This is a genomic window from Flaviramulus aquimarinus (assembly GCF_039543205.1).
GTDB lineage: Bacteria > Bacteroidota > Bacteroidia > Flavobacteriales > Flavobacteriaceae > Flaviramulus_B > Flaviramulus_B aquimarinus.
In genome coordinates this window covers 1-115343 of sequence record NZ_BAABJH010000001.1, presented here as the reverse complement: position 1 = coordinate 115343, position 115343 = coordinate 1, and the positions used below count along the sequence as shown (strand labels likewise).

At 32.6% G+C, this 115343-nt stretch carries 88 protein-coding genes, 1 other RNA gene and 1 riboswitch (1 of these 90 running past the window's edge); of the genes, 50 read left to right on the top strand and 39 right to left on the bottom strand.

The window, feature by feature from the left end:
• The 5 genes from ABD941_RS00445 to ABD941_RS00425 all read left to right on the top strand — a co-directional run.
• Positions 1–1534, top strand: the 3' portion of a protein-coding gene (locus ABD941_RS00445) for an AAA family ATPase (RefSeq protein WP_345271922.1). Its footprint begins 431 nt before the window's first position; the window shows 1534 of its 1965 coding nt (coding positions 432–1965); its start codon lies beyond the left edge, outside the window; it ends in the stop codon at positions 1532–1534.
• Positions 1534–2118, top strand: a complete 585-nt coding sequence (locus tag ABD941_RS00440; protein WP_345271921.1) for an NUDIX domain-containing protein — start codon at positions 1534–1536, stop codon at positions 2116–2118. The genes ABD941_RS00445 and ABD941_RS00440 overlap by 1 nt, the downstream gene beginning before the upstream one ends.
• Before the next feature lie 5 nt (positions 2119–2123).
• The gene (locus ABD941_RS00435) at positions 2124–3359 is read left to right on the top strand and encodes a DUF6638 family protein (protein WP_345271920.1); all 1236 of its coding nucleotides are present in this window, start codon (positions 2124–2126) and stop codon (positions 3357–3359) included.
• 42 nt (positions 3360–3401) lie between these two features.
• Entirely contained in the window at positions 3402–3929 is a 528-nt protein-coding gene (locus ABD941_RS00430; RefSeq protein WP_345271918.1) for a hypothetical protein, read from the top strand.
• A gap of 85 nt (positions 3930–4014) precedes the next feature.
• A complete protein-coding gene (locus tag ABD941_RS00425) occupies positions 4015–5700 on the top strand; it encodes an energy-coupling factor transporter transmembrane component T family protein (RefSeq protein WP_345271917.1) in 1686 nt (561 codons plus the stop codon).
• Between the two features lie 66 nt (positions 5701–5766).
• On the opposite strand, the gene ABD941_RS00420 is transcribed toward ABD941_RS00425, so the two are convergent.
• The 3 genes from ABD941_RS00420 to ABD941_RS00410 form a co-directional block, all read right to left on the bottom strand.
• Positions 5767–6192 (bottom strand): lipocalin-like domain-containing protein, encoded by a 426-nt coding sequence (locus ABD941_RS00420; protein ID WP_345271916.1) that lies wholly within the window; start codon positions 6190–6192, stop codon positions 5767–5769.
• Positions 6193–6510: 318 nt separating this feature from the next.
• Positions 6511–7470, bottom strand: a complete 960-nt coding sequence (locus tag ABD941_RS00415) for a bifunctional helix-turn-helix transcriptional regulator/GNAT family N-acetyltransferase (RefSeq protein WP_345271915.1) — start codon at positions 7468–7470, stop codon at positions 6511–6513.
• Positions 7471–7534: 64 nt separating this feature from the next.
• On the bottom strand, positions 7535–8545 hold the full coding sequence (locus tag ABD941_RS00410) for a formimidoylglutamase (protein ID WP_345271914.1): 1011 nt from the start codon (positions 8543–8545) through the stop codon (positions 7535–7537).
• Positions 8546–8665: 120 nt separating this feature from the next.
• Here ABD941_RS00410 and ABD941_RS00405 point away from each other — a divergent pair, with 120 nt between their 5' ends.
• Positions 8666–9547, top strand: coding sequence for a chromosome partitioning protein ParA (locus ABD941_RS00405; RefSeq protein ID WP_345271912.1), 882 nt, complete (start codon positions 8666–8668; stop codon positions 9545–9547).
• Positions 9548–9601: 54 nt separating this feature from the next.
• Here ABD941_RS00405 and hutI read toward each other — a convergent pair whose 3' ends face one another.
• Positions 9602–10840 carry an imidazolonepropionase gene (hutI, locus tag ABD941_RS00400; protein ID WP_345271911.1) on the bottom strand — a complete coding sequence of 413 codons (1239 nt, stop codon included), beginning with the start codon at positions 10838–10840 and terminating at the stop codon, positions 9602–9604.
• A 57-nt stretch (positions 10841–10897) separates the two neighbouring features.
• On the opposite strand from hutI, the gene ABD941_RS00395 reads away from it, so the two are divergent.
• Both ABD941_RS00395 and ABD941_RS00390 read left to right on the top strand, forming a co-directional pair.
• On the top strand, positions 10898–11599 hold the full coding sequence (locus ABD941_RS00395; RefSeq protein WP_345271909.1) for an aspartate/glutamate racemase family protein: 702 nt from the start codon (positions 10898–10900) through the stop codon (positions 11597–11599).
• Positions 11596–12171: a Crp/Fnr family transcriptional regulator gene (locus ABD941_RS00390; protein WP_345271908.1), complete on the top strand. Its 576-nt coding sequence runs from the start codon at positions 11596–11598 to the stop codon at positions 12169–12171. Before ABD941_RS00395 ends, ABD941_RS00390 begins: the two co-directional genes overlap by 4 nt.
• A 144-nt stretch (positions 12172–12315) precedes the next feature.
• Here the strand turns inward: ABD941_RS00390 and fumC are convergent, their stop codons facing one another.
• Positions 12316–13713, bottom strand: coding sequence for a class II fumarate hydratase (gene fumC / locus ABD941_RS00385; RefSeq protein ID WP_345271907.1), 1398 nt, complete (start codon positions 13711–13713; stop codon positions 12316–12318).
• Between the two features lie 196 nt (positions 13714–13909).
• On the opposite strand from fumC, the gene ABD941_RS00380 reads away from it, so the two are divergent.
• Both ABD941_RS00380 and ABD941_RS00375 read left to right on the top strand, forming a co-directional pair.
• Positions 13910–14551: a peroxiredoxin gene (locus ABD941_RS00380; RefSeq protein ID WP_345271905.1), complete on the top strand. Its 642-nt coding sequence runs from the start codon at positions 13910–13912 to the stop codon at positions 14549–14551.
• 94 nt (positions 14552–14645) lie between these two features.
• Positions 14646–14819, top strand: coding sequence for a hypothetical protein (locus ABD941_RS00375; RefSeq protein WP_345271904.1), 174 nt, complete (start codon positions 14646–14648; stop codon positions 14817–14819).
• 70 nt (positions 14820–14889) lie between these two features.
• On the opposite strand, the gene ABD941_RS00370 is transcribed toward ABD941_RS00375, so the two are convergent.
• Positions 14890–17310 carry a TonB-dependent receptor gene (locus ABD941_RS00370; RefSeq protein ID WP_345271903.1) on the bottom strand — a complete coding sequence of 807 codons (2421 nt, stop codon included), beginning with the start codon at positions 17308–17310 and terminating at the stop codon, positions 14890–14892.
• Positions 17311–17553: 243 nt separating this feature from the next.
• Here ABD941_RS00370 and ABD941_RS00365 point away from each other — a divergent pair, with 243 nt between their 5' ends.
• Complete coding sequence (locus tag ABD941_RS00365; RefSeq protein ID WP_345271902.1) at positions 17554–18597, top strand: glycosyltransferase; 1044 nt, start codon at positions 17554–17556, stop codon at positions 18595–18597.
• Between the two features lie 17 nt (positions 18598–18614).
• On the opposite strand, the gene arsC is transcribed toward ABD941_RS00365, so the two are convergent.
• From arsC to prfB, 3 genes are all read right to left on the bottom strand, one after another.
• Complete coding sequence (arsC, locus tag ABD941_RS00360; RefSeq protein ID WP_345271900.1) at positions 18615–18956, bottom strand: arsenate reductase (glutaredoxin); 342 nt, start codon at positions 18954–18956, stop codon at positions 18615–18617.
• Complete coding sequence (locus ABD941_RS00355) at positions 18956–19573, bottom strand: HAD family hydrolase (RefSeq protein WP_345271899.1); 618 nt, start codon at positions 19571–19573, stop codon at positions 18956–18958. Before ABD941_RS00355 ends, arsC begins: the two co-directional genes overlap by 1 nt.
• Positions 19574–19592: 19 nt before the next feature.
• A protein-coding gene (gene prfB, locus ABD941_RS00350) for a peptide chain release factor 2 (protein ID WP_345271898.1) occupies positions 19593–20703 on the bottom strand; the annotation gives its coding sequence in 2 pieces (ribosomal slippage) (positions 19593–20639 and positions 20641–20703; 1110 coding nt in all).
• A 186-nt stretch (positions 20704–20889) separates the two neighbouring features.
• Between prfB and ABD941_RS00345 the strand changes: the two genes are divergently transcribed.
• Positions 20890–22119: a class I SAM-dependent rRNA methyltransferase gene (locus ABD941_RS00345; RefSeq protein WP_345271897.1), complete on the top strand. Its 1230-nt coding sequence runs from the start codon at positions 20890–20892 to the stop codon at positions 22117–22119.
• 66 nt (positions 22120–22185) lie between these two features.
• Positions 22186–23133 (top strand): NAD(P)H-dependent flavin oxidoreductase, encoded by a 948-nt coding sequence (locus ABD941_RS00340; RefSeq protein ID WP_345271896.1) that lies wholly within the window; start codon positions 22186–22188, stop codon positions 23131–23133.
• Here the strand turns inward: ABD941_RS00340 and ABD941_RS00335 are convergent.
• On the bottom strand, positions 23122–23478 hold the full coding sequence (locus ABD941_RS00335; protein ID WP_345271895.1) for a hypothetical protein: 357 nt from the start codon (positions 23476–23478) through the stop codon (positions 23122–23124). The two genes, ABD941_RS00340 and ABD941_RS00335, sit on opposite strands and share 12 nt — an antisense overlap.
• 158 nt (positions 23479–23636) lie before the next feature.
• On the opposite strand from ABD941_RS00335, the gene ABD941_RS00330 reads away from it, so the two are divergent.
• From ABD941_RS00330 to ABD941_RS00320, 3 genes are all read left to right on the top strand, one after another.
• Positions 23637–24242, top strand: coding sequence for a pyridoxamine 5'-phosphate oxidase family protein (locus ABD941_RS00330; RefSeq protein WP_345271893.1), 606 nt, complete (start codon positions 23637–23639; stop codon positions 24240–24242).
• A 28-nt stretch (positions 24243–24270) separates the two neighbouring features.
• Positions 24271–24399: riboswitch (cobalamin riboswitch) on the top strand.
• Positions 24400–24506: 107 nt separating this feature from the next.
• Positions 24507–24659 (top strand): hypothetical protein, encoded by a 153-nt coding sequence (locus tag ABD941_RS00325; protein ID WP_345271892.1) that lies wholly within the window; start codon positions 24507–24509, stop codon positions 24657–24659.
• 341 nt (positions 24660–25000) lie between these two features.
• Entirely contained in the window at positions 25001–26116 is a 1116-nt protein-coding gene (locus ABD941_RS00320; RefSeq protein WP_345271891.1) for a T9SS type A sorting domain-containing protein, read from the top strand.
• A 44-nt stretch (positions 26117–26160) separates the two neighbouring features.
• Here ABD941_RS00320 and ABD941_RS00315 read toward each other — a convergent pair whose 3' ends face one another.
• Together ABD941_RS00315 and ABD941_RS00310 are read right to left on the bottom strand one after the other, a co-directional pair.
• Complete coding sequence (locus ABD941_RS00315; RefSeq protein ID WP_345271890.1) at positions 26161–26733, bottom strand: GNAT family N-acetyltransferase; 573 nt, start codon at positions 26731–26733, stop codon at positions 26161–26163.
• Between the two features lie 104 nt (positions 26734–26837).
• A complete protein-coding gene (locus ABD941_RS00310) occupies positions 26838–27473 on the bottom strand; it encodes an alpha/beta hydrolase (protein ID WP_345271889.1) in 636 nt (211 codons plus the stop codon).
• A 52-nt stretch (positions 27474–27525) separates the two neighbouring features.
• Here ABD941_RS00310 and ABD941_RS00305 point away from each other — a divergent pair, with 52 nt between their 5' ends.
• The 5 genes from ABD941_RS00305 (at position 27526) to ABD941_RS00285 (ending at position 32467) form a co-directional block, all read left to right on the top strand.
• A complete protein-coding gene (locus tag ABD941_RS00305) occupies positions 27526–27951 on the top strand; it encodes a PaaI family thioesterase (protein ID WP_345271888.1) in 426 nt (141 codons plus the stop codon).
• Positions 27951–29087 (top strand): chorismate-binding protein, encoded by a 1137-nt coding sequence (locus tag ABD941_RS00300; protein ID WP_345271887.1) that lies wholly within the window; start codon positions 27951–27953, stop codon positions 29085–29087. The genes ABD941_RS00305 and ABD941_RS00300 overlap by 1 nt, the downstream gene beginning before the upstream one ends.
• Before the next feature lie 52 nt (positions 29088–29139).
• Positions 29140–30900 (top strand): 2-succinyl-5-enolpyruvyl-6-hydroxy-3-cyclohexene-1-carboxylic-acid synthase, encoded by a 1761-nt coding sequence (menD, locus tag ABD941_RS00295; protein ID WP_345271885.1) that lies wholly within the window; start codon positions 29140–29142, stop codon positions 30898–30900.
• A gap of 97 nt (positions 30901–30997) precedes the next feature.
• On the top strand, positions 30998–31336 hold the full coding sequence (locus ABD941_RS00290; protein WP_345271884.1) for a DUF2853 family protein: 339 nt from the start codon (positions 30998–31000) through the stop codon (positions 31334–31336).
• A 300-nt stretch (positions 31337–31636) separates the two neighbouring features.
• Positions 31637–32467, top strand: coding sequence for a CvfB family protein (locus tag ABD941_RS00285; RefSeq protein ID WP_345271883.1), 831 nt, complete (start codon positions 31637–31639; stop codon positions 32465–32467).
• On the opposite strand, the gene ABD941_RS00280 is transcribed toward ABD941_RS00285, so the two are convergent.
• Positions 32459–32887, bottom strand: coding sequence for a hypothetical protein (locus ABD941_RS00280; RefSeq protein WP_345271882.1), 429 nt, complete (start codon positions 32885–32887; stop codon positions 32459–32461). The two genes, ABD941_RS00285 and ABD941_RS00280, sit on opposite strands and share 9 nt — an antisense overlap.
• Positions 32888–33297: 410 nt before the next feature.
• Between ABD941_RS00280 and mnmE the strand changes: the two genes are divergently transcribed.
• From mnmE to ABD941_RS00245, 7 genes are all read left to right on the top strand, one after another.
• Positions 33298–34713, top strand: a complete 1416-nt coding sequence (mnmE, locus tag ABD941_RS00275; RefSeq protein ID WP_345271880.1) for a tRNA uridine-5-carboxymethylaminomethyl(34) synthesis GTPase MnmE — start codon at positions 33298–33300, stop codon at positions 34711–34713.
• A gap of 388 nt (positions 34714–35101) precedes the next feature.
• The gene (locus tag ABD941_RS00270; RefSeq protein ID WP_345271879.1) at positions 35102–35548 is read left to right on the top strand and encodes a hypothetical protein; all 447 of its coding nucleotides are present in this window, start codon (positions 35102–35104) and stop codon (positions 35546–35548) included.
• A 339-nt stretch (positions 35549–35887) separates the two neighbouring features.
• Positions 35888–37213, top strand: coding sequence for a hypothetical protein (locus tag ABD941_RS00265; protein ID WP_345271877.1), 1326 nt, complete (start codon positions 35888–35890; stop codon positions 37211–37213).
• A gap of 175 nt (positions 37214–37388) precedes the next feature.
• Positions 37389–38789 (top strand): T9SS type B sorting domain-containing protein, encoded by a 1401-nt coding sequence (locus ABD941_RS00260; RefSeq protein WP_345271876.1) that lies wholly within the window; start codon positions 37389–37391, stop codon positions 38787–38789.
• A gap of 1 nt (position 38790) precedes the next feature.
• Positions 38791–41223: a PorP/SprF family type IX secretion system membrane protein gene (locus ABD941_RS00255; RefSeq protein ID WP_345271875.1), complete on the top strand. Its 2433-nt coding sequence runs from the start codon at positions 38791–38793 to the stop codon at positions 41221–41223.
• 383 nt (positions 41224–41606) lie between these two features.
• Positions 41607–49817 (top strand): T9SS type B sorting domain-containing protein, encoded by an 8211-nt coding sequence (locus ABD941_RS00250; protein ID WP_345271874.1) that lies wholly within the window; start codon positions 41607–41609, stop codon positions 49815–49817.
• Positions 49818–49858: 41 nt separating this feature from the next.
• Complete coding sequence (locus tag ABD941_RS00245) at positions 49859–50836, top strand: PorP/SprF family type IX secretion system membrane protein (protein WP_345271873.1); 978 nt, start codon at positions 49859–49861, stop codon at positions 50834–50836.
• Here the strand turns inward: ABD941_RS00245 and ABD941_RS00240 are convergent, their stop codons facing one another.
• Genes ABD941_RS00240 through ABD941_RS00225 form a run of 4 tightly spaced genes read right to left on the bottom strand, consistent with a single transcriptional unit; the run spans position 50837 to position 58219 of the window.
• A complete protein-coding gene (locus ABD941_RS00240) occupies positions 50837–51574 on the bottom strand; it encodes a 4'-phosphopantetheinyl transferase family protein (RefSeq protein WP_345271871.1) in 738 nt (245 codons plus the stop codon). It abuts the gene before it with no gap.
• A gap of 33 nt (positions 51575–51607) precedes the next feature.
• Positions 51608–52951 (bottom strand): glycosyltransferase, encoded by a 1344-nt coding sequence (locus ABD941_RS00235; protein ID WP_345271870.1) that lies wholly within the window; start codon positions 52949–52951, stop codon positions 51608–51610.
• Positions 52952–52955: 4 nt separating this feature from the next.
• Positions 52956–56951: a non-ribosomal peptide synthetase gene (locus ABD941_RS00230; RefSeq protein WP_345271869.1), complete on the bottom strand. Its 3996-nt coding sequence runs from the start codon at positions 56949–56951 to the stop codon at positions 52956–52958.
• A gap of 14 nt (positions 56952–56965) precedes the next feature.
• Positions 56966–58219, bottom strand: a complete 1254-nt coding sequence (locus ABD941_RS00225) for a HupE/UreJ family protein (RefSeq protein WP_345271868.1) — start codon at positions 58217–58219, stop codon at positions 56966–56968.
• Between the two features lie 333 nt (positions 58220–58552).
• Between ABD941_RS00225 and ABD941_RS00220 the strand changes: the two genes are divergently transcribed.
• The 4 genes from ABD941_RS00220 (at position 58553) to ABD941_RS00205 (ending at position 65772) form a co-directional block, all read left to right on the top strand.
• Positions 58553–58795 carry an acyl carrier protein gene (locus tag ABD941_RS00220; RefSeq protein ID WP_345271867.1) on the top strand — a complete coding sequence of 81 codons (243 nt, stop codon included), beginning with the start codon at positions 58553–58555 and terminating at the stop codon, positions 58793–58795.
• 11 nt (positions 58796–58806) lie between these two features.
• Positions 58807–62952: an amino acid adenylation domain-containing protein gene (locus tag ABD941_RS00215; RefSeq protein WP_345271865.1), complete on the top strand. Its 4146-nt coding sequence runs from the start codon at positions 58807–58809 to the stop codon at positions 62950–62952.
• 28 nt (positions 62953–62980) lie between these two features.
• Positions 62981–63412, top strand: coding sequence for a hypothetical protein (locus tag ABD941_RS00210; protein WP_345271864.1), 432 nt, complete (start codon positions 62981–62983; stop codon positions 63410–63412).
• 125 nt (positions 63413–63537) lie between these two features.
• Positions 63538–65772, top strand: coding sequence for a TonB-dependent receptor (locus tag ABD941_RS00205; protein WP_345271863.1), 2235 nt, complete (start codon positions 63538–63540; stop codon positions 65770–65772).
• Positions 65773–65856: 84 nt separating this feature from the next.
• Here the strand turns inward: ABD941_RS00205 and ABD941_RS00200 are convergent, their stop codons facing one another.
• Positions 65857–66891: a glutaminyl-peptide cyclotransferase gene (locus ABD941_RS00200; protein WP_345271862.1), complete on the bottom strand. Its 1035-nt coding sequence runs from the start codon at positions 66889–66891 to the stop codon at positions 65857–65859.
• An 88-nt stretch (positions 66892–66979) separates the two neighbouring features.
• Here ABD941_RS00200 and ffs point away from each other — a divergent pair.
• Positions 66980–67078, top strand: an RNA gene (ffs, locus tag ABD941_RS00195) — signal recognition particle sRNA small type.
• Positions 67079–67283: 205 nt separating this feature from the next.
• Positions 67284–68087 (top strand): SDR family oxidoreductase, encoded by an 804-nt coding sequence (locus ABD941_RS00190; RefSeq protein WP_345271860.1) that lies wholly within the window; start codon positions 67284–67286, stop codon positions 68085–68087.
• A 24-nt stretch (positions 68088–68111) separates the two neighbouring features.
• Here the strand turns inward: ABD941_RS00190 and ABD941_RS00185 are convergent, their stop codons facing one another.
• On the bottom strand, positions 68112–69536 hold the full coding sequence (locus tag ABD941_RS00185; RefSeq protein ID WP_345271859.1) for a TlpA family protein disulfide reductase: 1425 nt from the start codon (positions 69534–69536) through the stop codon (positions 68112–68114).
• Positions 69537–69817: 281 nt separating this feature from the next.
• Here ABD941_RS00185 and ABD941_RS00180 point away from each other — a divergent pair, with 281 nt between their 5' ends.
• On the top strand, positions 69818–71443 hold the full coding sequence (locus tag ABD941_RS00180; RefSeq protein WP_345271858.1) for an ABC-F family ATP-binding cassette domain-containing protein: 1626 nt from the start codon (positions 69818–69820) through the stop codon (positions 71441–71443).
• On the opposite strand, the gene ABD941_RS00175 is transcribed toward ABD941_RS00180, so the two are convergent.
• The 11 genes from ABD941_RS00175 to ABD941_RS00125 all read right to left on the bottom strand — a co-directional run bounded on the left by ABD941_RS00175 (position 71444) and on the right by ABD941_RS00125 (position 87998).
• Positions 71444–71674, bottom strand: a complete 231-nt coding sequence (locus tag ABD941_RS00175; RefSeq protein WP_345271857.1) for a putative signal transducing protein — start codon at positions 71672–71674, stop codon at positions 71444–71446.
• 80 nt (positions 71675–71754) lie between these two features.
• On the bottom strand, positions 71755–72537 hold the full coding sequence (locus ABD941_RS00170) for a phosphatase PAP2 family protein (protein WP_345271856.1): 783 nt from the start codon (positions 72535–72537) through the stop codon (positions 71755–71757).
• Between the two features lie 73 nt (positions 72538–72610).
• Positions 72611–75037: a phenylalanine--tRNA ligase subunit beta gene (gene pheT, locus ABD941_RS00165; RefSeq protein ID WP_345271855.1), complete on the bottom strand. Its 2427-nt coding sequence runs from the start codon at positions 75035–75037 to the stop codon at positions 72611–72613.
• 81 nt (positions 75038–75118) lie between these two features.
• Entirely contained in the window at positions 75119–75589 is a 471-nt protein-coding gene (locus tag ABD941_RS00160) for a hypothetical protein (RefSeq protein ID WP_345271853.1), read from the bottom strand.
• 12 nt (positions 75590–75601) lie between these two features.
• Entirely contained in the window at positions 75602–78013 is a 2412-nt protein-coding gene (locus tag ABD941_RS00155) for an alpha-ketoacid dehydrogenase subunit alpha/beta (protein ID WP_345271852.1), read from the bottom strand.
• 169 nt (positions 78014–78182) lie between these two features.
• A complete protein-coding gene (locus tag ABD941_RS00150) occupies positions 78183–81014 on the bottom strand; it encodes a gluzincin family metallopeptidase (RefSeq protein ID WP_345271851.1) in 2832 nt (943 codons plus the stop codon).
• Positions 81015–81138: 124 nt separating this feature from the next.
• On the bottom strand, positions 81139–81828 hold the full coding sequence (locus tag ABD941_RS00145; protein WP_345271849.1) for an LOG family protein: 690 nt from the start codon (positions 81826–81828) through the stop codon (positions 81139–81141).
• An 81-nt stretch (positions 81829–81909) separates the two neighbouring features.
• Positions 81910–84741, bottom strand: coding sequence for an excinuclease ABC subunit UvrA (gene uvrA / locus ABD941_RS00140; protein ID WP_345271848.1), 2832 nt, complete (start codon positions 84739–84741; stop codon positions 81910–81912).
• A 144-nt stretch (positions 84742–84885) separates the two neighbouring features.
• Positions 84886–85602, bottom strand: coding sequence for a hypothetical protein (locus ABD941_RS00135; RefSeq protein WP_345271847.1), 717 nt, complete (start codon positions 85600–85602; stop codon positions 84886–84888).
• A gap of 101 nt (positions 85603–85703) precedes the next feature.
• Positions 85704–87404, bottom strand: coding sequence for a gamma-glutamyltransferase (ggt, locus tag ABD941_RS00130; RefSeq protein WP_345271846.1), 1701 nt, complete (start codon positions 87402–87404; stop codon positions 85704–85706).
• The gene (locus tag ABD941_RS00125) at positions 87405–87998 is read right to left on the bottom strand and encodes an acyl carrier protein phosphodiesterase (protein WP_345271845.1); all 594 of its coding nucleotides are present in this window, start codon (positions 87996–87998) and stop codon (positions 87405–87407) included.
• Positions 87999–88076: 78 nt separating this feature from the next.
• Between ABD941_RS00125 and glmM the strand changes: the two genes are divergently transcribed.
• Positions 88077–89465, top strand: coding sequence for a phosphoglucosamine mutase (gene glmM / locus ABD941_RS00120; RefSeq protein WP_345271843.1), 1389 nt, complete (start codon positions 88077–88079; stop codon positions 89463–89465).
• Between the two features lie 30 nt (positions 89466–89495).
• Here the strand turns inward: glmM and ABD941_RS00115 are convergent, their stop codons facing one another.
• On the bottom strand, positions 89496–90374 hold the full coding sequence (locus ABD941_RS00115) for a lysophospholipid acyltransferase family protein (protein WP_345271842.1): 879 nt from the start codon (positions 90372–90374) through the stop codon (positions 89496–89498).
• A gap of 56 nt (positions 90375–90430) precedes the next feature.
• On the opposite strand from ABD941_RS00115, the gene ABD941_RS00110 reads away from it, so the two are divergent.
• Positions 90431–91081: a rhomboid family intramembrane serine protease gene (locus tag ABD941_RS00110; RefSeq protein WP_345271841.1), complete on the top strand. Its 651-nt coding sequence runs from the start codon at positions 90431–90433 to the stop codon at positions 91079–91081.
• 70 nt (positions 91082–91151) lie between these two features.
• Here ABD941_RS00110 and ABD941_RS00105 read toward each other — a convergent pair whose 3' ends face one another.
• Positions 91152–92021, bottom strand: coding sequence for a hypothetical protein (locus ABD941_RS00105; RefSeq protein WP_345271840.1), 870 nt, complete (start codon positions 92019–92021; stop codon positions 91152–91154).
• Between the two features lie 251 nt (positions 92022–92272).
• Here ABD941_RS00105 and lon point away from each other — a divergent pair, with 251 nt between their 5' ends.
• The 3 genes from lon (at position 92273) to cmk (ending at position 96602) form a co-directional block, all read left to right on the top strand.
• The gene (gene lon, locus ABD941_RS00100; RefSeq protein WP_345271839.1) at positions 92273–94723 is read left to right on the top strand and encodes an endopeptidase La; all 2451 of its coding nucleotides are present in this window, start codon (positions 92273–92275) and stop codon (positions 94721–94723) included.
• 106 nt (positions 94724–94829) lie between these two features.
• Positions 94830–95849 (top strand): type IX secretion system protein PorQ, encoded by a 1020-nt coding sequence (porQ, locus tag ABD941_RS00095; RefSeq protein ID WP_345271838.1) that lies wholly within the window; start codon positions 94830–94832, stop codon positions 95847–95849.
• A gap of 57 nt (positions 95850–95906) precedes the next feature.
• Entirely contained in the window at positions 95907–96602 is a 696-nt protein-coding gene (gene cmk, locus ABD941_RS00090; protein WP_345271837.1) for a (d)CMP kinase, read from the top strand.
• Between the two features lie 133 nt (positions 96603–96735).
• Here the strand turns inward: cmk and ABD941_RS00085 are convergent, their stop codons facing one another.
• Entirely contained in the window at positions 96736–97113 is a 378-nt protein-coding gene (locus ABD941_RS00085; RefSeq protein WP_345271835.1) for a LysM peptidoglycan-binding domain-containing protein, read from the bottom strand.
• Positions 97114–97387: 274 nt separating this feature from the next.
• On the opposite strand from ABD941_RS00085, the gene ABD941_RS00080 reads away from it, so the two are divergent.
• The 8 genes from ABD941_RS00080 (at position 97388) to ABD941_RS00045 (ending at position 104955) form a co-directional block, all read left to right on the top strand.
• On the top strand, positions 97388–98722 hold the full coding sequence (locus ABD941_RS00080) for a CoF synthetase (protein ID WP_345271834.1): 1335 nt from the start codon (positions 97388–97390) through the stop codon (positions 98720–98722).
• 13 nt (positions 98723–98735) lie between these two features.
• On the top strand, positions 98736–99446 hold the full coding sequence (locus ABD941_RS00075; RefSeq protein ID WP_345271832.1) for a YqcI/YcgG family protein: 711 nt from the start codon (positions 98736–98738) through the stop codon (positions 99444–99446).
• 212 nt (positions 99447–99658) lie between these two features.
• Entirely contained in the window at positions 99659–101500 is a 1842-nt protein-coding gene (gene rpsA / locus ABD941_RS00070; RefSeq protein WP_345271831.1) for a 30S ribosomal protein S1, read from the top strand.
• A 189-nt stretch (positions 101501–101689) separates the two neighbouring features.
• Complete coding sequence (gene pyrR / locus ABD941_RS00065) at positions 101690–102229, top strand: bifunctional pyr operon transcriptional regulator/uracil phosphoribosyltransferase PyrR (protein WP_345271830.1); 540 nt, start codon at positions 101690–101692, stop codon at positions 102227–102229.
• A 78-nt stretch (positions 102230–102307) separates the two neighbouring features.
• Positions 102308–103237: an aspartate carbamoyltransferase catalytic subunit gene (locus ABD941_RS00060; protein ID WP_345271828.1), complete on the top strand. Its 930-nt coding sequence runs from the start codon at positions 102308–102310 to the stop codon at positions 103235–103237.
• 3 nt (positions 103238–103240) lie between these two features.
• A complete protein-coding gene (locus ABD941_RS00055) occupies positions 103241–103573 on the top strand; it encodes a ribonuclease Z (RefSeq protein ID WP_345271827.1) in 333 nt (110 codons plus the stop codon).
• 1 nt (position 103574) lies between these two features.
• A complete protein-coding gene (locus ABD941_RS00050; protein ID WP_345271826.1) occupies positions 103575–104045 on the top strand; it encodes a DUF3291 domain-containing protein in 471 nt (156 codons plus the stop codon).
• Positions 104046–104049: 4 nt separating this feature from the next.
• Positions 104050–104955 carry a ribonuclease Z gene (locus ABD941_RS00045; protein WP_345271825.1) on the top strand — a complete coding sequence of 302 codons (906 nt, stop codon included), beginning with the start codon at positions 104050–104052 and terminating at the stop codon, positions 104953–104955.
• Positions 104956–104990: 35 nt separating this feature from the next.
• Here ABD941_RS00045 and ABD941_RS00040 read toward each other — a convergent pair whose 3' ends face one another.
• Positions 104991–105416: an SRPBCC family protein gene (locus ABD941_RS00040; RefSeq protein ID WP_345271824.1), complete on the bottom strand. Its 426-nt coding sequence runs from the start codon at positions 105414–105416 to the stop codon at positions 104991–104993.
• Positions 105417–105490: 74 nt separating this feature from the next.
• Between ABD941_RS00040 and pdxH the strand changes: the two genes are divergently transcribed.
• Together pdxH and ABD941_RS00030 are read left to right on the top strand one after the other, a co-directional pair.
• A complete protein-coding gene (pdxH, locus tag ABD941_RS00035; protein WP_345271822.1) occupies positions 105491–106138 on the top strand; it encodes a pyridoxamine 5'-phosphate oxidase in 648 nt (215 codons plus the stop codon).
• Between the two features lie 166 nt (positions 106139–106304).
• Positions 106305–106802, top strand: a complete 498-nt coding sequence (locus tag ABD941_RS00030) for a CAP domain-containing protein (protein WP_345271821.1) — start codon at positions 106305–106307, stop codon at positions 106800–106802.
• Between the two features lie 202 nt (positions 106803–107004).
• On the opposite strand, the gene ABD941_RS00025 is transcribed toward ABD941_RS00030, so the two are convergent.
• The 5 genes from ABD941_RS00025 to ABD941_RS00005 all read right to left on the bottom strand — a co-directional run.
• Positions 107005–107427, bottom strand: a complete 423-nt coding sequence (locus ABD941_RS00025) for a VOC family protein (protein ID WP_345271820.1) — start codon at positions 107425–107427, stop codon at positions 107005–107007.
• Positions 107428–107680: 253 nt separating this feature from the next.
• On the bottom strand, positions 107681–109666 hold the full coding sequence (locus ABD941_RS00020; protein ID WP_345271819.1) for an OmpA family protein: 1986 nt from the start codon (positions 109664–109666) through the stop codon (positions 107681–107683).
• Positions 109667–109710: 44 nt separating this feature from the next.
• On the bottom strand, positions 109711–111636 hold the full coding sequence (locus ABD941_RS00015; RefSeq protein WP_345271818.1) for an OmpA family protein: 1926 nt from the start codon (positions 111634–111636) through the stop codon (positions 109711–109713).
• 13 nt (positions 111637–111649) lie between these two features.
• Positions 111650–112576 carry a PorP/SprF family type IX secretion system membrane protein gene (locus ABD941_RS00010; protein ID WP_345271817.1) on the bottom strand — a complete coding sequence of 309 codons (927 nt, stop codon included), beginning with the start codon at positions 112574–112576 and terminating at the stop codon, positions 111650–111652.
• A gap of 11 nt (positions 112577–112587) precedes the next feature.
• Positions 112588–115343 (bottom strand): T9SS type B sorting domain-containing protein (locus ABD941_RS00005; RefSeq protein WP_345271815.1); only part of this gene is annotated, 2756 nt, incomplete at its 5' end.

The following is a 115343-nucleotide window of genomic DNA, read 5'->3' as shown; positions in this document are numbered from 1 at the left end:
TATGTTATTTGCTACAGCTTATAAAATCTTAAACGATTTAAAACCCCATGCATCAGATGATTTAAGCGTCATGAAGCAAAAGTTTGCTGGCATACCAGAAGTCTCTTTAATGTCGCCATTAAAAGGGATTTCGTGTAGTCTGTTTTATTTTGATAAGTATCTTGGACATCCAGATATTATAAAATCAGATAAAGATGTTATCGATTTTACAGCCGTATATTTTGAAGCTTTAATTGATGAAATTCAACTCAGAAAAAGTTCATTAGAATACACAGAAACTATTGAAGATAGAACTTATAAACTTGAAAATTCCGAATTTGCAGTTTCTGGTTGGAACAATGTATTTCAAGGCATAGCAAAGAGTGTAGAATTCAATAAAATTAAGTTTGAACAAATTGTTGGTAATCGTGATGCAAAACACTTTGCGAGACGTTTAACCGAACGTATGTTAAGTTATGATTTTACAGCAAAAAAGAATCCGTTTCAAGAATTAGGCGGTTTTATGCCCGTTTTTATGGGCTATGGAATCCCCGGAACAGGAAAAAGTATGTTAATCGCAGCTATAGCAACACGATTAAAGGAACATTGCAATACATTAGATATTCCATTTCTGTTTCATCCCATGCCAGATACGCTAATATCCACATTTCAAGGAGGATCCGCAGAAAAAATGGTGGAATGGATGAAACCTATGCAAGATCCAACAAAATTAATTTTTGCACCCATTGATGATGCCGAAAACAATTTACAAGAACGAACAGCTCAGGGCGTTTCAGCAGGCGTAAAAGAAGTAATAGGCGTATTTTTAAGATATACAGAAGGTGCTTATGCTGTAAATTATGGTAACAGTTCCATTGGTTTATTTACCAACCTTCCAGAAATGTTGGATAAAGCTGTGATATCGCGAGTGCAAGGACGTTTTAAAATTGATGGGGCACGAACGGAACACGATTTTTTAGATCAGGACCATTTATGGTGGCGTAAATTGGATGATACTATGCCAGGTTTTGTAAATATGCAAGGCCCTGAAAATTATAGCTATTTACAAGACCAAGGATTGGTTAAAAATATGGGAGCAATTTTTAAGGTTTCTGTTAAGCCAACAGAGGAGCGTGTAAACGAGATTTATAATAAGGTTGAAAACCAGTTTAAAACCAATCAACATTTGTTTTATGCTAATTTGTATAAAGACATGCAAAAGGCGTTTCCTTTTTTCTCATCGCGTGATGTTCGAAATATTCAATCAGCAGTATCCTTACGATTGACCGACTTTGATTTAGAAGAAGATTGGTTTGAAAATCCAGATATCTATTTTAAGCAAGACTACGATACAAAGTTTAATATGCTCCAAGAACTGATGCGAGCCAATATGAAAGGCTTAGATTTTTCAGAAATAAGAAGGCAAGAAGTGATACGCTATTTAGATAACTTGGCAACTATTGCAGATACCGATTTTAAGCGAAAAGTTGATGCTAGAGTGAATCAATTAAATATAGAAACAGAAGCGAGAAACTATTTTAATAAAGTAGATTAATGGATCATAAATTAAGAAATATAACCTATACGGCGTTGTCCCAAGAATGGGCAACACTTAATAGAATAGATTACGATTATAAATTTGAAAATGGTATTTGGAAACGCTTATCTCGCGAAAGTTATGATAGAGGCGATGGCACTTCCATTTTACTTTATAGCAAAGCAAAAAACACGGTTATTTTAACCAAGCAGTTTAGAATGCCAGCTTACGATAATAACAAAAGCGATGGTATGTCTATTGAAGTTTGTGCTGGAGGTGTTGATAAAAACGAACCTCCAGAAGTATGCATTATACGCGAAGTAGAAGAAGAGGTTGGTTACAAAATAGCTAGCGCAAAAAAGGTTATGGAATGTTATACCTCTCCAGGAGCAGTAACTGAAAAAATGTTTTTGTTCATAGCGGAATATACAGATGCCATGAAAATAAGTGAAGGTGGTGGTTTAGATAGTGAAGATGAGGAAATAGAAGTATTGGAAATCTCGTTTTCTAAAGCATTGGATATGATAGCTTGTTTTGAAATTATTGATGCTAAAACAATCTTGTTATTGCAGTATGCGCAGATTCATAAGTTGTTGGAATAAAAAAAATGGACAAACTAAAACAAGCCAATTTATATAGAAGTGAACTCATTCCCATAAGTGGAAAGCTAGTCGAGCGTTACAATAAATGCTTGGTAAAACTAGGCTTTACAAAAACGAAGTTAAAAACCTTCCACATAGATGGTATAGGTTGGAGCCCCGAAATTGCAAAAGAAAAAGAAGATAAGTATTACTTAAATAATGGAGAGGCAAATCCTCACGGTATTATCATTTCGCCTTTGCAAAAAGGGAAACCTGTGTATTTGGCATTTCATACGTTTGATAGAGACCTCATGAAGTTTGTTTTTAAAACACATGGAGAAAAGATTAAAGATATTACGCGCGATTCAGCAATATGTTTAGATTTCGACCAAGGTATTGATGCATTTTATGAACCCTTAGATGTTTTAAAATACAATACCGTTTCCATACATTTTCATCTTATAGATAATCTGGAAAAAACTCAAGAAGAACAGTTAGAACTTGTTAAAACGTTTAATAGAGATAATAATTTTATTGATGAAACACTACATCAAAAGCTATTAGATTCAGCAAAAAAGCATGGCGATTTACGTTTTCGTGATTTAGATTTACACGAACTACAATATACAACAGATTCATTCTACACACGATCTTTTGGAGGTGTATACATATTACGCGATTTTATAACGCCTATAGTCATTTTTGAAGATGAAACTTGGCATAAAGAGGCGATTAAGGACACCAATTATGAGGTTTTAATTTATCATATTCAACAAACAGAACTCATGGTTAAATTACGTGATCATGTGATTATTGAGTATGATTTAGAAAAAGTGATAAAAACAAAACGCTATGAACGTATCAAAAAGTTTGAAATGTCGCTTCATTTAAAAAAGACACAGCATCCAATAAAAGATATCTTAAACGACCCCATTTTATATAAAAGCTATTTAAATAAATTAGATATAAAGTCACGAAAAAAAGTGATGAGCGTTGAGCGGTATTTAGAAAAGTTAGAAACCAGCAATCAATACAAAATTGCAGATATAGTAGATTTAAAATTGTTTGAAGCCTTGCATCAACCACATTCATCATTAGATGCCAAGCACCAAGATTTAATATGGATGCTATTAGTTAACATATCTCAAAAAGATGTGTTGTATTGGTATTGGTATGATAAAGAAGCGTTTTACGATAGTTTTGAAAAATGGAATGATTCGCTCAAAGAATGGGCTATTGAAACCATTAGTAACAATATTTAAAAATTATAGACTAATTTTATATAGGATATTAAACTTGAAATTATGGGACTAGAATTAGTGATTTTTATTGCAGCTATATTATTCGGAATCTTTTTATACTGGAGAGAGTCTAATGGAAATGGCCTATATCGATTTTTAAATAAGGTGGTTAATAGTAAAGAATTACAAATGAATGCTGATAACCCAAAAGGTTTTGTTTTTAAACAAGCTTTTTTACCTAGGTTAATCTTTGTTGTTAGTTTAGTTTTAATTGCTGCTTTAATTGTAGAATTTTTAACACCGGTTTCCGTATTTGGAAGTTATAATGGGATTTCAGCCTTTTCTTCATTTGCTGTTGGAACCCTTATAGGGACTTATGTTGCTAATTTTGTGATTAAGTCTTCTAAAGTTATTGAAGAAAAAAGTGATTCTATAGAAGATGTAGTGTATGATACTATCGAAAAAGGAAAAGACTTTATTGAAGATTTAAAATCGAAAGATGAGCAAGAAGTTATTGAGGAAACCAAAGAAATACCAAAGGTAGAGCAGAAGAGCGCAAGAGAACGTTTAAAGGATAAAGGCTTAATGTAAATGTTATTCCTGCGAAGGCAGGAATCTATTTTGAAAAAGAAGTTAAATTAATAAGATTCCTGCCTTTGCAGGAATGACAAAAATCATGATTAAAAACTACTGGAATAAAGGAAAGAAACAAAAAACAATAACAGTAATTACTGTTTTGGTTCTGCTTATTGCGCTATTCGTTTTACGCGACGATTATCAACCAGCCTTGCTGTTTCTTAGAAAATTTGTTTTCATCATTCTACTAAGTGCTATTGTGTTATTTTTTGGATTGCGAAAATTTCGAAAATCAACAAGTACAGGTAGTCGATTAGGTATTTTAGCATTCCTCATTATTTTCTTTGGGGTGCTATATGCTTTAGGTTGGCATTTTAAAATGTATGATTATATGAAGACATACAATGTTTTTAATCATCTTAATCGGGTTGAAATTAATGAGTTGCCCCTTACCCAAAATGAACGAATCCAACCCCTTCGTAATGTGTTTTCAATGGCTAATGAAAGTGTAGGCGAAACTAAAGATGTCTCCCTACCGCATTTGGTTAGAATAGGCGATGAGAATAAATGGACAATGGCCATTCAACCCACTGAAAAGTATGTGTGGCAGGGTATGACTGATAATACCGAAGAAGTTTTTGCTGTATCGAGTACGACACCATTTCCTAGGTTTTCAAGTGAAAACAGAATTCCAGTAACCTTTTCAATAGGCGAATCGTTAAAGTTTAGTAGAAACACCTATAATGCTGTAGTGCAGCGTTTCAACTTTTTTCATTTGTTTATGATGGAACCAAGTGATACCTATTACATGAAAAATGATACAGGACAATGGGTAGAAGTGGTGAGTTTAATAAAATGGAAAGGCTTTTTATTTCCATATCCAACCTTTGGAGGCGTTATGGTTATTGAAAATGGAGCGCATGATTTTAACGATTATATAGAGCGTATTTTAATTGGAAAAGGGACATATATAAACCCTGAAAAAATGAAGGATTACCCTTTTTTAATTGGACAAAATACATTGGCCGAAAAAGTATCACGATTACAGGCAGAATCTTTAAAGTTTTTAGGCGGTTTTAGCGATCCATTACCTTGGAATATGGAAACGGCGGTAAAAATACCAAACTTGCCAGATGATCAAAACCAACAGCCTTTTGTAACAGATTTTGATTTCTCAGATACTAATACTGGCGCTTATAGTGGACTTTATCATTGGTTTGGTTTAGAACCCGTAGGCAATGAGCGCACTAGTTTAACCTATAGTGTGTTTATTCCAGCCGATGGTAGCAATACCTTTTATTATTATGATCATGCCTCAAAAAAGCAAGGTTACGCAGGGGTTTCAGCTATGCCGTTAAAAGTGATTGAATCACGTAAAGAATTTGATTGGTCGGTTAACAAACCGGTAGAATTTAGACCCTATATCAAAGATATAGCAGGACGAAAACGTTTGTTTTTCTTAGGCACTATTTCTGCTATTCGAGAAGGTTCTGATAATTTTGATGGCTCAGCAACTCCAGATTTGGCATTGATTGATAGTGAATATCGGGATGTGGTTTGGATAGATGTAAAACACCCCAGTCAATGGGACAAAACAGTTTATGACCAACTAAACGAAGCGTGGCGCTCTAGTGAAAAAATTGGGTATTATTTTGCTGAAGAAACAAAAAAAATTGATGCTGTTAAGCAATCTGTAGATTCTATTTTGGCAATCCCACAAGTTGATAAAAAAACTCAAGAAATTGAAAAATTACAAAGGCAGATTGATTCTTTGAAAGCAATTTAGTAATTAATGAGCAAACAAAAAGCCATTCAGAGTTTTTCCGAATGGCTTTATTAAATTGGGTATATTTTATTGCCTTGTGTAGGTATCTCTATATATTGTAGTTTCATTATTGAAAGTCTCTTCATATTCGAACACTAATGTGGTAGAGTTAAGAGTTTCAATTTCTTCAGTATCTTCTTCAAGATCATCACCTAATGTTAATGTGTTTCCAACAATAGTATACGTACCATCAAAATTATAAGAAGTACAAGGAGCATTGCCATTGTCATGTTCAACACCAGTATATGTTGTAGAAGCAAAAGTGATTGTATTTTGCAATTCGCATTCTGTTAATGTATCGGCAACTCCATTTTCTGAAGTAGCAGTCCATTTCCATGTTCCAATAATTAATTCTGCGAAATTTTCTGAAGAAGATGAGTCATCATCACTGCTACAAGAAAAGGTTAAACAAGTTGTAATAATTGTTAATAAGGTAAGCTTTAAATTTTTCATTTTGTTGATTTAAGTTCAAAACAAATTAAAGTTAATTACCATTTTTTAACAAATAAAAACTTACGTTTTAATTGAATGAGGTTAAGTTTTATCATTTAATTAAATTTTATTCTTTTTTGTAGCGTTTTTCTTAAATATTTGATTTATAATGTTAAAAATTATCAAGGATGGGTTAGGGATATAAAAATAGATTTATTCTAGAAACCTTAAGAAAAACTGCTTGAAAGAAAAAAAGCTTTTTTATAGAGGTATGGAGTCTATTATGCAATTAGCATTCGATAGATCATTCAAATTAGATGTTTTGATGTAATCAAATGACTAAAACACCAACTCCATTTTAATATCACTACGTTTATATGGTGTATCAGGTTCTAAAGGAAGCTCAATAAACCCATACTTTCTATAAATATAAATGGCGTTTTCTAGTTTTCTATTGGAGTATAGTATAAGTTTAGGTAATCCTATGGTATTTTTAGCAAAATCAATGCAATGCTGCATCAATTGTTGGCCTATTTTAAATCCTCTATGATTAGGAGACACCGCCATTTTTGTAAGCTCAAAAAGCCCTTCATCTCCAATAGGCATTAATGCTACAGTACCAACTATTTTATTATTTAAGAGGGCAAAGAATATATGTCCCCCTTTATTGATAATATATTTTTCTGGTTGGCTTAAAACCTCTTCGTCATACGCTTCAACATAAAAATAGGTTTGTAACCATTCAATATTTAAATCATAAAAGGTTTGGGCATATTTATTTTGGTAGGTAATAATTTCTATGTCTTGTGTAGTTGTATTATTCATTTTTATATGATGTATTATAGTATCACTAAAACTTGTAGTATTAAGTTTGTTTTCAAGCGTATTTAAATGTTCAATTAATGAACTTGAAGCTTCTAACGTATAATCTTTAATTACTAGATCAATACTTTTCCAAATTGGTTTTAAGGTATTCAACATTTGTTGTCCTTTTTTAGAAAGAAAAATTATTTTCTTCCGTTTATCTAAGTCATCGTTTTTGTAAACAATCAATCCTTTTAGATTTAACTTGTTTAAGGCCTGTGTAATTGCTGGTTGACTAAATTGTAAGGAACTTTGAATTTCAGAATTTGTAACCCCTTTTTTATTGGTTATAATTTTAAAAATAGGGAATAAGTAAGGGTCAAAATCTATATTAAAATAGTTGTATACCAATTGGGTTTCTCTCATCATATACTCGCTTACCCGTTTTAGTCTTGAGCCTAAACCTAACTCGCCATAACCGCGTAATGCATCCATAGTATTAGTATTTATATAAGTGCTTATGTAAATATATAATTTTATAAAGAATAGGCAAAAAATATTAAGCTTTAATATAATCTGTAATTAAATAGGTAATGAGTTTACCAACTTGATTAGCTGTTTTTTTAGTTGGCGAAGCTTCGCAAATATGTAAATAACAAGCATGATTATGTCTTGAAAAGTAATTGAGTAATTGTCGGGTTTTATTAACACTAAACCCGCTAGGTGTCATAGCACTGCTAGGAATATTTTCAATAGCATCACAGTCAATTTCTATACCAAAATTGCTTTCTGAAACATGTGCCAAAGCTCGTTTTAATTCGCTTTTAAATTTTAGTTCATTTCTAATTTCTAAAGCTTCAAATGTGTTGTATTCAATAGGTTTTAATTTATCGAGTGTTTTAAATATTTTATCAGATGTATAGTTTTCATGTAAACCAAAAATAAAATAATTGCCTAAAAACCCTTCTGTATAAGCGTATTTAAATCCATTACCACTATGACGCCCTTCTTCATTTCTAAAATCGGAATGTGCATCCAGATTAATAACATTAATAGATTTCCCTAAAGCTAAGCTAGAGCCTTTAATGTTTCCATAAGCATTGTTATGTCCGCCACCTATAATAATTGGTTTTTTTCCTGCCAATACAATTTGGTAAATAATATTTGCAACAGATGCATCTATATGATCAACAAGTTTTCTTGCTTTTAAAACATCTTTTTTTTTGGTTGAATTTAATTTTGAAACTTCTAATAGTTCGGATGAAAAATCTAAATGCCCTAAAATTAAGACTTTGTTAGCCTTTGTATAATCATTACTTTGGATGTTTAACAAAACTTTAAGGGTGGCGTTCCAGGCTTTTGAAGTTCCTGTTTTTCCATGGTTAGCAAAAACACCAACATCTTCGGGTAAACCTAAAACGACATGTGTAACATCCAAATTTTCAAGTTGTTCGTATATGTTAGAAATGCGGGTTAATATTTTAACATGTTGACCAAATTTGGATTCGCCAGAACGTTTGTTTAATAATTTATTGCGTGTCGTATTTTTAAATAAAACGAGGTTATCCATAACAGAGTAAATGAATTTTGAATATTAAAAGTACATCATTATTTGTTTGCAGCATTAAAAACAAGCAATTAAAATTAAAACAAGATTTAGATTAACCTTAACACATTAAAACAAGTAATTATGGAAAACAACAAAAGTAACACAGGGCTTAAAGTAGGATTGGGTATTGCACTGGTTTTATTCCTTGCAACTGGATTTTATACTATGAATTTATATAATAGTAGTAAAAAAGTTCAGAATGAATTAACTGAAGAGAAGCGATTAGTCATGAATGATTTGAACGCTATGGCAAAGCAATATGACGATGCTATTGGAGAGAATGATATTGCAAACGCTAATTTAGTTGAAGCTAGAGGGCGTATTCAAGGATTAATCGATTCTTTGAAAATTTCAGAAACGAATGTAAAAAGTTTGTGGCGATACAAAAGAAAATACCAGTCCTTACAAAAAGAAATGGACGTATTGTTAGCTCAAAATGATTCATTACGAGTTGAGAACTCATATTTAGCAACATCTTTAGATAGTACCCGTGTACGTTTAGAAGAGCGTACCATATTTACTGATTCTTTGTTAGTACAAAATAGTGCATTAGCTGAAGTTGTAGAAAATGCTGCTATTTTAAACACTGTTGGTTTAAAAGGTTTTGGCGTTATAGAAAGAACTTCTGGTAAATTAATACCAACTGAAAGAGCTAGTAGAACAGACAAAATTAGAGTTTGTTTTACGGTTGCTAAAAATGCTTTAGTTCAAGCTGGTGACGAAGAATTATATGTTCAAGTTATAGATCCTAAAAACAATACTTTAGGTTTAAATGAACAAGTTACTTTTGATGAAAAAACATTAAACTACAGTATAATTAGTAAGTTTAATTATGAAAACGCAAGTCTTAATGTTTGTGAGTTTGTAACATCTAAAGAAGCTAATTTTGAAAAAGGTCGTTACGTAGTAAACGTTTTTAACCAAAAAGACTTGGTATCTAGTTCTGAGTTTACTTTAAGATAATCCATAAAAAATCCCTAAAATTAAAACCTCAAACTTAAAAAGTTTGAGGTTTTTTTATGTCATAATTTTGCCCTTAATAATAACAGTTTCTATATGGTTTTCGCCAAATGCATAAGGTAAATAATTATAACTAGGAACAGTGTTGGTTATGATTATATTCGCTTTTTTTCCTTTACTGATACTGCCATAATCTTTTGAAATACCCATAGCATAAGCACCATTAATTGTGGATGCATTTATAGCTTCTTCAGGAGTCATTTTCATTTTAATGCAAGCCGTGCTTATCACAAAATTCATATTTCCGCTAGGTGTAGAACCTGGATTATAATCGGTTGCTAAAGCAAGTGCTAATCCAGCATCAATAAGTTCTCTAGCGGGTGTATATGGAATACTTAAAAAATAAGAACAGGAGGGAAGTGCTACAGGAATAGTATCACTTTCTTTTAGTGCCTCAATGTCCTGCGGGGCTAATTCTTCTAAATGATCTACAGATAAAGCTTTGTATTTTACACCTAGAGCAATGCCACCAAAAGCATTAAATTGGTTGACATGAAGTTTTGGAATCAATCCAAAAGTAAGGCCAGCAGAAAGAATAGCATCGGTATCTTCAATGGAAAAATAGCCTTTCTCACAAAACACATCGATAAAATCGGCTAAATTTTCATTAGCAATTTTTGGAAGCATTTCATTGATTATTAAGTCGGTATAATTCTTTTTGTTGTTTTTAAATTGTTCAGGAATGGCATGAGCTCCAAGAAATGTAGCCTTAACTTCTATAGGGAGCTCGTCTTTAATACGTTTTATAACGCGAAGCATTTTAAGTTCAGATTCTACTGTCAATCCATACCCAGACTTTATTTCAAGTGCACCTGTTCCAAGTTTTATAACGTTTATAACGCGCTTTATAGACTGGTTATACAAGTCTTCTTCAGAAGTGTTTTGGAGTGTTTTAGCAGAATTTAAAATACCACCACCACGGTTAGCAATTTCGGCATAACTTAATCCCTTAATTCGATCTACAAATTCTTGTTCTCTGTTGCCTGCATAAACGATATGTGTATGTGAATCGCACCATGTAGGTAACACGAGTTTCCCTTTGGCATCTATGGTTTTATCGGCAATAATTGCTATACAATCATCCATGCTGCCATAATCTTTAATATTATCATCTTCTATTAAAAGATAAGCGTTTTTAATTGTGGGTAAATGTTTCATGTCCTCGCCAGACACCTTTAAAACATTTGAAGCTCTGACTTGAAGAAGTTCCTTTATATTAATGATTAATATGGACATTAAAAGTTTGGATAAATGGATTAAAGCTATAAATTTAGGCACAAAAAATTAGAAACGATGCAAACTATAGGATTAATTGGTGGAATTACGCCACAGTCTACAATAATGTATTATGAAGTTTTGAATCGGTTGGCAAGTGAGCGTTTTGGAGAAAACCACTCGTGCAAGGTGATTATAAACTCTGTTAATTTTGCTGAAATTGCCAACCTACAAAAAGAAAACAGATGGGATAAATTAAATGATATTATGGCCAACGCAGCAAAAAGCCTAGAACTTGCAGGAGCAAAATGTATTTTAATTTGTGCAAATACAATGCATTTGACTATAGAGGCCGTTAAAAAAGTTGTAACTATTCCTGTAATTCATATAGCAGAGGCAACAGCACAACAAATTATAGAAAAGAATTTGAATACCGTAGCGCTTTTAGGGACTAAGTATACCATGGAGAAAGATTTTTTTATCAATGTTTTAAAATCGTTTGGTATAAAAACGATAGTTCCAAATCTTGATGATAGAAACGCCATTCATGAAATAATTTATACAGAGTTATCAAAAGGGGTATTAAAAGATGCATCTAAACAAGTTTATTTGCAAATTATAGAGAAATTAATAAATGAAGGCGCAGAAGGTGTTATTTTAGGATGTACTGAAATCCCACTATTAATAAAACAAATAGATGTTTTAGTTCCCGTTTTTGATACCACAACTATTCATGCGACTAAAGCGTTTATGGATGTGTTAAATAACTTTAAAGTATGAATCCTAACTTAGTTTTTTTAAACTCGTTTTTGGATGTTTCTGAAGAAACTTTCTCTAAACTCGCTAAAATATCTTCATATAAAAAATTAGAACCAGGTGTATTAATATCAAAACCAGGTGAAGTTCCTAATAAGATTTATATGTTGACTTCTGGAATGATGCGTGCTTATTTGAGTGATGAAAAGGGAAAAGAGTTTAATAAAAATTTTTTTATGCCATTTAGCTTTGTGGCTTCATTAACTGCATTGATACAAAAACAAGCTTCTACTTTAACTTATGAAACACTTACTGAATGCAAAGTTTATGAATTAAACTTTAATGATATTCAAGATTTATGTAAAAAAGATATAAGTATTAGTAACTTGTATAATAGAATATTAGAGCATGTTTTTATAAGATATGAAGAACGTCAATTGGAATTAATTTCTATGGATGCTACCAAACGTTATTTAAAATTGAGAAAGAAAATTCCTGATATTGATAAATTGATTCCGCAGTATCAAATAGCATCATATTTAAGTATTACGGCTGTTCAATTAAGTAGAATCAGAAAAAAAATCAAAGCACTTTAACAAATGTTAATTTTAAAAAGGTTAGTTCGTTATATATTTGACTCGATTTCCTTTTTTTTTACAATTTACAAAGGATTGATAGCTAACCAACCAAAAAGACAGGTATATACTACCTGTCTTTTTTTGATTTTCCTTTTAAAAATTTTATTTAAGACTACCAACCATATCTTCTGGTTTTACCCAAGTATCATAATCTTGAGCAGTTACATATCCTAAATTAATAGCTTCTTCTTTTAACGTCGTACCATTTTTATGTGCTGTATTAGCAATTTCTGCTGCTTTATAGTAACCAATTTTTGTATTTAAAGCCGTTACGAGCATTAAAGAATTGTTAAGCAATTTTTTAATGACGTCATGGTTTGGTTCAATACCAACAGCACAATTTTCTTCAAAGCTAACACAAGCATCACCAATCAATTGTGCAGATTGCAATACATTTGCTGCCATTACAGGTTTAAAAACATTTAATTCATAATGTCCTTGCATACCACCTACAGCTATTGCTACATCGTTACCCATAACTTGTGCACAAACCATGGTTAATGCTTCACATTGTGTTGGGTTTACTTTTCCGGGCATAATAGAACTTCCAGGTTCATTGGCTGGGATAATGATTTCGCCAATACCTGAACGTGGGCCAGAAGCCATCATTCTAACATCATTAGCAATTTTATTTAAAGACACGGCCAATTGTTTTAAAGCACCATGTGTTTCAACTAAGGCGTCATGGGCAGCTAGGGCCTCAAACTTATTTGGAGCAGTTACAAAGGGTAAACCGGTAAATTCTGCAATATATTCTGCAACGCGCTTGCTATAGCCTTTGGGTGTGTTTAGGCCAGTTCCTACAGCTGTTCCGCCTAAAGCTAATTCGCTTAAATGCGGTAAAGTGTTTTCTAAAGCGTTTATTCCATGGTTTAATTGCGCAACATAACCAGAAAGTTCTTGACCAAGTGTTAAAGGCGTAGCGTCCATTAAGTGTGTTCTACCTATTTTAACCACATGGTTAAAGGCTTCAGATTTTTTCTTTAAGGTATCTCGTAATTGTTTAACGCCAGGAATGGTCGTCTCTACTATTTTTTTATAAGCAGCAATGTGCATACCCGTTGGGAAGGTGTCGTTTGACGATTGCGATTTATTAACATCATCATTGGGTTGTATGGTTTTTTCGCCTTCACCAACAACGTGACCAGCTAACTGATGGGCTCTGTTGGCAACAACCTCATTAACATTCATATTACTTTGCGTGCCAGAACCCGTTTGCCAGATCACCAATGGGAATTGCTCGTCATGTTTACCAGTTAAAATCTCATCACATACTTGTGCGATTAAATCGCGTTTTTCAGTAGATAAAGCACCTAGTTCACAATTGGTATAAGCCGCAGCTTTTTTTAAGTATGCAAAACCATAAACGATTTCTAATGGCATAGATGCAGAAGGTCCGATTTTAAAGTTTTTTCTTGAACGTTCGGTTTGGGCTCCCCAAAGTTTATCGGCAGGTACTTTTACCTCACCCATGGTATCTTTTTCTATTCTGTAACTCATCTTGTTTATGGTTTAATTTTAAGCTACAAAGTTAATTCTTTTAGTATGTTTTCTATTATGATATATGTTAGTTTTTATAAGATTTTTTAACATATTGTAAACGTTGTTTATATCAAAATGAACTAACTTTATAGCTATATTCATGTAAATATTAATTTGCACTAAATACTTTTTATTAATTTAACTAAAAATAAAAATGGCAACAATACGATTAGGTGATGAAGCACCAAACTTTACAGCACAATCATCAGAAGGCAAAATCAATTTTCATGATTGGTTAGATGATAGTTGGGGAATTTTATTTTCGCATCCAGCAGATTACACCCCAGTTTGTACAACAGAATTAGGAACCGTAGCAAAATACAAAGCCGAATTTGATAAACGGAATGTTAAAGTAGTTGCATTAAGTGTTGATGGTGTTGAATCTCATCACGGATGGATTAAGGATATTAACGAAACCCAAAATACAACAGTTAATTTTCCAATTATTGCAGATGAAGATAGAAAGGTATCTGAACTTTATGATATGATTCATCCAAATGCGGATAGTAAATTGACTGTGCGCTCGGTATTTGTAATTGGTTCTGATAAAAAAGTAAAATTAATGATTACTTATCCAGCATCTACAGGTCGTAATTTTGATGAACTGTTGCGGGTTATTGATTCCTTACAATTAACAGCTTATCATAAAGTAGCAACACCTGCCAATTGGAATAATGGAGATGATTGTGTGGTTGTACCTGCAGTTGCAACAGCCGATATACCAAGTATTTTTCCTAAAGGTTATAAAGAAATAAAACCTTATTTGAGAATGACCCCACAACCTAATTTGGATTAGTGAAAAACTCTGTTAATAAATTTTAATTTGATATTGTATAAGACCCACCTTTGCATTATCTTTGCATAAGATTTTTTAAAAGACACTTACAATTATGTTTGATTTTGATCAATATTTAGGCTTTTTAGCATTCTTAACTATCTTAACAATAGGATTTTGGTTAATGATATTTTTATTAACTTTTGTAATTCCTTATTGGATTGGAGGTTCTTTAATTGAAAGATTAAAAGAAATGCGAGAAGAAAGAAAAGCTAAGCGTCAAGCTTAAAAACATATACCATATATAAAAAAGGAAGCTAATGTAATGTTAGCTTCCTTTTTTATTTAATAGCGTATTGTTACATTTCAATACCACCACCGTTGAAACCTCCTTGACGTTCTCGTTTTTTCTTTTGGTTAAACCTGTAAGTAAATGATAAGTTATAAGTGCGACCACCTCTAAACTGAATCTCCTGATCGGTTGTAAATGTATCTGTGGTGATATGGTTTCTAAAAATTCGGGTATTAAACACATCTCTAACATTAAAGGCTATTGATGCTTTTTCTTTAAATAAATCTTTACTAAAGGCGGTGTTTATAGAACCTCTTCCTTTTCTATCGTTTTGTGCATCTTTATTGGGACCTCTATAATTCATGTTTGTTTGCCAATCAATGTTATAGGGTAGCGTTAGCTTATTGGTTAATCGTGCAGACCATGTTAAATTATTTGAACCTAAATCTATACCTTCAAAACCGCCTGTTCTTTCTAGTTTGAATATATTAAAATCGGTGTTAATACGCCATTTTCTAGTTGGATTATAGTTTAGGTTAAATTCAAATCCATAGCGATTATCGGTTGCTAAATTTACTGGACCTCTTTCAACAACAGGAAAGTCTTCACCATCAATAGTAACGATTTCACCAGTTTCTCTGCTTACAAAGGCTATAACATTATCAGAATGTTGGTAATATATTGCAGAGCTTAAAGTAAATTTTCCAAATTTGTTTAAATAACCAAGTTCATATTTACTACTAAAAGTAGGGTCTAAATCTGGATTCCCTTGAAATACATTGGTTAAACTTGACCTAGATGGAAAAGGATTCATCATAAATCCTCTTGGTCGTTGCAATCTTCGGTTAAAACCAAACATGATGCTTTGGTCGTCACTTATTTCATAGTTTAAATTTACCGTAGGAAATAAACCTGTTAAATGTTTCTTTTTAAAATCACCACTTGTAGGTTGGTCTAGAGTGGTACTTGTATTTTCCATTCTTAGTCCAAGTAGATAAGAAACTTTATTGATTTTACTACCAAATTGGAAATAAGCAGCGGTTATATATTGTTTGAAATTAAGAATATTGGAAAGGTTTGTATTTAATTCAAATTCATTTGAAGTATCATTAAGCAATAAAACCTCAAAATCTGTAGTTGTATTGGTGAAATTGCCACGATAACCCATTTCAATTTGACTCATTTCTCCGATTGGTAAAACGTAATCAGACTGTAATAAAATATCTGTTTGATCTTGCAAAGTGCTAACAATATCTGTATCAATCCCATTGGAAATTATTGTCGAATTTTCATCTTGATCAGATTTTTCATATTGAAAATCGAAGCTAAACTTGTGGTTACTCTTTTTAAAATCTTTTGTGAAATTCACAGAATATTGAATCGTTTTAGCATCTTGTTTTTCTGGGTCTAATCGAATATTCTGACTAGTAAGTCCTGTCGTTTTATCTAGTTGAATAAAGTTGTTAACAGCGTTGTTTTCATTATCATTATCTCTGTATACAAGAGCAGTGGTAAGCGATGCGGTTTTATTTATGTACCATTCTAAACCTAAGTTTGTTGTAAATCCTTTTCTGACATCTGTCCAATCTCTTTTTTCATCTAAATCTGGGGTGTTAATATCAAAATACTTAACATCATTGTACCAATAGCCCAAAGTCTCTCTATAATTATAGGATGAGGTGTTAAAAAAATTAAGATCTCCCGTCCTATAATTTATGTTTCCAGAAATACCGGCGGCGTCTGGGTGACCAATATTTGCTGTTAGAGCCCCATTAAGCCCTTGTAATTTGCTTCTACGTAAAATAATATTTAAAATTCCGGCAGTTCCTTCTGCTTCATATCGTGCTGAGGGCGATGTTACAACTTCAACTTTTTCGATAGCATCTGCAGGCAATTGACGTAACGCATCTGTTGAGTTAAGCCCCACCAAGCCAGAGGGTTTTCCGTTAATAAGAATTCTAACATTATCGTTACCTCTTAGGGCAACATTGCCTTCTGCATCAACAGAAACTGATGGTACATTGTCCAGTACATCACTAACGGTACCGCCGCTAACCGTTAAGTCCTTACCAACATTATATATTTTTTTGTCAAGACGAATTTCAACCGTTGTACGTTCTGCAATAATTTCAACTTCATCTAATGATTCCGTATCTATTTCGAGTAAAAAGCGACCTAAATTTTCAGGTTTTAATATGTTTTTATCAGAAATTGTTATCGTTTTAAAAGAAATATATTCAATAGTAATATCATATATACCGGTTTGAACGGGCATACTAAAGTTCCCTTTGGCATCAGTTATTCCACCAGTAATAATTTTATTTTTACGTTTACTAAAAAAAGCAATAGTTGCGTATTCCAATGGCTGCTTGGTTTCTTGATCGATAACAAGTCCTGAAATGGTAACTTCTTTTTGTTCTGGTCTTTGAGCAAAACCAAATAGTATTGATAAGGAAAAAAGTATTAGAAGCAGAGAAGATTTACCCATTAAAAGTATTTTGGTAGTTAGACTACAAATTTAGGGTTTGGTTTATTCAGATAAGGTTAAAGTTCTGTTAATAGAATGACTTTTAGGTTTCTTATATGAATATAAAAGTGAGTTGTTAAATTTAATGGGTGTTTTTTTAATATGTATAGAAATTGTTTGTTTTAAGGTGATATTCTGCATTTTATCCTAAAAAAATGTTTAATGTGATTAATAATAGTAAGTTTACTTTAAAAGTCATATAATATGAAACTTAGTATTTTGATTGCTATGTATAATACTGAAAAATACATTGGTAATTGTCTGGAAAGTTTGATTAATCAAGATATTAAAGTCGAAGATTATGAAATTATAGTTATTAATGATGGGTCTACAGATAATAGTGTATCAGTAGTTGAATCTTATATTAAAAGAAATAAAAATATTGTATTATATAATCAAAGCAATATTGGTATAACTCAGACAAGTAATAAACTATTAAAATTAGCTAAAGGGAAATATCTTTATAAGATTGATAGTGATGATTATATAGCTCATAATACGCTAGGTACTCTTTTGAAAATTGCCGAAAAAAGCAACCTTGATGCCTTGGGTTTTAATTCTTGTAAGACAACACGTTTAGATTTGCATAAACTAGATACAGAAATAATTTCTGAAGATTTAAAAATATGTACAGGTGTGGAATATTGGTCAAAATCTAATAATCCCAAATCTAGCGCAAATTGGTATTTAATAAAAAATGATTTTATTATTAAAAATAATATAACGTTTGAATTAGAAGATAACCCAATGTCAGATACACCTTTTACATTTCAATTGTTTATTGCAATTGAAAGATTTGTGTTTCTTTCAAATGTAATTCATAGATATGTTCAAGTTCCAACCTCTGGATCTAACAATAGAAATGCAAATCATTTAAGAAAAAGAATATTAAAACGAAAGGCTTTAATTAATAAGTTAAGAGCAATTTCTGTAAAACTTGAGAATAAAGATAAATCGAAGTATATTGGGATAATAAATAGTTTGAAATTTTGGAGTGATGTTAATGTTTATTTTTTGTTTCAAAAGTTTTTATATGTGAATATTTCAATTGGAGATATAATTAAAATCCGAAAGGAATTAGAGCAAATTAAAGCTTATCCCATGATAAGTTTTACTGGAGACCAATCTTTTTCAAAAAAACATAAACTAATTACTAGTTTTTTAAACCATAAATATTTGTTTTTTGTAGGTCTTTATCCGCTTAGAATGTTAGTGAAACTTAAATTACTAAAGCTTAGTTTTAGATAAAAATCATGAATTTATAATTAAATAATATCTAGAATATTTTCTGGAGGTCTACCAATAACAGCTTTTTTTCCATTAATCACTATGGGGCGTTCTATGAGTTTTGGGTTTTCAACCATGGCTTTTATAATTTCAGCATCATTAAGTTCTTTTCCTTTAAAATTGGCTTTCCAAATAGTTTCATTCTTTCTAACTAACTGAATAGGCTTTATGTCTAATAGATTTATGATGTCTTTTAGTTCTTTAGCAGAAGGAATATTATCAAGATACTTAACCACTTCAAATTCTTTTCCTGACTTTTCAAGCAGTTCTAATCCGCAACGCGATTTGCTACAACGGTTGTTATGGTATATTTTAATCATTATAAATGGATATTATAGTGTTTTAATTGCTCAATGAGCTGTTCTGGAGATTTAAATTGAATGCCGTTAATCCCTAAATTATTGGCAGCTTCAATATTCCTTAAGTTATCATCTATAAATATAGCGTTTTCAGCTTTTATGTTGAAACGTTCTAGAGTTAGGTTGTAAATGTCATCAAAAGGTTTTCTGGTTTTTTCTTCGCCTGAAACAATAATGCCTTCAAACCAATGTAGAAAATCGAAACGCTCCAGAGCTATAGGGAACGTTTCTGCACTCCAATTAGTTAGAGCTACCACTTTATAATGATTAGATTTAATAAAGGTATCTAAAATTTTTACGGTACCGTCAATAGCTTCACCTAACATTTCAATCCATCTGCCATAAAACATACGGATATGCTTTTCATGCTTAGGAAAAAGTGTTACACGCTCCTCTGTAGCTTTTGCTATGGGGTAACCGGCATCTTGATTTTCATTCCAATCGTTGGTACAAATATTATCAAAAAACCATTGCATTTTTTCGCGGTCACCATTAAATACATCTAAAAAAACATACTCTGGATTCCAATCGATTAACACACCTCCAAGGTCAAATATTATGGTATCAATTGTATTCATCTGGATATTATATATTATTTTATAGCTGATTATCGTCTTCTACTTTTTGTCCCATCATCATTAAATAAGATTTTAGGAACTCGTCTATATTACCATCCATGACAGCATCAACATTTCCAGTTTCATGAGCAGTTCTAACATCTTTAACCAATTTGTAAGGATGCATCACGTAGTTTCTGATTTGACTTCCCCATTCAATTTTCATTTTTCCAGCTTCTATATCTTCACGTTGTGCCAATTGTTTTTGGAGTTCTATTTCATATAATTGCGATTTAAGCATCTGCATAGCTCTAGATCTATTATCATGTTGTGAGCGGGTTTCTGAACATGAAATTTGAATACCAGTGGGTTTGTGGGTTAGTTGCACTTTGGTTTCAACTTTATTGACATTTTGTCCGCCAGCACCACTAGAACGGGCCGTGGTGATTTCAATATCTGCAGGGTTGATGTCAATTTCAATAGTATCATCTACTAAGGGATATACATAAACCGAAGCAAAACTGGTATGGCGTTTGGCATTACTATCAAACGGCGAAATACGTACCAAGCGGTGTACACCATTTTCGCCTTTAAGCCAACCAAAAGCAAAATCGCCTTCAATTTCTAATGTTACAGTTTTTATACCGGCTACATCACCTTCTTGAAAATTGAGTTCTTTTACTTTAAACCCACTTTTTTCAGCATACATTAAATACATCCGCATAAGCATGCTTGCCCAATCGCAACTTTCGGTACCACCAGCACCTGCAGTAATTTGAAGAACGGCGCTTAAACTATCGCCTTCTTCCGAAAGCATATTTTTGAATTCGATATCTTCAAGAAGTGTCGCTAATATATTGTATTGTTGCTCTACTTCTTCAGCGGTTACTTCATCTTCTTTATAAAACTCATATAAAACCTCAAGGTCTTCAATACGGGTTTTTGCTGTATTATAATCTTCTACCCATTTTTTTTTGACACGAAGCGATTTCATTATAATTTCTGCAGCTTTAGAATCGTTCCAAAAATTGGGGTCGAAGGTTTGTTCTTCTTCGTTTTGTATTTCTATAAGTTTGGCGTCTATGTCAAAGATAGTGCCTAAGTTTATCGAGGCGGGTATTAAGATCTTTAATTTGATCTGATGTTATCATGTTTATTTTCTTTTTAACAAAAGTATGGTTTAATTTTTTTTAGATGAAGATTAATTTTCATAATATTTTTATAGAAGATTTATATGATATTATTATGTTTTTATGGGCGAATACTATTTAAGAAAAAAAGCTAAGAAATAATTGTTTCTTTGTAAATTCAATTTACAATTAAAACATATCGTATACATGTCTTTTTCTCCAAAAATCAAATCAAGCTACACCCCAAAACGTTTAGCTGTTAAGCTAAATGCAAAAGGAGAACAGTTTGTTGTACGAGGACATCCTTGGGTGTTTTCTAATAATATTATCAAAATAAACGATAATACAAGCTCTGGAGATTTAGCCATTGTTTTTAGTAAAAATAAAAATCGCGTTATTGGTTTAGGCTTGTATGATGCCAATTCTCCCATTCGGATTAAAATGCTTCATAGCAGTACGGAAAAAGCTGAAATTAATTCGGAGTTTTTTAAAACTAAAATTAAGTGCGCTTATAATAAACGCCAAGCTTTATTAAAAACAAATACAAACAGTTATCGTTTGTTATTTGGTGAAAATGATGGATTCCCAGGCTTAATAGCCGATGTTTATGCCTCTGTTTTGGTAGTGAAGATTTATTCTGAAATATGGTTGCCTTATTTAGAAACCATTATACCGAGTTTGCAGGAAACTAGTAATGCAGAAACTGTTGTGATTCGTTTAAGCAGAAGTTTAGAGCAATCTAAATCACATCAATTAAAAAATGGTGATGTTGTTTATGGAACTTTAGAAAATGAAGTTATTAAATTTATTGAGCATGGTGTTCACTTTTCAGCAAATGTAATCAAAGGACATAAAACAGGTTATTTTTTAGACCATCGTGCCAATAGAAAGCAAGTAGGTGAGTGGAGCAAAGGGAAAACAGTTCTAGATGTGTTCTCTTATGCTGGTGGGTTTTCGGTACATGCATTATATCATGGTGCAAAAGAAGTTACAAGTCTTGATATTAGTAAGCAAGCTTTAGAAATAGCCATCCAAAATGGGAAGCTAAATACTTTTAAAGGAACACATAAAACCATAGCTGGTGATGCGTTTAATGAACTTAAATGGCTTATTAAAAATAAGGTTACGTTTGATGTCGTGGTTATTGATCCACCAAGTTTTGCTAAACAAGCTTCTGAAATTGAACTTGCAAAAAAGAAGTATGCCCAATTGGCTGATTTAGGAGAAAAACTTACCGCTAAAAAGGGCTTGTTGGTTTTGGCATCATGCTCATCTCGAGTGTTGGTGCAATCTTTTTTTGATATAAATAGTCAAGCTTTGGCTTCATCTAACAGACGCTACCAAATGATTTTAAAAACAGGCCATGATACCGACCATCCTATTGGGTTTCCAGAAGGGGCTTATTTAAAATGTGGCTATTATCGTTTTTTAGAGTAATCAATATAATTTCATTTACTATGCATGCATAATATTTATTATATTTGTTGAAATCTATTCAAAATCATGAAAACTAAACTAACAGAACTTTTAAACATTAAACACCCAATTATTCAAGCACCTATGTTTTTGGTTTCTAATGTAGCCATGGTTAAGGAAGCTATGCATGGTGGTATTGCAGGTTGTATACCAGCTTTAAATTACCGAACGCTTGATGAATTACGAGTCGCTTTAAAGGAACTAAAAGCAGCCAAGCCAGAAGGCGGTTCGTTTGGATTTAATTTAATTGTAAATAAATCGAACGTTAAGTATAAAGGGCAATTAAAAGTGATTTGTGAAGAAGGTTGTGACTTTATAATAACGTCTTTAGGAAGTCCTGAGGAAACGATTAACCAGGCCCATAAAGTTGGAATTAAGGTGTTTTGTGATGTGGTAGATTTAAAATTCGCTAAAAAAGTGGAGGACTTAGGTGCAGATGCTGTTATAGCTGTAAATAATCAGGCTGGAGGTCATCGAGGCGATAAATCACCAGAAGCCTTAATTAAAGAATTAAGTACCCATTGTAATATTCCAATAATCTCTGCTGGAGGTGTAGGCTGTAAAGCCGATATTGATAATATGCTGCGTTATGGTGCCGAAGGCGTTTCGGTAGGAAGCCCCTTTATAGCCTCTGTTGAAGCTGGTGTTACCGAGGAATACAAACAAGCCTGTGTAGATTATGGCGCAGACGATATTGTTATGACCGAGCGTATTTCTGGCACGCCGTGCACCGTTATTAATACGCCTTATGTACAGCATATAGGAACCAAACAAACCTGGATAGAATCTGTTTTAAACAAAAACAAGAAACTTAAAAAATGGGTAAAAATGATTCGCTTTTCAATAGGAATGAATGCCACTAAAAATGCAGCAACAAAAGCCACTTATAAAACCGTTTGGGTTGCAGGGCCAAGTATAGAGCATACCAAAGACATATTACCAACTAAAACTATTATTGAGCATTTAGTTAACTAAAGCAGTATCCTTATGCTTTTTATCCTTGTTTTTTCCAATAAATAAATTAATTGTGGTACTTGCTGTTAGTCCACCTAGAGCCGTAGCTACGATTTCGCCAGTATCAAATATATTATTTTTTTGTCCACTGTCACGTACTTCTTTTGCTACACCTGCAAGAACAGAAGTGCCTAAACTGTACCAAAATGCTTTTTTCTTGTCTTTTGTTTTTAAGTAGACGACTGTGTACGTTCCAGCTGAAATAACTGCCCCGGCTCCAAAGTGAAGTCGGTCATCATAAGATACAAACTGAGCGCTGCAATAACTTGTAAAGCACAAGGTAAAAATGATAATTAGAATTCTCATATAGATGATTGGTTTTATTTCTATAATGTTAGATAATATTTATAATAGGCTTAATAAATAATTGATGAACTACCTTTTTATTTGGTTACCATGAACTTTTATTATTAATCAATTTTAAAAATGGTTACTTTTGGTTAACATCTCTAATAGGGCTTATTATGAAAATAAAAAGTGAATCTCAACTTCGTGAATTATATGGTTATCCAAAAGGTCGGGCCAAAGATAAAGTATTAAATCATTTAGAAAAACATGCCATACATTTTATAGAAACCTCGCCTTTTTTGGTCATGTCTACCTCAAGTCATGACGGAAAACAAGATGCGTCGCCAAGAGGTGGAAGTTCCGGGTTTGTAAAAGTGATGGATAGTAAAACATTGGTTATTCCTGATGCCAAAGGCAATAATAGGGTAGATAGCATTTCTAATATAGTTGAAACGGGCACCATAGGTGTCTTGTTTTTAATTCCCGGTATTAATGAAACCCTTAGAATTAATGGAAGTGCTTACCTATCAACAGATACAGCATATTTAGATGTGTTTACATCTGAAAAAAATCCACCGAAAGCTTGTATTGTTATTCGTGTTGAAGAATCCTTTTTACATTGTGCAAAAGCGTTTATGCGATCCAAATTATGGGAGGGCTCTGCACAAATTGATAGAGACACATTTCCAACCATTGGGCAAATGCTTAAAGATCAATTAGGTTCTACAGAAGCACCAGAATCTCGAGAGGCAATGGAAAAGCGTTATGAAAAAGATTTGTAGCATTTGTTCACGACTTCCTAAAACAATATTTTTGGGTTTATTATAAAGGTTTAGCATTTGCTAGTTAAAAAGGAATTGTTTTAAAATCACAAGCTGTCGCGCAACTGTAAGTAATGTTAATTACAAGCCAGATACTTCCTTTATAAAAAGACAACCAGTGCTTTCGCGATTTAGAGCCAAGTCAAGATATATTTAAATAGACTATTAATTTTTTTAATAGTTTGTCTTGCTTCTTTATAACCACTGCACTATATAAAAGAAGTTATGCGCATAACAAAACCATTACGAGGACCACTATTATGCTGGGATATTTATGCCATGCATTTAGCAGAACAAGCTATTAACTTTAATAAGCAAAACCCTAACGTAGTTACTTATGCTGAACGTGTTTCAGTATTGTTTGATTTATGTTACTAAAACGACGTCACATCATTAAAGTTAGTAAATATTAACGGAATGCCTCAAACTTAAATTAATATATGCATGCGTGAAGCTCTATTGTTTTTGAAGAGTATTTTACCGTTTAAAAAACCATAAAATAGATAAATGCTATGTCTTACTAAATTAGTATAGCCCTTTTACAATTTATAAAACAAAAAATTATAAAAACATCTGCTTTTTTAAGTTTATTATTTAAATATATTCAACTGAAGAGTGTATTTTTGATTTTATCTTATACTTATTGCGTAACCTAGAACAAGCTCCATATTATATGCTTTGAATATTTTAACTAAATACAACCTAAATACTTTAAAACCATGAAAATCAATTTTTACTTAATTTTATTTGTAACGCTATTTTTTTCTCATGGTTTGATTTTTTCACAAACTTGCTTATCAGGAGGTGTTGATTTTTCTAATCAGTTACAAATCGATGAATTTCAATTAAACTATCCTAATTGTATTGAAATTTTAGGAAATGTGGAAATTAACGGAAATGACATTGTTAATTTAGATGGATTAAGTACTATTAACGTAATAAATGGGAATTTAAATATATTTAATAATAATAACTTAAATAATATTACAGGACTAGCATCTTTAACAACAATTGGCGGTAATTTATTTTTTAGAGGTAATAATTTAATATCTTCTTTAGCAGGTCTCAACTCACTTAATAGTATTGGGGGATTTCTTGAGTTATTTGAAAACAGTTCGTTAAATGATATTTCAGCGTTGAGTCAAATTACTTCAATAAATAAACATATATTTATTTCATTTAATCAATCATTACAAAACTTTAATGGACTGCATAATATCGTTAGTATTGGTCACAGATTGGAAATAAGTAGAAACTCAGTATTAAACTTAGAAGGCTTAGAATCTTTAACAACAATTGGGGGAACTCTATATATCATAGATAATGATGAATTAATTTCATTAGAGGGACTTGAGAACTTAAACTCTTTAAATAATTTAGAGGTGAATTTTAATGATAATATTCAAAGCCTAAATGGAATTCAAAATGTTGGAAGTTTTAATATTATAGAAATGCAATATAACCCTAATCTCACGTTTTGTTCAACTGATAATATTTGTTCACATTTGGAAAGTGGTGGCTCAGCTACAGTAACTAATAATAGTAGTGGTTGTAGTAGTATAACTCAAATAAATACTAACTGCGATACTTTGTCGATAAATACATTTAAAATTAATGAAATTACTATTTACCCAACAATTGTTAATGATAAACTTACTTTTTCAGGGATAGATGCTTTAACTGAAATTCGCATATTTGATGTTTCGGGAAAAGTTACTAAAGCATTTAAGACTCTAGAAAATAAAATCGATTTAAGTAGTTACAAATCTGGAATCTATTTTATACAGTTTAAAACCCAAAATTTAATAAGTATAAAAAAAGTTATTAAATTATAACTGCAGAAATACCAATCATAATATGAATCCGATAAGTACAACCTCTAAAAACCATTAAAAATTTTAGATTTAATCCCGCTCCATTCGGTATTCAAAACACCAAAACAACAAGTATTCCGTCTAAACCCATCCAGCATCAATACGTTTTTACGTAAAAGGCCTTCAAAGGTACCACCAACTTTTTCAACAGCTTTTCTAGAGGCCATATTACGTTCATCCACTCTAAACTCTACTTTATCAAACTTTAAGGTTTCAAAGGCATATTGTAGCATTAAAAATTTCATGTTTTTGTTTAAGCCTGTACCTTGAAATTCGCGTCCAATCCAAGTGGCACCAATTTCTAAAACGCTGTTATGCCAATTGATGTTCATATACCGTGATGTACCAGCATAGCTGTTGGTTTGTTTATCAAAAACAATGAATGGCAAGGCGGTATTGTTGTTATACCAATCTAAAGCCGTTTGTACGTAGGCTTTTAAATCTTCGGGCGTATCAATTTTACTCGGAGAGTATTGTACGAGGTTTTCTTGTTGGCTAATTTTCGTTAGGTGTGTGTAGTTGTCTAAACTTAACGGCGATAGCTTTACGCGGTTGTTTTCTAGTGTTGGTATGTTCATATCGTATACGTTATTGCGAATCCGGCTTTTTTTGCTTGATGTGGCAATCTGTTTGTTAGTTACTATGTTGTTTCTCTAGCTTTGTCATTCCTGTAAAAGTCAACTTACACTAAACGATTTACAATATCAACATTCACTTCATGTTTACCATTAAACATCATGATATGTAATTGGTCTTTAAATAAATCCTTTGCTTTTTTTGTTTCAGATTGCAAACGTTCTTGATTGATATAAGTATCATGAGTGCCACAAATCAAACTCACTTTGGCTTTTAAAAACGCAAAATCTTCAGCATATAATTCTTTAGGGATACCACCCGAATGCAATACGAGTTGCGCACATTGCAATTGTCGTTTTACAACATAGCGTGCCGCAACGCTAACACCTTGCGAATATCCAAAAACAATCAAATTAAGATGCTTGGGAATATTCTCGGCCTCAAAAATAGCATCAAAATTCCGCATCACGTTTTCCGTGTCTTTTAGCGTAGTTTCTTTAGTTAGCCAACTGGCACCAACATGTTTAAAATCCGGTTTTATATAGTATTTGCTACTGGCTTGAGGCGCAATAATATAATTTTCGTCTGTTGGCAAGTCTTTAAAATATTTTAAAAAATACCGACTTAAATAGCCCATACCATGACAAACAAACCATACATTTTTGGTTGATTTACTCAGGGTGTTTAGGGTCGAATAGGAGTTGGTTGTGGTGTATGATATTTCTTTTTCTTCTGAACCCATTTACACTTATGTTTTGTATTTTTGTTAGCGATTTTAAAAATACATTAATTCTATGCAATTATCTAAAAAAGCGCTCTTAGAACGCTTTCAGGCTATGGCTAAAAATACTTTATTGGAAACTTTAGAAATGGACCTAGTTGACTTTGGTGATGACTTTTTAATATTAAAAATGCCAGTAAATTCTAGAGTGCACCAACCTGACGGCGTACTTCATGGCGGTGCTACAGTGGCACTGGCAGAAACCACAGGTAGTTTTGCAGCTGAATTATTTTTAGATACCGATCAGTTTTTTGTACGCGGTATAGAAATTAATGCCAACCATGTAAAGAGTGTGCGCGAGGGCTACGTATATGCAAAAGCTGCATTTATCCATAAAGGCAAAACCACCCAGCTATTTGAAATTCGTGTAACCGATGATAACGACAACTTAATCTCCTTATGCAAGTTAACCACCATTGCGTTACCTAAAAAGAAATAATGATTTCAGACGAATTTTTTGAGCGTATTGATACACATTATCAAGACCAACTTCCTTTTGTAGCATACAGAAAACCTAATGACACTAAAGTAAACGGGTTACTTCAAGGCAATGATAATTTATACTACACTAAAGATTTTACCGAAAAAGGTTTTGTGTTTTCCCCTTTTGATGCTACTGAAAAAACGGTGCTGATTCCAAATGAAACATCTGAAGTTATCAGTTGTCCAAAGTTTACTATCATTCCAGAGAATCTTGATAATAATCGGGAAGACATCCAAGCACTTCCTAAAATAGAATTAGTAGAATCAAAAGACTTTCACATCAATCTTGTAAAACAAGGTGTTGCAGCCATTAAAAATTCAGAGTTCAAGAAAGTGGTTTTATCGAGACAAGAAACGGTAAACATAGAAGAAGCTCATCCTATTTCAATTTTTAAAAACCTATTAAACACATATGCATCGGCATTTGTATATTGTTGGTATCATCCTAAAGTCGGGTTGTGGTTAGGTGCTACCCCAGAAACCTTAATAAAGATTGAAGGCAAACGCTTTTCTATTATGGCACTGGCAGGTACACAGGATTATACAGGTCATTTAGAGGTGGCTTGGCAAGAAAAAGAACTACAAGAACAACAGTTTGTTACCGATTTTATAATAGACAACTTAAAGCCATCAGTTGAAAGCTTTACCGTTTCAGATGTTGAAACCGTAAAGGCTGGTAATTTGGTACACTTGAAAACCATGATTTCTGCACAGTTAAAGTCAGAAACTAACTTACAACACGTTATAACAGCATTACATCCAACGCCAGCAGTTTGCGGTTTGCCAAAACAATCCGCTAAACAATTCATACTAAAGCACGAAAATTACAACCGTGAATTCTATACGGGTTTTTTAGGCGAACTGAATTTAGAAATAACCAAAGCACCGCGTTCTGGACGACGCAATATTGAAAACAGAGCCTATGCCATTACTAAAAACAGCACACAATTATACGTGAATTTACGCTGTATGCAACTTAAGAACCAAACGGCCATTATTTATGTTGGTGGCGGTATAACTGAAAGCTCGAATGCAGAAAGCGAATGGGAAGAAACGGTTTCAAAATCTTTAGTGATTAAAAACATTTTATAAGTATTCAATTTAACATCCTATTTCTTATTTTTACGCTAAGATTAATGCGTACATGACATACCCGAAAATTCCGCTAGCACAAACTGTTGTTCAATTGTGCAAAGCGAAACATATAAAACATATAGTTATATCGCCTGGCAGTAGAAATGCGCCTTTAACCATAGGGTTTACTCACGATCCTTTTTTTAAGTGTTATAGTATTGTTGATGAGCGTTGTGCTGCTTTTTTTGCTTTAGGTATAGCCCAGCAATTGCAAGAGCCAACGGCTGTAGTTTGCACCTCTGGAAGTGCGCTTTTAAATTATTACCCAGCTGTAGCCGAAGCGTATTATAGTGATATTCCTTTAGTGGTTTTATCTGCAGACCGCCCAAAACATTTAATAGGTGTAGGCGATGGGCAGACCATTAACCAGAAAAACGTATTTGAAAACCATATTCTATATTCGGCAAATTTAAAACTGGATTTAAAAGATGAAAAACATGTTCCGGAACATGAAGAACTACCCCTTTTAAAGAATTTAGAAGATAAGTTTGAGCGTCTGCTAGGTTTACAAAAAGATATCCAAACCCATAACGAGGAAGAAACCAATCTGGCTATTAATTTTGCCAGATTTAAAAATGGCCCTGTACATATTAATGTGCCTTTTGATGAACCGCTTTATGAAACGGTCGATACACTAAGTGTAACCCCAAAAGTTATTGATGTTAAGACAAAACCAGTAAAAATTGAAGATTATGTATTGCAATCTTGTTTAGAGGATTGGAACTCGGCATCTAAAAAAATGATTTTAGTAGGGGTGAATGGCCCAAATCAAATAGAAAAAAAGTGGCTGGATGAATTGGCGGAAGATGATAGTGTTATTGTACTGACCGAAACCACATCAAATTTACACCATCCCAGTTTTTTTCCGAGTATAGACCAACTTATTGCACCGCTTACAGATAAAGAAAAACAGGAACTTCAACCTGATATCCTGGTTACTTTTGGAGGTTTAATTGTGTCTAAAAAAATCAAACAGCTTTTACGAAAACATAAACCCAAACACCATTGGCATATTGATAATAAAAAGGCAAACGATACGTTTTTCTGTTTGGATACCCATATTGAAAAAGCACCCAATGCCTTTTTTGAGCTTTTTTTGCCAAGAGTAACCCATTATGTAAAGAGTAATTATAAGCCTACTTGGACTGCTGTAAAACAAAGCCGATTAAATAAACATAAAGTCTATTTGGAACGTATTCCGTTTTCGGACTTTAAAGTGTTTAGTACTGTTTTAAAAACCATTCCAAATCATTATATATTACAATCGGGCAATAGTTCTACGATTCGTTATACACAGTTGTTTAAAATTGATAAAACCCTTAAAGTGTTTTGTAATCGAGGGACGAGTGGGATAGATGGCAGTACATCTACCGCAATTGGTTGTGCTGTGGCCAATAAAAAGCCAACGGTATGTATTACTGGCGATTTAAGTTTTTTATATGATAGTAATGCGCTTTGGAATAGCCATATACCTAAAAACTTTAGGATTATTGTAATGAATAATCAAGGTGGTGGTATTTTTAGAATTTTACCTGGCCATAAGAACACAGAGAATTTTGATACTTACTTTGAAACTAATCATCGGCTAACAGCTAATCATTTATGTGATATGTATGGTTTTAAATATGAATCGGCTTCAGATGAATTGAGTTTAGAATCAGCATTAAAAACATTCTATTCTGAGGCTGACCAACCTAAATTATTAGAGGTTTTTACACCTAAAAACATTAATGATCAAGTGCTATTGGATTACTTTGAATTCTTAAAGTAAGAATGTGACTTATGGATAATTTTTGTGTCTAAAAAATAGCTATCTTTATAACAGCTATCAATTTATTTTATTAACACATTTAAAAAACGAAATCATTATGAGTAAAAGAGATGAGCTTATTGCAAAATATGCTGCCGATTTAAAAGACAAATGCGGTGTTAACGCCGACATGGATTTATTAACTAAAGTGACTATTGGTTGTGGTCCATCTATTTATAATGCAGATTCTTCAACAGTTTCTGGTTCTGATGCATCTGAATTAGCTACCGTAAAAAACAATTTCTTGATTAAAAAATTAGGATTAAATGATGGCGCTGATTTAGATAAAGGTATTCAAGTTGTTATGGATCAATATGGTCAATCTAACCGTAACAAGTATAGAGCAGTAGTTTATTATTTACTGACTAAGCATTTTGGAAAAGAGTCTGTTTATTAGTAGAACTCAATTTATATAAAAGTATAAAGCGTTGCATTATTGTGGCGCTTTTTTTTGTGCTAATAATTATGGTTTTTGATTTTAGGTGGCTTTTGAGAGTTGTTGCTGCGAACAATTGCGTAAGGGATAGCAGTGGAAAGCCCACAGGGATTCCCGATAGCTATCGGGACGAGCGAGGACTTGTAGCGTATAGCCCGACGCCGACCTTAGGAGGCGATACGCCCAAAAATAAACCAATAAAGCTTTAAGTTGTGTTGCCATAAACTTAGGGTAGGATTGAAAAAATGTTACCTTTGCCGCATGATACATTTAGGACAGATAAATACACTGGAAATACTTCGTGAAACAGACCACGGTGTATATTTAATAGATAATGAGGATAACGAAGTATTGCTTCCAAATCGCTATGTTCCAGAAACATTTAAAATTTGGGATAAGATTAATGTTTTTGTGTATTTAGATAATGAAGAACGCCCTGTGGCTTCTACCGATATGCCTTATATCATGCGTGATGGTTTTGCTTTATTGCGTTGTAACCAAGTAACGGATTATGGTGCATTTTTAGATTGGGGTTTGGTTAAGGAGTTATTTTGTCCGTTTAAAGAGCAAGCTTTTAAAATGAAACCTGGAGGCTGGTATTTGGTGCATTGTTATTTAGATGAAAAAACGGATAGGTTAGTGGCATCGAGTAAAACCAATCGGTTTTTAGATAATAGAGAGCTTACGGTTAGTGAGTTCGAGGAAGTTGATTTAATCGTATCACATCCATCCGATATTGGTATGAATGTTATTGTAAACAAAATCCATGCTGGTTTAATTTATAAGGACCGCATTTTTAAAGATCTTAGTGTTGGCGATAAATTAAAAGGGATTGTTAAAAAAATACGCCCAGGTAATAAATTGGATATTACTTTAGGTCAAATAGGTTATAGAAATATAGAGCCAAATGCAGAGCGTATTATACAAGAACTACAAGATAATAGTGGGTATTTAAACTTAAATGATAAATCGAGTCCAGAAGCTATAAAGGAGACACTTCAAATGAGTAAGAAGAATTTTAAAAAGGCTATAGGAACTTTATATAAACAGCGCCAAATAGAGATTAAATCGGATGGTATTTATCTAGTTTAAAGAAAACGCACCGCTATTTCTTATTTTATTATAAACCGTGCTAATAGCTTCGTTAATCGAATCGTAATCCACTTTTTCCGATATACAAAAATCATTTTCAATTTCGGCATTCATTTTCCCAGCAAGATCATGACCTACAACACCATAGGCATATAAGTTTTTAGTTTTCTTTCTAAATAATGGTGCATCTATAAGATTTACCGAATATGAGTTAATGCGATTAGCTATAACGCCGTAAGGCTCAGTATCTCCAAAATAAGATTTTAGTTCATCAATTATTGTTGATGCGTTATTAATATCAAAATGCACCCCTTCATTAAGCTCCACAACAGCTAAGTGATTAAAGAAAAAGATATTCCCTAATGGGTTCTCTACGAGCTTTAAAATTTGATTTGAAAAATCAGATTCCGTTATTTTCATGTTGATGCAAATCTTTTCCTCGTTTGCTCTAGGGGGTTAAAATGATGCATTTATAAATTACTGTAATAGTAATACGTAAATAAAATGAATCACTAAGCTTTATAAAATTGCGCTTGCAAATATACTATGCTTACATACTATAATAAAGTTAAATATCTACAAACTAGATTATTATGGTGTTTTAATTAAAATGGATTAAAACTTTAAAAAAGTACATGGTTTTTATACTATTTAAGACAAATAGTCAGTATACAGCCCTATTTTTTATTTATAATGGAATGAAAACTTATATTAAAATTTTAACATTTATTAAAGAGTTATAGCTAGGGCAGTACTTGTTTTGGTTTTGTTAATTTTTTTTGTGTAAAAAGTTATGATAGTTAAGTTGCCAAATTCACTATTTTTGCCATATGATAAATCAAGATACTATCGTTGCTTTGGCTACGCCATCGGGTGCGGGTGCCATTGCTGTAATTAGATTATCTGGAGCAGATGCTATTAGGATAGCGGACTCCTGTTTTCGGTCTGTAACCTCTAAAAAAACACTTATCGACCAAAAAACACATACCATTCATTTGGGACATATTATGGAAGCTAATAGAACCATTGATGAGGTTTTGGTCTCTGTTTTTAAAAACCCAAATTCTTATACAGGCGAAGATGTTGTTGAGGTATCCTGCCACGGGTCCAATTATATTCAGCAAGAAATTATACAATTATTTCTTAGAAACGGTTGTAGAATGGCAACTGCTGGTGAATTTACATTGCGTGCGTTTTTAAATGGGAAACTGGATTTATCGCAAGCCGAAGCAGTAGCGGATTTAATCTCCAGCGATAATGAAGCTGCACACCAAATAGCCATGCAACAAATGCGCGGTGGGTTTTCTTCCGAAATAGCAAAACTGCGTGAAGAGCTTTTAAATTTTGCCTCGCTTATAGAATTAGAACTTGATTTTGCAGAAGAAGATGTTGAGTTTGCCGACAGAACTCAATTTAAAGATTTAGTTGAGCGTATCCGATTTGTATTAAAACGTTTAATAGACAGTTTTGCTGTTGGTAACGTTATTAAAAATGGTATTCCTGTCGCCATTGTGGGCGAGCCTAATGTGGGAAAATCGACATTGCTAAATGCTTTGTTAAATGAAGAACGTGCTATTGTTTCTGAAATAGCGGGAACTACTAGAGATACTATTGAAGATGAAATATCAATAGGCGGAATAGGGTTTCGGTTTATTGATACGGCTGGTATTCGAGAGACCAAAGATGTGGTTGAAAGTATAGGTATAAAAAAAACCTTTGAGAAAATAGAACAAGCCCAAGTTGTTATTTATCTTTTTGAGTCTGATGTCATTTCGTACGATAGTGAGAAATCTCAAAGCCTTAAGTTAGAAATTGAAAAAATTAAAAATAAATACCCACAGAAACCTCTGTTGATAGTTGCTAATAAAATAGATAAACTTGAAAATGAAGAAATAAATAATCTTAATGTCATATTGAGTGAAGTCGAAAAATCAGAGTATATTTTATTATCAGCTAAAAAAGGTATTGGTGTAGAAAATTTAAAAGATAAATTATTAAGTTTTGTAAATACTGGTGCTCTAAAAAATAATGATACCATAGTTACGAATTCAAGACATTATGATTCGTTATTAAAAGCTTTTGTAGAGATTGATAAAGTTAAGCACGGTTTAGATTCTGGATTATCTGGCGATTTACTAGCCATAGATATTCGTCAAGCCCTTTATTATTTTGGCGAGATAACGGGAGAGATTACCAATGATGATTTATTAGGTAATATCTTTGCCAATTTCTGTATTGGAAAGTAAGGTTTATTAATTGAGTAATTACCACAATTTACTTGGACGGAAATTTTAAGACTGTTTAACTATAAATTGAATAGTTTAGTAAGAACATTGAAATTTGATGAATATAAAGTATTAATAAAGGTACAATTATCATTATGGCTAAAAACAGTAATAATGGTTTAGTTGCTTACTCTATTTAATAACTTAACGCAACAAATCTAAAAATAATACAAGTATACCTGTAACCTTTCCAAGTAATTAGATTTGTAGTAAAAACAACAATAATAATCATTAAAACATATTAATAATATAATTTTGATTGTAAATATTTATTAAATAAATCGATAAAACGCTTGTTTTTTACGATTAATTGCATAAATTTGCGCATTGACCCTTATAAATCTATGTCATGAAATTAAAAGTTATTTTACTCAGTTTTTGCTTGTTTTTACTAACTGCCATAAGTTTTGCCCAAAAAAATAAAGCACCAAAAAGTATTATTAGCGAAGATGTTATAATAAAAAGATATCATAATAAAGAAGATTTAAGTCGTCTTCAAAAAGGTGAATTAATAGGTCTGTATTCTGAAAGAATTCAAGTGCTTATAAAAACATTACCATATGTGGCGTTTGCCACCAAGCCAGGTATTACAATGTCTTCTTTAGGGATTCCAAATAATAATGATAACAAAAAGGCTTTAGAAAGTCAGTTTGAAACGACGGATACTTTTTTAGAAGAAACCAATGAGTTTCATAGTGAATACCTCCCATATTCAGATACGGATAAACTCATTTCTGCCATTTTATACTATGAGGAAATTATGAAATCACTACATCAGTATAGTGATTTTAATTAATATTTAATTTTTTAATTAGTAACCATTCTTTTTAGATTTCATGATATACTGAAATCCTCTTGATGTAAATTTATTTATTAATTTTTCAGAATTTTAATTATTCCTAAAAGTTAAATCCGTGTTTCTATAAATCCTTTGCATTTTTATAGTCTACTTTCTAACTTACACACACAATTACTATTTCTATCTATTTATTTGCATATAATAAGTGCTGTTCATCGAGTTTATTTATTAAATAAATTGATTAAAATGTGTATTTTATCGAAATAATTGGTATTTCATGGATTTATTTCTATTTTTGACATATATTAATTTACAGAATCACAATTAGTTTTAACTATGAAAAGCTATACCCAAATCGTTTTAATATTTCTTTTAGCAACATTAACCGCTTTTGCTCAACAAGAAAAAGGAATTATAGGCTCAAACAATTGGCTTAATAATTGGACAGAATTTAAACCTAATCAAAAGGATTATGATGAACCTACAAAAATATTAACTGGGAGTATTACCGAAAGTACAACCTTGTATAAAAGGGAAGTATATCTGTTACTAGGTAGTGTTTTTGTCACTAATAACGCAACACTTACCATTGAACCTGGTACGGTTATAATAGGTGATTTTAAATCAGAAGCCTCATTGACCATTACTAAAGGTGCAAAAATAATTGCTGATGGTATTGAAACGGACCCAATAGTTTTTACTTCCAACAGAAGTTTTAAAAGAGCAGGGGATTGGGGTGGACTCATCATACTAGGCGATGCGCCTACCAATAAGTTTGGTAATGGCTCCGTATCTTCATATTACACACAGCTTAATGCTACTGTTTATGCTAATGCCAATTACGGTGGCGAAAATTATGAGGATGTATCCGGAATTTTAAGGTACGTTAGAATAGAATATGCTGGTAAAAGATTGGGTAACGGTAATTACTTTAGTGGATTATTATTAGCAGGCGTAGGTAACGAAACCATTTTAGAAAATATTATGGTAAGTTATGCTTCTGGAAATGCTTTTGAAGTATGGGGTGGCTCAGTTAGCATGTATAATATGGTTTCATATAGAGCAAACAGTAATGATTATAAATTTAATTATGGATCCCAATCTAATTTACTTAACTCATTGGCGGTAAGATCACCTTATGTGTCAAATAGTTCAGGATCGAGGTGTTTGAATGTCATGTCTTATGATGATAGAGATCAAGTTGATTTTTCTAAAAATGGGACATCAGTTGTAGCAAAGAATTTGACTTTTGTTAATGATAGTGAAAATTTAAAGTCTGAAATAGAAATGGGCTTAATAAACGAAGCGGTTTATGTAGGACATAACGCCTCGCTTGATATGAATAAAAGTGTCATTTCTGGTTTTAATCCAGCCGTAATTTTAGAAGATAAAATTAGCATTAACCAACAGAATTTAGAAAAAATCAAGTTTTCGGCTATGTATTTCAATAATTGTAAAGGAAACATTTTTGTTGAAAATAATTCTAATAATGAAGACTTGGAAAATTGGTATGGAAATAGTGCCTTTTTTAATGTGTATTCTAAAAGTGAAAATTCTGAAACATTTATAGATTTAAGACATAGTAAAAGACCAGATTTCAGATTGAGAATTAATAAAATAATAGCCTCAAATGAGGTCGATCCAGATTTAAGGGATAACTAAAATATATTCTTTATTGAAGCTCTAGATGGTATACGTCCTGTTAGCACGCTCATAAATTAAGTCATTCTTTTAATTCACATTTCATAATGTTGGCTGTACTTGTTTCTAGACGTTTATTTACTAACGAAAATAAAAGAGTATGAGGAACTTTACTATATTATATATTGTTTTTTTAGTGTGCTCTTTCATAGAAAATGGAAACGCACAAATTGTAATTGGTAAGCCCAATTTGGGTTTTAGCCAAGCTTGTGCCAGTCCTTCATTTAATACCTATAATATAACATTTACTTTTTCTCCAGAAGCCGCCATAAGTTCCACAAATCAATTTAAGATTGAACTTTCGGATGCTACTGGAAATTTTTCAAATGCCACAACCATTTACACATCAGGGGTAGGAACAATAAGTGCATCACCTGCAACACTTAGTTTTCCCGTACCTATAACAATTTCGGGCGAAGCCTATAAATTGCGAGTTAAAAGTACGGCTCCAGTGGCTACAAGTGCTAACTCCAATGCGTTTGCAGCATATTATAAAATTCAGGACACCCCTTTTTCTATCAATAATTTAATTTCAACGGGCGTGTATTGTTCAGGAGGTAGTTATTTATTAACCATAGATAACCCTGGGAATGAATCAAATGATTCGCCTTTGCAATACCCAGCTTTAACATATAATTGGTTTAAAGAAACCAGTCCGACCACATCCGATTTTATTGCTTTAGGTGAGACCTTATCTGTAAGTGAGCCAGGCACTTATTTTGTTGAAACAAATTATGGGACTTGTACCTCCAATTCGTTTTCAAATCGGGTTACGGTTAGTGAGTCAACTTCAGGAGGTTCATCTAGTATTAATTCCAGTAAAGGTAATCCATTTTGTTCAAGCAAAGGCCCCACAACATTAAGTGCTATTAATGGTATGAGTTATCAATGGTTTAAAGATGGCATAGAAATTTCTGGAGCAACCGATCAAATGTATAATACTGATATATCTGGAGCATATTCGGTAAATATAGATTTAGGAAGCTGTACGACCAGTGCTATGATTAATTTAGAAAGTACCGGTTTTACAAGTAGTATAGATGTTGAAGCTATTAATACCATAGAAGAAAATGAAACCTTAGTTGCTACGGTAACTACATCGGCTAATAATCCAGAATATATCTGGTATTTTAATGATACTTTAATTCCTGATGCTATTAGCAATCGTTATGTAATAAGCCAAACAGGAAACTATAAGGCCGTAATACGTCAAACTACAGGCTGTATGGTTTCTAGAGAATTTGTTTTTGAAGTTAGAACACCATTTCCAGATGTGGCAAACATTCCCAATGTAATTAGCCCAAATGGCGATGGAATTAATGATACTTGGATTATACCCCAAGACTATGTAAATGGAACAAATGCTGAAATTATGGTGTTGAATTCTAAAGGTGATGTGGTATTTCAAACAATAGACTATCAAAATAACTGGCCAGAGAATCAAATAGCATTTGCAGCTATAAATCCAGTTTACTACTATATTATTACTACCGTAAATGGTAATGTAAAAAAAGGATCCATAACGGTCGTTAAATAGCATGAAAAACTATATACTATATATCGTTTTATTGTTAAGTTTAACGCAGCTTTACGCTCAAGATGATGGCGTTGTTGCCTTAACATTGCCTGTTAGGAATTCCCTTAAATTTAATAAATATGCTATTAACCCAACGCTTAGTTTTGTTAGAGAACAAAATAAATACATTAGTTTTTCCAACAACAGGCAATGGGTTCAATTCGATGATGCCCCACAAACTTACTTGTTTAGTTATTCAGGCAGGTTTAGAGAGAATATGGGTATAGGCGTTGGCGTATTTCAACAAAACTATGGTGTATTAACTACTTTTGGAGGTATTTTGAATGCTGCATATAATGCAACCCTCAATAGAGATAATAATCTAACTTTTGGTATAAATCTTGGATTTTATAAAAGTGGTATAAATGATGGTAAGGTAATTACAAATTCCCCCGACCCATCATTAAATAATATACCATCCAATACATTGATTACGATAAATCCAGGGTTGAATTATGGAACTACATTTTTAGATTTTGGGGTATCTATAAACAATTTTGTAGCGTATAATTTAACAACATCGACAATGATTGAAGATAACCCTGAACAAAGTGTTCAGGCTCATGTTATGTATACAGGCTACCTAGATGCACGAGGCTTTTTTGATGAAAGTAAATTTTCAAGTTTAGTTAGGTCAGAATTTAAAAAAGATCAAACCGTTATTTCAGGAATTATGATGCTAACAGTCCCTAAAGGCTTTTGGGGACAAATAGGTTACAATAGTTTATATGGAATATCTGCAGGTATAGGGTTGAATATTAGTACGCAAATAGCCATAGAATACAATTACGAAAAAGCTATTGGCGATTTGTCAAGTTTTGGAAACTCTCATGATATTACTTTAGCCTATAAATTTAAAAATCGTTATAGGTATGATTATAGTGGCGATGATGATGAAGCTGCACTTCTTTTTACAGAGAAAAAGAAAAGCCGTATAGCAGCAAAAAGAAGAGCTACAAATAAACCTAAGGTCGATAGAAATGCTATTGCAGAAGAAAAGGCTAAGGCAAAAGTTATTGCAGCAGAAAAAGTGAAAGCAAAAGCTGATACCCGGGCAAAATTAGTGGCAGAAGCCAAAGCAAGAAGAGAGGCCAAAATTCAAAGTGTAGCTGAAACTAAAGACATACAAGACGCCCAAGTTAATTTAGCTGAAACAGAAAACGTTAAAGCAGAGCAAGAAGCGCAAGCCAAGTTAGCAGAAGCAGAAAGAGTAAAAGCCGAACAAGAGACTCAGACTAAGCTAGCCGAAGCAGCAAGGGTAGAGGCAGAACAAGAAGCTCAAGCTAAGTTAGTAGAAGCAGAAAGAGAAAAAGCAGAACAAGAAGCACAAGCCAAGTTAGCCGAAGCAGAAAGAGTAAAAGCAGAGCAAGAAGCTCAAGCTAAGTTAGTAGAAGCAGCAAGAGTAAAAGCAGAACAAGAGGCTCAAGCCAAGTTAGCTGAAGCAGCTAGCGTTAAGTCTGAAAGAGAAGAAAACGAGCAAAGGATAGACACCTTAGAATTAGATGGTGTGTTGGTTAATGTTGCAAAAGATAGAGAGGCCTTGGCTATGAAAAGTCTAACAGAATTAACAGAGAACTCAAAAATCGAACAACAAGATTTATTAGTATTATTAAGAGAAAAAGTGGCTAGCAAGCAACAAGATCTTAACGATCTAAAAGAAGAAAATGATTTAAGTGAGCAAGGTATTTATAGTGCACCTAAAGCATTTAAAAGTGTAACAGCCGAAAATGCAGCATTAGAAACATTACAATTACAGATTGATAAGCTTATAGAATCTCAAAATGTAAAAATATCGGAATTAGAAAGCTTATATAAAGATAGACTCAAAAAGTTTAGAGATAAAGACGATGAAACTAATACGTTCTACAAGCGAAAAATTCTAGAACTAAAATCACAACAGTTACAAACTGCAAATGCTAAAGCGGATTTACTATCAACTCTTGATGTTATTAAAGCGGATACAGAAATAGAAAGGAATCGAAGAATAAAACGTGCCGCCTATGATAACGAGCAAGATCGATATGTAAAAGATAGAGCTGCCTTAGATCGAATAAAGACATTTACCGATGTTAGCCCAACACCATTAACAGCAGAAGATTTTGATCATGGTGAAGAATTGAGCAACATACAAATTGTAAAAGATATTAAAAATGTTGAGAGTGGTTACTACTTGGTAATAGCCGTACATAGCGATGTAAATAAAAGAGATGAGTTCCTAACCAAAGCGGTATCTGCAGGACAAACTAATATTAACTTCTTTTATGATGTCAATACAAGTAAGTATTATATATATCATGAGAAATTTGAAGGTATCGATCAAGCAAAATCAGCAATGAATTCTAAAGGAAGTAAACCATACAATAGTAAGATGTCTATGGTTAAAATTGAGAATTAGAATTTAGAGGTACCAGCTTTATCTTTTTATTCCATCTCTGCATGTCGATATAAAATAACATATCCCTATTCTATTCAACATTTTCACCTATCAAGGCTTTGTTTTTTGTGAAGAATAGCAATTTATATAAGGTATATAAAATACTACAAAATATTTAAATTTTATCGATGAAAGAACTAATAACACGATAAAAAACACAAAATATACAGACTTACTTTAATTTTACAAATAAAATCACCATATTTATACCGTTTAATTACGCTAAATAAGGATGAAAGGTTTTTTTTGTACGAAATAACCTTTCTTGTTTAATAGATTATATAACTAAGACATATTTCTTTTTGATTACCCCCAGATTAAAAGAAGTACTAAATATAGCAACCATGAATAAAACTACTTATGTAAGCACTGGACTTGTTTTATTTCTGCTTTTTATAAGTTCTACATTGTATTCACAGAATTTTGTGCCATTTACACCTAGATTTAATCAAGATTTAAAAGGCGATATTGTTTTGATAGGAAATAATATTCTAGGTCCAGATAATAATGCTTTTAATGATAATAGCGTTTATAATCATAATGTTGATATGACTTATATTGATATTGATGGAGATGCATCGACGTTTAATTCTACAAGTGCAGACTTAGACATACCAAATCCAGGCTGTTATCAAATCATTCATGCAGGATTATATTGGGGAGCAGTAACAGATGGTGCAGAGCCTTATACTAATGTAAAGTTCAAAGGGCCTACAGGTGACTATAATGATGTGGTTGGAACCGTTGTTTTTGAAGCTAACGGAACCTCCGTTGATGGTGGCGATAGTTTTCCTTATGCCTGTTATGCAGATGTGACTTCTATAGTAACTAGCTTAGCAAACGATTTAGGAACTTATACCGTTGGAAATGTATCAGCAGCTCAAGGGGAAACAGGCGCTTTTACACCTAGAAATGGTACAGGTAATTCAGCAGGTTGGTCTCTTTTTATAGTCTATGAAGACCCAACAGTACCAGGAAAGTCCATTACAAGTTTTGATGGTTTTAGTGCCATTAGTGTGCCTGGAGGCAATCCTAACTTGGATATTCCAGTTTCAGGATTCAGAACCATTCCGGCACCTGCACCAGTTCGGGCGAATTTTGCATTTGCAACTTTAGAAGGCGATAGTCCGATTTTAGGCGATCAATTATTACTTAACGGTATAAATTTATCAACTGCCGATAGACCAGCTACCAATTTTTTTAATAGTTCAGTAACACAATTAAGTGCATTACCTGTAAATAATAGAAATCCAAATAGTACAAATACTTTAGGTTTTGATACGGGGGTTATAGCGGTACCCAACCCAGGAAATACCGTTATTGCCAATGGCGCCACATCGGCTACAGTTCGATTAGAAACTAGCGGAGACACCTATTTTCCATACTTTTTTGCTTTAGCAGTCGATATTATCGAACCAAACATCGTGCTTACTAAAATAGTAGAAGATGCCTCAGGTACAAACATTGGCGGTCAACTTGTTAATCTTGGTGATGAGCTAAACTACGTTATTGGTTTTCAAAATACAGGGAATGATAATGCTACAAACTTAATTATTAGAGATATACTGCCAACAAACATTGTTTTTGACTATCCGGCTGATATGGGATTACTGCCTTCTGGAGTTACTGTACAAAGTTATGACCCAACAACAAGAGAACTGGTTTTTAGCGTTGATGATGATGTTGTTGAGGAATTTGATCCAGTACAAGACATTCGCTTTAAAGTCACAGTAGTATCCGAATGTAGTTTGCTTAGCGATGCCTGTTCTAATATTATTAGTAATCAAGCCTATTCGACTTATAATGGAACATTAAACCCAACATTTACCATTTCAGACGATCCAAGTTTTAGTTCAAATACGGGGTGTTTATTAACGCCAGCTGCAACTAATTTTTTAGCAGACATTAATTGTACATTTAATGAGCAGGTTATATTATGTGGAGCAAGCACAACTTTAACAGCAGCAAATGGTTATGATTCCTATTCATGGTCAACGAGTCCTACGGGTGTTCCAATTATTGGAAGTACACAATCAATCACGGTTACAACTACTGGAACCTATTATGTTTCTAATACAGCAATAGCACCATGCCAATCTATAGAACAAGAATTTGAAGTCATTACTTTTGGCGCAAACGTAACAAACCCAGTGATTCCTTTTGCGGATCAAGTTGTGACTTGTCCTAATGATGGGAAGCAATTACCCAATTTCTTTTTATGTGGTGCAAACGATTCAAGATTTATTCAAACCAATATTACGGATACAACCTCCATGATATGGGAGCGATTAGATGAAACGAGTTGTGCAGCTGTTCCAGATTCAGATTGTGCCAATGAAGATGCGTCTTGTACATGGAACCAAGTTGCTAGTGGACCAAATTACACCATAGATACAGCAGGGCAATATAGACTTACATTAAATTATGATGGCGGTTGTTTTAATCAGTTTTACTTTAATGTGTACACAAACTTGTTGATTCCAACAGTAACAACAAGAGATATTATATGTACAACACCAGGCGAAATTGTTGTAGGTGGTGTACCGAGTGGGTATGAGTATAGTATTGATGGTGTAAACTATCAGCTAAGCAATATATTTTCAATTAATACGCCAAATATCTATTCTGTTTATGTTAGACAAATAGGGGTAACACCAAACCCATGTATATTTTCAGTTCCTGATGTTCAAATAAGACAAAGGGATTTTACAGTATCCACAATCATTACCCAACCATATTGTAATGGTGGACAAGGCAGCGTTATTTTGGCAGCCAATGATGTACGTCCGCAATACTTCTTTTCAATTTATGATGGCGGAACTTTAGTAAATAGTGTAGGCCCTATAAATACTAGTAGTTACACATTTGCAAACCTAAATTCGGGGACGTATACTATTAATGTTTCTACAGAAGATGGTTGTGCCTTTACAGGTGATATTGATATTATCGACCCACCATTATTAACAGTAACTTCGGCACTTACTCAGCCATTAACCTGTACAGATGGTGAAATAACGGTATATCCAGTAGGTGGGACACCACCGTATTTCTATTTTGTAAATGGCAGTACCACTTTTCAAACCACACCATTAATTAACGTACCAACCGCTGGTACTTATGATATTACAGTAGTAGATTCTAATAACTGTTCTGCAGATACATCCATAACAGTAAATGCAACACCAGCTCCAGATTTTACAGTTACTAAAACAGATATTTTATGTTTTGATGCGGGTGATGTTGGAACAATTAGTTTTAATGTAACCAATCCCAATGGAAATACTTTGGAATATAGTATTGATAATGGTGTAACATTTTATAGTTCACCCATTTTTGCAGGACTAGCCGTAGGAGACTATGATGTCATTGTACGATATATAGCAGGAGCAGATGTTTGTCTGTCTGCACCGCAAATCATAAGTATTACCTCACAAACTGCAATTAATGGAACAGCAACATTAACCACTCCGTATACCTGTGCAACTAATGGTATTATAACCGTTTCAGGAGTTTCTGGCGGAATAGGACCTTATTCATATAGTCTTGATGGCGTAACATTTCAAACGGGACTGACATTTTCTGGTTTAATAGATGGAACATATATTGTAATGATTAGAGATGCTAATGATTGTACATTCTTAACAGCTCCAATTACTATAGATCCATTAAATCCACCAACGGATTTAACGCTTAGCAATACCCCTTTAAGTTGTCCGACTCTTACTTCAGATGTCACAATAACAGGAACAACAGGAGGCGTAGCTCCATTAGAATATCAAATCATAGCACCAGCAGCTTCGGCTACAGTATATCAATCATCAAATATTTTTACAGGTTTAACACCTGATACTTATACATTTCAAGTTAGAGATGCCAATGATTGCTTTTATAGTGAATCTTATACTATTGCACCATTACCACCGTTAACGGTAAGTACAATTATAACAAAAAGTTTAGATTGTACAGCATCACCAGATGGTATCATTGCAAGTACTATTTCTGGAGGCACAGGACCTTTTACTTATGCAGTATCGTTTAATGGCGCTACTTATAGTGTTCCATCCGCAGTTGCAGGAACAGCATTTAATCATACTGCTGTAACCGATGGTACTTACCAATTTCAAATAACAGATGCTAATGGATGTATTGCAGAATCTGGAGTACAAACCATTAATGCAATTTCATTACCAGAAATAACTTCTGTTATACAAACACAGCTTATTTTATGTCATGGCGACTCGAATGCAGCCATTAACATTACAATCAATAATGCAGTAGGTACAGCGCCTTTTGTTATTAATGTAAATAACGATACAACAGGGGTAAATTATGGTACACAGACTTCTGGTCTATCAGCTGGCGATTATACGATTACTTTAACTGATGCAAATTTATGTACAGATATAGAAACCATTACAATAGCCGAGCCAAGTCCGATATTTGTTTCATCAACGGCACTACCTATTACTTGTGGAGCGCTTGGAATTTCAAAAGGATCAGTAATTATAAATAGCGTGACAGGTGGAACTGCACCTTATAATTATTATGTAACCGGTACGAATGGCTATTCAGCTTCTGAGCTTAATGCTTCAGGTACCATTTCAACGACTTTTGATGTGGTTGATTTCGGATTGTATCAAATTAATGTCGTAGATTCTAATGGCTGTTCTGTTTTAGTTCAAGATGTATTGGTAGCATCACCACCAAATGATTTAGATATTACAATAAACACAACAGCAGATTGTATTACTGGGGGAGAAGCCTTAGTTGATATAGGTACAACCTTAGTAGGTACAGGGCCTTTTTTCTTTGATATTTACAGAGGTGTTATTCCGCCACCACCACCAGGAGGCACGTGGATAGCTGAAGATTTTCCAGGAAGTCAGAATGCCACATTTACAGGTTTAATCCCAGGAGTAACCTATACGTTTATAGTTTATGATGTTTCAACGGGCTGTAGTTATTTTGAAACTGCAACGGCTCCAATTCCAACAAATTCAACTTTAACAGGAAGCGCCTTGACATCAAATAATATTACTTGTGTGGGTAGTGCAGATGGAACTGTTTCTTTTACTGTGAATAGTATTTACGGCGTGCCTACAGATGTAAATTATGAAATATTTGATTTGTTATCATTTACTTCTACAACTATTAGCGGTACCAGTACAGTACCAGCAGGGGGATCACTTCCAGTATCTAATTTAGGGCCACTACCTTTTGGAACTTATTTTGTTTTAATTACTGAAACTACAGGACCTAATGCTGGGTGTAGTGTGGTAACAGTGCCTTTTAATATCACAGAGTCCGTTAATGATTTAACCATTAGTGCCACCATAGATCAAAATGCTAATTGTAGCCCAAATTCAGGACGTATAAGTGCTATTGCAACAGATGGAACATCACCTTACTTATATCAATTAACAACATCGGCAATACCACCTTTAGCAACAGACCCATCTTGGGCGCCTGTTAGTACATTCAATGTTGGAGCGAATAGTTATTATGCCCATGTTATTGATGCCTATGGTTGTATAAGATCGACACCTGTTTTGGTCTTATCATCAGATCCAGAGCCTTCAATTACAGCAATATTAAATAATCAGTGTACGGTAACCGAAGGCAATTTTGAAATTGATGTAACCATAATCACTACAGGAATAGCGCCTTACAGTTATAGTATAGATGGTGGTGCTTTCCAAACACGAACGGCTCCTTTTTCTATTTCTAATTTATCATCAGGAACACATACTGTTGAAATCCAAGATGCTAATGGATGTGGAAATTTAGTTTCTGTTGATATTGAAGCGCCTATAGGGTTAATTCCAACATTAACAACAATACCAACCTGTAATAATGATGATGGACAGATAAGTGTAACAGGATCTGGAGGAACTGGGTCATATACTTATTCAATAAGCCCTAATCCAGCTTCAATAAGTTTAATAGGAAATGTGTTTTCTGGTGTTCCATCAGGAACTTATACAGTAACCATAACAGATACAGCAACCTCATGTTCAGAAGATGCTACGATAGTTTTACCAACTTCAACACCACCAACCTTTACAACATCACCAACAGCAGTAACCTGTTTTGGGGATAATAGCGGTACATTCGAAATTAATGTAAGTGGGTATTCAGGCCCTTATACGTATGAAGTATTTGATAGTTCTAGTGCATCTGTATTTGGAAGTGTTGGAGCCAATACATCAACAAACCCAGAAGTCGTTACAGGGTTGTTAGCTGGTACTTACTCAGTTGTTATAACAGAAACGGCGAGTCCATTTTGTTCAGCAACATCAAATGTGATTATTTCAACACCTTTAGAGGCTTTGACGCTGGTGGCTACAGAAACATCTAATGTCACTTGTGATGACGATAAAGGCACTATTACGGCAATCGCCAATGGTGGTTGGGGAACCTATGAATATGAATTAACTGGTATGGCAACAGTGTCATATTCGCCTAACGGCACATTTACAAATTTATCTGCCGGAGCTTATACCGTTAATGTTAGAGATGCTGGAGGATGTATTGCCTCTGAAAATGTAATGTTGGATTTACCAACACCAATAGATGGTACTATTACAGCTAGTACTAATTTATTGTCTTGTTTTGGTGATACAAATGCCACGATAACAGTAAGTGCTGTTACTGGCGGAGAAGGAACAAATTATTCATATACACTTAATCAGGTTTTGCCAACAGTTAGTTCATCCGGACCTCAAACAACTCCTGTTTTTAATGGTTTAGGAAGTGGGACTTATAATGTTGTGATATCCGATGGGTATAATTGTTCATTTACATCCGTAGATGTTACTATTAACGACCCTACTCAAGTTCAAGTGAGTTTAGTAAAAGAAACGTCTCAAACCTGTTTAACAAATGCCACACTAACTTTAAGTGCCACTGGAGGAACCGGTTCTTATGAATATAGTGATACAGCTTCTTTTGTAACAATTATAGGTACTTTTTCATCTTCAATAACCATTCCAGTATCAAACGGAACATATCAATATTATGTTAGAGATGCCAATGCTTGTATCGCAAATGTGTCTAACGAAATCACTATAGATCCTTTACCAACATTGTTGGTTAATTTGGATGCCATGAACGCCTCAATTAACTGTGCTGGTGATGATAATGGTGTTATAGTAGCTACCGCTGAAGGTGGTTTAGGAAGTTATGTGTATACCTTGCAAGATATATCTGGCAACGCTATTTTACCAGTAACTCAAAATAGTCCGGGTATTTTTACGGAACTTCCACCAGGAACCTACCAAGTAGAGGTAGAAAGTGGAGATTGTTTAACAACAAGTGCTCAAATTTCTATTACAGAACCTAATACACCACTATTAGTTAATTTCTTGGCGACTAATGTAACTTGTCCAGGTACAAATAATGGCCGTTTAGATATAACAGCTTCGGGAGGAACAGGTATTATAAAATATGCCATATCCCCACAATTGAACCAGTTTTTTGAATCCCCAATTTTTGAGGATTTATCTCCGGGGAATTACCAAGCCATAGCTCAAGATGAATTGGGTTGCTTTATAATCTTTGATTTTATTATTGAAGATCCTATACCGGTAGCTCTTAATATTGTTGCAAATTCAATTATTCCAGAAATTTGTGATGGTGATTTAGATGGTGAATTTAGTATTGAGATTTCTGGAGGGGAATTGCCTTATAGTGTCAGTTTAGATGATATAGATGGTCCGTATACCACAGGAACTTTAACACAAACCCAATTTGATTTTATTGGATTAGCAGGTGGCGATCATCTTGTATATGTAAGAGACAATCTAGGTTGTGAAACCGAATGGAATATTACTTTCCCAGAATCTGTATTAATTGACCCAGAAGTTATTGTTGAGTTTGGATGTGTAAATAATGTATCTAGTAATACGGTTACCGTAACTGTTGATGCGAGTATAACCAATTTGGCAGATTTAGATTATGCATTAAATAGTGGGGCTTATCAAGCTGACAATGTGTTTGTTGATGTTCCGCCAGGAATAGGTCATTATATAGATGTAAGGCATACAAATGGTTGTATACAACGCACAGAATTATTTGATATCTCACAATTAGACCCATTACAATTAGTACTAGAAGATGGTGATATTAACCAAATTGTAGCCCTAACTTCTGGAGGAGAAGCGCCTTATGTGTACACTTTAAATGGAGAAGATTATGGAAACGAAAATAGATTCCTTATTTACGCATCTGGCGACTATACGGTTACGGTAACCGATAGTAATGGTTGTTTTGTTTCTGCCACAAGATATTTTGAATTTGTTGATGTATGTATACCAAACTATTTTACGCCTAATAGCGAAGGTTGGGGGCCAGGTTGTGCCTCACAATATACAGAGTTAACGGTGGATATTTTTGATAGGTATGGTCGTAAGATAGCAACCTTACGTGTGGGTGATAAATGGGATGGAAAATATAATGGCATTGAGCTGCCTACAGGCGATTATTGGTATGTTGTAAAATTAAATGATCCTAGAAATGATCGTGATTTTGTTGGACACTTTACACTTTATAGATGATAAAATTAGTGGTCATAACCTCTAAATTAAGAATTATGCAAATGCAAAAACTATATATATATTTACTTCTGTTGGTTATAGCAAATGGCTATGGACAAGAGTTGAATTTGCCTGTATTTACCCAGTATTTAGCAGATAACGATTTTGTGGTATCACCAACGTATGCTGGTATTGGCGATAATTTAAAAATTAGAGCCAATGGACTAACACAATGGGTTGGGATAAAAGACGCTCCAGATAATCAATCCCTTTATGCGGATTTTAGAATTGCGGATCGTTCTGGTGTTGGATTCTCAATGTATAATGATAAAAATGGAAATACCATCCAAACAGGTTTTAAATTCTCTTTTGCTCATCATCTTATTCTAGATTATTATTCTAAACAATATTTATCATTTGGTATTTCTTATAACATTAATAATTTTAGAGTAGACACAAGTAAATTCAGCAATGGCGATAGTTCGCCAATTAATAATCCACTTATTACTGATGACAGGCGGACTTCAAATAATAATTTTGATGTTGGTGCTCTATATCGATTTAAAGGCTTCTTTTTAAGCTTTAATGCGAATAATATTCTTTCTAAAAAGTTAGATGAAGATATTAGAGTATCAGAACCAAACTTACTTTTAAATTACCAAATATATTCTGGGTATACCTTTAGAGGTCCAAAAAAGAGTGGATTGGAATTTGAACCTTCAGTATATTATCAAATGTTTAGTAGTGATAGACGTTCTAGTACCGATTTGAATTTTAAATTCAGAAAATATAATAGAAACGAAGATTATTATTGGGCAGGAATATCTTACCGATTCTTAAACGATCAATTCTTTAAACCTCTTAATATAGGGCCAATGGTAGGTTTCCAGAAGTCTATTTTATATTTTGGATATGCTTATCAAATAACAACTAATGACTTGTCGGCGTATAATTCTGGCACGCATGTGGTTACTATAGGTTTGAACTTTTTACAGGGTATTAGTAACTGCCCGTGTACACAGAGTGCGGTTCGTAAATAGTTATATAATAAAATCATAGTCATTAAAATTGAAATGCCCTATAGCTGTTACAGGACCTTGAGCTGAAACTGCTCCAATATAATCTTGATGAGGTGAAAACGTAAATAGTTTCCAAGTGTTTTTTTCTTTTTCGTCCCATTTTGTTTCCAGTAATTCTGTTTCTTTATCTGATTGTATACTTACAGAAAAGGAATCTAACGGAAATGAAAGCCCTTTTGCTTTGCCTTTTATAAAGGATTCCTTGCGTGTCCAGCATCTATAAAAATATGCAGCTTGTTTTTCTTTAGGTACTTTTTTTAATGCTTTAATTTCTAATTCTGAAAAAAAGTTCCCTGCTATATCCAAAACATCAAAATCATCTTTTATCTTTTCAATATCAACACCAATAGCACTGTTTAATATAAAACCCAAAACAGCCATGTTATTAGAGTGTGACACGTTAAATTTAAGCTTTGTATTAAAATTATATTCAGGTTTTCCATATTCACCATAGGCAAAGCCTATATTTTTAGCTTTTTTGTTTAAATAATAACTGGACAATAGCCTTAGAGCACCTCTTGTTATAATGGATTGATTTCTATCTTTTTTAAAATGAAATTTTGAAGCTTTTATCAATTCATCTTCAGACAAAAGACTGCTTAGGATATTGCGCTTTTTTTCAGAAATATCAAAATTTACAAACCAAATATGGATTTTGTTATTTGGAAGCTTAAATAAGCCATCTTGTAAATGATGCATCTGGTTGAAATGATTTAAAGATTTTTTTTGAAATTAGAGTTTGATTTTTAAAAAGTCTGAGAGGTTTCGTTGTTGATATTTATTATAAATACCATTAAAAATATTCAAATTATTTTTAAACGATTGATTATTAAGAATTTTATCTAATTGTTCATTTATTTCTTTTGGAGTGTCCTGTTTATTTCTCATAACCCCCAATTTATGATAATCAATTCTGGCAGCGTTTCCATTTTCGTCTGCCTCATTCCCAGAATAAACTAACATAGGTACCGCATAATGTATACATTCGCTTATAGTATTGATACCTGCATGCGTAATACAACAATCAGTATGTTTTAAAACTTTTAACTGAGGTACCCATGGAATAAAAAAGCAATTTGATTGAGATTGGAATGTATCAATAGTTAATTTTTTCCCTAAACTAACAATTAGTAACCAATCCTTTTTATTTTCTATAGCTTTCATTACTTTTTTTATAAAATCAACTTCAGGAACTAGAATACTACCTGCTGAAAAGTAAATTAGTTTTTTTTCTGCTTTTTGTTTTAGCTGTATTATTTCGTCTATAATTTTGTTAGAATTAGCATCAAATTTGGCATCTCTTTGTTCGTATATCATTGGTCCGACATATATATGGTTTTTAGCTGATCTATGAGGGAAATCCATTTCGGATAATGTAAATGACAAAATAGGTAAATTTGTATAGCAAAAAAGGTAAGGCAGGTTACTTGCAATTAGGGTTCGGGTTGGAAAATTGGTGTTTTTTGCATATTTTTTTAAAACTTGTCTTCTGTAATCCTTAAAAGTTAATTTATTAACAAAAATTCTCGCTTGTACTTTTAGTTTAATGAAAAGCCAATTAATTAAAATTCCTATTGAACTCCCTTTTAATTTTTTTCCAGGTATAATATCTGTGCGTAAAGGAGGAAGTTTTATTCCTAAGCCCATTTTATTAGAAAACCATGCCGTGAATAATGTTACAGGAATCTTAAGCTTATATGCAGTAAATATAAGGTCATGCATTTCCATATCAATTATGAAATGGTCAGGATTTAATTTTTTTAGAGCAATCTCATATTCATTTAAGTTTAATATTTTTTTTCCTATTTTGTAGTGTTTGAAGTAGTTTTTATAATGATATTTACATCTAGAAAACCATGAAGAAGATTGAATTTTCTCTAAATCATCATGTTTATATTCTAAATTGATAGGAGGTAACTGAATATAAATAAAACCTAAGCTTTCTACTTTCTTTTTAACATCCTTAGGACATAAATACGTAATTGTATGGCCTTCATTTTGCAATTTAGTTGCCATTTGAAAACTGGAATTTAATCTTCCTGTTAAGCCTGTGATTATTAATCCAATATGAGCCATTTATTTATATTAAAAATTTATTTATTTCTTTGGCGATGAATTTAATATTGGGTTCTTCAAATAACAAAATGTGATCTCCCTTTACTTCCTTTACTTCTATTTTACCTGAAAGCATTTCTTCCCAAGATTTTATAACTTCAGTGTTTAAACTTTTTTCTACTTTCTCAGTAAGTATGAGTTTAATATCGCCTGTGCTTGGTTTCCATTTATAGTTTTCGCTAATTTTAATGAGGTTTTTGTTTAAATCGACTAAGCCTTTTTCTTGTGATGATGCAAACAACTTAATAAACAACTGCCTCGTTTTAAGCATTCTGCCAGAAATAAAGTGTTTTGCTGTAGAAACAGGATTGTTTAAGCTTCTTTTAAAAAAACCTTTAACTCTTATTTTTAAACGGTTTGGCGTATTTAAATTCCATGGATCAGCCATAGTATCCATAACAATAAGATTCATTTTTTGATTCAGTTTGTTTAGTTGAATCATCATTTCATGACCAACTGTTACACTAAAACAATATACCAAAACATTATAAGGCCCTTCGGGTTGGATGGATTGCATGGCTGTAAAATAATCCTTGGCCATGTCTTCTATACTTTGGTGCATACGATGGTTGCCATAAACCCCAGAGGCTTGTAATGCGTAGATTGGTCTATCTTCATCGATATGATTTTTTAAATTATTATAAAAATAGACATTACCACCCCCGGCATGAATGCAAAAAAGCGGTTTTTTAGTCCCTCCTTTTTTTAAGGCTACTAGGTAATCCCAATCTTCTTGTTGCTTTTCTTTTTTAGAGATATAAGAAGCTAACTCTTTTATGGTTTGATAATCAAATATTTGATTAGGAGATATCATTATGCCTGCTTTTCTGGCTTTAGCTATAAATTGAATACTTGAAATAGAGTCGCCGCCAATTTCAAAGAAATTATCTGTCGTGCTTAATGATTTAATGTTTAAAATGCTTTCCCAAATTTCGAGTAATTTTTGTTCAATGTCATTTATTGGTTTTTTAATGTCATTATTAAAATTGGGTTTAGAAATGGGTTCTATCTTTTCTAATGATTTTTTATCAACTTTACCATTAGGAAGTAATGGGAAATTATCAATTATTATAAAACGGTTAGGAATCATATAATCTGGCAACTCTTGTTTTAGATTTTGTTTTAACTCTTTTTCATCAAACAAATCATTAGGCTTTATATAAGCAATGAGTCTTTTAGTTTTCCTGTTATCTTTTTTAACTAAGACAATAGCTTGTTTCACCAAAATATTATTGTTAATATTATTTTCAATCTCGTCTAACTCAACTCGAAACCCTCTAATTTTTATTTGTTGGTCTAGTCTTCCTGAAAATTCAATAGATCCATCATTTCTGTATTTTCCTAAATCGCCTGTTTTATATAGTTTTTCATTGGTATTAAAAGGGTTTTCTATAAAAACAGTATTGGTTAAATCTAATCTATTTAAATAGCCTTTAGAAAGTCCTTGTCCTCCCACGTAAATTTCTCCTAAAACCCCAATAGGGACAATATTTTTATTGCTATTTAACAAATATATTTTTGCATTAGCTACAGGTTTTCCTATAGGTATTTGTTCCTTTACTAAATCTTGTGTTTCAATTTTATGGGCCATACACCAAACCGATGCTTCGGTTGGGCCATATTCATTGTATAAAGAAACATTTGGCATGTTTTTTAAATGGGTTTCGCATAGGGGTTTTGAGCAGGCTTCTCCAGCAACGATAACTGTTGTTAAGCTTTTTAACTTTGCGGTTTCAATATTTTCAAGTATAACATGGTATAAAGATGGAAGCATAAGCGTATGGCTTATTTTATGTTTCTCTATAATATTAGCGATTTGCTCAATATCTTGTTCAACACGCTTTTCCGTAATGATTAAATTTCCGCCTGTACATAGTGTCCAAAAAATCCCGGCTTTAGAACTGTCAAAGGAAATGGAGGACATGAGTAAAAACGCAGATGGGTTCTCGTCATAAAAATCTAATCTACCATCGGTCGAATTTATAATGTTTTTATGTGTAATAGGAACGCCTTTTGGTTGGCCAGTGCTTCCAGAAGTATATATAACATAGGCTAAATCTGTTTCTTTTACAATGGGTAATGTAGTTGTATTAAAAGTGTTTTTAGAATTAATGGTATCGATTAAAACTGTATTTGTTTCAAATTCATTAAAAAGACTTAAAAGCGATGTTTGGGTTACAATGTTATCTACTTTTGCATCTTTTAGCATAAAATTAATGCGCTGAAATGGATAATTAGGATCTATGGGTAAGTATGCACAACCTGCTTTTAAAATGCCTAACAATCCGATTATCATATCTAAAGAACGTTCAATACACAAGCCTACTATAGCGTTGTTCTTTGTAGCATTACCTAATAGTTCTTGGGCTAAATGATTTGCTTTTTCGTTTAATTCTTTATAAGAAATAGAATTTTCACCAAATGTTAAAGCTAATCTGTCGGGGTGTTTTTTAGCAATACTCTCAATGATATTATGAATTCCAGTAAATTCTATAAAATTAGTAGAAATCGTTTTTTCCTGATTTAATAAAAATTGTTTTTCGTTATCAGTAAGCATTGGAATTTCTGAAATGCTTTGATTTGGATTTAATACAACACCTTCTATCAGCGATTTAAAATAATTTTGAAAGCGATTTATCGTAGATTCTTGAAATAAGTCTGAAGCATATTCGAAGGTAGAGGATAATATACCATCTTCTTCAGAAATGTAAATAGTAAGATCAAATTTTGACACTTTTGCATCTACCCAAGTATGTGTTAAGCTAACATTTTCATCAAAAAAAGGATTTTCAGGCACCGAATGATATAAAAACATGGTTTGAAAGAACGGATTTATAGATAATGATCGTTCTATTTTGAGTTCATTGACTAGTACATTAAAAGGGACATCTTTGTTTGCAAAAGCCTCAAGTGTATTTTTTCTAACTTCTTTTACCAAATTTGAAAAAGACATGGTTGACTCTACATTTGTTCTTAAAATTATAGTGTCATTAAAAAAACCGATAAGGCTTTCTAAGGCTTTTTGGTCTCTATTTGTTACAGGCGAACCTATTAAAATGTCAGTTTGACCACTATACCTGTGTAAAAAAACATAATATACAGAAAGCATGAGTACATAAGGCGTGGTGCCCAATTGCTTTGATAATGATAAAAGTTTAGCAGATAGTTCACTATCAAAAATTTGTGTATAAGATGCTGCACCTTTAAATGAGGGCTTTACAGGTCTTGTATAATTGGTAGGTAAATTTAAATTTGGTATTTCTCCAGATAATTTTTTCTTCCAATAATTAAGATAGTTGACATTGACTTTCTTTGATTTAAGCCAATAAGCGTAATCAGCGTATTGTATTTCTGTCCGTTTTGAAGGGATAGAGGCTTTATTATTGCTCAATGCCCTATAATAGCTAGCTAAATGCTCTCGAAAAAGCCTCATGGACCATTTGTCTGTAGCTATATGGTGCAAAGTAATTTGTAATATGTGTTTTTCAGAATCGATTTTAATTAAAGTAGCTATTACTAATGGGCTTATTGATAAATCAAAAGATTTGGTAGCATCAGCTTCCATTATTTTTTTTCTTTCAATTTCTCTTTCAGCATTAGGCAAAGCACTTAAATCATAAGTCGCTATACTTATAGTGGCATTTTCATCAACTTTTTGAAACACTTCGTTTTCTTCCAAATGATAAGTTGTTCTAAGTATATCGTGGTCACTATATACTCTTTTTAAACTTTCAATAAGAATATCTTGGTTTAATTTTCCATTGAATGTATAGATTTCCGAATAATTATAAAAAGGATTTCCAGGATACATTTGTTGTAAAAACCATAGTCTTTCTTGGCCAGGAGATAAAGGAATACATATGCCTTCAGGAGCTTTTGCTATAGCGGGCATCACTGTTTTATTTGCATCCCTGCTTTTCCACCTATCAAGTAATGATTTTGTGTTAGTTTCTTTTTCCATAAATCATTAAATAATTATCGTAAACCTAACCAAACAGCAAACTCAAAGCCGTATTTTCTAATATAATCATCAAGAGGGAGATCTATATCAAAAGCACGTTCAATTAACCAATAAAGTGATATAATAATTAATAATACAGACAGATACACTAAAAATTTAGGGTATAACTTGAGTTTTCTTATTAAGAACAGTAAAGGAAATATAGCAGCAATTATGGCTAATTGTCCAATTTCGACACCAATATTAAACCCTAATAGCGATAGTGTAAGATGCTCTCCATTAAAGCCTAACTCGCCTAAAACGCTTGCAAATCCAAATCCATGGAAGAGTCCAAATACAAATGCTATAACCCAATCTCTACCTTTAAAAATAGGTTTTATATTGTGGTATGCGGCTAAGCCAATTGAAAATGCAATAATAGATTCCACAAATTGAGAGGGTAATTCTATAATTTGCAAAGAGGCTAAACTAAGTGTAATGGTATGCGCTATGGTAAAAAAGGTAATTATTTTTACAATATATAGGAATGCAGGTTTGAATTTGTCTACCGGTTCCCAACTCCAAATGTTAAATTTGCTACTAGATTGAGCCCCTTCAGTAATGTTAATTCGTCTTCTTACTACTGCTGGTAATATTAAAGCTATTATAAAAAGAATATGATCTATTCCAATCCAGATATGCCAAATACCTTGCTTTATCATGGCATTAAAACCTGTCCAAATTGAGCCCTCTTTTAATGAAAGTGTTTTGTTCCAGTCATTATTGCTAAAATTAAGCGCAATATTTTTCTCATTATTAATTAGTCCAGCTTTCCAATTATAAGCTATACCTAATAAGTTCATATGATGCGGTTCTTCTTCAATAAAAACCTTATAGGTAACATCTAACTCATCAGGGGTCATTTCTGTGTTTTCTAGATAAAAATCTAGTATAATAAAATCACCATAGGTCACCCATAAAAAATCTATTTCGTCTGTAAATACTATGCTGTAAGCTTTATTTTGATAAGAAAACGAGGTGTTTTTTAAAAGGTATGCTTTTATTTTGTTTAAATGTGGGGTAATTTCTTCAATAGAGGTATGTTGACTTAAATTAAAACCTAAAACATCATTTAGCTCATTAACATTAATATGAAAATCGCCCTCAATATTGGCATTTTCATAAACCCTTAAATACAATAGACTATTGTCGGGATGGTGAGCAAAAGCATTGCAAATAGGAAATAATAAAAAAGTAAACAATAGGAAACTTAGTAATCTTCTTTTCATAAGGATAGGTATTAAAAACACATCTTCGGAAAAAGATGTGTTTTATCGATTTTTTGTTTCAATATCGTAAATATTAAAGAATTGATAAATTTATATAGTGTTTTTTTCGATAAATACAACAAATTAACTGTTGAATAACTAAAAATGGGTTTTAATTCTTTGTAATAAACGTATATCTTTACTTTTTTAGGTATAGAGCTTAATATAAAAAATTGCTATGGTTTATATTAATGACTAATTTTTATTGATTAACATCAAAAAACTCCCAGTCATTTAAAATCTTTCCTAAAACATAATTATTAAATATTTAGAAATTTTTCTATAGACATTGTTATGGATATAAATGGACCTTTATTAGAGTTTATTAAAAATGAAATCATAGAGGATAATCAATTAGAATTAGGCTTCCAAGACGATTTATTTAGTACTGGTTTAGTTGATTCTATGGGAATGATGAGAATCATCAGTTTTGTTGAAAAGAAACTCAAAACAGAAGTGCCTTTTGAAGACATGACTGTAGATAATTTTATGACGATTGAAGCCATAAGTAAATACGTTTCAAACAAAACGGTTTAGTTTTTTTACTTATGAATAAAAATGCCATTAATATGATGCCCTTAACAACAAGCCAAACCTCAATGTGGTTAGGTCAAAAACTTAACCCAAGTGTGCCCATTTATAATGTGCCCTATGCCTTTTATATTAACGGCAATTTAGATGCTGTTACATTTAAGCAAGCTTTTCAAGAATTGATAAATACAACTGACGTTTTGCGTACGGTATTTTTTGATGTAGATAGTATTCCATATCAAAAAGTTTTAAAAGACTATAACTATTCATTTGAAGCTATAAATTTTAAAACCGATCTAACTGACATTTTAATAAACGATTGGTTACAAGATAGAAGCGAAAGATTGTTTGATATGTCTAAACCATTGTTTGATAGTGTTTTATTAAATACTTCAGATCAAGAATACATATGGTTTTTTAATGTACATCATTTAATAACAGACGCTTCAAGTTCTGTTTTGTTTTTTAATAGACTGTCAGAACTGTATGCGCAAATTAAAAAGGGCAATGAATCTACAGACAACTCAAAATTTAAGTATTCAGATTATGTTCAGTATGAAGCTAATCAGCAAAACAGTAATAAAGCCAATAAAGCTTATTGGGAAAAAAAGGTAGAAACTTTTAGTGAAACTCCAATGCTTTATGGAGAAAAGAAAACGCAACAAACGACTTCAAAGTCACATCGTGTTGTATTAGATTTAAGTTTAGAGCAATCCGAAAAAATTAATGCTTTGGCCGAACAAAGTGATATTAAGGTTTGGACAAAGGATTTAACATTATTCAATATTTTTTCAACACTTCTTTTCACATATTTATATAGAATAAGCGGACAAAAAAAATTGGCCATAGGTGCACCAATTAATAATCGTACAACAAAAACGTTAAAAAGCACACCAGGATTATTCATTGAAATTTTTCCGCTTACTGTTGAGTTAACAGAAGATGATACCTTTTTTTCGCTGTTACAGCAAATAAAACGAGAAACAAACGAATATTTAAAACATGCTATTACCGGAACTTCATCAGCAAAAGTAAGCCGTAGTTTTAATACTATTTTTAATTATATAAACGCCAGTTTTTCAGATTTTGACGGCTTAACTACAAAAGCAGAATGGATTCACCCTAATCATAGCGACCCAGCACATAAATTACGTTGCCATGTTTATGATTTTAATGCTACAGGACATACCAAGGTTGTTTTTGATATTAATACGTCTATTTTAGATGAATCTGAAGCCCATGCAATTACAAGTCATTTTTCAAATATATTAGATGCATTTTTATCAAATATTAATGCACTTATAGAAGCTCCTAGCTTATTATCAGAACAAGAATCGAGCTTATTTTTACAGTCTGAATTAGAGTTCAATAAACCCTATGTTTCCATATTAGAACATTTTGAGACTTTAGCGGCTAACATACCAAATGCCATTGCATTTCAATGCAAAAATGAAACGCTAACCTATAAAGGGTTAAATAAAAAGGCAAATCAATTAGCTAATTATTTAATCAAAAATGGCATGACGTCTAATCAAAAGGTCGCACTTTATAATTATCGAAGTACAGCCTATATGATAGGCGTACTGGCTGTTATAAAAGCTGGAGGGACATTTATACCCATAGCCTCCGACCAGCCAAGAGAACGGGTTAGGTTTATAGTATCCAATTCAGATTGTTCACTTATACTAACCGAAGGAGACTTAAAAAAGAATTTAGAAAACACAAATATACAGGTTATAGATTTATCGGATTTTAATAGCTTAATTGCTAACGAATCCGTTAGCAATTTAAACAAGGTGCTAAAAGCTAGTGCTTTGGCGTATGTACTATATACTTCTGGTTCTACGGGAGACCCCAAAGGTGTGCTTATTTCACATAGCGCATTGTCTAATTACCTCTTTTGGGCAAAAGACCATTATGGTATAGATAGTAAATCAGTTTTTCCATTATTCACATCTATTGGCTTTGACCTTACCATAACATCAACATTTTTACCTTTATTAAGTGGTGGAAAATTAATAGTTTATAAAGAAAATACTTTTGGTCCAGATACTTCATTATTGCAATTACTTGGTGATAATCTTGTTAATGTCATTAAACTAACACCCTCACATTTAACCTTTCTTAAAGACCGAAATTTAGCCAACTCAAACATACATACCATGATTGTTGGTGGCGAAGACTTTAAAGTTAATTTGGGTAAATCAATTAAATCTTCATTCAGGAATCATTTAAAAATCTTTAATGAATATGGACCAACAGAAGCTACAGTTGGCTGTATTGTAAGTAAATTTGACGTAGATAAACATTCAGATGCTTCGATTCCAATTGGCTATCCCATAAAAAACATGCATGCTTATATATTAGATTCCCATATGAATATGGTTCCTAAAGGCGTGGTGGGAGAATTATATTTAAGTGGCCATAGTTTAGCCAATGGTTATCTAAAACTAGAAGATTTAACAAACAGCAAATTTATAGATAATCCTTTTGTTGATGGTTTAAAAATGTATCATACGGGCGATTTAGCCAGAATAAATAAAACCGGTGAATTTGAATATTTAGGTAGGGTTGATGAGCAAGTTAAATTAAGAGGTTACAGAATTGAATTGACCGATATAGAGTCTAACCTTCTTGATTTTGAGGGTATTGATGATTGTGCAGTTGTTTTAGTGGAAAATAATAAAGTTATTGTTCCAGAAGAAGAGGTTATAAATTGTACAGAATGTGGATTACCATCAAATTATCCACAAACCGATTTTGATGATTATGGTGTTTGCCATTTATGTAATGCGTTTAAGGGTTACAAAGAAAAGGCGCAAAAATACTTTAAAACCGAAGAAGAATTAAAGACCATTTTAACAACTAACAAGATAGAGAACACAAGCTATGATTGTTTGTCACTTTTAAGTGGAGGTAAAGATAGTACCTATATTTTGGCGCAATTAGTTGGTATGGGCTTAAAGGTTTTAGCCTTTACTTTAGACAATGGTTATATATCAGAACAAGCAAAAGACAATGTAAATCGTATAGTAGAAAAACTTGGTGTAGATCATATTTATGGCCAAACCGAGCACATGAATGCTATTTTTATAGATAGCTTGAACCGACATCAAAATGTCTGTAACGGTTGTTTTAAAACCATTTATACACTGAGTACTAAAATAGCCATGGAAAAGGAAATTCCTTTTATAGTTACAGGTTTATCACGTGGTCAGTTTTTCGAAACGCGATTAACAGAAGAACTTTTTTGGGATGAAAATCTAGATGTCACTAAAATTGATGATACTATTTTAGAAGTTAGAAAATTGTATCACAGAGAAGAAGATGCAGTAAGGGATTTATTAGAAGTATCAATATTTGAAGATGATGACGTGTTTGACAAAGTTCAATTTGTCGATTTTTATAGATATTCTGATGTAAGTTTAGAACACATGATCAGTTATTTAGAAGACAAAGTAGGCTGGGTAAGACCAACAGACACCGGACGTTCTACAAACTGCTTAATTAACCAAGTCGGTATATATGTTCATAAAAAAGAAAAGGGCTATAGTAATTATTCTTTTCCATATAGTTGGGATGTACGTTTAGGGCATAAAACCCGCGACGAAAGTTTAGAGGAAATTAATGAGTACATAGATGAAGTTGAAGTCAAACGCATCATGGAAGAAATAGGCTATGAAGAATCCAATACGTTTGGAAATGATGAAAAATTAGTAGCTTATTATACTGGTGATTCCTCTATATCATCAAAAGCATTAAAGAAGCATTTAGCAAGTAAACTTCCAGCATATATGATGCCTTCTAACTTTAAGTTTTTAGAAGATATGCCGCTTACTAAAAATGGTAAAGTAGATAAGAAAACATTAAAAAAAATAAATACAGAACAATTAGAATTAGAAACGTCTTATGTAGCGCCAAGAAATGAAATAGATGAACTTATAGAAGGTGTTTGGAAAGATGTATTGCGCTTATCCAAAATAGGTATACATGATAATTTTATTGCGTTAGGCGGGCATTCGCTTGCAGCTATAAGAGTTACCTCAAGACTTAACGAAGCATTAGGAATGGACATTCCGCTTAATAAAGTTTTTAATTTACCAACTATTGAAGCGTACTCTAATTATCTGGAAAAAATAATGGTCGAACTATTAGGTGAATAAGAGAATTGATGCACAGGTATCATAAAAAATGAAAAGAATTAAAATACATATCGTAAAATTTGTAGCTATTGTAATTAGTGTAATTTACATGCTAATGCCCATACATAAAGAAGTAAAAAGTGTTTTACATAGTATGTCGCATTATTTACAAATGCCCGATATGGTATTGTCACATAATCAGGATCAAAATCTAAATTATAAAACCCAAACATCAAATATAACGTTTCATCAGCATAAACTAATTGATTTATTAGATGCATTTATAGGTAACAAAACTAATAATGAGGATTCTAATAAAGCACATATCTTTAATATTAAAATTGATAAACATTTTTATGACCATAAATATAAATACCAAGAATTAATATCCACTAAAACATCATCTATTATTGATAATTATAAAGAAAAAATAAAAGATGAATTTTTTGGAAAAATTAAGGTCCCTCCTAAAATAACATGAGTTTAAGTACTATTAGTCAATAGTATCATTTTTACATTATAATCAACAACTTGTCTATTTAACTATTATGCAAACTTTTGCTATGGCATTAGCTCATTTAAAAGTATGCCCATAAAACTAAAAAAATGAAAAAATATATAATTTTTTGTTTGCTATATACTGTTTTTTACAGTGTAAAAGCACACGAACTAAGTGGTACGGTTGTTTCAGAAGATAATAATAAACCCCTACAAGGCGTTGGCGTTTACAATAAAACTACTGGAGCTTATACCTATACCAATGTATCTGGATATTTTGAATTAGATGATATTTCAATAAACGATGTCATTTATTTTTATCAGTTAGGATACGAAAACCAAGAACTAGTCATTGTAGAAAAACACTTGGATAGCGAAATTGATATCGAATTACGAATATCTTCAGCGTCTTTAGATCAAGTACTAATCGTTTCAAAAGTAAACGTGTTAAGTAATTTTATAAATGTCGATTTAAAGACAAGTCCCGTAAAATCTTCGCAAGAAATACTTAGAAAGATTCCAGGTTTAATTATCGGTCAACATGCAGGAGGCGGTAAAGCAGAACAAATTTTTTTAAGAGGTTTTGATATTGACCATGGAACAGATATCGCTATAGATGTCGATGGAATGCCCGTAAATATGGTATCGCATGCCCATGGTCAAGGCTATGCCGATATGCACTTTATAATACCCGAAACTATTGATAATATCGATTTTGGAAAAGGCACCTACTATGCCGATAAAGGAAACTTTAATACAGCAGGTTACGTGGATATCAATACAAAAAAGACCATTGATAATAACTTGGTTTCAGTTGAGGCAGGTCAATTTAATACCCTACGTGCTTTGAGTATGATTAAACTTGTAGATGAAGAATATAGTTCAGCTTATATTGCTTCAGAACTCATGCTATCTGATGGTGTTTTTGAGTCGCCTCAAAATTTTAATCGCCTTAATATTATGGGACGTTATAATTTTAATAATTATAAAGATCAAGAGTTTAATATGGCTATATCTCATTTTCAGAGTAAATGGGATGCTTCTGGACAAATCCCAGTTCGTGCCGTTGAAAGTGGACAAATAGGGCGTTTTGGAGCCATTGATGATACAGAAGGCGGTAATACCAGTAGAAGCAATTTTTGGTTAAACCACAGTAAACAATTAGATGAACACTCGTCTATAAAATCATCAGCATATTTATCAAAATACGATTTTGAATTGTTTTCAAATTTCACATTCTTTTTAGAAGACCCTGTAAATGGGGACCAAATTCATCAAAAAGAAGATAGAACCATTATTGGTGCTAAAACGGTTTTTGAGCATTCATTTCATTTGGATAACCATGATGAGCAACTAAAGTATGAATTGGGAGTTGGATTTAGATATGATGATGTTAATGACGTACAATTATCCAAAACCTTAAACAGGCAAACCATTTTAGAGCGCATAGCCTACGGAAATATAGATGAATTAAATGGGTTTTCTTTTGCTAACTTGACTTACAAAACAAATAAATGGACATTTAATCCAGGTTTACGTTTTGACTATTTTAATTTTGATTATGAAAACTTATTGACAACCACTTATGATATTAAAAGTGAGAATAAAATATTAGTGAGTCCAAAACTGAATATTATTTATGCAGCATCTAATGGCTTGCAATTATTTGCAAAAACAGGTTTAGGATATCACTCTAACGATACTAGAGTTGTAACGGCTAATAATGGAAAAAAAATATTACCAACAGCCTTTGGAACCGATTTTGGATTAATTGCAAAACCTTTAGACCGATTGGTTATTAATGTTGCATTGTGGAGCCTATTTTTACAACAAGAATTTGTGTATGTTGGCGATGCTGGTATTGTTGAGCCAAGTGGAAAAACTAAACGTTATGGTGTTGATTTTGGATTGCGATATCAACTAACAGATTGGCTGTTTTTTAATACCGATGTTAATTATACCTATGCCAGAAGCTCGGAAGAGCCAAGTGGACAAGATTATATTCCATTAGCACCAGATTTAACATCATCGGGAGGTTTGAGTTTTAGGGATTTAAAAAAATTCTCAGGTGGTTTAAGTTACAGGTTCATAAAAGACCGACCAGCTAATGAAGATAATTCTATTGTAGCAGAAGGTTATTTTATTACCGATTTGAATTTGAATTACAATCATAAAAACTGGACCTTTGGTTTGATTGTAGAAAACTTATTTGATAATGATTGGAATGAAACACAATTTGCCACAGAAAGCAGGTTGTTTAATGAACCAGATGCTGTTGAGGAAATCCATTTTACACCAGGAAGCCCTTTCTTTTTAAGAGGAAAAATATCTGTGCGTTTTTAAAATTTAAAACCGTTATTATTTTGAATAAAAAACGCACCAGAATAGGTGCGTTTTTATTTTATTGTGATATGAATTCAAAGGTGTTTATTTCTTAACAATCTCTATCTCAAATAATTTGTTCCAACGCTTTCCTGTTACAAAAATAGTTTTTGTTTTAGGGTTGTAGGCAATACCATTTAAAACATCTAAGCCTTCATGTTGCTTAACTTTTTTCTTTAATGAAGTAAAGTCAATAACACCAATTACAGCACCGTTTTTAGGGTTAATAATGGCAACACCATTTTTTTGATAGCGGTTAGCGTATATTTTACCATCAATCCATTCCATTTCATTAATACCAATAATTTTACCTTTGTTGGTATATACTTGAATAAAGTCTTGTTCAACTAAAGTATTTGGGTTTAAAAGCCATATTTTTTCGGTACCATCACTTTTGTATATGGTATTGTTATTGTTACATAATCCCCAACCTTCTTTACTATTTCCGTATTTAAAACTACTTAATTTCTCAAAACTATTGACATCATAAACAAAGCCTGTTCCTTTTTGCCATGTAAGCTGATACACTTTGTTATTTAATATAGTTAGTCCTTCTCCAAAATATTCATCAGCTAGGTTAATGCTTTTAATGACTTTGCCAGTTTTATAATCTAGTTTTCTAAGTTGGGATTCTTTGTACTGCCCAGTACTTTCATAAAGGGTATCACCAAAAAACTCTAATCCTTGAGTATAAGATGTAATATCGTGTGGGTATTCATTAATGATTTTAAAGTTATATACTTCTGGTGTATCGTTATTAAGTAATGTAATAGTAGACGTTGTTATTTGTTTTTGGCCATTAAAGTAAACCTTGGCTTGAATGGTATGCTTTCCTAATTCAAAATTTTTTAATTCAAAATGGTCATTAATCGACGTGCCTTTTAAAGTATAAGAAACAGAATCTATGGTATGATTTTTTTTGTTTTCTAAAGAAATTTTCAAAGTTTCACTAATAGAAATATTACCTTTTTTAGCATTCGTTTTAATAGCGAAATCACTTTTTGTTTGGTTGGAGTTTGAACCACAAGAGCTGAGTAATCCGTATAAAAATATGATTGTTAGATGTTTGAAGGTATTCATTTTAAATTTTTAATTTGAAGCAAGATATTTATTTAAAATCAGTTTAAAAAATCATTGTGAAAATTTTAAAAGGTTGTATCTTTGCAGCCGGCAAGTCCTACACAACCAGCTCCTGTTGAATCCTCCAGGTCGGGAACGAAGCAAAGGTAAATGGTCGTAGCGGTGTGATGTAGGTAGCTTGCCTTTTTTTGTACCCAAAATTTAGCTTTTGAAAGCTAAGCGTATCAAAATATTTTATTTTGAACACTCCAAGGAAGGTTGTTGTTCTTTTATAGAAACTTAAATCTTGAAAGCTGCGGCGAATCAAGATTTTTTAGTTTATTACATTTCCATGAAAGTGGGAATCTCATGATTAATATTGTATTTTTAAACAATCAAAATATTGAATGTAAATGTCTAGAGTAATATTAATAACAGGTGGTTCTTCAGGAATAGGAAAATCTATGGGCGAATTTTTAACCGAAAAAGGGTTTAAGGTTTATGGCACGAGTAGAACCCCAGAAAAGTATAAAAATAGTGCATTTCCTATTTTGGCTTTAGATGTTAGTGATGTTACTTCTATTAAACAAGCAGTTAGTACGATTATAGAAAAAGAAAACCGATTAGATATTCTTATAAACAATGCAGGAGCAGGAATAACTGGCCCAATTGAAGAAATTCCCGAAGCAGAAATTAAAAATAATTTTGACACTAATTTTTTTGGACCTATTAATGTTATTAAAGCCGTACTGCCAAAAATGCGTGAACAACATTCTGGCTTAATAATAAACATAACCTCCATTGCTGGCTATATGGGTTTACCGTATAGAGGTATTTATAGTGCTAGTAAAGGTGCTTTAGAGCTTTTAACAGAGGCTTTTAGGATGGAGTTAAAAAACTTTAATATAAAAATGACTAATGTGGCTCCAGGAGATTTTGCAACCAATATAGCGGCAGGTCGATATCATGCGCCAACTCTTGATAATTCGCCTTATATGAAACCTTATGGAGATACTTTAGATTTAATGAATAGGCACGTTGATAATGGGAGCAATCCCAATATTATGGCTAAAGCTGTATATAAGGTGATAATGACACCAAATCCTAAAGTCCATTATAAAGTAGGGGAGTTTATGCAAAAATTCTCCATTGTGTTAAAACGTATTTTACCAGATAAGGTTTATGAAAAGCTTTTGATGAATCATTATAAACTATAATTTTAAATTTTAGTTTATAACTAACTATCTATTTATCAAACCAAGTAACTGCTCTTCAAAATATATTGAAAAAAGATTTGTATTGCTATTTACTATCCTTTTATTCTTATCTATAATGATTGTTTTTGTCATAGGATGTATAGCCAAAATTTCAAAAGTTTTTGCTGGATTTTTAAACTGATATTCGTTTGTAGAATCAAACCCATGTCCTAGGAGCATTTTTTTAGAATTCTCCAAACCATATTTATCTATATTTATTGTAATAAATTTTATTTCTGGATATTTTACTTTTAACTCTTTGAGTTTATAATGACTTTCCTTAAAATGGTCATAATACTTTTGAGACCAAAAACTAATGACTGTAGGGCTATTTATTACTGAATTAATTTCAATTTCGGAAGCATTATAATTAATGAGATTTATAAGAGGTAGCTTTGAGCCTTCTTTTAAATTATTTACCGATTTTGCATATAAAGCTATCATTCTTTTGTGTGCTTTGTTTTGACTTTTACTTAAATAAGATTTTAACATTTTATTGCATTTCTTTTCATTTTTAGATTTAGAAATATAGCTAATGGTAAAATGATATAACAATTCATCTTTAATAGACGTATTAGTTACCAAACTATCTATAAGCTTTAGCCTGTCTAAGTTATAGCATAAATCCCATCTGTTAAATAGTTTATTGTCAGAATGTTTATCGTGCGATTCAAGTGCCAAATTACTAAAGTTGTGCCTTAAAAAAGTACTGTAATTAAAATAATGGCTCAGAGATTCATCATTATAATTAATATCCTTTCTGTAATCATAAAAATTATCAGGTAATGATTCTAAAATTGCAATTTTATTTTTACCATAATGCCAAAAAGGATAAACTTCTTTGCTCGAATAATATCTATAATCTATGTTAGCACGAGCATATTTTTCAAATAAATTAGAAGGTTCATATTTCTTTTTAAACCTTTCTAATGTTTTAATTTTAGAATATCGAATAGAATCCACATGTTTTTGAAAATCAATAGGGTTTAATTGACAAAGCTTAATGTTGTATTTTTCTTCTTTTTCATTTTCTAAAAACTGATTAATCAAATAATTATTTTTTTTATCACCTATGCCTGTAAATACTAGTGACTCGTCAAAATCTAAAGTGTTTAGTCTAAAAAGCACACTATCTTTAGGTTCAAGTAAAATCATTTGATACTCCTCACCATGCCTAAAGGTATAAAGACCTTCCTGTAAACTATTAATTTTAAAAAGAAATCTGTTCCTACCATCTAGCCTTATGGTATCCAAAATAGTCTTATTCTTAAAAAGAACAACATAGTTCGTATTTGGGTTTATGATTTTACCACCTATGTATGCATAATCAATAGCAGTTTCATTGCTATCTTTTTTACAGCCGAAAAAAAATATTATAAGAATTAATATAAATGTAAAATATAACTTCATAAATCCCTCCTGAATGTATTTTATATAAGCAAAAATATAGCTTGTATTTATAAAGTCCTGTTAATGCGTTGTTAAATGTTTACTAAACAAGTCTCTACAAATATGGCTTAAATACTATAAAAACAGACGAATTTACTTTATGAAAGTTTATTTAATATCTTTATTGGATTATATAGAAAAGTCATAGATCCATTTGTGGTTTATGAATAAATTATTAGTAAAGTATGTTTCGTCTTACCAATTGAATTTTCTACTTTTGCAAAAAAATAAAAACAACCCTTATGTTATCCGTATCTAACCTTTCTGTTCAATTTGGTAAACGCGTTCTTTTTGATGAAGTAAATACTACCTTCAATAACGGTAATTGCTATGGTATTATTGGTGCTAATGGATCTGGTAAGTCTACCTTTTTAAAGATTATTTCTGGTAAGCAAGAACCGACGTCTGGGCATGTGTCCTTGGAGTCAGGCAAACGTATGTCGGTTTTAGAGCAAAATCATAATTTATATGATGCGCATACAGTTTTAGAAACAATTTTAATGGGCAATAAACCCTTATTTAAAATTAAAACTGAAATTGATGCCCTTTATGCGGACTATACTGATGAGAATGCGGAGAAAATTGGAGAGCTTCAAGTAGAATTTGAAGAAATGGATGGTTGGAATGCAGACAGTAATGCTGCTTCTATGTTATCTAATTTAGGTATAAAAGAAGAGTTTCATTACACCTTAATGGCCGATTTGGATGGTAAGCAAAAAGTACGGGTATTATTAGCACAGGCTTTATTTGGAAATCCCGATGTGTTGATTATGGATGAGCCTACCAATGATTTAGATTATGAAACTATTTCTTGGTTAGAAAACTTTTTAGCAAATTATAACAATTGTGTTATAGTAGTATCACACGATAGGCACTTTTTAGATGCAGTTTGTACCCATATTTCGGATATTGATTTTGGGAAGATAAACCACTATTCTGGTAACTATACATTTTGGTATGAGTCTTCGCAATTAGCGGCAAGACAACATGCGCAACAGAATAAGAAAGCCGAAGAGAAGAAAAAGGAGCTAGAAGAATTTATACGTCGTTTTTCTGCTAACGTAGCTAAAAGCAAGCAAGCTACAAGTAGAAAGAAAATGATTGAAAAACTAAATATTGCTGATATAAGAAGAACAAGTCGTCGTTATCCTGCTATTATTTTTGAACGCGATAGAGAAGCAGGAGATCAAATTTTAAATATTGAAGGACTATCTGCTTCTACTGAAGGCGAAACATTATTTAAAGGCATTGATTTAAATTTAGCAAAAGGCGATAAAGTAGTTGTTTTTTCAAGAGATTCAAGAGCAACAACCGCTTTTTATCAAATACTGAATAATAAAGAAAAAGCAGAATCTGGTAAGTTTATGTGGGGGGTTACAACTACGCAGTCCTATTTACCATTAGATAATAGTGAGTTTTTTAATAATGAATTAACACTAATTGATTGGTTACGCCAATGGGCTACTACAGAAGAAGAGCGGGAAGAAGTAAATATACGTGGATTCTTAGGGAAAATGATTTTTAGTGGAGAAGAAGCTTTTAAAAAATCTTCTGTGCTATCAGGAGGAGAAAAAGTAAGATGTATGTTATCTCGTATGATGATGACTAGAGCTAATGTGTTGCAATTAGACGAACCAACAAATCATTTAGATTTAGAGAGTATTACAGCATTTAACAACTCGCTTAAAAACTTTAAAGGCACTATTTTGTTTACTACCCATGACCATGAGTTTGCACAAACAGTTGCAAATAGAGTAGTGGAGTTAACTCCAAATGGTATTATAGACCGTTACACAACCTTTGATGAGTATATGCAAGATTCAAAAATAAAAGAACTACGTAATAAAATGTACGCGGTTACAACTTAATTAAGATTGTAATTCTGAACTTAAATTTTTAACTGTTTCAGCGGCTTTGTCAAGTTCTTCTTTATGAACATGTATTTCTTGAAGACCTTGAATAGAAGCACCAAAACCAGCTAATCGTCCAGATTCAGATTCATCTTTTATAATGGCACAAATGTTTAAATTTTGAAGCTCATTAAAAATACGTTGAACTTCAATAAAATTTCCTGTAAATACTTTGATGTAGTTTGACATGGCTTTAAGTTTTAAAGGTTCCTCTTAAAGGTACGAAAAAAACGAGTATGAACGAAAGGTTTTTTCTTTCGAAAAAGAGTTTAAAATGAACCTATTACACCAATTTTATCACCACTAAAGCTTAATCGCCAACTTATCTGTTTTTCTTTTTTGTCATACTTATAAGTATTTGATTTAAACATAAATTTATCGATACTATCAACAACAACAATACTTATTACGGCTGCAAGCCCAACATCAGTTAACCAATGAGCGCCAGCAAATAATCTAGAAATTGGTGCAACAGATCCTAGAGAATATACACCAATTTTACTCCAAGTATTATTAAATTGTTTTGCTATGGCATGAGCCATTGTCATAGATAAAATAGTGTGTCCTGAAGGAAATGAATGGTATTTAGCCTCATGAGACCAGAACTTGAAATCTGTGCTTTTTAGTCCATTTCCAGGTCTAGCTCTACCAAAAGCTGTTTTACTTAAACTTTGTATCAACCCAGTGGTAACGGATGAAGATATAATTAAGACACTGGTTTTTCTTATTTTTTCGTTCTTAGTGAATAATCCAAAACCATACAATCCAGCATTAGCAATAAAATATACTTGAGGGCTTCCAAAGCGTGTTCCTGCTTCTTGAAACACCCTTGGTACATGAGGTTCATTACGAACAAAAACCTCATCGGCTTCATCATCAATTGTAGAAAGTGCTAAAGTACTAACAAAAATAGTGCCTAATGTAGTAAAATCCTTTTTCTTCCAATGAAAGGGTCTTGAAAGTGAATACCCAACATTTTTGATTCCATTTTTTAAATCATATAATGCGAGCTTACCTATGGATGTGGTATCTGATGTTTTTTCTGTTGCCAAAAAATGCTGTGCATTTAATTTGCAATAAAAACATAACAATACACTGAAAAGTAAGAGTTTTTTCAAAATAATTTTATCTTAATTCAGCGCCTAATTGTTTTTCAAAGTTTACTTGAAGCTTAGACATGATTTTATCTATTTGCTTGTCGGTAAGTGTTTTGTTTTCATCTTGTAATGTAAAACTAACGGCATAACTTTTTTTGCCTTTAGGTAGGTTTTTACCTTGATAGACATCAAATAAATTAACACCTTTGAGTAATTGCTTTTCACTTTGCTTAGCAATTTTATATATCGATTCAAAAGTAACATGGTCATCTAACAATAAGGCAAAATCGCGCCGCACTTCAGGGTATTTTGGAATGGGTTTAAACTTAATATTAGTATGTTTTATAATGTTTAAAATAGCATCCCAATTAAAATCAGCAAAAATAACTTCTTGTGAAATGTCGAAATGTTTTAATATCGGTTTCTTTACTATACCGAAATCAACTAATTTATTTTTTCCTAATCCAAAAGTTAATCCTTCAGCAAATAAATCATTACTAATAGGCGATTCATTGAACCTAGAAATCCCCATGCGTTCAAGGATCGAAACAAGTAGCCCTTTCATTAAAAAGAAATCGCTATTTTTACTTGTGTTATGCCAATTTTCTGAAGCTTGATTGCCTGTTATAAAAACAGATAAATGATTGAGTTCTTCTCTTTTATCGGCATATCCATGATAGGTCTTTCCGAATTCAAATAACTTTAAATCGGAACGTTTTCTGTTTATGTTAAATGAAACAGCTTCTAATCCTGAAAACAATAAAGACTGCCTTAAAACAGACAAATCATTACTTAAAGGATTAAGCATCGTTATATTATGTTCTTCTTTTAATTGTTCGCTTAGTGCTAGATAATCAGACGTCGTGAACGAATTGGATAGTATTTCAAAAAAACCTTGTGAGACTAATTGGTTACCAATAATATTTTGAATTTTATAATCTTCAAAACGTGAGGTTTTAGAAATTGAAGCGTTTAATTTTTCGGAGGTTTTAATATTGTTATATCCGTAAACCCTTAGTATTTCTTCAATAACATCAGCTTCACGTTGTACATCATTTCTATAAGCAGGTATTGTTAACCCCAAACCGGTTTCGGTAACATTATTTACTTTTATATCCAATGATGTTAAAATACGTTTGATGGTTTCTCTTGGAATTTCTTCTCCAATTAAATTTTTAGCATTTTCGAAACTTAAGCGAACTTCAAAGTCTTTTATTTTTTTTGGATAGAGATCAATAATGTCGCTAGTTATTTCTCCGCCCGCTAATTCTTGAATTAATAATGCGGCTCGTTTTAAAGCATATTCAGTAATATTAGGATCTATCCCACGCTCAAATCTAAATGAAGCATCTGTATTCAGTGCATGGCGCTTAGCTGTTTTACGGATACTTACTGGGTTAAAATAAGCACTTTCTAAAAATATACTTGTTGTGCTTTCTGTAACACCTGAATCAATGCCGCCAAAAACACCCGCAATGCACATTGGTTTTTCAGCATCACAAATCATTAGATCATCTTCGTGTAATTTACGTTCCACACCATCTAAAGTCACAAATTTAGTACCCGCTTTTAATGTTTTAACTTCTACTTTATTACCTGAAATTTTTACAGCGTCAAATGCGTGTAATGGTTGTCCTAAATCATGAAGCACGTAATTTGTAGCATCAACAATATTGTTAATAGGACTTAAACCAATGGCTTTTAAACGGTGCTGCAACCAAGCTGGAGATTCAGTAACTTTTAATCCAGAGATTGTAACACCACAATATCGTGGTGCTAAAGCTTTGTTTATTACATCAACATCTATTTTTAAAGTCCGATTTTCAATATTAAACGCACTTACTGATGGTGTAATCAATTCTAAATTAATATCCTTTTGTACCAGTCCTGCTTTTAAATCGCGAGCGGTTCCTAAATGGCTCATAGCATCTGCTCGATTTGGTGTTAAACCAATTTCAAAGACTTGATCGTTTTCAATATCAAAAATATCGGCAGCTAGTGTGCCGACTTTAATTTTATCTTCTAAAACCATAATGCCGTCGTGCGATTTTCCTAAACCTAATTCATCTTCGGCACAAATCATTCCAGAGCTTTCCTCGCCTCTAATCTTCCCTTTTTTGATGGTCCAAGATTCGCCTTCTTCAGTATATAAAGTTGTTCCAATGGTAGCGACAGGTACTTTTTGACCGGTAGTAACATTAGGAGCTCCACAAACTATTTGGAGAGGCGCTTCGCCACCAACATCAACAGTAGTCACTTTAAGTTTATCAGCATTTGGGTGTTTAATACAGGTTAATACTTTACCAACAACTACACCCTCTAATCCGCCTTTTACAGATTGATAGGCTTCAACACCTTCAACTTCAAGCCCTAAATCTGTTAATAGCTCGCTGGTTTGTTCTGGTGTCCAATCTGTTTTAATAAATTGTTTTAACCAATTGTATGAAATCTTCATAAATCATTATCGTATTAAGCGAGCAAAGATAAAATATTGCGCTTAGCATTCAAATAAAGCTGGATAATTTGTGAAACGAAGTTATAAATTTTCAAGTATTAGGTTATAATCGTATTGTAAATCTTCGTGTAGACCAGAAATAGTCTTTTTAGCCAAAAGTAATTGGCGATTATACATGTTTAGTAACTGTGTACTGCGTTTTATAGTAGGAGAGAAAGCTTTTAATTTTCCGCAAAAGTAAATAAGTAATTCGGCTTCAGTTTCTTTTTTTTGTGAATAACGAACATACTTCTTTACATTTCTAAGGATTTTTCGGATACTTTTTCTGATGTAGAAATAGCTGTCACGATTTATAACTTCAAATTCATTATCCATATAGGCTTTAATAGTTTGGATGTATCCTTCTTCGTGTTCTGATTCAAATAATAAATAAGTAAGGAGTTCTTTGTTTTCCTTTTTAAAACGGGATAGTCTGAGGCAGAGTACTATTAATTCTTCTTGAGATTGGTGTTGTAATTCTTTTTTAATAGTAACTGCCGATACTGCTTTCATATTAAAAAGGGGCTATCTCAGTTTAGGGAAATTGCTAGGATTTAATTCGTGCATAACCTCATAAACCGCTTCAAAAATATCTTCCGCCGAGGGTTTTGAAAAATAATCGCCATCATTTCCGTAAGCTGGTCTGTGTGGTTTAGCGGTTAAGGTTTTTGGCGAACTATCTAAATATTGAAATGCGTTTTGTTTATTTAGAATTTCATCTAATATATAAGCTGAAGCACCTCCTGGAACATCTTCATCGATGATGATAACGCGATTGGTTTTTGCTATACTTTTTACGATATCGTGGTTTAGATCAAATGGCATTAATGATTGTATGTCTATAATTTCTGCATCAATACCAATAGCTAAAAGGTCTTTAGCGGTTTGCTCAACAATGCGCAATGTTGAACCATAGGACACTAATGTAATATCTGTACCTTCTTTAATGGTTTCAACAACTCCTATTGGCGTTTTAATAGCGCTAAGGTTATTTGGCATTTTTTCTTTTAACCTGTAACCATTTAAACATTCTACAACTATGGCTGGATCATCACCAAGCAAAAGGGTGTTGTAAAAGCCTGCGGCTTTAGTCATATTTCTAGGGACTAACAAATTAACACCTTTTACTAAATTTAAAACACCTCCCATTTGTGAACCTGAATGCCATATACCTTCTAATCTGTGGCCACGTGTTCTTATTATTAATGGTGCTTTTTGTTTGCCTTTGGTTCTATAATGCAACGTTGCTAAATCATCACTTATAATTTGTAATGCGTAGAGTATATAGTCTAAATATTGAATTTCTGCAATGGGTCTTAATCCGCGTAATGCCATACCAATACCTTGGCCTATAATTGTTGCTTCTCGAATGCCTGTATCTGCTACACGAAGTTCTCCATACTTATCTTGTAAACCTTCTAATCCTTGATTTACGTCACCTATGTTACCGGTATCTTCTCCAAAAACTAAGGCTTCTGGGTAATTATTGAAAATAGCATCAAAATTATCACGAATTATAATACGACCATCAACAAGAGCTTCATCGTCATTATACGCTGGCTTTGTTTCTTTTATCAGAACATTAGAGCCTTGTGTTTCTGAATATAAATGCGAACTAAACTTAGGTTGAATAGTTTCAAACATGGTATTTACCCATTTGTTAAGTGTTTCTTTTTCAGTAAATGATTCTCCTATGGTATAGCGTAGAACTCTTCTAGCACTTGAAAAAAGGTCTTTTCGAGTAGGTTCGTTTATTCCAGCTAAATTGTCATGGATTTTTGAAATAAAAACACCGTTAATACTATTGGCTGCAACTTGCTTTAAAATAGATATTAGTTCTTGATGTTCCTTTTTTATAGGTTTTAGAAAGGTGTTCCAAGCATTCTTTTTTGCTTCTCTTACTTCACGTTTTGCGGTTCTTTCAATTTCGATTAGTGCTTCATTTGTGGCAATGCCACTTTCAATAATCCATTGTCGCATTTTTGCATTACAATCATGATTGGCTTCCCATTCTAGACGATCAGCATTTTTATAACGTTCATGAGATCCTGATGTAGAGTGTCCTTGTGGTTGTGTTAACTCTAAAACATGAATTAAAACAGGCACATGTTCTTCTCTTGCAATAGCGGAAGCTTCTTGATAGGTTTCAATAAGGTTTGCATAATCCCAACCTTTTACCCGTAGAATTTCAAATCCTTTTATGTTTTTATCGCGTTGGAATCCTTTTAATACTTCTGAAATATTCTCCTTTGTTGTATGGTGTTTTGCATGTACTGAAATACCATATTCATCATCCCAAACACTTATCACCATAGGTACTTGTAAAACACCAGCAGCATTAATGGTTTCGAAAAAGAGACCTTCGCTAGTACTTGCGTTTCCAATTGTTCCCCAAGCTACTTCATTTCCTTTGTTAGAAAAGCTTGTGGTGTTTATACCATCTACCTCTCTGAAAATTTTAGACGCATGTGCTAAACCTAATAAACGAGGCATTTGCCCTGCGGTAGGTGAGATATCTGAACTTGAATTATATTGTGCCGTTAGATCTTTCCAACTACCATTATCATTTAAACTATGGGTTACAAAATGCCCGCCCATTTGGCGTCCTGCAGACATAGGTTCGTGTTCCAAATTGGTATTGGCATATAGTCCTGCAAAAAACTGTTCCATACTCAGTTCTCCAATAGCCATCATAAAGGTTTGGTCTCGATAATAACCCGATCGCCAATCGCCTTTTAAAAAGGCCTTAGCCATTGCTAATTGGGGAACTTCTTTTCCGTCACCAAAAATTCCAAACTTAGCTTTGCCGGTTAATACTTCTCGACGTCCTAGTAAGCTACATTCTCGACTTTCTACAGCTATTTTGTAATCAGCTATAACTTCTGTTTTAAAGTCTTCGAAAGATAAGTTGTTTTTCAAATTGGTTACAGTTTGCATGGAAGTATGCTTTTAAATCTTTGCAAAAATAGTCAAAAGCTAGCTTTTTTGCAATTATATTAACCTGTAATTTTTTACGATATCCATAAAAAAATAAATTTAAGGCATATAAAATTGAATATTTTTCACAAAAAATACTGTTTAAATGATAATAATTCAAAATTTTACTTTAATACCATCGTCTTCTAAAGAGTCCTAAAAGTGATTGTGGATCTACAGTAAATTTAAACCTAATGCTTTGGTCATAATTGGGTTGTCCAATTTCCCAACCAAGATTAGAATATATGGGAAGATAAATTTCAAAATAATCTGTTACTAAATTAATTCTTATTCCAGAATCGTATACAAAATTTGGAGATTGATATTTGTTTTTCACAAAGCCTACATCGCCGTAAACGAGTATATATTTCCAAAGTGTTGTACTGGCGTTTAATGTTGTAATCCATTGATTGGCAAAGGGTGTTTCTAATTTTGATTTAAACCCACCTTCGGCATCAATATATTGTTGGCTAAATATACCAGTGTCCTCAGATCGTCCTAAATAATTATAATCGAATAAATAATCAGTAGGTCGGTCTAATGCAAAACTGAAATAATCTGAATTTAGATTGGTGTTGTTCTTTAAAAAAGCACCGGCAAAAGCACGAACGTTTAATTGCCTGTTACTTTCAAATAAGCGTCTGTATTCATAATTAAAAGCTAATTTGCTAAACTTTTTACCGATTTGAAGATCTGTATACCATTTCTTAAAATGGATTAGATTATCATTAGAGTTGATGTATCTCAAATTAAGAACACTGTAATTTGGCTCGTTACTTGTAAAAATGTTATTGACATCTTGATCTCTATTGATGTCTACGTATCTTAAAGTTAAAGTTTCTCGTTTATTGGAACGTAAATCATCTTTTGGTCTGAAAAAAAATCGTATTCTAGGTGTTATTTTGGTAACAAACAAATCTTCTGCATAGGATGAATACCCTGCTGATATCCCATATTTTAAAAAATAAAGATTGCTGTTTTCAAAATAGTGGGAATTTGATATATCGGCTGAACCTGTAATTGTCTTTGATTTAAAAGAATATCTAGGCGCTATTTTATAATTAAAAAGCTTTCTTAGCACTGTTTTGTTATATAGCTTTCCTCCTAAAGTGAAACCGTCATAAATGTTATTAAACTCTACTATGGGCATAAGAAACACTTGGTTGTAATAAGGGTCTTCAACATCTTGAAATAGTCTGAACTGTAATGGTTTATTGTTAAAAAAGTAGCCTTTTAACGATTTCCAATTATCTCTTAAGTTAATTTCTGGAATTATGCTGTTGTAGTTTAAAACAAGTTTATTGGCATCGTTTCTTGGAATGGTTAATGTTTTGTTTTTATCGATATCTTGAACCCATATTTTAGATACAATACTGTCATTGTTTAAAGTGTATAATGACACAGGCATATTGTTTTCGCGCTTGTTTTTTATGGTTAGGGTAATGGAATCTTCAGTTTTTTTAACCTTTCTAATTTTAAAATCTATTTTTTTTCGGGTAGTTAAATAGTCTTTAAAAAACCAGTCTATGTCTTTATTGGTTTTAGATTTTATATATGTTTCAAAGTTTTTAACGCTGGTTGCCTTTAATTTATTTTTGCTTAAAAACGACTGTATGCTATTTTCAACAATATCATGATTTACAAAATCGTCTAAGTATTTAAGTCCAATACCAGCTTTATATTTATTCGCAATATTTTTATTGAATTTTAATAACGAATCTTTTTGCATGGTTAAGGGTTGGTCTCTATTGGTTCTAGCCATAAGCATGAATGCTAGAATATACTTATCGTTAAATTTCATGTCTGAGGCATGAAAAGAACGAACACCCCAAATATCTGCAATGGAACCTAGAAACTTCATATTTGGATAATGCTGTTCTACATAATTCATCAAATAGTAAACCAAAATACCATCTATAAGCCATTGCTCTTTTCGTGGGTTTAGCAAAAGTGTGTTTTCTAGATAATTATGTAACGCAATTTTTAAAAGCTTTAATTCGTATTGAAAATGATTTGGATAAGCTTTTATGAAGTTTGGTAAAAAATTTAAACCATATACTGGGTTTTTGCTATAATCAATATTAGTTAAGAGTAGTCTTTCATGGGGGTATTTTCCGAAGTTATCTAAAATGAATTTTGTGACTTTTTCAGTGATTAGAACTTTATCTAAAATCTCAAGATTTTCATCATTTATATTTGAAACAATAGTAAAATTATCTGTTTGTAATGTTTTAAAGTCCGATTTTTTACTAAGGAACAATTTGTTGTTTGTTCTGTTTTTTCCTGATAATTTAATTATTTGTTTATTAGGTAATTGCGTAGTTTTATCTGTATTTAATTCTGAAGTCAAAACATAACCATTTGGGTGTTCGATTTCTAAAGAAATATCAGATTTTGGAATAAATAAATCGTCCAAATCTTTATTGCTGTAATATTGCCATTCGCCATTATAAATAGCAGGTGTTATATACCAGTATCTTAAATTAAAATCACCAGAATCTGTTATGCCATAGCTTGTAAATTTAGCATTTGGTATTTGGACCAGATATTCTAATTGTATTATGTAAGAATCATTTGGTTTTAATGTTTTTTTTAATTCAACTTTAACAATATCTATTTGGTTTTCGAGCTGTTCATAAATTAAATTTTCTCCATTTTGTCTAATAGATGTAATTACGGAAAAGCCTCTGTCTTCATTTTTGGCTAAATGAAAATCGTTTTTGTATTCATCGGCAATACGAATGGCCAATGGTGTTTTTTTTGTTGCATAGCTATTGTTCCAATCGTTAAGGTATATAGCTTGTAATTCATCTTGCGAAGTATTTTGATATTGAATGGTTTGAGATATTTTTATTTGTTTATTTTCTATATCAAAAACCGCTTTTACATCAATTTTATTTTGTGCAAAAATGGTATGGTATATTAGAAAAAATATGATACAATAAAAAAAGCGCAATTTCAATTTTTCAATAGCATTAAATGGTTAATAATTCATGTGATACTTGAGGGGCCACAATATAACAAAATATGGTGGCTTAAAATTTTAATGGTTATATAAACACAATATTTAATATAAAATTATGGTATTAAAAATTAGGGCTTAAATTAGATTTTTTATAAAAAGCATCAAGTATATCTATAACTTCATCTTCGGTATCAACTAAATGAATTAAGTCTAAATCTTTTGCACTTATGTTTTCAAATGTGTCTAAGAGTGTCTTTTTCACCCAATCTAATAAGCCTTCCCAAAAATCTGTTCCAACAAGAACTATAGGGAATTTTGCAATTTTATGTGTTTGGATAAGTGTCATGGCCTCAAATAGTTCATCAAGTGTGCCAAACCCACCTGGCATGACTACAAATCCTTGAGAATATTTTACAAACATGACTTTTCTAACGAAGAAATAATCAAAATCCAAGCTTTTATCACGGTCTATATACGGGTTGTCATGTTGTTCAAAAGGCAACTCAATATTAAGTCCAACGGAAGTTCCTCCAGCTAAATGCGCTCCTTTATTCCCAGCTTCCATAATACCTGGTCCACCTCCGGTAATAACGCCGTAACCAGATTCTACAATACGTTTGGCAATATTTTCTGCTAATGAGAAATATTTGTTGTCTGGTTTAGTTCTAGCTGATCCAAAAATAGATACGCAAGGTCCAATTTTACTGAGTTTTTCGTAGCCATTAACAAACTCGCCCATGATTTTAAAAATGGCCCATGAATCGTTTGTTTTTATTTCATTCCAACCTTTGTGGTGTTTTTCTGTTCGCATATTTTTAGTCTTTAGCCAATAGATTTATAGGCATTTGTATTTTTAAAATAATATTTAGTCGTTAGATTCTGTACTATTTGGCTAATTTAATTCTTTTCTAAGAAACTTAGCTGTATAGCTTTTTTTATGCTTTACAACGGCTTCTGGCGTGCCCTCAACAATTATTTGTCCACCACCTTTACCGCCTTCATAACCTATATCTATAATGTAATCTACTGTTTTAATAACATCTAAATTATGTTCGATAATAAGTACAGTGTTACCTTTGTCTGCCAATTTATTTAAAACTATCATCAGTACCCTAATATCTTCAAAATGCAGTCCAGTGGTTGGTTCATCTAAAATGTAAAAGGTATTTCCCGTATCTCTTTTTGAAAGTTCAGTAGCTAGTTTTATGCGTTGTGCTTCGCCACCAGATAGGGTGGTACTTTGCTGCCCTAATGTTATATAGCCTAAACCAACATCTTGTATGGTTTTTAGCTTTTTGTAAATCTTAGGGATATGCTCAAAAAATGCTACGGCTTCATTCATGGTCATGTTCAATACATCACTAATTGATTTTCCTTTATAGCGAATTTCTAAGGTTTCTCGATTAAACCGTTTGCCTTGGCAGGTTTCACATTCTACATACACGTCTGGAAGAAAGTTCATTTCAATAACTCTTAAACCTCCACCTTGACAGGTTTCACAGCGTCCACCTTTTACATTGAAACTAAAACGTCCAGCTTTGTAACCACGGATCATAGCTTCTGGTATTTTAGCAAATAAAGTTCTAATTTCACTAAAAGTACCTGTGTATGTTGCAGGGTTGCTTCGTGGTGTTCTCCCAATTGGAGATTGGTTAATATCAATTACTTTATCAATATGCTCTAAACCTTTTATGCTTTTATAGGGCATTGGTTTTTTTACACCATTAAAATAATGTGCATTTAAAATAGGGTAGAGTGTTTCGTTAATTAATGTAGATTTTCCACTGCCAGAAACACCGGTAATACCAATCATTTTTCCTAAAGGCAATTTAATAGATATATTTTTAAGATTGTTTCCTGTACATCCTTTAAGCTCTAAGAGTTTTCCATTTCCTTTTCTACGTTTTTTTGGAACTTCAATTTCTTTATTACCGTTTAAATAATCTGCTGTAAGGGTATTATGGGTTTTAAGTTCGTTAGGATTACCAATACTTATTATTTCGCCACCATGTTTACCAGCTTTTGGACCAATATCAATTACATGATCGGCACGTTCAATCATGTCTTTGTCATGTTCAACTACAATAACAGAATTCCCAATATCTCTTAGTGATATCAAAGAGTTTATCAACTTTTCATTATCACGTTGGTGTAAACCAATACTAGGTTCGTCTAAAATATATAGCACACCAACTAATTGCGACCCAATTTGAGTTGCTAAACGAATACGTTGTGCTTCTCCTCCTGATAAAGACTTCGAACTTCGGTTTAGGGATAGGTAATCTAATCCAACATCCAGTAAGAACTGAAGTCTGGATTTAATTTCTTTTAGAACTTCTTCAGCAATTTTTAGTTGTTTTTCGGAAAGATGCTTGTTTAAATTGTTAAACCACTTGGCGAGTTCAACAATATCTTTATTAGCAAGTTCTGCTATGTTTTTATTGTTTATTTTGAAATAAAGCGATTCTTTTTTTAAACGTGATCCTTCGCAAACGGGACATTTAACTTTGTCCATATAATCTTTTGCCCAGCGCTTTAAAGATCTGGATTCTGCCGTTTTATATTGATTTTCAATAAAGTTAGCAACGCCTTCAAAATCTATTTTATAGTCTCTTGTAACACCTAATGTTTTGCTTTCTACTGAAAACTTGTCATTGCCACCGTATAAAATAATCTGTTTTGCTTCTTCTGGAATGTCTTTATAGGCATCTGTTAAATTAAAGTTGAAGCGTTGTGCAATGGTTTCAAATTGTTTAAAAATCCAACTGCTTTTTTGCGGACCATGAGGTGCTAAAGCCCCATTTTTAATTGAAATTGAATCGTCTGGAATAATTTTATCTTCATTAATTTGATAGCGTGTTCCTATACCATTGCAATGGCTACAAGCACCTTTTGGAGAATTAAATGAAAAATTATTGGGTTCTGGGTTCGGATATGATATGCCTGATGAGGGGCACATTAAATTTCTACTAAAATAACGTGTTTCATTAGTGTCTTGGTCTATTACCAAAAGGACATCCTCGCCATGGTACATAGCGGTATTAATGGTTTCGGTTAGGCGTTTATCATTATCAACGGAATCATCAATAACCAACCTGTCAATTACCGTTTCTATATCGTGCGTTTTGTAACGGTCTAATTTCATGCCTTTTACTATATCACGAATTTCGCCGTCCGTTCTTACTTTTACAAAACCCTGTTTTGCAATCTGCTCGAATAATTCGCGATAATGCCCTTTTCTTGAGCGTACTACAGGAGCTAGAATATTAATACGTTTACCTTTAAAATCGCTTATAATAAGTTCTTTTATTTGCTCATCATTATAGCTAATCATTTTGTTTCCTGTGTTATAACTGTACGCATCACTGGCACGCGCAAAAAGCAAACGCATAAAATCATAAATTTCGGTAATGGTACCGACTGTTGATCGTGGCGATTTACTAGTTGTTTTTTGCTCTATAGCTATAACTGGAGATAAACCATCAATTTTATCAACGTCAGGACGTTCTAAACCGCCTAAAAATTGTCTGGCATAAGCTGAAAATGTTTCAATGTATCGGCGTTGTCCTTCAGCATAAATCGTATCAAAGGCTAAAGATGATTTTCCACTACCAGACAATCCTGTAATAACTACAAGTTTTTCTCTAGGAATGGACACATCAATGTTTTTAAGATTGTGCACTCTAGCTCCTTTTACTTCAATAAATTCGTTGAATTGGCTCATAAAATCGCAAAGTTGCGAAGTTACGTTTTTTGAGCTTAAAAATAAAGCTGCTGTACTCTGAAATTTAGTTAATTATTTGTTACTATTTAATGTACATTATGTAATTATTAATAGTTGTTTTTCTTTTTCCTGAAGAAAGCATTGTTATTGTATTCCTTTAACACTGTCAATTTCTAAACCGAAAACCAAAAGCTTATGGAATGTTGGTAATTGAGCGCCGCTATCGGTAGTTGTCCAATTGCTCCAAGAGGCTTCTAAGCCACCAATGGGAAGTGTGGAAGCCCATATTTTAAAGGCTGTAGGTTTACCATTATCGTCTAATATCCATAAATAGGAATCACCAGGTGTAGAGCCACCAGAGGTGTAGGTTACTAAAAGTGCCTCTTTATTATTTTTTGTTTTGACCAATCTGCGTTCAACACCAGCATCAAAAACTTTATAAGGAGCAACTAACCAAAAAGAGTCGTTATTAAAATAGGTAATGGCTTTATCTATCAAATCTTTAGCCATGTCGCTTTCGTTTTTAAAGCTATGGATATAAACTTTGCTTTTGTCAATATCGTTTAAATTGAGAATGACTTTGTTTTCCTTCCAATACACTTCACAGATGTTATTTGTTTTGTCCCAGTTATAATGATGGCGTCTTTTAAAAGTCCATTCTATATGATTGGTATTTTTATAAGCTTCATAGTCTAAAGCGTCTAGCATTTTGTATGCTAATGCATCGGCTTGTTTGCCTGGAACTCCAATGGGCAAATCTTCATTGTATTTATAATAAATACATCCAAAAAACAATAGACTTGGAAGTGTAAAGAAGATTACAATTCCTAAAATGATTTTTAATATTTTATTGACTTTCAAAATGGGACTTGAATTAAATGATCAACAATTTATTATCCCTATTAGTGGGTATTTCATTTAGCTAAAATATTTATTATAAATTAGTTACAAAAGAAAAAACACTAAAAACCGACTGCTGTATCATCTCCTCGACGATCTGCACCGCCCTCATACGAGTTATCATCTAAAACAAGTATTCCATCGACTTTGCCAATTACAGGAGCATCTTCTTCATTAATGGAATATCCCAATTCTTCGAGTTGTTTAATGATGGTTTTGTCGAATGAATTTGGTTCCATCATAATTAAATCGGGCAGCCACTGATGATGAAAACGTGGGGCATCAACTGCTTCTTGCATGGTCATTTTAAACTCGTGAACATTTAAAATAGTTTGTAATACAGAGGTTATAATTGTTGAGCCACCCGGTGTGCCAACAGACATGAATAGTTTGCCATTTTTTTCGACAATAGTAGGTGTCATAGAACTTAGCATGCGCTTTTCTGGAGTAATACTATTTGCTTCGGCACCTATTAAGCCAAACATATTGGGTTCGCCAGGTTTGCTGCTAAAATCGTCCATTTCGTTATTTAAAAAGAAACCAAGCTCGGAACAATAAAGCTTTGATCCATAAGCGCCATTTAAAGTGGTGGTGGCAGAAATTGCGTTACCAAATTGGTCAATAATAGAATAATGTGTGGTTTCATCACTTTCAATAATTTGAATATTACCATGGGAAATAGCACTCGATAATGTAGCTTTTTCAAATGAAAAATCTGCCATTCTACCACTTAAATAGGCTTCTTTTGTTAATGTTTCTATAGGTATTTCAACAAAATCAGGGTCACCTAAATAAAAACTTCTATCGGCATAAGCACGTCTTTCGGCTTCGGTAATGGCTTGAATTGTTTTAAGTGAGTTATGTCCGTATTCATCCAGATGAAAGGGTTCTATCATTTTCATAATCTGCGCTAAACACACCCCGCCGCTTGATGGTGGCGACATGGAGATAATCTTCAAGTCATCATAGGTAAATGTAATGGGGGTACGCCATTTAGCTTGGTATTTTGCTAAATCTTCTTCAGTAATAATACCACCATTGTCTTGAATGAATTTAGCTAATGTTTTGGCTGTTTGACCTTTATAAAAACCGTCTTTACCGTATTTTAAAATGCGTTCTATCGTTAGGGCCAGGGGCGGATATTTTATGGTATCGTTTGCTTTCCAATGTTTGTCAAAAACAATGGAATCTTTATTTGCTTTAGGGAAAAGGGGTTGGTAATGTTTAATTCTTTCTTCTTGTTTTTCAGTAACAACAACACCTTGGCGAGCCAAAGCTATAACAGGGTTTAGAATGTCTTCAATAGGCAAAGACCCTAGTTTTTCATGGACTGCAAAAACCCCAGCTACAGTACCAGGAACACCAACTGCCAAAGCGCCTAATCTGCTTTTTTCAGGAATGACATCACCATCTTTATCTAAAAACATGTTTTTTGTTGCTGCCAGAGGCGCTTTTTCTCGGTAATCAATAGCACCGATATCACCATTTGCTTTTCGGTAAACCATAAAACCGCCACCGCCAAGGTTACCCGCATAGGGATAGGCAACTGCTAATGCCAGTTCGGTTGCAACCATAGCGTCAAACGCATTCCCCCCTTTTTTAAGAATATCACGTCCTATTTTAGATGCTTCAACACGTGCAGAAACGACCATAGCATTTTGGGTAACTAATCCTTTTTTATTGACTTCTTTTGTGTCATTGCTTTTTTTACATGAGGCAACAAAACATAGTAAGGTAACAATGTAAATAAGATTTTTAATCATTTATAATTGGTTTAGTTCGGTTAGTTTTTCTTTGGAAGACGTAATTAGTTCATCAAAAAAAGCAGAGAACTCATTTTCAAATTCGGTATAAAATTCTTCAAGCTCATGGACAGCTTCATTCATACTAGAACGATTTTTGGTACGTCTATTCATCCCTTCTAAAACCCTTGTAATGCCTTGAATTGAAGCGTAGCTTAAAAGCCAGTTGTCAGCAATCATATACGGCATCATTTTTTGAATACGTAGAGGGAGGATATCGTAATGAACCTCTAAGGCATCGTAAAAATTATTAACATAATCCTCTAATGATATATTGCTGTATTTGTTCCAGTTTTTTGCCAAAAAGTGGTCGTAAAGTATATCTACAATAATACCAGAATAATGTCCGTATTTTTTATGAAGGCGTTTGGTGCTTTGTCTTACTGTTTTATGAGCATCAGTATAGGTATCTATATGTCGATGTAAGAGTATGCCTATTTGTATATCTTTTTGATATTTTTTATAAGAGCGCCCCTTTATACCATCGGCTATAAAATTTCCAATGGTAACTAAATCGTTTTCGCCAGATAGATAAATATGCGCTAAGTAGTTCATTCGTGAAATTTACGAATTCCGTTTTAAGAAATACGACTTTGAAATACTATATTTGTCTTTTTAACTTTAAAAAGAACTATGACACTTATAAAATCAATTTCAGGAATTAGAGGAACCATTGGTGGCCAAGTAGGCGAAAACTTAACCCCGATTGATGCGGTAAAATTTGCATCAGCTTATGGCGTTTGGTTAAAACAACAACGTCAAAAAGAAAACTACAAAGTTGTGGTTGGGAGGGATGCTCGTATTTCTGGTAAAATGATTCAAAACTTAGTGATGAATACCTTAATTGGTTTGGGAATTGATGTTGTTGATGTTGGACTTTCTACAACACCAACGGTAGAAGTCGCTGTACCTATGGAACATGCAGATGGCGGTATTATTTTAACAGCAAGTCATAATCCAAAACAATGGAATGCCTTAAAGCTTTTAAATGAAAAAGGTGAGTTTTTAGATGCTGTTGAAGGCGCTAAAATATTAGAGATAGCTGAGAGCGATGACATGAATTTTGCTGATGTTGATAGCTTGGGGAAAATAACAAAAAATAAAGCTTACATTGATTTACATATTATTGAGGTTTTAGATTTAGACTTGGTTAATGTAAAGGCTATAGAATCTGCTCGTTTTAGAGTGGTAGTTGATGGTGTTAACTCTACAGGGGGTATAGCTATTCCGTTGCTTTTAGAGCGATTGGGGGTAGATGTCATAAAATTATACTGTGAGCCTAACGGGCATTTTCCTCACAATCCAGAACCTCTTAAGGAGCATTTAACGGATTTATCTGCAGCTGTTAAAAAACATAATGCTGATTTTGGCATTGTGGTCGATCCAGATGTAGATCGTTTAGCATTTATGGATGAAAATGGCGATATGTTTGGAGAAGAATACACTTTGGTTGCTTGTGCGGATTATGTATTAAGCATAACCCCCGGAAACACGGTGAGTAATATGAGTTCTACAAGAGCTTTAAGAGATGTTACTGAAAAGCATGGCGGTATGTACGAAGCTAGTGCGGTAGGCGAGGTGAATGTGGTAAAACTAATGAAAAAGAACAACGTTGTTATTGGCGGCGAAGGTAATGGCGGGATTATTTATCCTGATGCACATTACGGACGCGATGCTTTAGTAGGTGTGGCCTTATTTTTAAGTTTGCTTGCTGATAAAAATATAAGTGTGAGTGCGCTTAGAAAAACATACCCTAGTTATTTTATGGGTAAAAAGAAAATACAATTAACACCTGGATTGGATGTTGATGGTATTTTAAAAACCATGGAAGACCGTTATCAAAATGAACAACTAACGACTATTGATGGTGTAAAAATCGATTTTTCAGAAAGTTGGGTACACTTGCGCAAAAGTAATACAGAACCCATTATTAGAATTTATACCGAAGCTAAATCGCAAGAAGAGGCTGATGGTTTAGCAGATAAGTTTATTGAGGAAATAACAGCAGTTGCTAATAGCTAACTGACTAACTGCAAGATTATAAAAAAGCCCTTAATTAAGGGCTTTTTTATGTTTCCAACGTTTATGTGTCCAGAAATAATATTCTGGGGCTGCATGGATTTGTTTTTCAACTTCGCGAAGAAACATGTCTGTTAACTGGTAATCTTTATAATCATTAGGAGTTTCGGCAAGCGGCATAATTTCTGCTTCATAAAAACCACGTTTTACTTTGGTTACCTTTAGATAGGCAATGGTAAAGTCAAGTTTTTTTGCTAAACGTTCAGCACCAGTAAAGCAAGGTACGTTAATACCCATAAAATCACTCCAGTACACATCTTTTTTGGGTTTTGGCGATTGATCGCTTAAAAAGGCAATGATACTTTTAATGCCCTTAGTTTCATTATGATTAATAATGCCTATACTTTCTTTAGTGCTTATTAGTGTCGTTTTAAATTTAGAACGAATATCTCTAACCAATTTATCAAAGTGTTTGTTTGCTAACTTTTTATAAACACCAAAACCTTTATAACTTACATGATTTTGAAGCTCTAAAGACCATTCCCAGCTGGCATAATGTCCATACATTAATAAAATGCTTTTATTCAATGCTTCTAAACGTTTAAATTCTTCTGGGTTTTTAAGTTTAAATCGTTTTTTTAATGAAGTTTCAGAAATAGACATGGTTTTAGCCATTTCTAAAAACATATCACACAAATGTTTGTAGAATTTTTTTCTAATGGTTTTTATTTCTTTCTCACTTTTATCTGGAAAAACAAGATTTAAATTGCTAGTAACCACTTTTTTCCTATAGCCCAGAATATGGTATAATAACATGTATAATCCATCAGAAACAGCATATAGTAATCTAAAAGGTAATATAGAAATAAACCATAAAAATGGATAAACAAGAATATAAGCTAGTAATTGCATGAATTAATTTTAGATTTGCAAATATATGTTAATTTCATTTTAAACGTTAATACGCCATGGGCAATTTAAATATAATCACCATCATTATAATAGCTGCAAATGTTATGATATCCTATAAAGGATTTAACGATTATGGTTTTTTTGAAAAATATAAATTTCAAGTCGGTGGTGTACAACGCGGTGAGCAAATACGAATGATCAGTTCTGGGTTTTTACATGCCGACACACAGCATTTATTGTTTAATATGTTAACGCTCTATTTTTTCGCAGATGTGGTTATTTCACTTTTAAACCCGATACAATTCCTTCTCATTTATTTTGGGAGTTTGTTGTTAGGGAGTTTGTTATCACTTTATTTTCATAAAAACGAATACCATTATAGCGCCGTAGGGGCAAGTGGTGCTGTTATGGGGATTTTATATTCAGCCATATTATTGCAACCTGGAATGAGTCTTTATATGTTTTTTATCCCCATTCCGATACCTGCGTACATTTTTGGAATCGGCTATTTGTTATATTCTATTTACGGTATGAAAAACAGAATTGGTAATATTGGTCATGATGCGCACTTTGGCGGTGCTATTGGCGGTTATGTTATTACTTTAATGCTATCGCCTTGGCTGTTTAAAACTAATTTACTGATGATTGGTTTATTGGCTATTCCCATTGTGCTATTATTTGCTTTGAAGAAAATGGGGAAGATGTAACATGTTCTTAAAACAAAAAGGCTAATTCAATTATTGAATTAGCCTTAACTTCATAAAAGCGATTGTGTTTTTATTCGTAGATGTATTCTATGGTTTCCACATCTTCATCAAAATCACCATATTGAGAAGTGTATATACTAGTTTTTGGATAATTCTTTTCGTTATAAGTGTACTCATATTTATCATTATAGTTATCACTAATACTAGTGTCACTTTCTACATAACTAACAATATTGTTGGTGTTTCCATAAATTAATGCACCAAACTCATTTTCACTTAAGATATTTAAAACTTCAATGGCATGAATATTTTTAAAAACATTATTTTTATCATCATATGTAGAAGTTGTTGTATAGCCTTTATTATCAGATATTTCTACAATATTTTTCCCGTTTAGAGTAATTGTTTCAGTTCTGTCTAATTCAAATTCAGTGTTATCATAATTCACGGAAACTGTATTAGTTATGGTGCCATCATTGTTATATGTATAAATGTGTCTGTATTGACGATCATCTAATCCGGAATCTTTGAAAAAAGTTTCAGTATACATGGCAAGTGTTCCATCAGAATTATATTCTAAGACTACAGAAGCATTAAGTATGCCTTCATAAAAAAATTCGTCTTTAACCAAATTATCATTCTCGTAGGTGTAAACATTTTTAATGTTATCACCATAATCTACATTAATTAATTTATTACCGTCATAGTTATAAGTTTCTGAATACTCATCAACAGTTCCTTTATTATAAATTATTTTCTTTATTAAAGTTGAGTCATTTGTTTCTCCCTCTTCTTCTTCTTCTTCTTCTTCTTCTTCTTCTTCTTGCTCTTGTTGTTCTTGTTCTTGTTCTTGTTGCTCTTCAGTAACGTTTACAGGTTCAATATTACATGCAAAAAAGGAAAGGCATAGCAAAAAAAGAAAGAATGGTTTTGATGTCATTTGAATGGTTTTTGGTTTAAAATGTAAATATAATTATAATATGAATTATCATCAGTAAAACTAAAGGTTTTTCTTATACTGACTAATTATTTTCTTTTAATTTTACTTATGGCATAGCTATTGAATTTATAGTTATGTTGGATATTAGAAATATTTTTTAAATAATTGATATTCAGTGTTTTAATATTTTTAAAAAGAACCCTAAGATATGTTCAGTCTTGTTTTAATGACAGATTGACTTAATTATATTTATGAAGAAATCTAAATTTACTACCCTTGACAGTTTGTCATTACAGGAATTTGACGAAAACTCAGAATTAATTCCGTTAATGACACCCGAGGACGAAGAAGCTATAAATAATGAGGAATTGCCCGAAACCTTACCCATATTATCGTTAAGAAATACGGTGTTGTTTCCTGGTGTGGTTATTCCTATTACCGCTGGCAGAGATAAGTCTATAAAGCTAATAAACGATGCCAATAAAGGCGGAAAAGTTATTGGTGTTGTAGCCCAGAAAGATGAATCTGTTGAAGATCCAACAGCTAAAGAAATTCATGAAACAGGTACCGTTGCTAGAATTTTACGTGTTTTAAAAATGCCTGACGGTAACGTAACGGTTATTATCCAAGGTAAAAAACGCTTTAAAGTCGCCGAGGTGCTTACCGAACAGCCATATATGAATGCGACTATTAGAGATCTTCCTGAAGCTAAGCCCGCTATAAAAAATAAAGAGTTTACGGCAATTATCGATTCTATTAAAGATTTGGCCTTAGAAATAATCAAGGAAAGTCCAAACATTCCGAGTGAAGCATCTTTCGCCATTAAAAATATTGAAAGCAATTCGTTTCTGATAAATTTTGTGTCGTCAAACATGAATTTATCGGTAGCCGAAAAGCAATCGTTATTAGAAATGGACGACTTAAAAAAGCGCGCTTTAGCCACGCTTAAGTATATGAATGTTGAGTTTCAAAAGTTAGAGCTTAAGAATGACATACAGTCTAAAGTTCAAATGGACATGAACCAACAGCAACGTGAATATTTCTTGCATCAACAAATAAAAACCATTCAAGAAGAGCTGGGTGGTGTAAGCCATGATGAAGAAATTGAGGAAATGAAATCCAAAGCAAGTAAAAAACTTTGGAATGAAAACGTAGCCAAGCATTTTGAAAAAGAAATAGCCAAAATGCAGCGTATGAACCCGCAGGTGGCAGAATATTCTATACAACGTAATTATTTAGAGTTGTTTTTGGATTTACCATGGAATGAATTTAGCAAGGATAAATTTGACTTAAAACGCGCCATGAAAATCTTAGATAGAGACCATTTTGGGTTGGAAGATGTAAAGCGCAGAATTATAGAATATTTAGCAGTATTGAAGCTTCGTAATGATATGAAGTCGCCAATTTTATGTTTGTACGGCCCACCAGGTGTTGGAAAAACGTCCTTAGGTAAGTCAATTGCAGAGGCTTTAGGAAGAGAATATGTTAGAATTTCATTAGGGGGTTTACGTGATGAAGCCGAAATACGTGGACATCGTAAAACCTATATTGGTGCTATGCCAGGGCGTATTATACAAAGCTTAAAAAAAGCAGGAACATCAAACCCTGTTTTCGTTTTGGATGAAATTGATAAGCTGTCAAATTCACACCAAGGCGACCCATCATCCGCGATGTTGGAAGTTCTTGACCCTGAACAGAACAGTGCATTTTATGACAACTTTTTGGAAATGGGCTATGACCTTTCTAAAGTTATGTTTATAGCTACTTCAAATAGTTTATCAACCATTCAGCCAGCGTTGAGGGATCGAATGGAAATTATAAATGTAACAGGTTATACCATTGAAGAAAAGGTAGAAATTGCTAAGCGTCATTTATTACCAAAACAATTAAAAGAACATGGTTTAACAGATAAGCATTTAAAGATTGGCAAACCACAATTAGAAAAAATTGTTGAAGGCTATACTCGGGAATCTGGTGTTCGTGGCTTAGAAAAGCAAGTGGCAAAAATGGTACGCTATGCGGCTAAAAATATTGCCATGGAAGAAGATTACAATATCAAAGTGTCAAACGATGATATTATTGAAGTTTTGGGCGGTCCTAAATTAGAACGTGATAAATATGAAAACAATAATGTTGCAGGTGTAGTAACAGGATTGGCATGGACACGTGTTGGCGGTGATATTTTGTTTATAGAATCTATACTTTCAAAAGGAAAAGGAACTATGACCATTACAGGAAACCTTGGAAAGGTCATGAAAGAATCTGCGACTATTGCTATGGAATATATCAAATCGAATGCTGATGAATTTGGTATTGATAGTTCTGTTTTTGATAATTATAATGTACATATCCACGTGCCAGAAGGTGCCACACCTAAAGATGGGCCAAGTGCAGGCGTTACCATGCTAACCTCTTTAGTATCCTTATTTACACAACGAAAAGTAAAGAAAAGTTTAGCCATGACAGGTGAGATTACACTTCGTGGTAAGGTGCTTCCTGTTGGCGGGATAAAAGAAAAGATTTTGGCAGCAAAACGTGCACGAATAAAAGAGATTTTATTGTGTGAGGAAAACAGACGCGATATAGAAGAAATAAAGCCTGAATATTTAAAAGGATTAACGTTTCATTATGTAACAGATATGAGCGATGTTATTAAACTGGCACTTACAAACCAAAAGGTTAAAAACGCTAAAAAGATATAATTACAAGTATAAAGAGACCTCGATTATTATCGAGGTTTTTTTGTGATTTAAAATAAAAGATACATGCTATCGTTTTAAGATAGATTTACTTACTTTGTATCGTAATATGCTAAGAAAAATTATCACGTTTTTTTGCTTAACTATTAGCACTTTAACCATGGCACAGGTTGGAGGAGAGAGTACTTATCAATTTTTGAATTTGGTATCGTCTCCGCGTCAAGCAGCATTGGGAGGGAAAGTGTTTACCAATGTGGATTATGATGTGACTCAAGGGCTTTTTAATCCTGCGACTATAAATGTGGAAATGGATAACCAATTAGCCATAAATTATTCGAGTTATTTAGGGGGAATTAGTTACGGTACAGCAGCTTATGCGTATACTGTTGATAGACGAACACAAACATTTCATGCAGGTATTACTTATATTAATTATGGTTCGTTTGATGGTTACGATGAAGCTGGGAATTCTACAGGTACGTTTACAGGTAATGAAGCTGCATTGTCATTTGGTTATGCCTTGCAAATAGGGTATTCTGATTTTTATTTTGGAGCCAATATTAAACTGATAACTTCTAAATTAGAACAGTATAATTCTCTAGGAGCAGCAGTAGATTTAGGTCTCATTTACATCAATGACTATTTAGATTTTAATGCAGCATTAGTAGTTAGGAATTTAGGTACACAAATAACCACTTATGCTGGACTTAATGAACGTTTGCCTTTTGAAGTTGCTTTTGGAATGTCTCAGCGTTTGGAAAATGTACCTCTTCGCTGGCATATTACTTTAGAGAATTTGCAAGAGTGGCCAATAGCCACTGCTAATCCGGCACGTAATACAAGTGACTTATCAGGAAACCAATCTTCAGAAAAAGTGGGGTTCATAGGGCAAGTTATAAGGCACACCATAGTTGGGGCAGAAATATTTCCCGAAGGTGGTTTTAATATTCGTTTGGCATATAATTTTAGAAGAGGCGAAGAATTAAGGATTTTAGACCAGCGAAATTTTTCAGGACTTTCCGCAGGTATTTCAATAAAAATGAATAAAATGCGCTTTAGTTACACTCACGCAAAATATACAAGTGCAGCTAACTCAAACTTTTTTGGTTTGCAAATAGATCTGCAATAAAAGTACTTGAAGTGTCTAAAGTTTTAAGTATTTTTGCGCCTTTAAGGCATTTCAAGAATGAAAAACATTACCATAGCCATAGATGGTTTCTCTTCAACAGGAAAAAGTACAGTAGCTAAACAATTGGCCAAGCATTTAGGTTATGTGTATGTAGATACAGGTGCTATGTATAGAGCCGTTACATATTATGCGATGCAAAATGGACTTATTAGTGATTTAGATTTTAACAAAGAAGCCTTAATATACCAATTGCCAAATATAAAAATCAGTTTTAAGTTTAATAAAACATTAGGCTTTGCAGAAGTGTACCTAAATGCCGTTAATATTGAAAAAGAAATACGCACATTGGAGGTGTCAAGTTATGTTAGTAAGGTAGCTGCAATATCCGAAATTCGCCAAAAATTAGTAGAGCAACAGCAGCAAATGGGTCAAGACAAAGGTGTTGTCATGGATGGTAGAGATATTGGAACTGTGGTGTTTCCTGATGCAGAACTTAAGCTATTTATGACAGCTTCGGCAGAAACAAGAGCCGAAAGACGCTATCAGGAACTTATTGAAAGAGGTGATGATGTAGAATATAAAGATGTTCTAGACAATGTAAAAGAACGCGATTATATCGATTCTAACAGAAAAGATTCGCCCTTAAAAAAAGCTGAAGATGCTATAGAGATAGATAATTCGAATATGAGTCTAGACGAACAATTTAATACAATACTGCAATTGGCTAAAATGACTACTGAAGATTGTGAATAGCTTTTAGCTGTTGTGTATATGGTAAATCATTTGAAGTCACTTTACTTTCTTCGAAAAAGAACGGTTGATGCGTACAAAAAAAAACGAACCTTTGTTTAAAGATTCGTTTTCTAATTTTAAAATGTTTTATTTCCTATAAATTAGGAATAATTAATTCTTGATCAGGGTGAATTAAATCCGGATTTTTTAAAATATCAGAATTAGCTTTAAAAATATCTTGATATTTTGAAGCGTTACCATAGTAGTGTTTTGCAATTTTCCCTAAAGTTTCTCCGCTTTTTACAACATGTCTGTGATAAATACTATCATCTGCAACGCTAATGTTTGCCATAATGTCTGAAGGATTGTCACCACCAATTTCTTTTATTTTATCCCAAAGGATATTCTTCTCATATGGTGTATTGGCAGTTCCTTTAATTTTTAGAACCCCATTTTCTTCTGATACGTTCCCGTTTTGAATGTTTAAGGCTTCACCTAAATTTAATACGTCTTGGTATTTTGCTTTAGTCATGATTTATAAGTTTTTTAAGTGTTAATTTGTAAAGAACAATATACTAAAATATTTGAGTGTTTTGATTAAATATTAGTTATGTTATTGACTCTATTTAGTTAGACACACTTTTTTTTAAAAGTCACTGTTTTTTTATTTGAAAGTATTAAAGAGTAGGGGTGTTTTCTTTTTACCTACATTTGACAAGTCTAAAAAACTATTTCAACGAATAATTTATATCCAATTAATTTAAATTGATATTATTACATATTAATTAAATACCCCATAATTAAAAATGTTAATTTTTTTTGAAAAACTAAGATACTATGGCTTTTGGATTGTAGATTTCATAAAGGGGTCTCCAATACGCAAAAATTATAATGATATAAAAGATATTGTTGAGGATGGAAGTGGATTAAAAGTAAAATCCACTCAAGCTTTGTATTTGAGGAACTTAATTAAGTATGCTGTTGTTAACACAGATTTCTATAAAAATTATGATGTAAATGAGGCTGTTGAAAACCTGCCAGTTTTAGATAAAAATATTTTAAGGGATGAATGCAAACGCTTTCAATCTAAAGCCATGAAAAATAAAAAGACATTTTCTGTGGTAACAAGTGGTTCCACAGGAACACCTTTTGAAGTGTTTCAAGATGCAAATAAAAAGAAAAGAAATACAGCTGATGTTATCTATTTCTCAGAATTAGCAAACTTTAAGTTAGGTTACAAACTCATTTTTTTAAGAAAATGGAGTGAAGAACTTGTAAAGCCCTTATTAATTTCCAAAGCCCAAAACATTATGCCTCTTGAGGTTATGGAATTAAATGACGGAGAGTACATTAAAAATTTCATATCAACAATAAGGCGAGACGCTTCAACTAAATCATGGATTGGGTATGCCTCAGCATACGAAGTTATTAGCAAATATTTAGATAGTGTTAATCATGAGCCCATACATAATGCCAATATAAAATCTATTATAGGTGTTGCAGAAAGTTTAACGGACTATACAAAAGAGCGCATGAATTACTATTTCTCTGCACCAGTATTTTCTAGATATTCAAATATGGAAAATGGAATATTAGCGCAGCAAACGGTAACATCAGGAAATGATTTTATAATAAATACGGCCAGTTATTATATTGAAGTTCTAAAAATGGAATCTGATGAGCCAGCAGATAAAAAAGAATTAGGACGAATAGTCATTACAGATTTGTTTAATTATGCCATGCCATTAATACGTTATGACACTGGGGATTTGGGAGTTATAGATAGTTCGGATTATCCGCAAAAGCTTACTACGGTTCAAGGTAGAAAAACAGATGCCATTTTTAATACCAAAGGCGAGGTGGTTTCAACCATGATTATAGCTTGTGTTGATAGATATCAAGGTATTATACAAGGGCAACTTATACAAGAAACGAAGTTCGATTATAAACTTAAACTTAATATAACCGATGAATTTAATAGTGAAATAGATATTATAAAAGAATATAAAAAGTATTTAGGCGAAGATGCTAATATAATTATTGAATATGTTGACGAGATTCCTCGATTAAATTCAGGAAAAAGAAGAGCTACTATTAATAATTATATTAAAACCAGCCAATACGAAAACCAAACCAAATAGAAACTTACTACTTATGAGATTATTCAAATTTGAAAATAACCAAGAGCCATTCCCAAAATGGGTAAAAAAATCAATTGCAGCTTTTAAAAAAACCATGTTGGATGAGGTAAATCCGTTTCCTTGTTATTTCGCAAAGCAAGGTTTAGAGAACTCTAATTTTAGGTTAACATACATTAATAAAGAGGAATTGGTGTCACCAAAAGTATTCAAAGAAGCTTTGGTAGAATATCTTAAAATATACAAAACCATTCAGTGGCCTTCTGTGCTGGTTACTTTTATAGAAACCGATCAGGAAAATAGTTTAGAAAATCACGAGCAGGCATTTTGGAATATTTTACAATACCTAAATAACGAAGACGATATGCCGTGGCCAGAAAACACACCTAAAGATACTAACCATCATCAATGGCAGTTTAATTTCCAAGGCACAGCTATTTTTGTAAACGGACATAGTTCAGAATATAAAAAAAGAATTAGTAGATCTTCAAAAAGTGATATGATGATGGTCATACAAACCATGGATACCTTAAAACCAGTATCTGGCACATCAAAACGATCAGATAAGATTCGAAAAACAATTCGAGAACGTATTAACAAATATGATAAAATAGAAGTTTCAAATTTACTAGGCTCTTATCCTAGTGAGGATTCCAAAGAATGGAAACAATTTTGGTTACCCGATGAAAATGTTGATAAATCAGGATGTCCATTACATATAAAATAATGTACTCAAATTAGGCTAATTTATTGAAATTATGTATTTTTGCACTCCTTTTAGCGAATCATCGGAAAGAATAAAAGGAATGAAACTAAAAATAATATAACACTTCTGTGTGTTAGTCGCTTAAAACTTCCGAGGCATAACAGAATACAAACGCGATGAAAAGGCGTTTCTAAAAAACGGGAATTTCTTTAATAATTCGCAAGATTAATTAAATGGCTGAAAAAGCAAAACAAGTTGAAGCAACAGAAGCTCCAGCAGTAGAGGCTCCAGTAGTATCTGAAGCAAAAGCAAATCCTGAAAAATTCTTAAAAGACTTTAATTGGCACAATTACCAAGAAGGTATTGATGAGGTTGATGATCAACAACTTAAAGAATTTGAAAAATTAGTAGCAGAGAACTTTGTTGACACTTTAGATGATGAAGTTGTTGAAGGTACCGTAGTGCACATTTCTGATAGAGATGCTATTATTGACATCAATGCAAAATCTGAAGGTGTTATTTCTTTAAACGAATTTCGTTACAATCCAGATTTAAAAGTAGGGGACAAAGTAGAAGTATTAATTGATGTTCGTGAAGACGCAACAGGACAATTAGTTTTATCTCACAGAAAAGCACGTGTTATTAAAGCGTGGGATCGTGTAAACGGTGCTCATGATACAGGTGAAATCGTTAATGGTTTTGTGAAATGCAGAACTAAAGGTGGTATGATTGTAGATGTTTTTGGAATTGAAGCATTCTTACCAGGATCTCAAATTGATGTTAAACCAATTAGAGATTACGATCAGTACGTAAATAAAACTATGGAATTTAAAGTTGTAAAAATCAACCACGAATTCAAAAACGTAGTCGTGTCTCATAAAGCACTTATTGAAGCTGATATTGAAGAACAAAAGAAAGAAATCATTGGTCAATTAGAAAAAGGTCAAGTATTAGAAGGTGTTGTTAAAAACATTACATCTTATGGTGTGTTTATTGATCTTGGTGGTGTTGACGGATTAGTACATATTACAGATTTATCATGGTCTAGAATCAATCATCCAAATGAGATTGTTGAGTTAGATCAAAAACTTAATGTAGTAATCCTTGACTTTGATGAAAATAAATCAAGAATACAACTAGGTCTTAAACAATTATCTAAGCACCCATGGGAAGCTCTTGCAGAAGAGGTGAAAGTAGGTGATAAAGTAAAAGGTAAAGTTGTTGTAATTGCAGATTACGGTGCGTTTATTGAAGTAGCTGATGGTGTTGAAGGATTAATACACGTTTCAGAAATGTCTTGGTCTACACATTTACGTTCAGCTCAAGATTTCGTTTCTGTAGGAGATGAAGTTGAAGCGGTAATCTTAACTTTAGATAGAGAAGATCGTAAAATGTCTCTTGGTATTAAGCAATTAACGCCAGACCCATGGACAGATATTACAAACAAATACCCATTAGCATCTAAGCACACAGGTATCGTACGTAACTTTACAAACTTTGGTGTTTTTGTTGAACTAGAAGAAGGTATTGATGGTTTAATTTATATTTCAGATTTATCTTGGACTAAGAAAATCAAACACCCTTCAGAATTCTGTGCAGTAGGCGATAAGTTAGATGTTATCGTATTAGAATTAGATGTAGAAGGACGTAAACTAAGTTTAGGTCATAAACAAACTACAGAAAATCCTTGGGATAAATATGAAACTGAATTTGCTTTAGATACAGTTCACGCTTCAGAAATTACTGAAATAGTTGATAAAGGCGCTACAGTTACTTTTAATGATGATATTGTTGCATTTGTACCTTCTCGTCATCTTGAAAAAGAAGATGGTAACAAACTTAAGAAAGGTGAGAGCGCAGACTTTAAAATCATTGAATTTAATAAAGAGTTCAAAAGAGTAGTAGCATCTCATACTGCAATTTTTAAAGCAGAAGAAATTAAGAATGTAAAAGCAGCAGCTAAGAAAGCAGCTTCTGCAGCAGCTGAGGCAAAACCAACTTTAGGTGATGCAAATGATGCTTTACAAGCTCTTAAAGACAAAATGGACGGAAAAGCAACTAAAGCTAAGAAATAGCAAGTTTTTCTAAAACCATTTAATAATATGAAAGCCTTCAAGAAATTGAAGGCTTTTTTGTTTTTTCATTGGTGTGTAAGTGAGAGAATCTATTTATTTCAAATTACGATTTTTTTTGAAATATTGTTTTATCTTTAAATTTGTAATATATTATATTACCTTTGTACTCCAAATACGTTTGGATAGTATATGAGTCAAAAAGTTTTACTTAACGCTAAAGAGGTAAACATCATTCTTCATCGATTGGCTTGTCAACTTATTGAAAAACACAACGATTTTTCTAGCACAGTGCTTATTGGTTTACAGCCACGTGGCGTGTTTTTAGCCGATAGATTAGCAAAAATACTAAAGGAAGATTATAAGGTTAAGAATATTCAATTAGGACATTTAGATATTACCTTTTATAGAGATGATTTTCGCCGTGGTGAAAAACCATTAGAAGCAAACACTACAGAAATAAATTTTATAGTTGAAAACAAAAACATTGTGTTTATTGATGATGTCTTGTACACAGGAAGAAGCATAAGAGCCGCTTTAACGGCCATACAATCTTTTGGAAGGCCAAACGAAATTGAATTGCTAACCCTTATAGATAGGCGCTTTAGCAGGCATTTGCCCATTCAGCCAGATTATAGAGGCAGACAGGTAGATGTTATAAATAATGAAAAAGTAAAAGTAAACTGGAAAGAACATGATAATGAAGATTCGGTTTACTTAATAGAAAAATAAAAATGAACAACTAAGTTTTGAGTTTTAGATACGCAGGAGTAACTTTTAACTTTTAACTTTTAATTTTTAACTTAGATAATGAGCGAATTAAGTGTCAATCACTTATTAGGAATAAAATATCTTAACAAACAAGATATCCAACTTATTTTTGAAACTGCCGATCACTTTAAAGAAGTGATTAACAGACCCATTAAAAAAGTACCTTCACTTAGAGATATTACTATTGCCAATCTATTTTTTGAGAATTCAACACGAACAAAATTATCTTTTGAACTAGCTGAAAAGCGTTTATCGGCAGATGTACTTAATTTTTCATCATCACAATCCTCAGTAAAAAAAGGAGAAACCTTAATAGATACGGTAAACAACATCCTATCTATGAAAGTCGACATGGTTGTAATGCGTCACCCAAATCCTGGTGCAGGCGTGTTTTTATCAAAACATGTAGATGCTAGCATTATAAACGCAGGTGATGGTGCCCATGAACATCCAACACAAGCCTTATTAGATTCCTATTCAATACGAGAACGATTAGGAGATGTAAAAGGCAAAAGAGTAGTTATTGTTGGAGATATTTTACACAGTAGGGTTGCGCTTTCAAATATATTTGCACTGCAGCTTCAAGGGGCACAAGTTATGGTTTGCGGTCCAAAAACTTTAATTCCAAAATATATTGATAAACTTGGAGTGAAAGTTGAAACAAGCTTACGTAAAGCACTGAATTGGTGTGATGTAGCAAACATGCTTCGTGTGCAAAACGAACGTATGGATATTAGCTATTTTCCATCAACCCGAGAATATACCCAACAATTTGGAGTTAATAAAGCATTGCTTGACTCCTTAGATAAAGAAATCACTATTATGCACCCAGGACCAATAAACAGAGGTGTTGAAATTACTAGCGATGTGGCCGATTCCAAACAATCCATAATACTAGACCAAGTACAAAATGGCGTAGCGGTAAGAATGGCTGTTATCTATTTATTGGCATCAAAAATAAAACAATAAATCATGATTTTAGATCAAAATGGAAATACATCAATAATCACGCAAGAAAAAGCTACGATTATAGAATTGGTTAAAAAGTTACAGACTTTATATCCAAAGTTTAAGAATAATAACATTATCGTTGCTTTAACATCATTGCAGGTTTTAACCAAAAATGATATTGTTGAGTTTTTACAAATATCGCAAGCGCACAAAGTATCAAAACATTCTTTTGTTGTTGTTTCAGATAAAATAGACTTAGATGTTGTACCAGATGATATCATGGTCGTACCAACTATTCAAGAAGCATATGATATTATAGAAATGGAAGACATGGAACGCGATTTAGGGCTTTAATATGGCTAGTCTACTCCTTGCACAAGTAAATATAGCAAAGCGTTTGGCGCCTATGGACGACCCGATTATGCAAGATTTTGTAAATAATCTTGACAAAATAAACGCTATAGCAGATTTAAGTGATGGATTTGTTTGGCGATTACAAGATGAAGATAAAGATGAAGCTGTAAGTATTTTTAAAGATGATACATTAGTTATAAATATGTCGGTTTGGAAGAATTTAGAATCACTTTTTAATTACACTTATAATTCTGGACATATAGAAGTCTTTAAGCGAAAAAAAGAATGGTTTAGTAAAATGAAAATGATGCATATGGCTTTTTGGTATGTACCTGAAGGTTATGAACCAACATTCCAAGACGCTAAAAATCGTTTAGATTATTTAAATGTTCATGGCGATACGCCTTATGCGTTTTCATTTAAAAGTAAATTTTCGGCGGTAGATTCACAAAACTATAAAGCCATAATATAAGAATATGAAACTTTCCATATTAGGTTGTTATAGTGCTACGCCAAGAGCTTTAAATAATACAACTTCGCAAGTATTAGAAATAAAAAACCATATGTTCTTAATAGATTGTGGTGAGGGAACACAAGTACAATTACGAAAACATAAGATTAAGTTTAACCGTATTAAGCATATTTTTATATCACACCTGCACGGCGACCATTTTTTTGGTTTAGTAGGGTTAATTTCAACATTCAGATTGCTTACACGCGAAACCGATTTACATGTTTACGGACCAAAGGGCATTAAAGAGGTCGTAACGCTTCAAATGAAATTAGCAGATTCATGGACCAATTACAACCTGTATTTTCATGAGTTGACTTCAAAAAAATCAGAATTGATTTTTGAAGATGATAAGGTGGAAGTACACACCATTCCTTTAAAACATAGGATTTACACCAATGGGTATTTGTTTAAAGAAAAACAAGGTGACCGTAAGCTAAATATAAGCGCCGTTGAAGAAGCAAATATAAATGTGGCATACTATAGAAAGCTCAAACAAGGTTTTGATGTTGTAAACGAAGATGGGCTTACCATAAAAAATGACACCGTAACTCAAGCTGGACCAAAACCAAAAAGCTATGCCTTTTGTAGTGATACGATGTACAAAGAAGATATTGTACCCATTATAAAAAATGTAGATGTATTGTACCATGAATCTACTTTTTTAGAACAACATGCGCACTTAGCCGGAAAAACAAAGCATTCTACAGCTAAAGAAGCAGCTAGGATTGCTATACAAGCTAATGTTGACACATTGCTGCTTGGACATTATTCAACGCGTTACGATGGCTTAAATGCGTTTAAACAAGAAGCTCAAGCTGTATTTAAAAATGTAGAGCTAACTGAAGATGGTAAAACTTTTGAATTTTAATACCTCTTTATAAAAGTTCCACTTGACTCATTTTATTAGTTTTCACAATATTTTTTGAAATTAACAAGCCATTTATCAACTTGTTTTTTAAACATTCCAGGAAAAAATTTAACGATCAAGTTTATTATGAACCCTTTAAACTCGGTATATTCAATATATGCAGTTAATTTTGTTTCATTGTCATTTGTAGCTTTAAACTTGCAGAGCATTGTGTTTGTCATGCTTTTATGCTCATATTTGGCATAAAACTCATTAGGTAGCTTATTATGGATAATGGTTTCAATTAAATCAAATTTTTTATAAACTAATTTAGACTTTGCTCCAGCTTCTCCTTTATTACCACTTAAATGCTTCAAACTTATAAATCCTTTTTGAGTTTGCTTTAAAGCTCCTGGATCCTCAAAAGACGTTACAACTTCATTAATAGGTTTGTTTATATATATTGCACAGGTAAATTGCATTGGAATAATTTTGAGTTTAAGATAATAAAAAATCTATTAAAATTATTTTTAAAAAACCCGTAAATTGCAAGCATATGGAAAAGGATTTAAGCAACTATAGAAAGTCTTATGAAAAAGGGGAGCTACTTTTAAACGAAGTACCAGAAAACCCTATGGAATTATTCCAAAAATGGTTTTATGAGGTCGATCGTCATTTTGCAGAAGATGAAACCAATGCCATGACCATATCTACTATAGGATTAGATGGCTATCCAAAAAACAGGGTAGTACTACTAAAAAAATATACCTACGAAGGTTTTATTTTTTATACCAATTACCATAGCGAAAAAGGAAAAGCCATAGCGATCAATTCCAATGTTTGTTTGTCTTTTTTTTGGCATGGTGCCGAAAGACAAATTATAATAAAAGGAAAAGCTGAAAAAATTGCAGAAAATTTAAGCGATGGTTATTTTGAATCTAGACCCCGTGGCAGTCAACTTGGCGCTTTAGTTTCCAATCAAAGTGAAGTTGTAAAAGACAGAGACTATCTAGAACAAAAGCTTTTCAATTTGGAAAAAACATATGAAGGCAAAGAAATCTTAAGACCTTTAAATTGGGGAGGATACATTGTTAAGCCTACGGAAATAGAATTTTGGCAGGGTAGACCCAATAGACTTCATGACAGAATACGATATGCACTTCAAGAAGATTACAACTGGTTAATTCATCGATTATCTCCTTGAAATAACCGATGAATTACATTTATTTTGTCTTCAAATATGTATTTCATCGACTAAAAACATAATGAATCGATGAAACGCATGTTTTTCATCGATTTTAACATTTCGTTAACATTTACTTCAGGTTAGGCGGTTAATTTTACAGAACCAAATCTAAATTTACTTAACCATGAAGTTATTTACTAAGTTGCCATTACTGGCATTGTTAGCTGTGTTTACGCTCTCATCTTGTACAACAGATAGCATTGATGATAAAGCAGAAGCTATTGAATTAAGCCTTGTTGAAATTGAAACAAAAGCTATTGAAGTAGAAATACTAGACCTTATTAATGATCATAGATTATCTTTAGGATTAAACCCTCTAATAGAAATGTCTGTTGTTAAATCTGTAGCCTATAGTCATACAGATTATATGGTTGATAACAATATAGTGTCTCATGATAACTTTTATACGCGTAGTAGTTACTTAAAATCTAATGCAGGTGCTAAAAAAGTATCTGAAAATGTAGCTTACGGTTATAGCTCGGCAGAATCTGTTGTTAGAGCATGGATAAAAAGTGAAGGTCATAAAGCAAATATTGAAGGCGACTTTACAAACTTTGATGTTTCAGCTGAAAGAAACGAAGATGGTAGATATTATTATACTAACATCTTTATAAAAAAATAAATAATACTTTATAAATAAAGTATTAAACCGTATAACCATTTTTGATTTACTGATTATAGCTTAAGAAGAAATTAAATAGGTTATTATTAATAACTTAATTGTTATTACATTTAGCTTTAGGTATTAAAATCCTCTCAAATTTTTTGAGGGGATTTTTGTTTGCTAAAATGTGATTAAATCATTTATTAAAAGGCAATGGTATTTATTCCACGATATGTCCTTTTTCGTCAAGTTCAAGATAAGGATTAAAAGCAATTTCCCATAAATTCCTGTCTAAATCACATACATAGCTGCTATAACCACCCCAATCCGTTTTTTGAGGTTCTTTAATTATTTCAACATCTTTTACTCTTAAGCTTTCAATCAATAGATCAACCTCTTTTTCTGATCTTGTATTGTATGAAATAGTGAAACCTTTAAATCCATGTCCTTTAGCTCTTATGTTGGCATCTTTGGCTAATTCATCTCTTTTGTAGAGCGCTAGTTGAATACCATTTAGCGTAAAGAATGAAATATGTTCATTAGTAGATTTAGATTTTTTCCAACCAAATTTTGTTTCATAAAAGTGTGTTGATTCTTTTAAATTTGAAACACCTAAAGTTATGATTGTTAGTCGTTTTTCCATAATGTATTTCCTTTTTTAAGCTGAGTTTATTTGACTTAGCATATGCTGAATAAAAGTATAATTTTTTCTGGTTAATAGTAATTTTTTTTCCCGCTTATACCGCATTATGTTATTTGAAATTAAAGATATTGTTTTATTTAAGACTTTTATCTTATTCTTTTCAAAAGGTTATATCAAAAGAATTCTTAACTAAAAAACCACCAAAAGGAATATCCATTTGGTGGTTTTAATACTTATAGAACGAAGTTAATAGTTATTTTGCTTTAACAACTATAAAATTAGTACGTCTATTAAGTTGATGTTGTGCTTTAGTACATGATGATGTGCCATCACAATCATTAACTAATTTCTCTTCTCCATAACCTTTATATTCTATTATTCTATTTGAATCTATACCTTTTGATACTAAGTATTTATAAGTGCTATAAGCTCTTTTATTGGATAATATTTGATTAAAACCTGCAGCCCCTCTAGAATCTGAATGCGATTCAATTTTAATGGTCATTTTTGGGTATGTATTTAACATTAAATTGACAATATGATCTAACGCTGCATTATTGTCTTTACGAATTTTCGCGCTGGAAAAACCAAAATATACTGGTTCTAAATGTATTGATTTAGGATCTATGGTGGTTTCTTTTTCAGAGGCTTTAACCACGTTTTCCGTTTCTTTAGGTGTTTCTTCTGATTTTAAAATAGGATCTAAAGAGAAATCTGCGTTTAAAATAGATAGGGTTTTTTCTGTGTTTTTTGAGTTTATTGGGTTTGAGCTATTAATAAACCCATGTTGTTTAACATGGATTATATATTCTGCATCTCTATCTATATTTATTTCATAATGTCCGTTTTCATCAGCTTCAAAAGATGCAATTTCATTACCTTCTGTATCAAATAAAGCGACAAAGGCATTGGGTATGGCGTTATTGTTAATGGCATCATAAACGGTGCCTACTAGTTTTAATCTGGTAACTCTGCTGAAAGCATAAATATCATCACTACCAACACCACCTTCTCTATTTGACGCAAAATAGCCTGTTACACCATCTTTGTTCATAAAGAATGAAAAATCATCTTTACTTGAGTTTAAAGGAAAACCAAGATTAATGATTCCAATTGTATTCTTGCTTGCATCTTGTACTGTTGCAAAAACATCTAACAAACCCAATCCATGATGCCCATCTGAAGAAAAGAAAAGTACACCTTCGCTATTAATAAAAGGAAAGTTTTCGTTTTTGTTGGTGTTAATGGTATTCCCTAAATTCTTAGGTTTGCCATAAGTACCGTCTTCATTGATATCAACGTAATAAATGTCGGATTTACCAACACCGCCTGGCATATCGGAAGTAAAGTATAATTTAGATCCGTCTGGGCTTAATGCGGGGTGTCCGTTAGAATAGGTATTGTCATTAAAAGGAAGTTCTTCAATATTCGTCCATTTGCCATCTATTAGGCTAGCTTGGTATATTTTAAGGTTTGAAAACCCACTCTCATCCTTTTTTAAGTTGTTTTTTATAAAGTTGGTTCTGGAAAAGTATAAGGTTTTACCATCATTACTTATGGCTATGGGGCCATCGTGATATACTGAATTTACATCACCTTTTAATTTGTACTTATGGTTGATTTTTAAATCGTTTACGACACTTTTGTCAGCTATATATACATCTAAAAAAGGTTCTTCGTTCCAACTATATAGACGTTTTACGGCAACGCCCTTATCTCTTGAAGAGGTGAAATAAATGTTGTTATTATACTCATATGCACCAAAGTCGCTAAACTTGGAATTAAAACCAATAGGGTTTAAATTGTAACGATGTTTTGCATTGAAAATTGAATTTATAAACTCACCATCTTTGGTGAATTTTATGTGGTCGATTTTTCCACCTGCATTGTGAAATTTTTTTAGCCAAACACGAGATTGCTTATAGTTTTTAATTCCTCTTAGAGCTTGTGCGTAACTGTAAAAATACTCAATTGGCGTATTTTCTTGTTGGACTACTTTTTCATAGTAAACTACGGCACTATCTGGATTTCTCAATAAAGCATAGCTATCTGCTAATTGTCTAGTGGCATAATCGGCATTAAAATTAGTATTAATGAGCTCATGATAAACTTTTGCGGCTTCAGTAAAAGAAAATTTGTAAAATAACGAATCTGCTTTCTTTTGCTTACCAACTTGTGCATAGGCACTAAGCCCTATTAAGAATAAAGTTGAAGCAATTATGTAGTTTTTTAATTTCATGGGGGCTCTTTTTAATTAAAAAATCCGATATATGTTAATAGGTTTTATTCCATTCTTACTACAATAAACTGAGTACGTCTGTTTAATTGGTGTTGTTCTTCTTCACAATCTTGACCATCTTCACAACCATTTGTTAATCTGCGCTCACCAAAACCTTGGTGTTCTGTAATTCTTGCAGGATTAATTCCTTTTGTAATTAAGTACTCGTAGGTTGCGTTAGCTCTATCTATTGATAATTTGTCATTATATGATAAATTACCTCTAGAATCTGTGTGGGATTCAATACGTATGACCATTTCTGGATAATCGTTTTGCATTAAATTCACAATTTTGTCCAATTCTATGGCTGCATCTTTTCTAATGGCATGACTGTTATAATTAAAGTAAATAGTATTCAAATCGATTTCTGCCAGTTTTACAACATCTTGTACTGGATTTAGTAATAAGTTGGCAGTAAGATTAGTAAGCTCTGTTTGTATATTTTTTGAATCAAAATTTCGGTAATCATCAATATATTTTTCTTGACTGGCAACAATTTTATAGTTTTCGTTTCTATCAATGTTTATTTGATAAAATCCGTTTTCATCAGTTACCATATAAGCAACTTGTTCATCATCACTATTAAATAATGTGATTTTAGCATTTGCAATAGGCTTAGTATTAATGGCATCTGTTACAACACCTTCAACATGAAGTACAAGTTCTCTGTGATATGCATAGATATCATCACTACCACGACCGCCTTGTCTGTTTGATGCAAAATAACCTGTAATACCATTTGGATTCATAAAAAATGAAAAATCATCTTTATTAGAGTTTACAGGTACACCTAAGTTTATCACATCGACGATAGTATCTTCATCGTCTCCTTTAATAGAGGCAAAGATGTCTAATAAGCCTAAACCGGTGTGTCCATCTGAAGAAAAGAATAAAACGCCCTCATTGTTTATAAAAGGAAAACCTTCAGCATCTTTTGTGTTTATTACATCTCCAAGGTTTTCTAAATCTGTTAAAGTGCCATCTGGTTGAATATTCATAACCCATATATCAGAACCACCAATACTTCCTGGCCTATCAGACGTAAAGTAAAGCTTGGTATCATCAATGTTTAATGCAGGGTGTTGGGTCGAAAAGTCATCACTATTAATGGGTAAGTCTTCAATATTTGTCCATAGTCCGTCAACTAAAGTCGCTCTGTATATTTTCATATTGGTTAGCCCTTTTTTGTCCTTGACTTCTAATCCTTCTGTAAAATTATTTCTAGAAAAATACATGGTTTTACCATCTTTTGTAATGGTTACTGGCCCGTCATGGTAAATAGAATTTACATCACCTGGTAGTTTTGCAGAATGGTCTACATTTTTTCTCGTACCTGCTTTAACCACATAAACGTCTAAAAACGGTTGTTCGTTCCATCCATAAACACGTTTTATTGCTGTGCCTTCATCTCGTGCCGAAGCAAAATAGACTTTACCATCCTGTTCAAATGCGCCAAAATCGCTATACTTAGAATTGAATCGAATTCTATCTAAAAAATACTGTTGTTTGGCTCCAAAAACACTGGTAATGAAATTAATATCTTTTGAAAAATCATCAGAATTCACGACACCTCCAGAATCTTTAAAGCGTTTAAGCCATATTTGAGATTCATCGTATTTTTTCATACCACGAAGCGCTTGTGCGTATTTGTAATAATATTGAACTGGCACATTTTTTTGTTTTACAACACTTTTATAAAACCTAGAAGCATTTCTAGGATCACGTAAAAGAGCATAACAATCTGCTAACTTTCTGGTAGCATAATTTTTATTATAGTTGTTCTGTAATAGTTCCCTATATAATTTAGAGGCTTTTACAAAAGAAAACTTATTGAATAATGTATCGGCTCTTTTTTGTTTTCTTTGCTGTGAAAAAACAGAAAGGCTTAGCATTAATGCCATACATACTAATATGTAATTTTTAGTATTCATAGAAAAATTAGTATTAGAAATATCTTGGTGATTTTAATTTTGAACTTAAAAATTTGAATTCATAGATAAGCAATATCTCATGTGTTCCGGTCGTGTAATCTGCTATTTCAGAAATAGGTTTCTCATAGGCATAACCAATACGTAACTGTCGTGATACTTGAATATCTGCAATAATACCCAATGCGGCTGTTTGTTCATTAATTCTATATGAACCTCCTAACCAAAACTTTTCAAGGTATAAGAAATTAGCAGTTAAATCATAAGAAACAGGAGCACCACTTGTCGCTTTTATTAAAAAAGCTGGTTTAAACTTAAAGCTTTTACTAATATCTACAACACCACCAGCTGTAAGATAATAACTTACTCGGTCTAGGGCTTCAAAATCATTCTTATTATTTATGTCATTACTTAATATTCTTGGTGCAGATAAGCCTGCATAAATTCTATTGGTACTCCAATATACACCTGCACCAATGTTAGGCGACCAGCGGTCTTCGGTTCCAAAAATTAAGGGGTCTCTATTATTGGCGTCACTTGTACGAAAATCTGCGTCAAAACTAAATTGTGTAAATCCACCTTTTAAACCAAATGCTAATTTACCATCAGATCCAGTAGGAATGCTATATGAAAAGTCGGCATATAAATACGAGAAATTTTGAGGTCCTAAATCATCTTCAATAAAAGATATACCTAAACCTATTCTATCATTTCTGAGTGGCGTATGTACAGAAAGTGTTTGTGTTATTGGACCACCTTTGAAACCAACCCACTGACTTCTATGTAATGCAATAATGCTTAGGGCTTCTCGACTACCAGCATAGGCTGGGTTGATTGAGATTGTATTATACATATACTGTGTGAATTGCGGTAATTGTTGTGCAACTCCAACCGTACAGCTAAACAACGCAATAGCGATTATGTTATGTTTAATGAATTTCATAGGTTATCGTTTTATTTGGTTCCTAGGTATATGGGGCCAGTTAAAGGACTCAATCCACTGTTTTGTAATTTGATTATATAATAATATGTTCCGTTAGGCAATTTGCTTTTACTACCAAATGATGCTGTTGGTGTTCCGTCCCAATCTCCAAATAGAAGGCCATGAGAAGATTCTTTGCTACCAAGCGTATAATCATTAGACTCATACACTAAAGCGCCCCAACGGTTAAATATTTTTACTTCGGCTCTAAAACCACATAATTCAACTCCTCCAATATCAAAGGTTTCATTAAACCCATCACCATTAGGTGTTATTGCTGTTGAAATTGTTATGTCGTTTTCACCACAAGGTAATACGACACAATCTGCGTTAATACTCATAGTTACTTCGGTGATACTTATACAGCCTTCATGTGTTGTTGTATATCTGAAAATATAAATTTTTTCTCCTTCTTCTGGTAAGAAGTCTTCACTTAACTCCAGTCCAGTAGGATCAAAAATACTTCCGTTTAGAGTGGCATTTGGATCGCCTTCTATTAATTCCCAAACACCATTTGTATTTAGTGTTTCAGGTAAATCATTATTTAAGTCATATACGCCATCATCAAAGCATCTGTCCTCGGCATTTACTGCTAAGAATACTTCATCAAGTGCTACGTTTAAAGTTTGTATATAATCTTTTTCGTTATTACAGGCATCTCTAACGGTCCAAGTTCTAATAATTTCATAATCTACTAGGTTGTTTTCGTCAAATGAATTTGTTTCACTAAATTCAATAATAACGTTGGAAGAACAGTTGTCTTCAAACTCTAGAGTAGGAATCTCTGGTATTTCGGTACAACTTACATCCAAGACTTCATCATAAGATGTTGTTGGAACTGGAGCTGTTGTGTCTTGAACGGTTATTAATTGTGTATGCTTAACTTCTAAACCACATTCATCGGTCGCTGTCCATGTGCGCGCTATAATATAGTTAGATGGGCAATCTCCATTAGTTATAACATCATTTACGGTAACTGTAGCATCACCACAATTATCTGTCGCTGTTAAAATTGTTACTTCAGGAATGGCATCGCATTCTACTGTTACATCTCTTGGTGGTGTTTCAACAAATTCTGGAACAGTAGTATCTTGAACGGTTATAATCTGTGTATGTGTTGTTGTTAAACCACATTCATCGGTTGCTGTCCAAGTACGTGCAAGCTTATAATTATTTGGGCAATTTCCATCAGTTCTTACATCACTTACTTCAACTTCTGCAGAACCACAGTTATCGGTAGCAGTTAAAGTTTCCGCTAAAGGAAGATTATCACATTCTACAACAATATTTGCCATTGGAAGCGTAGTTTGCTCAAATTCAGGCGGTGTTGTATCCTGTACCGTAATGGTTTGTACATGGATATTTGTTAATCCACACTCATCTTCTGCTATATATGAACGTTTAATTGTGTAGTTGTTAGTACAATTTCCAGCTTCAATGTCATCTTCTACGCTTACTGAAGCCGTTCCACAATTATCTGTTGCTGTTAAAGTTTCTGCTTCTGGAAGAGCATTACACTCTACAACTATGTTTCCAGGAAGTGTTGTTTGTTCAAATTCTGGTGCTGTAGTATCGGATGTCGTAATAGTTTGCTCTGCACTAATATGGTTTCCACAAGCATCAATAGCTGTCCATGTACGTATTATGGTAAAAGTACCTGAACATTCACCGTCTTCTCTTCTGTCTTCAAAAGAAATAACAGGACTATCATCACAATTATCAATTGCTGTAGCATTACCAAAAGTATCTGGTGTTAAATCATCGCTACATTCTGCCGTTTGATTATCTGGTAATGAAAGTACCGGAGGTGTATTGTCTTCAACAGTAATAGTTTGAGTATGTATTGTAGTAACTCCACAAATATTAACGGCTGTCCAAGTTCTTAAAAGTGAATAATTATTAGGACAGTCTCCATCTGTTCTATCTTCAGTAAATACTACATTTATATTACCACATGAGTTTGAAGCTGTAAGTGCTTCTTGTGTTGGTACTTGGTCACATTCCACAGTATCATCTTCTGGTAATGTACTTTGATCAAAGGCTGCAGCTGCTGGTTCGGTATATGTATACGTTGCACTTGAATTAGTTGTTTGACATAGGTCATTTATAACCCAAGTAATTGTTATTTCGCCTCCTGTACAGAAATCTATAGATTGATCTACAAAATCATTTGTTACAGTAGGAGCACAGCCACCAGAAAAGCTTCCATTTATTCTAGCTGTTTCGTTAGTAACCCATGTTGCAATATCAATATCGAGATTGTTTTGTGCATCTGCTAAATCTGAAGTTCCAAATTCACAGGCTTCAGATATGTCATCTAATGGATTGTTAAAAGTAACCTCGCTTGGTGCTGTTAAAGTAAAATCTGCTGAAATTAGAATAGTTTCACATAAATCAGTAATAGTCCACTCGACAGTAACAGTTCCACCTGAACATAATTCAGGAATAGCTACTGATGTACTATTATTAGACAATATTGGTGAACAACCACCTGATACAGCTATAGCAGTAGATTGAGCGGTTACCCAATCATTAAAGGCTGCATCAACCTCTGTTTGGTCTGCAAAGTCACAAGATTGTTCATTTGCATTGCTAGGATTGTTGTAAGTAATATCACCTGGTGGTGTTAGTGTATATGTGGCATTAGGGGTAAAGATTTCACAAATATCCTCAACCGTCCAATTGATAGTAATCGATCCACCGGTACATAGGTCGATAGACTGGTCGA

Coding starts and splice junctions, on each gene's coding strand:
- ABD941_RS00440 (WP_345271921.1), top strand. CDS start 1,534: ATGGATCATAAATTAAGAAATATAACCTATACGGCGTTGTCCCAAGAA.
- ABD941_RS00435 (WP_345271920.1), top strand. CDS start 2,124: ATGGACAAACTAAAACAAGCCAATTTATATAGAAGTGAACTCATTCCC.
- ABD941_RS00430 (WP_345271918.1), top strand. CDS start 3,402: ATGGGACTAGAATTAGTGATTTTTATTGCAGCTATATTATTCGGAATC.
- ABD941_RS00425 (WP_345271917.1), top strand. CDS start 4,015: ATGATTAAAAACTACTGGAATAAAGGAAAGAAACAAAAAACAATAACA.
- ABD941_RS00420 (WP_345271916.1), bottom strand. CDS start 6,192: ATGAAAAATTTAAAGCTTACCTTATTAACAATTATTACAACTTGTTTA.
- ABD941_RS00415 (WP_345271915.1), bottom strand. CDS start 7,470: ATGGATGCATTACGCGGTTATGGCGAGTTAGGTTTAGGCTCAAGACTA.
- ABD941_RS00410 (WP_345271914.1), bottom strand. CDS start 8,545: ATGGATAACCTCGTTTTATTTAAAAATACGACACGCAATAAATTATTA.
- ABD941_RS00405 (WP_345271912.1), top strand. CDS start 8,666: ATGGAAAACAACAAAAGTAACACAGGGCTTAAAGTAGGATTGGGTATT.
- hutI (WP_345271911.1), bottom strand. CDS start 10,840: ATGTCCATATTAATCATTAATATAAAGGAACTTCTTCAAGTCAGAGCT.
- ABD941_RS00395 (WP_345271909.1), top strand. CDS start 10,898: ATGCAAACTATAGGATTAATTGGTGGAATTACGCCACAGTCTACAATA.
- ABD941_RS00390 (WP_345271908.1), top strand. CDS start 11,596: ATGAATCCTAACTTAGTTTTTTTAAACTCGTTTTTGGATGTTTCTGAA.
- fumC (WP_345271907.1), bottom strand. CDS start 13,713: ATGAGTTACAGAATAGAAAAAGATACCATGGGTGAGGTAAAAGTACCT.
- ABD941_RS00380 (WP_345271905.1), top strand. CDS start 13,910: ATGGCAACAATACGATTAGGTGATGAAGCACCAAACTTTACAGCACAA.
- ABD941_RS00375 (WP_345271904.1), top strand. CDS start 14,646: ATGTTTGATTTTGATCAATATTTAGGCTTTTTAGCATTCTTAACTATC.
- ABD941_RS00370 (WP_345271903.1), bottom strand. CDS start 17,310: ATGGGTAAATCTTCTCTGCTTCTAATACTTTTTTCCTTATCAATACTA.
- ABD941_RS00365 (WP_345271902.1), top strand. CDS start 17,554: ATGAAACTTAGTATTTTGATTGCTATGTATAATACTGAAAAATACATT.
- arsC (WP_345271900.1), bottom strand. CDS start 18,956: ATGATTAAAATATACCATAACAACCGTTGTAGCAAATCGCGTTGCGGA.
- ABD941_RS00355 (WP_345271899.1), bottom strand. CDS start 19,573: ATGAATACAATTGATACCATAATATTTGACCTTGGAGGTGTGTTAATC.
- ABD941_RS00345 (WP_345271897.1), top strand. CDS start 20,890: ATGTCTTTTTCTCCAAAAATCAAATCAAGCTACACCCCAAAACGTTTA.
- ABD941_RS00340 (WP_345271896.1), top strand. CDS start 22,186: ATGAAAACTAAACTAACAGAACTTTTAAACATTAAACACCCAATTATT.
- ABD941_RS00335 (WP_345271895.1), bottom strand. CDS start 23,478: ATGAGAATTCTAATTATCATTTTTACCTTGTGCTTTACAAGTTATTGC.
- ABD941_RS00330 (WP_345271893.1), top strand. CDS start 23,637: ATGAAAATAAAAAGTGAATCTCAACTTCGTGAATTATATGGTTATCCA.
- ABD941_RS00325 (WP_345271892.1), top strand. CDS start 24,507: ATGCGCATAACAAAACCATTACGAGGACCACTATTATGCTGGGATATT.
- ABD941_RS00320 (WP_345271891.1), top strand. CDS start 25,001: ATGAAAATCAATTTTTACTTAATTTTATTTGTAACGCTATTTTTTTCT.
- ABD941_RS00315 (WP_345271890.1), bottom strand. CDS start 26,733: ATGAACATACCAACACTAGAAAACAACCGCGTAAAGCTATCGCCGTTA.
- ABD941_RS00310 (WP_345271889.1), bottom strand. CDS start 27,473: ATGGGTTCAGAAGAAAAAGAAATATCATACACCACAACCAACTCCTAT.
- ABD941_RS00305 (WP_345271888.1), top strand. CDS start 27,526: ATGCAATTATCTAAAAAAGCGCTCTTAGAACGCTTTCAGGCTATGGCT.
- ABD941_RS00300 (WP_345271887.1), top strand. CDS start 27,951: ATGATTTCAGACGAATTTTTTGAGCGTATTGATACACATTATCAAGAC.
- menD (WP_345271885.1), top strand. CDS start 29,140: ATGACATACCCGAAAATTCCGCTAGCACAAACTGTTGTTCAATTGTGC.
- ABD941_RS00290 (WP_345271884.1), top strand. CDS start 30,998: ATGAGTAAAAGAGATGAGCTTATTGCAAAATATGCTGCCGATTTAAAA.
- ABD941_RS00285 (WP_345271883.1), top strand. CDS start 31,637: ATGATACATTTAGGACAGATAAATACACTGGAAATACTTCGTGAAACA.
- ABD941_RS00280 (WP_345271882.1), bottom strand. CDS start 32,887: ATGAAAATAACGGAATCTGATTTTTCAAATCAAATTTTAAAGCTCGTA.
- mnmE (WP_345271880.1), top strand. CDS start 33,298: ATGATAAATCAAGATACTATCGTTGCTTTGGCTACGCCATCGGGTGCG.
- ABD941_RS00270 (WP_345271879.1), top strand. CDS start 35,102: ATGAAATTAAAAGTTATTTTACTCAGTTTTTGCTTGTTTTTACTAACT.
- ABD941_RS00265 (WP_345271877.1), top strand. CDS start 35,888: ATGAAAAGCTATACCCAAATCGTTTTAATATTTCTTTTAGCAACATTA.
- ABD941_RS00255 (WP_345271875.1), top strand. CDS start 38,791: ATGAAAAACTATATACTATATATCGTTTTATTGTTAAGTTTAACGCAG.
- ABD941_RS00250 (WP_345271874.1), top strand. CDS start 41,607: ATGAATAAAACTACTTATGTAAGCACTGGACTTGTTTTATTTCTGCTT.
- ABD941_RS00245 (WP_345271873.1), top strand. CDS start 49,859: ATGCAAAAACTATATATATATTTACTTCTGTTGGTTATAGCAAATGGC.
- ABD941_RS00240 (WP_345271871.1), bottom strand. CDS start 51,574: ATGCATCATTTACAAGATGGCTTATTTAAGCTTCCAAATAACAAAATC.
- ABD941_RS00235 (WP_345271870.1), bottom strand. CDS start 52,951: ATGGCTCATATTGGATTAATAATCACAGGCTTAACAGGAAGATTAAAT.
- ABD941_RS00230 (WP_345271869.1), bottom strand. CDS start 56,951: ATGGAAAAAGAAACTAACACAAAATCATTACTTGATAGGTGGAAAAGC.
- ABD941_RS00225 (WP_345271868.1), bottom strand. CDS start 58,219: ATGAAAAGAAGATTACTAAGTTTCCTATTGTTTACTTTTTTATTATTT.
- ABD941_RS00220 (WP_345271867.1), top strand. CDS start 58,553: ATGGATATAAATGGACCTTTATTAGAGTTTATTAAAAATGAAATCATA.
- ABD941_RS00215 (WP_345271865.1), top strand. CDS start 58,807: ATGAATAAAAATGCCATTAATATGATGCCCTTAACAACAAGCCAAACC.
- ABD941_RS00210 (WP_345271864.1), top strand. CDS start 62,981: ATGAAAAGAATTAAAATACATATCGTAAAATTTGTAGCTATTGTAATT.
- ABD941_RS00205 (WP_345271863.1), top strand. CDS start 63,538: ATGAAAAAATATATAATTTTTTGTTTGCTATATACTGTTTTTTACAGT.
- ABD941_RS00200 (WP_345271862.1), bottom strand. CDS start 66,891: ATGAATACCTTCAAACATCTAACAATCATATTTTTATACGGATTACTC.
- ABD941_RS00190 (WP_345271860.1), top strand. CDS start 67,284: ATGTCTAGAGTAATATTAATAACAGGTGGTTCTTCAGGAATAGGAAAA.
- ABD941_RS00185 (WP_345271859.1), bottom strand. CDS start 69,536: ATGAAGTTATATTTTACATTTATATTAATTCTTATAATATTTTTTTTC.
- ABD941_RS00180 (WP_345271858.1), top strand. CDS start 69,818: ATGTTATCCGTATCTAACCTTTCTGTTCAATTTGGTAAACGCGTTCTT.
- ABD941_RS00175 (WP_345271857.1), bottom strand. CDS start 71,674: ATGTCAAACTACATCAAAGTATTTACAGGAAATTTTATTGAAGTTCAA.
- pheT (WP_345271855.1), bottom strand. CDS start 75,037: ATGAAGATTTCATACAATTGGTTAAAACAATTTATTAAAACAGATTGG.
- ABD941_RS00160 (WP_345271853.1), bottom strand. CDS start 75,589: ATGAAAGCAGTATCGGCAGTTACTATTAAAAAAGAATTACAACACCAA.
- ABD941_RS00155 (WP_345271852.1), bottom strand. CDS start 78,013: ATGCAAACTGTAACCAATTTGAAAAACAACTTATCTTTCGAAGACTTT.
- ABD941_RS00145 (WP_345271849.1), bottom strand. CDS start 81,828: ATGCGAACAGAAAAACACCACAAAGGTTGGAATGAAATAAAAACAAAC.
- uvrA (WP_345271848.1), bottom strand. CDS start 84,741: ATGAGCCAATTCAACGAATTTATTGAAGTAAAAGGAGCTAGAGTGCAC.
- ggt (WP_345271846.1), bottom strand. CDS start 87,404: ATGATTAAAAATCTTATTTACATTGTTACCTTACTATGTTTTGTTGCC.
- ABD941_RS00125 (WP_345271845.1), bottom strand. CDS start 87,998: ATGAACTACTTAGCGCATATTTATCTATCTGGCGAAAACGATTTAGTT.
- glmM (WP_345271843.1), top strand. CDS start 88,077: ATGACACTTATAAAATCAATTTCAGGAATTAGAGGAACCATTGGTGGC.
- ABD941_RS00115 (WP_345271842.1), bottom strand. CDS start 90,374: ATGCAATTACTAGCTTATATTCTTGTTTATCCATTTTTATGGTTTATT.
- ABD941_RS00110 (WP_345271841.1), top strand. CDS start 90,431: ATGGGCAATTTAAATATAATCACCATCATTATAATAGCTGCAAATGTT.
- ABD941_RS00105 (WP_345271840.1), bottom strand. CDS start 92,021: ATGACATCAAAACCATTCTTTCTTTTTTTGCTATGCCTTTCCTTTTTT.
- lon (WP_345271839.1), top strand. CDS start 92,273: ATGAAGAAATCTAAATTTACTACCCTTGACAGTTTGTCATTACAGGAA.
- porQ (WP_345271838.1), top strand. CDS start 94,830: ATGCTAAGAAAAATTATCACGTTTTTTTGCTTAACTATTAGCACTTTA.
- cmk (WP_345271837.1), top strand. CDS start 95,907: ATGAAAAACATTACCATAGCCATAGATGGTTTCTCTTCAACAGGAAAA.
- ABD941_RS00085 (WP_345271835.1), bottom strand. CDS start 97,113: ATGACTAAAGCAAAATACCAAGACGTATTAAATTTAGGTGAAGCCTTA.
- ABD941_RS00080 (WP_345271834.1), top strand. CDS start 97,388: ATGTTAATTTTTTTTGAAAAACTAAGATACTATGGCTTTTGGATTGTA.
- ABD941_RS00075 (WP_345271832.1), top strand. CDS start 98,736: ATGAGATTATTCAAATTTGAAAATAACCAAGAGCCATTCCCAAAATGG.
- rpsA (WP_345271831.1), top strand. CDS start 99,659: ATGGCTGAAAAAGCAAAACAAGTTGAAGCAACAGAAGCTCCAGCAGTA.
- pyrR (WP_345271830.1), top strand. CDS start 101,690: ATGAGTCAAAAAGTTTTACTTAACGCTAAAGAGGTAAACATCATTCTT.
- ABD941_RS00060 (WP_345271828.1), top strand. CDS start 102,308: ATGAGCGAATTAAGTGTCAATCACTTATTAGGAATAAAATATCTTAAC.
- ABD941_RS00055 (WP_345271827.1), top strand. CDS start 103,241: ATGATTTTAGATCAAAATGGAAATACATCAATAATCACGCAAGAAAAA.
- ABD941_RS00050 (WP_345271826.1), top strand. CDS start 103,575: ATGGCTAGTCTACTCCTTGCACAAGTAAATATAGCAAAGCGTTTGGCG.
- ABD941_RS00045 (WP_345271825.1), top strand. CDS start 104,050: ATGAAACTTTCCATATTAGGTTGTTATAGTGCTACGCCAAGAGCTTTA.
- ABD941_RS00040 (WP_345271824.1), bottom strand. CDS start 105,416: ATGCAATTTACCTGTGCAATATATATAAACAAACCTATTAATGAAGTT.
- pdxH (WP_345271822.1), top strand. CDS start 105,491: ATGGAAAAGGATTTAAGCAACTATAGAAAGTCTTATGAAAAAGGGGAG.
- ABD941_RS00030 (WP_345271821.1), top strand. CDS start 106,305: ATGAAGTTATTTACTAAGTTGCCATTACTGGCATTGTTAGCTGTGTTT.
- ABD941_RS00025 (WP_345271820.1), bottom strand. CDS start 107,427: ATGGAAAAACGACTAACAATCATAACTTTAGGTGTTTCAAATTTAAAA.
- ABD941_RS00020 (WP_345271819.1), bottom strand. CDS start 109,666: ATGAAATTAAAAAACTACATAATTGCTTCAACTTTATTCTTAATAGGG.
- ABD941_RS00015 (WP_345271818.1), bottom strand. CDS start 111,636: ATGAATACTAAAAATTACATATTAGTATGTATGGCATTAATGCTAAGC.
- ABD941_RS00010 (WP_345271817.1), bottom strand. CDS start 112,576: ATGAAATTCATTAAACATAACATAATCGCTATTGCGTTGTTTAGCTGT.